The organism is Vibrio tapetis subsp. quintayensis (assembly GCF_030409945.1).
GTDB lineage: Bacteria > Pseudomonadota > Gammaproteobacteria > Enterobacterales > Vibrionaceae > Vibrio > Vibrio quintayensis.
The window spans coordinates 57,672-173,014 of record NZ_JAUFQV010000043.1 but is presented as its reverse complement, the minus strand read 5'-3'; the positions used below and the strand labels follow the sequence as shown (position 1 = coordinate 173,014).

Sequence of the window (115,343 nt, the reverse complement as noted above, 5' to 3'; positions counted from 1 at the left end):
GGCGTGCTAACCACCATTGCCGTATTTGCGCCATTCATCATGTCTACGGGGCCGGAACGTGCGTTCTTCTTAGGCATCGCGGTTGTGGTTATCTTATGTTTGGTATTTAGCTTAATTGAATCCAAGTTAATTTTGCCTGCTCACTTGGCACACACACACTTCACGCCGATTAAAAAAGGCAGCTGGCGAGATCGTTTCAATACGCGCTTTTTCGGTTTTGTGAACGGCCCGTATAAAGACTTTGTAGAATGGTGTACTAAGTGGCGTTGGTCAGTATTTGCGACCTTTATTGCGTTGCTGGTGATCAGTGCGGCGTTGGTTACGTCCAGCTATGTACGCATTGTACCTAGCCCGAAAGTGCCACACGACTTCCCAGCCGTAAGCATCACCATGAACGACACGGTATCAGACGAACAAACCATTGCCGCGTTAAAAACCATCGAACAGATTATTTATCAAGTAGACGAAGCCACCATTGCCGAATTCGGTAAAGGCATGGTGAAGTCAACCATGTCGATGACCCGCAGCCGCACCAAAGGTCAGATCATCGTTCCTCTGGTTGATGAAGAACATAGACCTTTCACCACCTTTGAGTTATCTCGTCGCTGGCGTGAACAAATGCCGACCATTGCGGGTATGAAATCGTTCACCATTGCCGATGATGTTAACGGCGGTGAGGGTGGCGATGAGTTTGGTTACCTACTGTATGGCCCAGACATCGAGACCTTGAACAAAGCAGGTCGCTTCTTCATTTCGCAACTTCAAAACCAAAAAGGGCTATACGATATTAGCTCCTCTATTGATACCGCCAGTAAGGAAGTGTTGTTGAGCCTAACCCCTGTTGCTTATGATTTAGGTTTAGATCTCTCCACCATAGCCAAACAAGTGGGTGGCAGTTTCTACGGTGGTGAAGCGCAACGTATTCTGCGTAACGGTGAAGAAGTTAAGGTGATGGTTCGTTACCCGAAACTAACACGTGAAGCATTTTCTTCTCTTCGCTATGCGCTGATCACCACACCAACAGGCAAAAAGGTCATGCTTGGCGATGTGGTTGAGATTACCCAAAAACCGGGCATCAGCAACATTCGACGAGAGAAAGGCTACCGAACGGTTTACATATACGGATCCATCGATGAAGAACAAGTCGAGCCAAACGCCGTAGTGAGTGATATTCAAGAAAAACTATTACCTGAACTATTAGAAGCCTTCCCACAAGTTAAAACCGAACTTGGCGGCGCGATTGAAGAACAACAAGCACAACAAAACCAGCAAATCCTGTTCTTCTTAGCGGGCATGATCATTGTTTATATGCTGCTAGCGATTCCATTGAAAAGCTACAGCCAACCTTTGATCATCATGTCGGTTATTCCGTTTAGTTTAACCGGAGCCATTTGGGGCCATTTTTGGTTCGATTTAGAGCTCAGCATGATGTCGACCTTCGGTTTGATTGCCGCAGCAGGCGTGGTGATCAACGACTCCTTGGTCATGACAGATTACGTTAACCAAGCAAGAGCCCGTGGTGTGGCAATCAAAGAAGCCGTGATTGAAGCAGGTTGTGCGCGTTTTCGTGCTATCACTCTAACTTCTATTACCACATTTGCCGGTGTATTACCAATCATGTTCGAAACCAGCTTACAAGCTCGTTTTGTTACGCCAATGGCTGTCGCGTTAGGCTTTGCGGTATTATTTGCCACCCTGCTTACCTTGGTGTTGGTACCATGTTTGTACCTGATTTTGGAAGACATTAAAGTGCCGTTTCGTAAAATCAAAAACAAGATAGCGAGCAGAAAGAAACAAGCTGCTGCGGTATAACTAACCACACCATTTAAAAAAGATAGCGGCGTTTTAAAACAACAAAACAAAGGGCCTCCACACATTGGAGGCCCTTTTTTATTCTGCCGTTGCCATTACGTACAGATGTTACCCATCCTATCTGGTTTCGCTATCACTCCCTTACATATCCACAAAGGAAATCATCGTTTAACATTTAATAATGATGAGCTATATATCGAAGAAAGTATGATTCAATTTATCGACCAATACGTCAATAAATCCGTTTACCTGCTTTATTTCACAGATTGAGCTTCTATAATGAAAACAATCACTTTATGCTAATTTAGTGAAGAATCGAATTAAGGAGAAATCGATGCTGAAGAAATGGACCATTGCTTTTGCGCTCACATTACAATGCAGCACAGGGGTTGCAGCCAACGTTATAGATACCGATCGTATTGTCGGTTTTGGTGATGCAAAGTACCCTAGCGGGTTTACTCATTTTGATTTCGTCAAGGCGGATGCCCCAAAAGGCGGCAGTGTTACCTATGGCACCATAGGTACATTTGACAACTTTAACCGCTATGCTTCTCGTGGTAACCCTGGCTCTGGCGTTGGAAAAATCAACGACCCGCTGTTTTATACATCTCCCGATGACATTGACGTGTCTTACGCACTAATAGCAAAAATCGTTCGCTACTCCGACGACTTCACATGGCTTGAAGTTGATCTCAACCAAAACGCCAAGTTTCATGATGGTGTGCCAATATTAGCGAAAGATGTGGAATTTACATTTGCTAAATTCATGGCAGAAGGCGTGCCGCAATTTAAGACCTATTACAAAGACGTAAAATCCGTCAAAGCTACCAGCGAACGAACTGTTCGGGTTGATATGACGACACCTAACCGAGAAAAACTGCTCGCCGTTCTACGTAATATTCCTATTCTACCGGAACACTTTTGGAAAGATAAAAGCCTAGCCGACCCGCTAAGCCAGCCTCCCCTTGGTAGCGGGCCTTATGTGGTCTCCAATTTCAAATCAGGCCAGAGCATCACCTATTCACGCGTAGAGGACTATTGGGCAAAAGATCTGCCCGTGAACGTTGGCCGCAACAACTTCGACACCGTCACCTACGACTACTATCGCGACGACACAGTGATGTTAGAAGCCTTTAAAGCCGGTGAGTTTGATATCCGCCAAGAAGGCGTTGCCAAATTTTGGGCTACTGCCTACAACGGCGTGAATTTCGACAAAGGCTACATCAAGAAAGAAGAAATCGACCACTCCATTCCTCAGTCGATGCAAGGCTTCGTATTTAATATCCAACGTCCAATATTCAACGACCCGAAAGTACGTGAAGCGCTGACTTACGCGCTCGATTTTGAGTGGATGAACAAAAACATGTTCTATGGGCAATACACGCGTACTCAAAGCTATTTCCAGAACTCAGACTATCAGGCAAGTGATTTGCCAAGCTCTGAGGAAGTGAAATGGCTAGCGCCAATCAAAGACCAAATCCCACCACGAGTATATACCCAAGCCTATCAAGCACCCGTTGCCGATGGTTCAGGCCGTATTCGTAAACAAATGCGCACTGCTTTTAAACTCTTGAAAGACGCGGGATGGGAGCTTAAAAACAAAGTCATGACCAATGTCGAAACCGGCGAAGTCATGAGCTTTGAATTACTGATTTACAGCCCAACCACTGAACGATTTGCCATTCCAGTGCAGAAAAACCTTAAGCAAATGGGCATTGAGATGAAGATCCGAACCATTGATACCACTCAGTATCTAAAACGTTACCAAGACCGCGATTACGACATGGTGTTTGCGTCAATCACCTCCGATAAATACCCAAGTACCAGCCTACAAATTGTTTGGAACAGCCGCTACATCGACAGCACATATAATCGCCCTGGAGTTCAAGATCCTGCGGTTGATTATTTGACGGATAAAATTGCAGAAAACCAAGAAAATCCAGAGGCATTACTGCACTTGGGTAAAGCGTTAGATCGCGTACTGATTTGGAATTTCTACGCTATCCCTGCGTGGCATAACAGCCAATACCGTGTCGCAAGCTGGGACAAGTTTTCACGCCCTGAGCACCGCCCTACTTATGATCTTGGTTTAGACACTTGGTGGGTCGATACGGAAAAAGCCAGCAAGCTGCCAGAAAACAGACGCTAACCGCTATTTATTGGTAATTGGCGCAGTCGCTATTTTGCAAAATCGGTATCTTAAAAACAAATAGCCTGCGTCAGCACAACAAGGTAACCCCCTAATACATGACTGCTTATATAATTCGGCGTTTATTGCTCGTTATCCCCACCTTATGGGCCATCATCACCATTAACTTTTTTGTCATTCAAATTGCACCCGGCGGGCCAGTTGAACAAGCAATGGCTCAAATGCAAGGTTTTGAATCTGGCATCATGGAGCGTTTTACCGGTGGCGGAAAAGAGCTTGCAAGTGATATAGACGTAGAAGCAACGTCGGACTACCGAGGCGCTCGTGGGTTAGACCCTGAAGTTATTGAAGCCATCAAAGTACAATTTGGTTTTGATAAGCCTATTCACGTTCGTTACTTTGACATGCTGAAGAACTACGCCACCTTTAACTTTGGCGAAAGCTTGTTTAAAGACGGCAACGTGATTGATTTGATCAAGGAACGGCTTCCTGTCTCCATCTCTTTGGGGCTGTGGAGCACGCTCATCATCTATTTGATTTCCATTCCTCTTGGGGTGATGAAAGCGATCCATCATGGTTCCAAATTTGATATTTGGAGCAGTGCATTCATCATCGTGGGTTATGCCATTCCTGGCTTCTTGTTCGCCATTGTGTTGATCATTTTGTTTGCCAGCGGTAACTACTTCAACTGGTTCCCACTACGTGGGTTAGTCTCTTCCAATTTTGAACAATTAAGCTTTTTCGAGCAGGTCCTTGATTACTTCTGGCACTTAGCCTTGCCTATATTTGCCATGGTGATTGGCGGGTTTGCCACACTCAGCATGCTGACCAAAAACTCGTTTCTTGATGAAATTAACAAGCAATACGTGGTGACCGCAAGGGCCAAAGGCTTGGATGAAAACAGCATCTTATACAAACACGTTTTCCGTAATGCCATGCTGATCATCATTGCGGGGTTCCCCAGTGCCTTCATCAGTATTTTCTTCACAGGCTCCATGCTCATCGAAGTCATGTTTTCATTAGAAGGTATTGGGTTGCTCGGTTTCGAGTCGACCATTCAACGTGATTACCCTGTGGTGTTTAGCTCCTTGTATATCATGACGTTACTGGGTCTTATTCTCAGTATTATTTCCGATTTGACCTACTCTTGGGTCGACCCACGCATTGATTTCGAGGCGCGTTAATATGAATCCATTGGTTGCAGTAAGATGGCAACGATTTAAAGCGAACAAGCGTGGATACTGGTCATTATGGCTGTTTTCAATCCTCTTCATATTAAGTATGTTTGCAGAGCTTATCGCCAACGACAAACCCTTATTGGTCAGTTACCAAAGTCAGTGGTATTACCCGGTTGCCTTTGAATATGCAGAAACGCAATTTGGCGGTGAATTTGAAGCAGAAGCCGACTACACCGACCCTTATGTGATTGAATTAATAGAAGAAGATGGTTATATCGTATGGCCTTTGGTGCCTTTTAGCTACGACACCATCAATTACAATCTCACTCAGCCTGCGCCCTCACCGCCGGATGACGTTAACTATTTAGGCACTGACGACAGAGGCCGTGATGTATTAGCCCGAATCATTTACGGCTTTCGTATTTCGGTGTTGTTTGGTTTTGCGTTAACCATCATCTCTAGCATTATTGGCGTGGTGGTGGGTTCAACTCAAGGCTACTATGGCGGAAAAATAGACCTCATTGGTCAACGTTTCATTGAAGTATGGTCTGGAATGCCGACTCTGTTTTTGCTCATCATTTTATCAAGCTTTGTCGAGCCTAACTTTTGGTGGTTATTGGGCATCATGGTGCTATTTAGTTGGATGGGGCTTGTGGGAGTGGTTAGGGCCGAGTTTCTTCGCTGTCGTAATTTCGATTACGTGCGGGCGGCGCATGCACTAGGGGTAGACGACAAACGCATTATTCTACGCCATATGCTCCCTAACGCCATGGTGGCCACATTGACAATGATCCCGTTTATATTGTCTGGCTCTGTTACCACCCTCACCTCGCTTGATTTTCTTGGTTTTGGCTTGCCCGCAGGCTCGCCATCTTTAGGTGAATTACTGGCGCAGGGAAAAGCCAATTTACAAGCGCCTTGGTTAGGTATTTCTACCTTTGTTGTTCTCTCTATCATGCTTAGTTTACTGGTATTTGTCGGTGAAGCTGTTCGTGATGCATTCGACCCCCACCAGCAGAGGTAAGCATGAGCGATACTCTTCCTAGCACTCAATCAACAGAGACTAAATCACCAGAGGCAGCGCTGCTTAGCATTCAAAATCTGTCGGTAGGATTTGGCCGAACAAACGATGTCGAAGTGATCACTCACGCGGTCAACTTAAACATCAAAAAAGGCGAAACCTTAGCGCTAGTAGGCGAAAGTGGTTCGGGCAAATCGGTTACCGCTAATGCCATCATGCGCTTGCTACCAAAAGGCGCAACTCACTATTTGTCTGGGCGTATCTTATTTGATGGCTTGGATTTATTGCAGTGCAGCGAACGTCAGTTACGTGGCATTCGTGGCGGCCGAATTGGCATGATTTTCCAAGAGCCGATGGTGTCTCTTAATCCGCTGCATAAGGTTGGCCGTCAACTTGTCGAAATTTTAGAAATACACAGAGGAACACGAGCAACCAAAGCGAAAGCGCTCGCCCTAGAATGGTTAAAGAAAGTTGGCATTCGACATCCAGAGCAAAAGGTAAACGCGTACCCTCATGAGCTTTCTGGCGGTGAAAGGCAACGTGTGATGATCGCCATTGCGCTGATCAATGAACCCGAACTCTTAATCGCCGACGAACCGACCACGGCGCTGGATGTGTCCGTTCAGGCGCAGATCCTCGATTTACTTAAAGATCTACAAAAAGAGCTGGGCATGGCGATGCTTTTCATTACCCACGACCTCAGTATTGTTCGTCAAATTGCCGATAACGTCGCCGTAATGAAAAACGGCGATTTGGTTGAAACCGGGATCTGTAAAGAAGTCTTCAACGACCCTCAGCACCCCTACACCCGCCAACTAATTGAATCCGATCCGAAAGGCGAACCCGTTCCTACCAAAGATGACAGCAAGACTTTAATCGAAACCCAAGATCTTAAAGTCTGGTTCCCCATTACCGGAGGCATTTTCAAAAAGGTGGTATCCCATGTCAAAGCCGTCACCGATGTGAATTTCAGCCTGCCTAAAGGGCAAACCATTGGCTTAGTCGGCGAGAGTGGCTCGGGTAAATCGACCACTGGAATGGCCATTTTAAGATTACTCAACAGTAACGGTGGCATTCACTTTGATGGCCAAGCCATTAATGGTTTTGATCGAGCCGCAATGTTGCCTTTAAGAAGACGCATGCAGGTGGTATTTCAAGACCCGTTTTCGGCATTAAACCCAAGAATGTCAGTGGCGCAGATCATTGGTGAGGGCTTAAAAGTTCACGAGAAACTCACCGAAGTAGAACAAGACAGAGCCATTTGTGAAGCCATGGAAGAAGTGGGATTAGATACCGACACTCGTTTTCGCTACCCGAATGAATTTTCTGGTGGGCAACGTCAGCGTATTGCCATTGCCCGTGCGCTCATCTTAAAGCCTGAATTCATTTTGCTCGATGAACCCACCTCGTCATTAGACAGAACCGTGCAAGCGCAGGTGTTGGATCTACTTAAAGATCTACAAATCAAATATGGGCTCACTTACTTATTTATCAGCCACGATTTAAATGTCGTGAAATCTCTGTGTCATTACACTCTGGTGCTACGAGAAGGCAAAGTCATTGAACAAGGCAACACCAAGCAACTGTTTGACAACCCTCAACACGAATATACACAAACCTTGGTCGAGCTTTCTAAAGTAGGCCAGAACTAACGACTAGTATCAAAAAACGGTTACCCATTTTGGTAACCGTTTATCCTGTCTGCACATCAATCAGTTACTGATTTTTCTGCCATGGCCCCCATAGGTCGGTACCTGGCTCCTCATTTACATTCCACCATTTAGCGGTGTAAGCTGAGCCATTATGAGTGACTTTCTCTCCTTTGGAATAGACTTCGCTGGCGTTCCATTGGTCCAGAGTTGGCGTCGGAATTTCGCCACTGTTTAATAAGTTGATTGCCGCTGTAGCGTCAGCTAAACCCGAGCCACAACCAATGCATTGATTGGGGTTAGGAAATGCACGAGATGACTGCTTAATGATACTCTCAACTTTGTCTGGTGTGATGGTAGGATCAGCTTGATACAACAATGCAGCGAGGCCGGCGACATGAGGGGCAGCCATACTCGTCCCTTGATAATATCCGTAACCTTGAGTTGTCGGCTGCTTTTCACCAGTATTAATGGTAGACAAAATGGCCTCAGTTTTACCAGCACTGGTGTATTCTCCCCCTGGAGCGGCAACATCAATGGCCGCGCCAAAATTTGAATAATATGAACGGCTACCAACCTTATTAACCGCTGCTACGGTTATCACATTGGAACAACTAGCTGGGGTAAAATTATTGGCATCTCGATTGCTGTTTCCCGCTGCAACAACGACAGTCGCACCATTTGAGCGTGCCAAATCGATGGCATTTTGTGTTGTACGAGAACAGCGACCTTCGCCCCCCAACGACATATTAATGACCTGAGCTGGATTTCGATTCTGATCCGCCCCAGAAACTCGGCCACCCGATGCCCAAATGATCCCGTCGGCAATATCAGAGGTATAGCCTCCACATCGACCTAACACACGTACCGGTACAACTTTCGCGTCGTATGCCACACCTGCGATACCTTGATTGTTGTTTGCTACTGCTGCAATCGTACCTGCAACGTGGGTACCGTGCCATGAGGAGCTGCGTGCCCGAGTATTTTGACGACATTCATTTTGCAAGGTCCAATCACCTGGGTCACTCGCATCGCTGTCTCGCCCATCGCCATCATTACCCATTTTTGGTTCCGTGATGAAATCCCAGCCAGGTAACATATTGGGTTCCAGATCATCGTGTTTGACATAGCCAGTATCGACTACTGCAACAACGACACTTTTACCCGTATTACTCGGCCAAACGGAGGTGACATTCATTCCAGCATCATTATTACCCACACCCCATAATTCACTCATACGGGGATCATTCGGTGTCGTTAATGGGTGCATCAATAGATCTGGCTCAGCATACTCAACGGCAGGGTCATTCTCTATCCCGCTTAAGACTAAGTTCAATTCGTCGCTATTTTTCCAGCTTTCAAGTTCAAAGACTTCCTCACCCGTTGATAGCGTTCGCACATACTTTGTTTCGCTACCCACCGCTGAGCTTAATACTGTAGCGGTATCGACTCTTCTAAAGTCCAAATCATCGATTCCAAATAACCGAAACTTGACTGGTTTATATTTGATAATCACCCGGTTAGTTTCAATCACGGTTTGATCGTTTTTCTCAATTTGATTCGCCAAAGCACTACCACTGGTAAAAGCCATCGCGATACCCATGCACAATAACGAGCATTGAATATGTTTCATTGTATATTCCTTATTTTTATCGTTTTACCTACTGACGTTGTGTTTATTGATTTCTCTGTTGCTCACTAAACAGGCAATCTTTATATCCTGAGCAATCAATATGGCGCTTGTATCATATGGTATTTTGAATCACACCATCCATATTGATTGCTGTGATCAATTACTCTTTTACCCAATCAATAAAACATCAGTTGCATATTAGTTGTGATGACACTGCATATTTTATAAATGACGTGTACGTTAAATAGAATTGAACAAAGTAAGGAAGTGAATTGAGAAGGACGGATGACACAGATACAAAAATGCCTCCATATTAGGAGGCACTTTAGTTGAGATATTTTTTAGAATTCTTACATTCTAATCAATCGCTAATTTATTCGTTCGACGAGTTTGCTATGCGGTTGAAACCTTCTTCCAAATCAGCAATCAGCTCATCGACACCTTCTAAACCAATGTGCACACGCACTAGGGTTCCAGCAAAGTCTACGCCACCCGCAGGACGAATCGCGTCTAGCTCTTCTGGTTGATTTGCCAAAACCAATGACTCGTAACCGCCCCACGAATACGCCATGCTGAAGTGGTGGAAGTTATCCAAGTAATTCGCCAATTGCTCATCTGACAAACGCTCTTTTAAAATAAAGGAGAACAAGCCATTACAGCCGTTAAAGTCTCGCACGTAGAACTCATGACCTTTACAACTTGGTAATGCTGGATGATTCACTCGCTCTACTTCTGGACGTTCGCTTAACCACTGGGCAATTTTAATGCTGCTTTCGTGATGTTGTTTTAGTCTTACACCCATAGTGCGTAAACCACGAGCGGCAACATAAGCGGTATCAGCATCAACCATCTGGCCCATCAAGTAAGAGCGCTCTCTTAAGCGTGCCCAACAACGTTCATTGGCAACCGCGGTGCCTAACATGGCATCAGAGTGGCCAACAATGTACTTAGTACCGGCTTGAATCGAGATATCGATGTCGTGCTCTAGTGCTTTGAATAAGATCCCTGCGGCCCACGTGTTATCGATCATGATGATGATTTCTGAATTGACGGCACGCACCGCTTTCACCATTGACGGTATGTCCTGAACTTCCATGGTGACTGAGCTTGGAGACTCTAAGAACACCACTTTGGTATTCGGTTTCACAAGCTTACCAATATCAGCACCGATGAGTGGATCGTAGTAGTCAGTTGAAACGTTCATATCTTTAAGAATGATGTTACAAAAATCTTGTGACGGCTCGTAAGCCGCGCCAGTCATCAATACATGGTCGCCAGACTCAACAAAAGACAAGATAGCATTTGAAACCGCAGCGGCTCCGCATGGGTATAGTGCACAGCCTGCGCCACCTTCAAGTTCAACCATCGCTTCTTGTAGCGAGAAATGAGTCAACGTACCACGACGTCCGTAGAATAACTCACCGTTAGCGCGATTCGCTGTTGCAAATTTCTTCGCTTTAACAGAATCAAAAACCAAAGACGACGCACGCTGAATAACCGTATTTACTGAACCCTGACCGAATTTTCTAGAGCGACCAGCGGTGACAAGTTGTGTATCAAATTTTTCAATAGACATAATATTTCTCTTAATTAGGCTTCTTGCAATTGAGCGTCAGATTGGGTTTCAACCTTCTCACTTTTACCGACAAAACGTTCTACAATTTGAGTCGCGTTTAAGTCATGGATTACGTTAATCAATGTTGCTGGTGCATCTGTAATAGCACCGATGACGACTAGCATTGGAATAGCTTCAATTGGCAACCCTAGCGAGGTGACGATAAAGATTTCACCAAGGAATGCACCACCCGGCACACCGCCAACGATGATGGCAGACAAGACTGAAATCAAAATGGTAATGAAGAACACTTCAGGGGTGAATTCCAAGCCAAGCACAGAGTAAATGAAGACAATTTTAAGCGCAGCAATCATGGCAACGCCGCCCTTGTTCAAATTCACTAGTAGAGGTAAACAGATATCTGCGATGTCTTCTTTAATACCCATTTTCTTAGCAGCACGGATGTTCACCGGTAAGGTACCAAGTGAAGAACATGTACCTAATGCGGTAGCCGATGGCTCTAACGCATTCTGCCAGAAAGCACGTACCGCCTTATGACCACCGCCAATCCACGAGTAAACCGTTGAACCAAGCACAAAGTAGATGATAGATGCCGCAAAGAACAAACCAATAGCACGAGCGAACGTAACCAAAAGCTCAGGATCTTGACTTGCCATTGTAGAAGCAAAGTAAGCACCTAAACCAACCGGCGCGCCGACCATAATAATCGCCACAATTTTCATGATCACAACGTTAAGGCTATTTAGTAGTTCGGCGATTTTTTTACCATTCTCACCAGACTGACCAATAGCAATACCAGAAATTACCGACATAATAATCAGAGCCAATATATTCGACTTGGATAATAGTCCGGAGAAATCATTAGTCGTCACCATACTAACAAAGTCCATTCCTGATGCGTCAGCAGAGAAGTCTTTACTTAATTCAATCGTCACTCCTTGTGCTGGGTCGAATATAGAAGCAAGGCCAATAATTCCGACAGCAGGAATAACCGCCATTGCAATTGAAACAACCAAAATAACGCCTAGTATTTTACCCAGCTTTTTTAAGTCGGTCATGCTAGCGATTGAAGACATTACACTAACACTAACCAGTGGCACAATTATCATAAATAATAGATTTAAGAATATTTGACCAAACGGTTTAAGTTTCATTGCAAAATCTGGCATGTATATACCAATTAATCCACCAACAACAAGAGCTGCAAGTAAAATAATTGATGATTTGTAGGGTTCAAGTTTTTTCCACATTGTATAGATCCTCATGGATTGGTTTATTACCAATTTAAATAGAGAAGAACTGAGTCGTTAATAAATCTTGTATAACGTTATTTTAAAGAGCAACAATTGCTTCAATTTCAACCAACGCACCTAACGGTAACGCTTCCACTGAAAAGCAAGATCGTGCCGGTTTATGTTCGCCGAAAAAATCACTGTAAACCGCGTTAACTGCGGCAAAGTCTGCAATGTTATTGAGTAAAATGGTCGTTTTAGCAACGCTTGTTTTATCCAAATCACTGTCTTTTAATATTGCGTGTAGATTAGCCAAAGATTGGCGAGCCTGATCGGCGACATCTTGCGAATCAATAACCATAGATTCGGGGTTAAGAGGTAACTGCCCCGAGATGTAACCTGTATCATTAACAACGGCCATGTGGCAGTAACATCCCACAGCTTTTGGGGCTGCGTCTGCAAATTTAGTCTGAACTTTCATTTATTTACCTTACTTCAAATATCGGTATAAAGTTTGTTCAGAAATACCCATCATCCTTGATACTTTTTGTACATTTCCTTTTATTGTAAATATTCCTGACTTATCTATTGTTTTAACAAAAATATTTTTTTCATCTAGAGTCAATCGAGACAAATCCGTCATGCTCAGTGAATCCATTGTTTTTACAATTATGTTATTGCTTACATCCTCTATAGAGTTAAAAAACGTCTCGTCTCTTTCCTCAATGTCACAATTAGGAACGAGCGTTTTTATTGCACTCAATGCATTATTAATTTGACTATCATCAATATTTAAGCAAAGCATATACTTTGCAACATTGTCATAGGAGAAGATGAACGTTGACGATCTTAATTCAACACCATCGTGTACCTTACTTTTATAATTAATTACGTAAGGTTCTTCGTTTCCAAGTTGAATACTTTTAATTTTCTTAAGTGCTAAGTCTGTTGCCGGAGAACCTACTCCGCGTCCAGTAATATGACCATTTTCAATTGCGATAACTGATTTAGATACGTCTGTTAAATCATGGATAACTATTTCACAATTTTGACCAATAACTCCAACAATAAACTTGGCAAGCACACTAAGGTCTATTTCTACTTTCACTGAACCTTGCCCTCTTGATTTGATAGCCATTATATTTTTACTGGGAAATTAAAATGTGATCAGTGATAGATAATTCTCACGATAATAAGTTTTTACCATGATAATTTATCCGCATCATCATGAGTAAATTTCATGATAATTATTTTTGCATGAAATATTTACACTTAATTGATCTTGGTCAATTGACAAAGAATCCAGTATGTATTGAGCGCCAGATGCTTTTAAAAATGCAAAAAAAACGCCACTAGAATGAGTGGCGTTTAGTCTGTCTATTTGTATTCTGTTTGTCACTAATTTGGCTGTTCTCCAGCTTGTTGTAACAAAAAGGCCGTCGAGGGCTCAATGTTGTTCACCAGAGTTTCTACCTGAGTAATGGCTTCTAATGATGTGCTATTTTTACGATACGTTAAGTACAGAGGCCTTGCCCACTCTTCAACACCTTCTACTTTAAAAAGCTGCTCAGAAGCCAAAAACGGTTCAACTAAAGAAATAGGCAAATAAGCACTGCCTCCTTTCTCCAAGATAAAATCCAAAGCGATGCGTCCCGTTGAGGTTCTCATATAAGGCGCAGGGATCTGCGGGTGCCGTTCGGCATGTTCACTGGAGAACTGCGTGCCCCAATCAATGTAGACGTATTTATCTTGAAACACATCCTGTAGATTTTTGTGCTCTGTAGAAACCAAAACCAGCACTATCTCAGACACATTCGTGTTGACGAATTCATCTGACTTAATGGGATCAAACGAAAATGCGATATCGAGCGTGCGTTCAAGTAAATTTCGGTTCAGTTGGTCGCGGCTTAGCGCCTCGGCTATAAACCCGTAACCAGAAAATGCATCCGTCACTATGCTCAAGCAGTTTTGTAAATACGCATCCCAAATATTTGGCGTACCCCCAATAGTCAACTGCAGGGCTTTATTGCTTTCTAGCGACAATTCAAACCTCGCCTGCTGCAAAGTATTCACCATGACTTCAGCATAGCCAATCAAACGTTCACCTGATGAGGTCAAGCGAATGTTGTTACGGTTACGCACAAACAAAGTGGTATCGAAGAAGCTTTCTAACTGTTTTATACGCGCACTCACCGCCGCCTGCGTAATGTAGAGATTTTCAGCAGCTCGACCAAAGTGCTTTACTTTTGCCACCTCAAGAAAGGTGCGAAATACTTTTACATCCATTGGTGCATTCTCTTTTTAGGCCGTCATTTAGGCGCGCGTGTCGTGCACCCATTCTATGCTTTAACATCATGGAGAATAACGAACAATATTTGTAATGACGACAAATATTTTTTGTTTTCTATTTTCTGGTTTTACGACTATTTTTCCATTGAGCACGGGGCTCTTTAGCTAATTTTGTCAGTTGAGGTAAATATGACAGAAGCTTTATTTCGTCACGGTAAAAAGCGGTTTCACGATAATGTTAAATTTCCACGAGGTTTTGCAAAATCCGGAGATTTCACGCTATCAGAAGAAAACCTGTTGGTTACTTATGGAGACACCATGCTTTCTTTGGAGATTGGGGTCATCGCTCCGGATAACATCGAAGAAAGACACTTTATTAAGGTTTTATCTCAACCGAACAAAGCGAAAACCAAATTGGAACAGGTTTGGCTAAAGTACATCCGCCTTGCTCGTGGTCGACGTAATTTTCACACACTAAACGGACGTAGCAAACACAGTAACATCGGCAGCAATGATGATTTCAACCCAGATGCAGGCATCGAAGCTGATGATCATAGTATGGCCATGTAACCTCAACTTCCTTTAGCGAACACCTTACTTACTCCTACTCAGCGGTCATTTGGCCGCTTTTTTGTTGCCGTTTCACATCAGAGCGCCCCTATTTTTCTCGTATTAAATTCCCATTTGTCAGAATGCACAACACTCGTTCAATTTGACATTTTAAATGAGAAACTCAAAATACCAAAAATACAATTCATTAAAAATCAACAATTTAAAGTTGGCACATTACTTGATATATCCCTAGTGACATTAAAAAAGGGGATGACTATGAAAACTCATATTGGTTTAATCGGACTATCTTGCTTGGCCTATCAAACTGCAGCACTTGCTGCTCCGTTTGATACTTGCCCGAGTAAAGCCTATTTATTTCAATCTAAGCCTGTGCAGGTATATGGCATTAACCTAGTGACCGGAACAACCGCTCTGCTGCAAGGAGACACAGGCAGTAGTTCTAACATCAATGGCGTCGGTTTTAATGAAACTGACCGTTACATTTACGGTTACGACACCACCAACAAGAAAATCGTGCGATTGGGTCAGGATTTTCAAGTCGAAGACGTCAATACAATAAATTTACCTACCGAACATACGTTCTATGTCGGCGACGTATTTGACCACAGCTACTATTTGTACCGAACCGGCAAAGGCTTGTTCAAAGTTGACCTCACTCCACTGGACTCCGATCCAAACGCCGTACTCGATGTGGTTAAAATTACTAATACAGCCACCGTGCAATTAACGGACATGGCATTTAACCCAGTGAACAGTAAATTGTACGGCGTCGATAACAGAACCGGCTATCTTTATGAATTTGAACCAAGTACTGGTGTTAGTACTTACAAAGGTGAAACGGGCCACACTGGTACGTTTGGCGCTGGTTATTTTGATGTCAACGGCAACTACTACTTATCACGAAATAGCGATGGGCACGTATTTCGTATCGCACTCGGTGATCAAGCAAATATAGATGCAGGAAATGTAGCGGCATCACTGTTTGCTGTTGGCCCTTATTCAAGCCAAAACGACGGCGCCCGCTGTGCAAATGCCCCCGTTATTGATGAAGACTCAACCATCGATTTTGCTGATGCGCCAGACTCGTATTTAACGACACTAACAAGCAATGGTCCTCGTCACCAAATAGACAACTCAACCTGGTTAGGGTTTTCTCAGCCTGATGGTGACCAAGATGGCATGGTATCACCACAATCTGATGATTCAGTTGGAATTGATGATGAAGACGGCGTTGGTTTTGTTACTGCTATAGAGCCCGGTTTAGATGCGGTGGTTAACGTATACGCGTCAAACTCTGGTTATTTGTCAGCATGGATTGATTGGAACCAAGATGGCGACTTTGCCGATGCCGGCGAGCAAGTGTTCAGCGATGAAAGCCTGTCTTCGGGACAAAACGCAATGGTTTTTACCGCTGACATCAATGCCGTTGCAGGTACAACGTGGAGTCGATTCCGCTTTAGCCAACAATCTGGATTGGATTACTTTGGTGGGTCAACATCTGGCGAGGTAGAAGATCATACTTTGACCGTCACCGCCGCTAACACCTCTCACCGCTACTTCCCATCCGAAACAGGTTACGTGACCCTTTCTTATGAAGATAACTGGCCGTTTACCGCAGATTACGACATGAATGATGTCACGCTGAGATACAGGATCACTGAGGTCATCAAAGATGGCGTCGTCGCTAAAACCACCATTTCAGGCAAGCTTGCAGCGGTGGGTGCCGATTACCACAGTGGGTTTGCTATCAGATTACCCGGGGTGAATGCAACCGACATCAACGGACTCACCACTCGATTAATCGTCAATGATGACGTTCAGAATGAATCTGGATTAGAAACGGATATGACCGAAGCCAGCTTTGTGATCATCAACGACGTGATTGACCATAAGTCTGCTAAGTGTCGTTTCTTTAGAACACAAGACAGCTGTGAAGAAGATCTGAACTTTGAATTTGAACTTAACGTGTCGTTCAACGATGGCACGGATACATCAGGCCTTGCTGACATGCCCTATGACCCATTCATTTTCGCAACACCTGGTTACTACCATGGCAGTGGCATCATTGAGAAGCCAGGAAGAAGCTGGGAAGTTCATTTACCTGACCAAGCACCAACGGAAAAATTCGATAGTGCGAACCTATTCCAGAATATCGGAGCTGATGCCAGTGACCCAAGTAACAACGTGTACTTCAAAACCATTAACAACCTGCCTTGGGCGCTGTTGATATACGACGAAGATTGGATGTGGCCACTAGAACGCGTAGACATGTTAAAAGCGTATCCAAACTTCCAGCAATATACAGAAAGTGGTGGCAATACCAACACCAACTGGTTCAAGTCAAAATTCGCAGTCAGCCAATACTGTTACTAATTACGATTAAGGAGCAACCCATGAAAAATTTAACGTTAAGCCTAATGATTACTCCTCTTCTCGTTGCATGTGGTGGCGGTGGTGAAAGTGGCGGAACCAGTACACCAGCAGCCCCAATCGCCCCTATTGCAGCGGTTAGCCAAACGTCCGATTTAGTGGCACCAGAAGGGTTTGATTACAACCCTATTGAATCTAGAACACTGACGGTCGATTTATCAGCATCACGTAGCCAACGTGCTTATTTGTCGGTATATACCCGTTACGTAGAAATTAATGGTGGCGTAAAAGTACCGGACTACGGGAGCCGAGTCGCCGCGACACAACTTGATAACGGCAAAGCCAGCATCGATTTAACCATTGCTGATAGCCAAGATAACGTACTAGCAGAAGTGTGGTTTTACGATGGTAGTGACCCACTACAGCAAGAGTTTTCCACTAACCAAACGAGCTGGTATTGGTAATAAGCTATCCATTATCCCGCGACTCGTCATGTAACGCCCCTTTAGCCGCACCTTGTCAGTGCGGCTTTTTTTATTTGGAGAATCAGAAGTTAACGGCGTTTGGTCTGCTTGTGTTGATACATATTGCGATCGGCTTCGGCTAAGAGTTCATCGAAGGGTAAGCTGCTGTAACAGTCGATCACACTGGTGCCATAGCTTACGGAGCTGAGTTCCAATCGAGTACTGCCACGCACAAGGTCTGCGTATTTTTGCTCGACTCTTGCAGCTAACGCACCCAGTTCTAGTCGGGAGCCAACTTGCGAGATAACAATGAATTCGTCTCCGCCTACTCTTGCTATCACATCACTTTCTCGGAAATTTTCTTTTAACACGGTTGCAAGTGTCACGATGCAATCATCCCCAGCTTGATGACCAAACTTATCATTAACGAGCTTCATGTTGTCGATATCAAGATAAATCACGCCGACTGAGCTTTGGTAGCGTTTGGCATCTTTTAATTTTTGTTCACCCAATATGCTTAACCCACGTCTATTGAGCACATCGGTCATATCATCAGTAAGCGCCAGATCTTGTAGAGTTTGAAAGTCTTCAAACATTTTCAGGTCTGAAGTGATCAAACGCGCTAACTGACTCAGCAGCTTATTCATAGTGACACTGTAACCAGTGCTTTTGGTATCAATGACACAAATTGACCCAAACGGTTTCCCATCAGGCCAATAGAGCGGTACTCCGCAATATGAACGGACCTCCCCCTCAGCAACGGGAGGGGCATGACGCCAGAATTCATGCGCTATCGCATCGTTAACATATAAGTCTGTTTCATTTTCGATCATATGACGGCAAAAACCTGTGACATCCCAGCTCCACGAATCGCCTTTGTGCAGAAAATTATTCTCATTACTGCTGGTTTTAATCACATTAAATTGACCATCGTGCAACTGAACAATCGCACCGCACGATGCATCAAAAAGCTCTGCCATTAAGTCCGCTGTTTGCTGCCATTTGTCTAAGTCGATCACGTCTTGATCGGACTTGGTCAAGCATTCATGCTCTTTCTTCATATTAAAGCTCCAACAGCACACATTATGTAAGTATAGACAATGCTCCGACTTTCCTGCTTTTACCGCCATTAATCTAGATCTTAGTTAAATTTGCTGTCAAAGTAGGGCTAATCATCACTTACTCAAATGTAAATTTAACCAAGGAAACAGGCAAATGGAATTAACTCAGTTTATTGAATTACTGTCGACTCAACCAGAAAACGTTGAATTTGAACAAACAATGGCGGTTATTGATGGGCAGTTTGAGTTTACACCGACGGGTTTTGGCAATGGAGAAATCCGAAACGAAGCAGGCCAGAACAACGGATCTTGTAAGATTTTCGCTTTTGCATTACTTCAAGAACTGACCGCCGAACAAACATTGGCTTGCTTTGGTCGTTATTACCGCGAAGACGTATTAGCGCATCCAACCAATGACGATCATCAAAACATCCGTAACTTCATCACCCACGGTTGGGATGAAATTCGATTTGATGGTCAGGCGCTGGTTGCGATTACGCAATAAGTGTTCAGTCGAAAGATCGAGTAAAACCATCACAAAACAAAGCCCGAATTTCACATCACCAACGGGCTTTGTTTTCTCTCCAACTCTAGTTCTTAACGCCGTTCCCTTTTTCTCTTGTGCCTTGTGCCCGTACCTTGCAATATCATTCAATACTCCACACGCGGTATTCACTATCCTCTAATTTTCAGAGGGTAAAATATGAATAACGTTGTCATCGCCATGGCCACCTTTGCTGTTGTTGGCGCAATAACGCCAGGGCCAGTTAATTTTATTGCCACCAGCGTCGCCATTAATCACGGCAGTAACCAAGCAGCAAAGCACGTAATTGGCGCTTCTGTCGCCTATGCTTTGGTGGTGTTATTGTGTGGTGTATTGATGCAGTTATTGCTCAAAACCTTGCCAAGAGTGGAATTTGGGATGCAATTAGCCGCGTCCGGATTTTTGCTGTATTTAGCCGTCAAGATTTATCATTCGTCATTTTCTTCTATTGAATCAAAATCTAAGCAGCAGTCTGGGTTATTGTCTGGATCCTTACTTCAATTTCTTAACCCTAAAGCGTGGTTAGTTGCCGCATCGGGTGTTAGCTTATATGTGTCGGGTCAGGAACATGGCCAATACATGCTGGGCCTATTTGTTGTTATCTCTCTGGCTGCTTGTTTAGCAGGAGTGGGGGCATGGGCATTACTAGGGCGAGTAATTTCCAAACGTTTGGAATCTGTCGCACAGCGGCAAAAGTTCAATCAGTTGATGGCAGGGTTGCTTGTTGTATCCGTCTCACTCATGTGGGTCTAAATTGAAAGGTCAACAATCATGAAAACCGATCACAGCGCGAGGTTTAAACAGTGTACGCTGTTTCCGTGGATAGAATTACGCCAAGCGAATCAAAGTACCGCCTGTTACGATGCTCATTCTCATGATGAGTTCTCATTTGGTTTGATCCTAGACGGTCAGGCCATTTATCAAAATAAACAAACTACGCACCACATATCCACTGGTGATATCGTCACCATTAACCCTGTTGATGTGCATTCTTGCAACCCAATATCAGCCACTTGGTCCTACAATATGTTGTTTGTTGAGCCCATCAATTTAGGCCGAATTCAACATGACATTTGGGGGATTGCTCCGAAGCAATACGAACCATTTTTACGAGACGTAGAGCGTAAAGATTCTTTAAAACAAACATTTATTGAGCTCTATTCTAGTTTACATCACTCTACTTCTGCCCTTCATACAGAAACTTGCCTGTATCAATTCATCGAAGACTGTTTCGAAAAGCCGGAAGGTTTTGAAAATCTGGGCGGTTTTAAAAAATCAGCTAGCAAAGTAACAAAAGATCTCAAGCACAGCCCTAATATTTCTTTGGTACGCGATAAGCTTTTTGATGAACTAGAAAAACCCCACCAGCTTGAAGATCTTTCAAGTGAAGTCGGCTTAACTCGTTTTCAGTTACTCAAAGCGTTTAAAAACCAGTATGGAATGCCGCCATACGCCTATTTAATGGATGAGAAAATAAAGCGCTCTAAAACCATGCTCAAATCAGGCCATGCGCTTTCTGATGTTGCTTTAGCACTAGGATTTTCAGATCAAGCCCACTTCCAAAGGCAGTTCAAAAAGAAACTCGCCGTCACTCCTAAGTTCTACCAGTCGCACTTTATAAACCGAGAAACAGGCTGACTAAGCGTTTAACTGTTCAAAAGCCTGCTTCATAAAGTCTAGAAATGTACGCAACCTGCGTGGTTGGTATTTGTCTCTGTGGTAAATGGCCGAGAAAGGCACCGATGGGATCACCCACTCTTCAAATACTTCTTCTAACTCTCCAGCTTCTAGCTGAGGTGCGCAGTAGATTCTCGGGACTCGTATGATGCCAATACCCGCCGTTGCGCCTTGCACTAACACGCGGCCATTTTTGCACTGCAACTGGCCTTTAATTTGAACATCGGCATGGGGTTGCTGCTTGTCTTTAGATCCGCGCTTACCGGCAGACTGTCCATCGACTTTTAGCTCAAAGCGCCACTTGGTCACCGAACCAACTAAGCAATGGTGTTGGTTTAATTCCCGAGGGTGACTTGGCCTTCCGTGCTGTTCAAGATAACGTTGACTGGCCAGTGTGCCCATTTCAATATCCATGAGTTTCTTCGCGATAAAGCCAGAATCTTCCAAATTGCCCATTCTAAATGCGACATCAAATGCGTCTTCAATCAAGTCCACTCTATGGCTGCTAAAGTCCAAGCTCACATCTATGTCTGGATATTGCTGGATAAACTGGCAAACCATCGGGGCGATGATTTCTTCACCTAAGTAACCGCCCACACAGTTGATGCGAATGGAGCCTTGCACTTTATCGGTATCATCCACCGCAGCGAGTAACGCTTGGTCTATTCGATTTAACGCCTCTTCACATCTAATATAAAAATCTTGCCCAGGTTCAGTTAAACGCAGCATGCGTGTGGTTCGGATAAACAAAGTCACACCCATTTTTTGCTCTAAGTTACTCACCTGCCTAGAGACATGAGAACGCGAAACAGATAATGCCTCGGCGGCTTTGGTGAAGTTTCCCAATTGGGCAATGAGTACAAATGAACGAATATCAGGCAAGTTGATTTGGTTGAGCATGAAGATGGATACCAGTTTGATTGAGTTTCTGTCTTATTGTTGCAGAGATCGGAGCATTAGTTCAGGTATTAATCTGATTCTTCCATTAAAACCGGGAATACAAGCGTAAACTCGGTGCCGTCACCGGGTTCGCTGTGGCAAGAAATACTTCCGCCCAAGGTTTGATTAACTAAATTGTAGACTAAGTACATACCTAACCCACTCCCACCAGAACCTCTCTTGGTAGTGAAAAATGGCTCAAATATCATTTGGCTAACAGACTTCTCCATTCCTTTTCCATCATCCCGGTATATGAGGCTCACTTTGTCTTGCTGCTTTTCAATTGAGATCAATATATTGCCTTGCTCTTCTTCCTCGTAGGCATGGTAGATAGAGTTCATCGTTAGGTTAGTGATGATTTGTGAGAGCACGCCGGGGACCGTGTACAATTCAATGTCTTTCTCACCCTGTACCTCGACAGTGTGCCTCGCCCCATTAATTGCTGGTGACAGACTGTTCACCACTTTTTCTACGTAACTGAATACGTTAATGCTGCGTTTTCGTTCACTGGTTTGATCAACGGCAACCGTTTTAAAATTGGCAATTTGTTCTGCTGCACGGCCTAAGTTCGACAAAATTATTTCAGCAGACATTGGAGCACAGTCGATAAATTCAGACAGTGTTTTTCTACTCATGTTGCCATCTTCAAAACTGCTTTTAAGGTGCAACAGTTTTTCATGTAAAAAAGACGCCCCTGTAATGCCAATACCGATTGGCGTATTGAGTTCGTGAGCGACACCCGCCACTAAACGCCCCAAAGAAGCCATTTTTTCAGACTCAACTAACTGATTTTGCGTGGCGACGAGATTTTCGATGGAACCTTGCAGTTCTTGGGTTCTTTCTTGAACTAAGTATTCAAGGTTCTCTTTATGCACTCTCAGCTCTGCTTCTGCTTTCTCACGCACTTTACACGCTAAATCAAGTTGTTGTTTTTCTTTATGCAATTCAACAAAAACAGATACCTTACTACGCACAACGTCTTCATTAATGGGTTTAACTAAGTAATCTACCGCGCCGCTATCATACCCCTTAAATTCGAACGTCTCGTCTCGGGCAAAGGCGGTGATAAAAATGACCGGAATATGACTGGTTTTTGGGTGGTCAAGAATGAGTGACGCGGTTTCAAAACCGTCCATACAGGGCATTTGCACGTCCATTAAGATTAAAGCGAAGTCATGTTTATGAGCAACAGCGAGAGCCTGCTGACCAGAAAGGGCTTTAACTATCTCTATGTCGAGTGACGCTAACGTCCGCTCGTAAACTCTCAAGTTGTTTGGTTCATCGTCTACAATGAGAATTTTTGGCACTGATTCTGCGTCCATATAAACCCTACTCTGTTTGGGCGAGTTGGCACATGAACGGCGCTATTTCATCTAAAGGTATAACGTAATTGACGTCATGCGAGTTGATCGCCGCCTTTGGCATCACATCTACCTCCGCCGTTGTTGGTTCTTGCACCAATGTTAAGCCACCATTACGGTGTATTTCTTTGAGCCCTAAACTGCCGTCACTATTTGCTCCAGTAAGTATAAGACCGATTAGCCGATTTTTGTAGCAAGCGCTGGCACTTTCAAAAAGCACGTCAATGGAGGGAATGGAATAGTTAACGGGTGGTTCTAAACTGAGGCTAAAATATTGAGCTTTTTCAACGAGTAAATGATATTTTACCGGAGCTATGTATATCGTGCCTACGCAAACCGGCTCGCCTAATTCAGCTTCTTTTACCGCCATTTTGCACAACCGTTGAAAATAACTGACCAAAAAATCCGTATTGCTGTCTACCTCATAGACCACCTCTCCCCGATGCTGAACCACAATAACAGCCAATGGATAGTCGACGGGTAAATTAGGTAAAATTTGAGTCAATGCTTTCAACCCGCCAGACGAAACCCCAATGACTACTGCCTGATAGTCAGATTCATCAGCACCCTTAATCATAATTCACCTTTTGAAATAGACATTGTGCCTTTGCAATGGCGGTGAAGTTATCCTTTTGCGCGTTGAACTCTAATGATTCTTTATTTCCTAGTAATAAGTAACCTCGGTACAACAAGCTTTGATTAAACAACCCCAGTACGGAATCTTGCAAACTACGATCGAAATAGATCAAGACGTTGCGACAGACAATAAGGTGCATTTGAGCAAAGCACTGATCTTTTATTAAGTTATGGTGGGCAAATGTGATGTTCTGTTTGAGATCTTCATGCATGATTGCGTAACCATGCTTCGCTTGATAATAATCAGAAAAGGAGGCCTTTCCACCAGAGGATAAGTAGTTCTTAGTATACTGCGCCATTTTGTCTGCATGATAAATGCCTTGTTCGGCAATAGAGAGTGATTCATTATTAAAATCAGTGGCATATATTTGGCAACGAGAGAGTAGTCCCTCTTCTTTAAGAAGGATGGCCAAAGAATACACTTCTTCGCCTGTTGCGCACCCAGCGTGCCAAATATTGATTCGAGAATAGGTTTTTAATTGAGAGATAATTTTATCTCTCAATACTTCAAATACTTCAGGATCTCGAAACATTTCCGTAACGGTAACGGACATTTCTCTAAGAAACAGTTCAAAGCAATCCACATCATAAAGCACCTTGGGGATCAGCTCTGAGATTCTCGAAAGCCCTGCTTTTTGCACACAATTACGTACACGACGAGTCAAAGATGCTTGAGCATAATGACGGAAATCGTAGCCATAGCGAAACAAAATCGCTTCTAGCAGCAATGCTAACTCTAAATCCACCACTTCATCTTCTGATGGTGTTGAACTGAATAGAGCAACATTTGAGTGCGCGCTCATCACTTTGTTCTTCATATCGTCAGGCACCGACCTCTCCGTTAATTAACATCATTGATGTTTAAACAACCAAATTCGTAAAACAGAGATAAGCTTTTCGAAATCGATTGGCTTGGTTAAATACTCAGAAGCGCCAGATTGAATGGCTTTGTCTCTGTCTTCAGGCATGGTTTTAGCCGTAAGCGCAATAATTGGAATATCTTTATACTGTTTCATTCCTCTGATCGCCATCGTGGCTTGGTTGCCATCCATAACCGGCATCATGGTATCCATTAGTATCAACTCGAAGCTGTCATCTTGCTCTAGCATGTCGATCGCCTCTTGGCCGTTATTGGCCATCTCCACATCGCAACCCACATCAATGAGCTTTTTGGACAAAGCGTAGGTATTTCTCATGTCGTCATCAGTGAGCAAAATGCGACGGCCTTGTAGAATGGCGTCTTCATCATGAAGTAGACGCATTGCTTGCTTATCTTTGGCCGTCATTACCTTGCTTAGTTTGTCCTCGATACCATGCAAGAATAACGATATATCGTCGAGTAATCGTTCTGGAGAACCGGTGCCTTTAATCACTACGGTAGAGGAGTATTGATCTAACTGGGTGTGTTCCTCATCAGAAATATCTTTACCTGTGTAGACAATCACCGGAGGCATTTGTGGCATGTTTGCCAAGCTCACTTTCTCTAACAGCTCCAGCCCGGTCATATCGGGCAATCCGAGATCTAATATGACGCATTCATATTTCCCACTGAGTATTTCTTGATATCCCTCTTCACCAGTGGCGACTGACATTGCTTTTAGGCCAATGTTTTCTAATAATCTTCTCGTCGCTGTACTGTGGTGGCCATTGTCTTCGATAATGAGTACCTGACGGATTTTTGCTTTTGACAGGTTTTCTATTTCGATGAGCACTTGCTGAAGTTGCTCACTACTTACAGGTTTGGTTTGTAACCCTATCGCGCCCCCCGCCATGGCCTCACTGCGATTTTCACTATGAGCAGAAATGATTTCTACCGGTATGTGCTGGGTCTTGATGCTCGATTTCAATTGTTCAAGCACTTGGTGACCATCGATATCTGGCAGCATCAGGTCTAGCACTATGCCGTTTGGTTGGTAGTGTTGCGCCAAGTAAATTCCAGAGCGTCCATCACCTGCCACTAAGCACTTGTATCCACTTTTACGAGCGTGGTCTCTCAATATTTTTGCAAAAATCTTATCATCGTCAATAACTAGTAAGCTTTTGTCGGCAGCCGTAATATCACTTCGGTCATCGGCAACAAACACATTAAGCTGTTGATCCGTATTATCTAAACTGCCTTCTATTGAGCGAGTGCTAGACATCACTTTTTTTAACTCATCTCGCGCATGTTGGTTCTGATCGTGTGTGTGCTGATAATGGGTATCAACATTGGCACTAACAAGCGCGACGTCGTCACTGGAAGATTCAGTTTTAAATGATGCATTCGAATCAAGTTCAAGAGGTGAAAGGGATAAAGGTAAATAGAGCGTAAAACAACTGCCTTTATGTAATTCGCTTGTGAGTTGAATTTCACCCCCAAGTAAATGACTCAGCTCTCTGGCTATCGTTAGCCCTAACCCTGTGCCCCCGTATTTTCTGCTAGTGGAACCGTCTTCTTGTTGGAAAGCTTCGAAAATCGCTTGGATTTTATCTTCACTAATACCGATGCCTGTGTCGGTAACACGGACTGCAATACAGCTATTTTTGGTCAGTTTGCTATTGCGGTAAACGACATTGTCATCAGGCATCGTAAACAGCACCCTTACCGAGCCCATCTCTGTAAACTTAATGGCGTTTGCGATTAGATTCCTCAAAATTTGTTCTAATCGCTGACAATCGGTTGCAATTTTACTTGGCATGTCCTCTTCAATATCAATAACCAATTCTAAGTTTTTGTTATTTGCGAGAGGATTAAACAGCTTCAACAGCCTGTCTTTTATCTGCGTCAACATTGTGTCTTCAATGTGAATGTTCAGCTTTCCTGCTTCCACTTTGGAAAGATCTAAAATGTCGTTAATCAGTGACAATAAGCTTTGCCCGCCATCGTAGATGATGTGCGCGTCTTCAACTTCGGTTTCATCCAAATGCCCACTGTTGTTATCGGCTAAACCTTTAGCTAGCAATAATAGGCTATTGAGGGGCGTTCGCAGTTCATGGCTCATGTTGGCCAGAAATTCAGATTTATACTTGCTCGCGATGGTCAGTTCATTCGCCTTGATGATGAGTTCTTGTTCTGATTCAGCAATCTTGTCTTTTTGTGCCTGTAGATCTCTCTGTCTTTGTGCCAACTCTTCATTAGACACTTTTAGCTCTTCGCTTTGTTGCCTCAGTTCCTCTTCCGACGCTTTCAATTGCTGAGTTTGTTCTACCAGATTTTCATTTGAACTTTTTAACTCTTCTTGCTGCTCTTGTAATTGTATTGCCTGTTTATTCGAGTCATCGAGTAATACTTCTATCCGTTGACGAGCCAGCACGTTATTAATGACTACGCCCAGATTGCCGCCCACTTGATGAAGTAAATCTTGCTGGACCTCGGTAAAACAATGGAAAGATGCCAATTCAATTACGCCAAGGCATCTATTTTCAAATATGACAGGTATTGCAATTACAGTCAGTGGCGTATGTTCACCTAATCCCGAAGATATTTGCACATAATCATCGGGAACGTGCGTCAACATTATCGGTTGTTTTTCCAACGCACATTGACCGACTAAGCCCTCACCCAACTCAATGGTGTTGTTAACATTTTTCCGCTGAGAATACGCATAACTGCCCAGTAACTTTAACCTTGTATCGTTATGGTCATCATTCATTTCATGCTGCGCGACATAAAAGACACCATGACCCGCGGAAATGATCTTAGCCAGTTGTTGGATCACCCCCTCTGATAGGTGCTGTAAGTCATCGGCGCCTTGAACCAAGGAGCTTATTTTTGCTACCTGTGTTTTTAGCCAGTTTTGTTGCTCAATGTTTTCCATCACCTTGGTTTTTTCTTGGCTTTCTCGCTGCAGCTTTTCATTACGCTCTTGGAGTTGATTGAGCATGTCTTGCAAGGCGATGCCGAAAGTATCTTCATTGGACAACAGCTTGACTTCTACATCCCAATTTCCTTTGGCGATCTCTTGGGCTAATTTGACGCGCAAATTCAACGTCGTGACCATTTTCTCTAGCGCTGAGAATATGCCAGTTAACTCCGTTTTTGATTCAAAGCTGATATCCGTTTTACCGCTTGCGACTTGTTGGGTAATGGCCATGATCTCAAGCGGCTCTCCACCAATAGGATGTTTGATTTTCTTACTGATGTACCACGCCAAAACAATAGAAAAAAACGTACCAATTAATGAGAATATGCTGATAAGAAATAGCGAGTCTTCACTTTGCGATTGCAGTGTGGGCCCAAGTTGATCTTGGTCGGACTTCACAGACAATTTAACATCTTCTGCCGCTTGAGAGATGGTCGGGCCTATCACATCAAGTTGTTTATTAATGATACTGTTCCGCTTTTCAATTAATTCCTCCAAAGCCATAAAATGCTTTTGATAGAGCGTCTTAACGGTTAAAAATTCACTAAATAATTGACGACGCTGAGGGTTATCCAGTTGCTCATCTAGGGTCTCGATAAGTTGGTCTATTTCAATGCCGAGTTCTTTTTCAACTCGCTGCGCTGCTTCTGGCGAGTTAGTGGTCAAAAATTTATTAGCATACAAACGCGCTAACAACACGTGCTCTTGAATTCTTGCTGCATAATAAGAGGCGTCTGGATCTCTGTCGTTAAATGCACTCTTCATTATCGCAGAAAGCTTAACCCGCATTTCTAAACCGGCAGGGTCTAAGCTATCAAAAACGAGAAGATCTCGCTCTTTTTTGAACTCAACAATCGCGTCGAAATTTCTAACGTAATCGTTGATTGAGTCGCTAATGATGGACACTTTTTTGGCTCTTTCGGGCTGCTCAATTTCAAGCTCCGCTTCTTTGAGGAATTGATTGAGCTTTTCAAGCCGGGATTGATAGTTAATGACACTGGTCTCGCTGCCAGTTTTAAAAAAATCTTTGACGTATAAACGCGCCAGTAACATGTTGGCTTGTAAACGCCCAGCCAAATTGGTGTCTCTTGCCAACAATCGATATTCTTTAAAGCCTGCGCTGCTGTCGCTTAGGGCGCTATAGGACAACGCCGAAGTAATAATTAGGATGGAAACAAGCACACCGAAACCGAGTGATAATAGGGCAGACAATTTCATTCTATCGAACATAACAAACCTCAGTTTCGCCAGTGGCATTCACAATGGCCTTGATAACTATAGTTAATAGTAGGTCATGAAAAGGGTTTTGCCATCTAGCGATAACCATTTGAAAATACGTCTTATATTAGTAAAAACAAGGTCGGTAATTCGGCTCAACAACCCGATTAAGCATGATCTTGCTAGCCGCTCTTTCTTGTTAACCCCCTCACTCTGAATTCAGAATAATAAAAAAATCAACTCGTTACCTTTGATGTTATGGCACCAACAGCCGTAGCTACTCCCCGCCCCTAATTGTTGCACGATAACAACAGTGTTTTAAGTTAACCGCTATATATCAACAATAGGCAATTACTTAGAATACATTCCATCGCAGCTTCTGAGGCTTTTAGCCATACGCTGCCTCACATAAACAATGAGATAGAGAAAGGTCATAATAATGAAAAAACTAATCGTAATTACAGGTGCAAGTTCTGGTATTGGCGCAGCCATCGCACGTCGTTTGAGCACTGAGGGACACCCTCTATTATTATTGGCCCGCCGCATAGAACAGTTAGAAGCATTAGATTTGCCAAATACACTTTGCGCCCAGGTTGACGTAACCGACAAAGCAACGTTTGATGATGCCATTTCAAAAGCCGAAGCACTTTACGGACCAGTTGATGGATTAGTAAACAACGCCGGCACTATGCTACTGGGCCAAATCGATACTCAAGACGCAAACGAATGGAAAACCATGTTCGATGTAAACGTGATTGGTTTACTCAATGGCATGCAAGCGGTATTAGCGCCAATGAAAGCACGCAACAGCGGTACAATCATCAACATCAGTTCTGTTGCTGGTCGTAAGACATTTGGTAACCATGCCGCATATTGCGGAACCAAATTCGCGGTGCACGCTATTTCTGAAAACGTTCGTGAAGAAGTGGCAGAAGCAGATGTGCGAGTGATCACTATCGCACCAGGTGCAGTAGAAACTGAATTACTTTCTCACACAACCAGCCATGAAATTAAAGCAGGGTACGATTCTTGGAAAACAGAAATGGGTGGTGTTCTAGCCGCTGATGATATTGCTCGCGCTGTGACATTTGCTTATCAACAACCTCAGAATGTGTGTATTCGTGAAATCGTATTGGCTCCCACACGCCAGCAGCCATAGTCTACCAATGAGCTTATCGGTCAAATAGAGTTAATTCTCTCCTAACCAACGAAAACAGCCCACATCACGTGGGCTGTTTTTTTTCAATTTACTTTATTCTTCGCTGTATTTCTCACCAAGATGAGACCAAGTTTCCACTACGGTGTCTGGGTTAAGCGATAATGAATCGATGCCTTGCTCTAACAACCAGTCGGCTAGGTCTTCATGATCTGAAGGGCCTTGGCCACAAATACCCACGTATTTTCCTGCTTTATTAGCCGCCTTAATTGCCATTGATAGCATGGCCTTAACGGCTTCATTACGCTCATCGAACAAGTGTGCGACTTCACCTGAATCTCGGTCAAGACCCAAAGTAAGTTGCGTCATATCGTTAGAACCAATCGAGAAACCATCAAAGTATTTCAAGAAGCTTTCAGCCAATACTGCATTCGCAGGTAGCTCACACATCATAATGACTTTCAGGCCCTGCTCACCACGACGAAGATCGTGCGCAGCAAGTAGGTCGATAACGGCAGCGGCTTCGCTTACGGTACGAACGAACGGGATCATGATCTCGATATTCTTTAGCCCCATTTTATCGCGAACACGTTTCAATGCTTCACACTCAAGTGCAAAGCAATCACGGAACTCAGACGAAATGTAACGAGAAGCACCACGGAACCCTAGCATTGGGTTTTCTTCCGTTGGTTCATACGCCGCGCCGCCAACTAAATTACGGTACTCATTCGACTTAAAGTCCGACATACGGACGATCACTCGTTTTGGCCAGAAAGCCGAAGCCAGAGTAGAAATGCCTTCTGTGAGCTTTTGAATGTAAAACTCGACCGGACTTTCGTAACCCGCAATGCGCTTGTCGATTTCAGTTTTGATTTCAGCAGGCTGCTCATTGTAACTAAGCAAGGCTTTAGGGTGAATACCTATCATCTTATTGATGACGAACTCTAGACGAGCAAGGCCAACACCTTCATTAGGCACGGTTGCAAAATCAAAGGCGCGATCAGGGTTGCCTACGTTCATCATCACTTTAAGTGGCAAACGTGGAAGTTCATCAACCGCTGAGCGGCGAATTTCGAAATCCAATTCTCCGGCATATACAAAGCCTGTTTCGCCTTGTGCACAAGAAACAGTAACCAAGTCGCCATCTTTCAGTACGCCAGCGGCATTACCACAGCCAACCACAGCAGGAATGCCTAGCTCACGAGCAATGATCGCGGCATGACAAGTACGTCCACCTCGGTTGGTTACGATAGCGGCGGCTTTTTTCATGACAGGTTCCCAGTCTGGGTCTGTCATGTCTGCAACGAGCACATCACCTTGTTGAACTTGATCCATTTCATCTAGGCTTTTTACAACACGTACTTTACCTGCGCCAATACGCTGACCAATAGCACGACCTTCAATAAGGATCTCAGCTTGTTGATTAAGGTGGAAACGCTCCATCACCTTTTTATCATCACGAGAACGTACGGTTTCAGGACGAGCTTGAACAATCATTAACTCGCCGGTGATACCATCTTTGGCCCATTCGATGTCCATTGGACGACCGTAATGTTTCTCGATGATCAACGCTTGCTTAGCCAGAGATTCAATCTCTGCATCAGTCAATGAGAACTGGTTTCTCTCGGCTTCCGTTGTATCGACAACTTCCACTTGAGTTCCCAGCGCTTCGCCTTCGGCATAAATCATCTTAAGCTGTTTTGAACCCAAGGTGCGACGGACAACTGCAGGGTTACCTGCGTTTAACGTTGGTTTGTGAACGTAGAATTCATCTGGGTTTACACTGCCCTGTACAACCATTTCGCCAAGGCCAACCGAAGAAGTGATGAACACCACTTGGTCAAATCCTGATTCTGTATCGAGCGTAAACATTACACCAGATGATGCTTTATCTGAACGCACCATGCGTTGGATGCCCGCAGACAATGCAACGCCTTCGTGATCAAAACCTTGGTGAACACGGTAGGAAATAGCGCGGTCATTAAATAATGATGCAAATACGTGTTTTACTGCCTCGATAACCGAATCGATACCACAAACGTTTAAGAACGTTTCTTGTTGGCCAGCAAAAGACGCATCCGGCAAATCTTCAGCCGTTGCAGATGAGCGAACCGCGACAGACAACATTTCGTCGCCCTCACCCAGTTCTTTGTAACAACGGCGCACGTCTTCTTCTAGGTCGCTTGGGAAAGGCGCCTCCAGAATCCAGTTACGTATCGTTGAACCCGCGACTTTTAGCGCGTTAATATCTTCCACATCCAGAGTTTCAAGCAATGAATAAATACGGCCATTTAGGCCATCAAATTCTAGAAATTGATTGAATGCAAAAGAGGTGGTGGCGTAACCATTGGGTACGTGTACCCCAGCGTTGGCCAAATTTGCGACCATCTCACCGAGAGATGCGTTTTTTCCACCTACTTTGTCAACATCATTCATTGATAAAGCATCGTACCAAACAACATTCTGTTGCATGGGGGAGTCTCCTATTTATTGGATCAGCAGTTAAAAGGAGTGCTAGTAAGCAATCGATTGCGGGGTAGCCATAAAAAGAGCTCCACCACATATTCACAACTCTTATCTAACACTCTATACGGTTATTGTTATAATGAAATCTCGCTGCCAACATTACAATTATTTTTTAAGAATTCAACTTTTTATGCAATTAAATTTAGAGTTTCGTGACGTGTTTTACATATCTGATGGAACAGCAATAACCTCTGAAACCTTAGGGAATGCGGTTCTCGGTCAATTTCCGTTAAAAATCAATCAAACGACGCTACCATTTGTGGAAAACATTGATAGAGCAAATGATGTACAAAAGTTAATCAACCAATCTACTGAGAAATATCAGCAACAACCGTTGGTTTTCTATTCAATTGTTATTCCTGAAGTTAAAGAAATCATCGAGCAGAGCGACGCGCTTACTTACGATGTGCTCAATCTTTTGGTTACGCCCTTAAAATCAGACTTAAACCTCGAACCAAAACCAAAACTTCAACGTTCTCATAGTATTGGCAAAAACAATTCTGAATATATGGATCGCATCGCTGCAATCGAATACACCTTGGCCCATGACGATGGCATTTCTCTCAATAACCTAGAGCAAGCCGACATCATTTTGTTGGGAGTATCACGCTGCGGAAAAACGCCAACGAGCCTGTATTTGGCCATGCAATTTGGTATTAGAGCAGTGAATTACCCATTCATCGCGGAAGACATGAAAAGGCTTAGGCTACCCGATGCCATCGAACCGTTTAGATACAAAGTATTTGGCTTAACGATCGAATCCGAGCGATTACAAACCATTCGCCAAGAACGTTTAGCCGATAGCGACTACGCCAGCGAATCGCAATGTGATACTGAAATTGAAAAAGTAGAATCCATGTTCAGACGAGAAGCGATCCCCTACTTGAATACGACATCACTGTCTGTAGAGGAGATCTCCACAAGATTATTGGAGATGAGTGGGTTGAAAAGGAAGATGTGTTAGGTTACGGGTTACGGGTTACGGGTTACGGGTTACGGGTTACGGGTTACGGGTTACGGGTTACGGGTTACGGGATTTTAATCTGAATACTCCCTGTGTCAACTTGTTCGTATCCTATTTTCTTTTCCTGTAACCCGTAGGACAAAGTCCGTCCGTTTACCCGTAGCGTAGCGCCCTATTCTTACTCACACGGCGGAGCCATATGGATTACCGCCAATCCGCCTAATGACGTTTCGCGGTATTTCTTGTTCATGTCTTTACCGGTTTGGTACATGGTTGCAATGACTTTATCTAACGAGATAAGGCACTTGCTGTTTCGCTTTAGAGCCATACGTGAGGCATTGATCGCTTTCATCGCGCCCATCGCGTTCCGTTCGATACACGGGACTTGAACTAAGCCTCCGATAGGATCGCAGGTCATCCCCAATGAGTGTTCCATCGCAATTTCAGCGGCAATGCAGCACTGCTCATTCGTTCCGCCACGCAATGCGGTTAAGCCTGCCGCAGCCATTGAAGACGATACGCCAATTTCACCTTGGCACCCTACTTCTGCACCCGAAATCGACGCGTTGACCTTATACAACATGCCGATGGCACCAGACACCGCTAAGAAATCTCGTAGCTGTTGAGTATCTAACTCTTTAATAAAAGTGTGGTAATACATCAATACCGCAGGAATGACGCCTGCCGCCCCATTCGTTGGAGACGTAACCACTTGCCCACCCGCTGCGTTTTCTTCACTGACCGCAAACGCAAACACGTTGATCCAATCCATCACTTCTAGGGGGTCGTTCTCAATTGACGCATTCGCTTGCAGTTTTTTACGCAAGGCTGGTGCGCGGCGAGTGACGTTGAGACCACCATCAAGGATACCTTCTGTTGCAAAGCCTCGGTCAACACAAGATGACATTACCTGCCAAATTTTTTCAGCTCGGGCGCTAATGGCTTCATCGCTATGATACGCCAGCTCATTTTTTAAGACCATTCCCCCCAAACTCATGCCACTCGATTCCGCCATCGTGAGCAAATCTTCAGCATTTTTAAACGGGTAGTCCAACGGAACTGGCGCTTCACTGCTGCCAAATTCAAGCTCTTTCGCGGTGGCAATGAACCCACCACCAGTAGAGTAATAGGTTTCCTGCTTCAGCGGTTCACCACTGGAATCGTACGCCGTAATCGACATGCCATTTTCATGCAGTGGCAAATTATCTTGATGAAACAGCAAATCTTGATCGGGATCGAACTTAACTGGGTGCTCACCTAGTATCGGCAGCACTTTGTTATTCAGGCTAGTCGCCATGAGATTATTGGCATTGACGATGTCGATGCTATCAGGCTTGTTCCCCAGTAGGCCTAAGATGCTTGCTTTGTCTGTATGGTGACCACGACCCGTCAATGACAGTGAGCCATACAAGTCGATTTGAACGCGATCGACTTGAGTCAGAATCGGAGATAAAAGCTGTGCGAAAGCATACCCGGCCAACATTGGCCCGTTAGTATGGGAACTTGATGGGCCGACGCCCACTTTAAAAATATCGAAAATAGATAGCATGACTAATACTCTATACGACAGCTGCTAACCAGCCAGGTAAATAGGAACAGAAAATCAACGTGCCAATAGCGAATACAAGCAGCCCATAATGACTGGCCGTCGGCTTGGCAAACAATTGCTTCTGCTGTTGAATAAATTCTAGTTGATGGTCATCGTTTCCGCCCCAAAATCGACTAGCGATAACACCCGTACATAAAAAGACTACGGTTCCTATCGGCGCATACCATGGCCATGAATAATCCATGTCGCGACAAACAAATATAGCAATAATGCTGGCAATGCTACCAGCAATCACCCCTTTTTCATTTGAACGATCAAAAAATAATCCTAATAAGAAAGAACCGAGTCGAATACCTACAAACACAGACGTTAAGCTCGCAATGGTCTTCAACACTGATTCATTCGACACGGCTGTTAGCGCAGGAATCACGACTCCAATTGCGGCGATTAAAGATAGCTTTCGAGCGATGCTTTCGTAATGGCTATCATCAGAATTTGGTTTTACAAAACGTTTATAAATATCAAAGGTCGCAACTGTTGCGATTGAGTTATAGGTAGAATCTAAAGTTGACATGGCTGCGGCAGCAAGGGCTGACACAATAAGCCCAATAATGTACGGATTGGTGTGGTTAAATACGAAATCCAAAATAATGTTATTGCTATTAGCAAACTCCTGTCCACCATAATATAAAAACAGCAAAATACCCATTACGCTAAAAAACAGATAGATGAAAAACGCCCCATACCCACAAACAAGCATCGATTTTTGAGCATTGTGCAAATCTTTTGTTGCTAACGTTCTTTGGATAATCAACTGGTTAGATCCATAAACGCTCAAATGTAAAAAACTCACTGCAACAAGGCCAGCCCAAATCGTAGTATCTGATTTTAGCGTTGGTTCAAATTGAAGCACTTGAAACTTTTCGATTAAGGCGGCACCATCTATCGCCGAAAAATCAATGTTCATTAATAAGATAACGAATATCGCAACACTTCCGATAATCAACACCACAGACTGGAGCATATCGGTCCAAATCACGGTAGATATACCCCCAGCATAGGTATATACGACAGTAAAAAAGCTAATGTATATGATCGCTTCGTAAATCGATATTGGAACCACTTGCACCAAAATCAGTGCGACAGCGTATAAAATTACTCCAGCAGAAATACACTGAACGACAATAAATACAATGGAGTTAATCGTTCTAGCGACGACCCCAAAGCGATGCTCTAAATACTCATAGATAGAGGTGAGTCCCATGCGATAGAAAACGGGGATGAATACAATTACGGCAATAAAAATAACAATGGGATAATTCAAATGGATGGCCATGGCTTGCATTCCCGATTGATATACCCAACCCGGCATGCCTACAAATGTCATCGCACTTATATAAGTAGCAAGGATCGACACACCAGCCGTAAACCAACCAAATTGTTTCCCACCTGTAGAAAAATCGCCTCGATTACTGCTACGCCTATTAACTAAGTAGCTAATAAACAAGGTAGAAATAACGTAAAGGCCAATAACCACAAAGCTTGAATACGTAACCATTATTGAATATACCCTATCGTAAACTGCCATACCCGACAATAAAGAGTACCTTTTTTATTCGATCAGTGAATGTCGATGCGAGATAAATGTGATTTAAATCACCCAATAGATTACAAACCGGTCAATAGGCAATCAAACCCATCATTTTAATTGATCAAGATCACACTAACCCCCGCAATGGGTACGTATTCATTGGGAATAAGATATTGATCACAGTATCACTTGCGACGATTTATGTATGATCCACTTGAACTAAAGCACAGACAAAAAGATCTTCTGTTCCAACCAATTCTTTAGATAGACCCTTTAACACTAGGAATACAGCTATGACAGCACGTAAACACATGAGCGAAGTGCCAATGATTCAGCGAGTTGCTGCTTACATTGCCATTTTGGTAGGTTACTTCTTTTATTGTTACAATTTTGTAATTATTGACTACGTACGCCCTTACATCGTTGAAGCATACGATGGCATCAACCTTGCTGATACTGCACAATTTTATACCTGGCAATCTGTAGGAGCACTCATTGGTGCGCTTAGTTGTGCTTGGTTTGCTTCAAACTTCGGTAAAAAATCAACTCTCATAGCGATCACAGCCTTGAACGGTGGCGCAACGATCGTAAACATGATGTTTACCGACTACACAACATGGGCTTTGATGCGTTTTATCATCGGCATTTCGTTAGGTGGTTACTTCACTGTTGCTGTTTCTATGATGATCGGCCTCTTCACACCAAGCGTCCGCGGCAAATTAACAGCATTTGCATCAAGCATGTTCTCAGTGGCATTAATGGCGATGGGTGCATATGCAGCTTTCATTACAAGCATTGATGCACCTTGGCAGAGTCTAATGTGGGTTGGTGGCATTCCTCCACTAGTCGCTGCTGGTGTCATGGTCTTCCTACTTCCTAGCGACAAAAAAGTTATCGCATACGGTGAAGAAGAAGCGGCAGAACAAGAAGGTTCTTCTGGCCAAGTACAGAAAAAGGGCTCTTGGGGTGAAATGCTAAGCGCACCATACCGCAAGCTAACGATTACCTGTTTATTACTGGCAGGCCTTAACTTCTACGGTTATCAGTTCTTCAGCGGATTCGTGACTACGTACCTAAAAGAAGTTCGTGAATTCGATGGTGCAACAATCGGCGTCATCTTCTCAATCTCTGCATTCGGCTCTTTGTTTGGTGCTTGGGTTTGGGGTGCCATCGCAGACAAATATGGTCGTAAAGTTAACGCATTTGGCTTCATCCTTGCGGGTGTGATGGCTTCTGTCTTCTTTGTTGCTCCTAGTGACTTAATGATCGGCAGTTTAAACATGCTGGCGATTCTTGGCCTTATCTATAACTTTGGTCTGTCTGCATCGGCTGTTTGGGGTGGGTATTTCTCTGAATTATTCCCAGCTCATCTACGTAGCTTTGGAGCAGCCTTGTTCCATGGTGGTCGTATTATCGGTATGTGGGCACCAATGGTATTGGTATTTATCCAAGAGCGTTCGAACTTAGAAACAGCAATGTGGGGCTCGCCAATCGTTTGGATCCTTGCAGGTTTACTATGGTTAACACTTCCTGAAACCTTGAAAGGTGGCATCTTCCATAAAGACAAGTCACTAAAGCAAGCAAACGCTTAAAAAGACCTTTAGATAACAATTCAAAATCGGCAAGTGCAACAGCTTGCTGATTCTAGCAACTAATTTCCGAGTCCTGTTCCAAGCTGACTCGTCGGCAAAAGAGAGAAAACAATGTCTAAATATCAAGAAGCAAAAAATGTTGTACGTCAGTACTTTGATGCAATGGAAAAAGCAACGCACGAAAACGTTGCTGAAGTGCTAAAAGCCCATACTTCTGAAGATTATTTGTGGCGCGGCGTTTACCCGTTCCGCGAACAAGAAGGCGCACAAGCAGCCGCTGATGTTTTCTGGTCCCCTTTAATGAAATCAATGACTCGCATGCAACGCCGTCAGGACATTTTCATCGGTGGTGAAAACGAAGTAGCTGAAGGTGAGATTTGGGTTATGAGCATGGGCCACTTCATGGGGCTACTAGATGCAGAATTCCTTGGAATGCGCCCTACCGGTAAAATCATGAATGTTCGCTACGCAGAATTTAACTGTGTTGTTGATGGGAAAATCACAAAAACTGGCCTATTCCTAGATTTACTTGGCATGATGGATCAAGCGGGTTGCTACCCACTGCCACCATCTACAGGTAAGCACTTTGTCTACCCTGGTCCACGTAATCACGATGGCCTATTGTTTGAAGACGCAGCACCTGAAGAGGGTGTCGCGACGCTGGCACTAGTCAATAAGATGGTTGATGACTTATCAGCACTAAACGACAGTGGCGCTATGGGCTGCCCACCAGAAGTTCTTGCTAAGAGCTGGTCTGAAGACATGATCTGGTATGGGCCTTGTGGTATCGGCGCATCTTACACGATTCCACGCTACCAACAGCAACACCAACTGCCATTCCGTAACAATCTAAAAGACAAGAAGTTCAACGGTCATGTTTGCCGTTTCGCTGAAGGTAACTTCTCTTGTTTCTTTGGCTGGCCAAACCTTTCAAACACTCCTACAGGTGGTTTTTTAGGTATGACTGGCGGTGAAGTTCGTGCAAACATGCAAGTGGTTGATGTTTACTACCGTGACGGCGATAAGCTATCTGAAAACTGGGTACTGATCGATCTTCCTTACTGGCTACAACAACAAGGTTTGGACGTATTCGAACGTACTCAACAAATCTTAAACCCGAACCTATAAACCCATAATACAGCTTCCTTCTGCGCCTCAACCAGAGGCGCATTTTTAACTCGATAGTTACGATTTATATAATAATTGCCAACCTGAAATCAGAGTCGGTCGCACTATCACATTGATACCTTGAGTAAAATAATGAATAAACTAAACTTATCCATCATCACATTAGCATTGTTTAGCGCGGGTAGCGCTTTCGCAGCACATACCTTTACTAATGAAAATGGAGACACTCTAACACTTGACGGCCGTTTCGAAGCTCGATACCAACAGCCTGGCGAAGGCCAAGACAGTAAATGGAACAGCGGTAGCTCACGCTTTGGCTTAAAAGGAACAAAGCAGCTAGACAATGGTTGGCAAGGGTTCGGTCATGCTGAGTGGGGCTACAATTCGCAGTCCGACAAAAGTGATATTTATGACCGCTTACTCTACGCAGGTGTAGAGCATGATACCTACGGTAAAATTGCCGCAGGTACTAAACAATGGAGTACTTTCTACGACGTCGCATGGTTTACTGATATGGGCAGAACGTATGGTACCCGTGGCTCTGGTGTCTACAATCTCAGCGACTGGGGTATAAGTAGTGGTACAGGCCGTGCAGCCAACTCAATAACTTACCGCAATAGCATTAACGAGCAAATAAAGTACGGTTTTACTTATCAAACAACGCGTACCGATGTCGCTCTTAACAGCAATATCAAAGCAACGTTAAAAAATGGTTTAGGCGCATCTGCTCTTTACAAGCTTAATGACCAAATTAACATTGGTTTTGCCTATCATCAAAATGAGATGACCGACCTAGACACTGGTACTAATATCCAGAATGGCGATACGGCTCGTTTAGCTCTCCTTGGGGCTAATTATTCTGACGGTAGCCTATACGTTGGCGCAACTTACAGCCAAGGCAACAACTGGGAAATTACTGACCAAAATTACTTCTTTGATTCGCGCGGTGCTGAAATTTATACCTATTACCACCTTGACGGCGGTTTTCGTCCAACGTTTAACGTAAACTATATGTCGGATACGGACGGCCGAGCTAATGGGTATGAACGGTTAACTCTCATTCCTGGCGTTGAATATCACTTCAGCAAAAACACCTTCATTGTCTGGGCCGAATATCAATTTGATCAAGGCAGCGACAAGTTTGAAGCGGCTAAATATCAAAATCGTGATGATCAATTCTCAGCAGGTATTCGTTACTACTTCTAATGAATACAATTCATAAATAAATCTCACAATGCTCATAAAGCCTTATCAATAAAGCGATAAGGCTTTTCTATCATTACGACTACGTAACCGTTATAATGCTTATTCTCGTTTAAAATGGCTTTAATAATGGCAGACAATAAAAAAAGTAATGTTACCTCTAAGGATGTCGCTAAACTTGCAGGGGTTTCTCAATCTACTGTGTCGAGAGTGTTCATCGATGGTAGTTCCTCTTCCGAAAGCACGCGTAAAAAAGTCATGGACGCAGCTCGAACACTTAATTATCGCCCTAACGCGTTTGCTCGTAGTTTAACCACAAATGAATCAAAGCTTATTGGTTTAGTCTTCCCTGATGCTGATTACCCGATCCATATGGAAACATTACAACTGTTAAGTAAAGAGCTCCAGAGAAATGGTTACTCCGCTGTATTAATACCATGGGTGTTAGACGAACAAAATCATCATACGATTCCCAATATATTCCAATATAAAGTTGATGCCGTTATTGCTGCATCTGCACAATTCAATACCGCTCTTTATGAAGAATGTCGCGATTTCAATATACCTATCGTTCAATTTGCACGTGTAGAGGAAGGCACTAAATGCAGCTATGCCATTAGTGATAATTACTCTGCTGGTCAGTCGGCGGCAGCGCATTTCATAAATTCCGGCTCAAAAAAGCTCGCTTATCTCACTGGTGATATTCCCACTCTCACTAACCAAGAGCGGATGAACGGATTTAATGACTGTTCCGAAGATTTGTTAGGTTGCATTCCAGCAACGGTGACTGGCAGTTATAACTACGATGGTTGCCTTGATACGATACGGAAAATGTTGACGGCTTCCGATAGGCCTGACGCCGTGTTCTGCTCGACCGATATTATAGCAATGGCGCTGATGGATGTGGCAAAGTTGGAATTTGGTATTAAGATTCCTGAAGAGTTACAAGTTATTGGATTCGATGATATACCCCAATCAAATTGGCTTAGTTATCAAATATCTACTTTTCGACAAGACTTCAAACGCTTAGCAAGAGAGTCCGTCAAAATCGTGGTAAATCAGATCAGAGAAGCTGACAACAGCTTAGTTAAATTGATGGTTCCGACCCAATTAATTTTCCGCCAATCTACTCGTAAATAGCAATAAAGGGCTTAAAATACGCCCTTTATTTGTCCTATGTTAAGAAAGAACTGGACGAAAAAAGCTTCTTTCATAACTCAAAATGCAATCGGTGTTTGTAGCAAAAGCAAAGGCCGCTAGACATTCCTCATCACTGTTCGAGTCAATACGATACTGCTCGTAAGCCGCTAGCGATTCGAATGAGAAAAGCGCCAGTGCCACATTATTAGCCCCTTCTGCCGGTAAATAATACCCTTGATGAGTGCCGCCAAATTTCTCAACTAACGGTATCCACATTTGTGCGTAGCGTTCGAAATCTTCAACTTTTTTAGGGTCGATAATATAACGTACGTGGCAAGTGATCATTTCGGTCCCTTATTCAGCCAAAGACTTAAGCATCCACACATCACAGCTATTGTGTAACGTGCCATCTAACGGCGCATCTAAGTGTTCAAAACCAAGGCTTTCATATAAACGAACTGCCACTTTCATTGCGGTTAGCGTGTCCAGGTAGCAACTTTGGTAACCTTGCGAGCGAGCATAGTCTAAGCAAGCGATAGACATTTTTTTACCCAAACCGTGCCCGCGCCCTTCAGGCAAGATAAACAACTTTTTAAGCTCACAGACTTCATCACTGCCATTAAATGCTGCCAAGCCACAACCGCCGACGACTTGTCCGTCTAATAACGCAACCAAATAAACGCTTTTACTGTCATCGCCATAGTGTTGGCTCATGCACAACACTTCTGGGTCTGAGGGGCCATAGCCTTCACCAACCGCGCCAAATTCGGCGCCAACTTTTTCAATGATGTGACGAACACTGTTATCGTACTGGGATGTTAACTTTTCAACGACACAAGACATATTTACCTTCCAATTCAAATGTATTTCTCAGAGCAATTCACGGCTCCACTTCATAGCTACATCATAACCAAAACTGAATAATTCCTATAATTGATAAAACGATGAGTAAGTGTGAATTTTTTTCATACCTTTGCGCTATTCACACAAAAGCTGTGCTATAACCAATCAATCACCCGTTTCACCAGGTACCCTTTCACAGTGAATAACTACAAACTATTGCCCGCATTGGATTCGTTGCTCACCACTCGCAACTTGACGGACTCCGCTCGGGAATTAAACGTGACTCAATCTTCAATGAGTAAAACGCTCGGGCAGATACGCGAAGCTTTTCAAGATCCGATCTTAATCCGTGAGGGGAATAGCTACCTGCTATCAGAACGCGCCAAAACACTGAAACAACAGTTACCTCAGTTATTACATCAAATCGACTCACTCTATCTCGCAGCAGAATTCGAACCGCAGCAGTGCCAGCGCCAGTTCTCTCTAGCACTCACACCTTTTTTTGCTCCTAATGTATTGCCAACATTGTGTGAAAAGTTAGAGGCACAAACTCCCAAAGCCAATATTCGCTGTGTGTTGTGGCAAGAAGAACAACTCAAAGATCTAGCAGGACAAGAAATCGATCTCGTTGCCGTGATGGCAGAGCAAATACCAGAAAATTTGTACGGCAAAGAGATCGGTCAAGATCATTACGTCATCGTCTGTCGGCAACAACATCCTTTGGCGAACAAAGCACTGACCACTGATGACTATTTAGATGCGAAGCACATTCAAGTAAACGGCATTAGCGAACGACATCGCCAAGTAGATTTGGCCACCTCTGCACACTTAAAAACTCGGACAATATTTGCAAAGATGCCCTCTTTTGATTCTGCATTAGAAACACTAACCCTAACCGATTGCATCATGACAGCGCCTTTGCACTTGGTAGAGCAATACGCACAACTGCATAGACTGTGCATTAAGCCATTACCGTTCGCGTTACCCAACCACAAATATTACTTGCTTTGGCATGCCAAGCATCACCACGACCCGGCTCATCAGTGGTTTCGCGCCTTATGTGAACCAGAATTGAAAGCCCACTTGGTTAAGCGGTAAAATAGACATCTATTTACGTATTTCTTTGCACACTTTTCATTAAAAGTGTTATCCACAGGACTCGACTTCACCTTTATCCGCCCCTAATTTGGGTTTTGCTCTGGTGACCCACCAGCAAACCAGAGAACCGATGGTAACCATCACCACACCTTGCCAAAATGACGCGGTCAGAGACACACCTAAGATAAAGCCTGACAAAACAGTCGAGAATATTGGAGTGAAGTATGAAAGGGTGGCCAGCAACATCATATTTCCGTCGATAATGGCTCTATTCCACAACGCATAGCCACTGCCCATGCAAATACCCGTGATGACTAAATCGAATACAGAACCCAAAGTGAGACTCATCATAGGTTCATCGCTTAGCCCATATTGAATCCACAACATCGCAGCCGTCGCCATAAAAAATGGCACGATGGCGTTTTTCCCCTCCGACAAAGTTTGAGTAATATTGCAATAAATCGCCCATATAAAAGCACCCGAAAAGGCAAAGAAATAGGTAAGTGGGTTCGTCGCTACATTAATGGAAATTTGAGAAAAGGATAAGCCTTGATCGCCTGTAATGCTCCAGGCTACCCCCAAAAAGGCTAACGCTATGCTTGGATACACCAACCAGTGAGTGCGATTTTTGCTTAACATTACCGCCATTAAAACGGTTAAAGCTGGCCAAAGGTAGTTGATGACCGCCATTTCCATCGCTTGGTGCCTATCATTTGCCATTCCTAGCGCTAAAGCGAGAAAGATTTCATAGCAAACAAACAGCGAGCCACCAATCAGTAAATAACGTTTAGGAAAACGCCTAACATTGGGAAAACCCATCACCGCAACTAAAAACAACGAGGCTACCGTATAGATCATGGCAGCCCCACCAATTGAGCCGAGTTGCTCGGCTACATTACGCACGAGCCCCATCAAGCAGCTCCATAACAGTATTGCTGCGCAACCAAATAAGGTAAATCTATGTTGTACTATCAAAACGGTTTATTCCTTCTTGGCTTGCGAGTTCATCCATATACCATTACTCACGATACTCGCCTATTCCCACGTTCAGTAAGCAGTACCAATAACAGTACCATAAAGCATTAGCAGTACTTTCAACTATACTAATATTAAGATCGCCCACTTCATCAGTAAAATCAGTTTGCTATGACGAAAATTTTCGCACAACAGTTCATTTCAGCTAAGTCGGTTATTTCTATTATTTCATGGCTTTTTTTCGTTATGTCTATCGCCACTGTGAGCAGCTTATACTACTTTTTGAGTTCACTAGACGGCTTTGCGGTAAACGAACTGAATCAACGAGTAACGCTAGCGATGAACCTAGAAAGCGAACACCGACGCGATATCTTAGAAGAATATTCATACTGGGATGAAGCCTATCAAAAAGTCATTCTTGATCACAATGAGGGTTGGATATATGACAACTCTGGGCATTTCATCCTATCCAACAACAGCTTGGATTTTAGTATCTCGGTAGAGAACAAAAAACACATCGTCAACCTCACATTCAACGATGACACTAAGCCCGCCAGTTCAGACGACATCATGAAACAAGGGCTAGCCAAATTGATGAATGAATCAAAAGGCCTAGATACTGTTACCAAAACCGTAAGTGGTTACCTACGATTGGGTGAACTGGTGTATTTTGTCGTTGGTGGCCCATTTATTGACGAAGAAACTGCGGAGCCTCATGAGGGCTCATTTTTAGCGTTTGGCAAGTTAATGGACGATGAATATATTGCGCACTTAGCATTTAACTATCAACTTTCAGGCTTGACCCTAGCAGACACTAACACCAATGCGGAAAATCATACGCCGTTGATGTCCCCGTTAAACCAACACGTTGCTTCCCTTGCGTGGAAGCCATCGCTGCCAAGCAAAAAAATCCTGCCCTTTCTTACACTGATCATTATGCTGCTTTCATTATTCACCATACTGGTAACGCGTCACATTTTGCATAAAGATCAAACCAACCGAGACGAATACGAAGACCAGTTATTTCACGAAGCCACCCGAGATTCCCTAACCCAAATACACAACCGAAAGTACTTTATGGACGTCGGGCTTCAGAAATTTCAATCCTATAAGTTACGCCATCGATCTTTTGCGCTGATCATTATCGACGTCGACCGATTTAAAGCCATCAATGACGTCTACGGCCATATTTGTGGTGATCAGGCTCTGCAACTCTTCACTCGTTGCTGCAATGAAGAACTCAGACCGGATGATACGTTTGGCCGCATAGGAGGAGAAGAGTTTGCCATTTTGCTGCCCGATACCAGCCTAGACACGGCTTACGAAATTGCCAATGGCATTCGGCTCTCCGTCATGAACAGCCCAGTCCATTCTAAAAAGAACCACATTCATTTCACGGTAAGCTTAGGGTTATCGATCTTAAACCACCAAGACAGTTTCGAAGAACTATTAGATCAAGCGGATAAAGCGCTTTATCAAGCAAAAAGAAATGGCCGAAATATGGTTTCGGTTTATCAGTCGATGTGATGGCAAACTAGCCGCTGCCTTTCTAGGCTGAGAGTGGTAAAAAAAGCACTGCTCGCATGTACAAGCAGTGCTTATTTCTTGGTTATTGTTCGTAACTAAAACGACGGTTCACGGAATTAAACGACACCAGCCAATTCCTTTTCAGAAATGTCATTCACTTTTGGAACCTCAACCCGCACCGCAGCGACCTTAAACTCAGGGATCTTGGCATATGGGTCGGTTGCAGTGGTAGTCAAACGGTTTGCTGGCGATTCAGCGAAATGGAATGGCACGAATACCACGCCTTTCTGCATTCGCTTGGTGACAAATGCCGGTGCTTCAATTTCACCACGGCGTGAAGCCAGACGAATGTTTTGGCCATTATGAATCCCTAACCTTTCAGCATCGAACACACTGATCATAATGCGCGGCCCTGCTAGGTTGTCTAACCCTTTGGTTTTACGCGTCATGGTTCCGGTATGAAATTGCTCCAACAAACGGCCCGTTGTTAATACCATTGGGTATTCATCATCAGGCAGTTCCGCGGCGTATTTAAACGGCACTACCGCAAACTCACCCAAACCGCGCTTAAATTCCGTTTGATGCATGATGCGCGTTCCATTCGGGTTTGCGTCATTACACGGCCATTGCAAACCTTCACTGCCAATTCGGTCCCAAGTGATCGCTTGATATTGAGGCGTTACTTCGGTGATTTCTTGCGTGATTTGCTCTACCGATTGATAGTCCCAATCTGCGCCCATAGCATGAGCAATGTCTTGGATAATTCGCCAATCTTCTCGCGCAATACCCGGTGCTTTAATCGCAGGGTTTAAACGCTGTACACGGCGCTCAGTATTAGTGAAGTGACCGCTCTTTTCGGCAAACGAATAAGAAGGTAAAACCACATCGGCGAACTCTGCCGTTTCTGTTAAGAAGATGTCTTGTACCACTAAGAAATCTAAGCTTTCCAGACCATGAATCACGTGTTTTTGGTCAGGATCACTCAACACTGGATTTTCGCCCATCACGAATAAGCCGCGAACACTGCGATCGCAGGCGCCATCGATGATCTCTGTTAGGGTTAATCCTTTTTCTTTCGATAAATGCGGAGCATTCCATGCCTTCACAAACTTAGCGTGATGCTCAGGTTCCACCACCTTTTGATAGCCGGGGTAGTCTGTCGGCAATGCGCCCATGTCACACGCACCTTGTACATTTGACTGACCACGAAGTGGATTAATCCCCCCGCCTTCAACCCCTAAGTTGCCACACATCATTTGTAAATTGGCAATCGAACGAACGTTGTCGTGACCGGTGGTGTGCTGGGTAATACCCATAGAATAATACACGGCGGTAATTCCCGCAGTACCAATGGTTTTTGCAATTTGCTTAATATCATCGGCAGCAACACCTGTAATTAGCTCAACTTTCTCGGCGCTGTAATCCTCTTTAAGCAATTCAGCAGTCACCTCATCAAAGCCTTCGGTGCGACGTTCAATGTAACTTTGATCTTGCCAGCCATTTTTTAAGATCTGATGCATGATGCCATTAAGCAGCATGACGTCAGTGCCCGGACGTTGCGCGACGTAAAGCTGTGCATGGTCAGCCATGTCGATGCGCTTTGGATCCGCAACAATTAACCGAGCACCTCCATGTTTGATGGCTTGCTTCAGGTGCGAGGCAATGATCGGGTGAGCAGCTGTAGTATCTGAACCAATCACAAAAATCACATCTGAGTGTTTAATGCTCGGAATATCGTTTGTCATTGCGCCACTACCAATCGACGCTTCAAGACCTGTTACCGTTGTTGAGTGACACAAACGCGCACAGTGATCGACATTGTTAGTACCAAACTCACGGCGGATCAGTTTTTGGAATACATAGTTGTCTTCGTTTGTGGTTTTAGCCGACGAGAATCCCGCCAATGCATTACCACCAAACTCTTCTCTAATATGGCTAAACTTCTCACCAATCAAGCTTATGGCTTCATCCCAGCTTGCCGGTTGTAGCTTGCCATCTTTGCGAATAAGCGGTGTTGATAGACGTTCTTCACTTTGAACAAAATCAAACCCAAAACGACCTTTCACGCACAACATGCCGTGGTTTACTGGGGATGTGGTATCGCCAGTGACATAACGTACTTTGTTGCTGGCTTCGTCTACGTACATCACAACGCGACATCCGACACCACAATAGGTACAAATCGTCTTAACCGGCTTAAGCATGTCTACGCGGCCTTGAGATTTATCGCGTTTATCAACCAATGCGCCAACCGGGCAAGCTTGAATACAGGCACCACACTGCACGCAGTCTGAGTCGCCCATGCTTTCACCATCACCACAATGTGGGCGATTGCCTTCGCTGTTAAACTGCAATACATCATGCACACCCTCGTCGCGACAGGCTTGTACACAACTGCCACAACTAATACAGCGGTTAGCGTCAAAAACGATGAATTCACTGCTCTTGTCGACGCAGAAAATTTGTTTGTCTTCATTTTCTAGTTTGTCGTTGGTGACGTCATATTCAGTGGCAAAGTCACGCAGTGAACAATCAGTATTGGCTTGGCAGCCACACTCCAAACAGCGAGCGGCTTCTGCAATTACCGACTCAGTGCTCGAGTCTTGTTCTACTTCTTCAAAGGTAGACACACAGCCTTGCTGCGAAAGTTGCGGAAACTTAAGGCGACGAGCAACGGTTTCATTACGGTATTCTTTGGCCGACACCATGCTCAATTTCGCCGCTTTATGGCTATTAAACTGGGCCTTACGAGTAACCATTTTCCCGTTAATTAGCAAGCCTTCGATGGCGTCTGCAGCAATTTTAGCATCAGCAATGGCTTCAATCGCGGTTGCTGGTCCTCGACGGAAGTCACCAATACTGAAGACATTATCTCCGTGGTGCATGGAAGATTCGTCTGACTCAGCAGTACCCCAACGATTAAGTGGCAAGCTTTCTTCATGGCCATGCATAAAAGCAGTATCCGGTTCTTGAGAAAGTGCAGAGATCACCGTATCAAACTCTAATTCAACAAACTCACCGGTAGGTTCTGGGCGACGACGACCAGATTCACTCGGCTCACCTAATTTCATTTTCTCGCATTTTACAATGCTAACTTGGCCATTATCGTCAGCAATATTTTCTACAGGGTTAGTCAGAAAAACAAAGTTAACCCCTTCTTCTTGCGCCGCGTGGATTTCATGATCTTCAGCTGGCATTTCGGCAAGAGTACGGCGATAAACGATGGTGGTGTCCGCGCCATCACGTACCGCAGTACGCGCACAGTCTATAGCCGTGTTACCACCGCCAATTACCGCAACTTTCTTGCCCGTTACGTAAGTTTGGTCAGTTAGGTAGTCTTTTAGGTAATCTACCCCTAGGTAGCAACCGGCTAGGTCACTGCCAGTGTAACGAGCGGTGACGGCTTTAGAGGCGCCAACCGCCAATACAACGGCATCATAATCTTGTTTTAGAGAAGTTAAGCTGTAGTCTCGTCCAACTTCTTTATTGCACTCTACTTTCATACCGCCTTTGCACATATGCGCAATTTCGCGGTCAAGGAGAGCTTTAGGTAAGCGGTATTCGGGAATACCATACTGCAGCCAGCCGCCCGCTTTGGGCATCGACTCTAGTACTGTTACTTCAAAGCCTGCATAACTTAGGTAGTACCCACACGTTAACCCACCAGGGCCTGCACCAACAATGGCGACTTTTTTGCCGTTGGTTGGTTTTTTCTCTGGTGTGATTGGGGTTGCCATTTCAATGTCTATGTCCGCCGCGTGACGTTTTACATGACGAATTGCGATGGAGTCATCCACTAATCCACGGCGACATTCAGCTTCACAAAACGCAGGGCAAACACGGCCAACTGAAATAGGCATCGGCAGTGTTTTTTTGATCACTCCTACCGCTTGCTGATGCTCATTTTGAGCAATGCTAAATAAGTAAGACTGAATATCAACATGGGCAGGACACGCCACTTGGCACGGCGCTTCACAATCGGCATTGTGGTCAGACAGGATTTTGCTCAGTGCATGTTGACGGTGTTCACTTAGTGCTGGTGACTGAGTAGTCACGTTCATTCCAGCTTCTAATTTTGTTTCACACGCTCTTACTTGGCCTTTGCCACACACTTCAACCACACAGATGTCACATGGTTGTTTTTCTTCTTGCTGACTGTATCCGCACAAGGTCGGTATCTCGACACCAACGGACTCAGCTGCGCTTAAAATAGACTGCGATTGGTCTACTGTGTAATCGTGTCCATTGAAAGTGACTTTCATAGACAATCCCCTTTAGTACAAGGCTATTTGCTTCCAGCGTGCAGGACCATCCGCACCTTATTGAATTATGTGGTGGTACGGACAAATGCGAAGGTATTGCTGTCAGTGTTAGCGTTAATAAAGGTTATCTAATCATTATAGAAAGTAAGGATTAGATAACATTGGATATAGATCCCAATTTGTTGTTATTTATTTCTACGAATAATTATTGTGCCGATTCGAAATCAACAACTCCACAATTTGTCATACAATATTGCAAATTTGATTTGAAAAACGGATGCTTATCACATTTTTTGCGCAACAAAATGCACGCCACTATCACTAGAGGCGTGTTTAAACGATAGATTGAAACCTTAAGAGGAAGCTATAGGTAGTTTGCGTCGAGCAAGCCACTGACCTGGCAAGACGTAATTTCACTGCGTTGATTTAGCCAGTCAATCGCTGTTGTCATTTGCTCTTGAGTTACGGAGCCGTAACGAGCAAGGCCGCAGATAAAGCCTTCGAAGACTTCAAAGCCGCCACCAGCGAAACAAAGATCATTTACTTCAAGAAAATCGACGAAACCATCAATGAATAGATCATATTGGTCGAAATCTTTGATATTGGTTTCACAAGAGATTTCAAAGCCTTTCACGGCGAACTCTGCCAAGTATAGTTTTTTTAGAATGCGGCGTTTTTTGTTATCGATTCGTTCTGGATTCATTGTGATTCTCCAATGAGGGTTGTGACGACAGCAATCTGCTGCTCTTTTAACCACCAATGCATCCGTGCAGTGTCTGAGGCGTTAAAGTACCTAATAACTGTAAGGACTTCAAATCCGATGTGTTATTGAGGCCAAATTAGGTTAAAAGCATCCGGTATTAGATGTAATCGGCACCACCTGCCCTTTTGCTAAATCACGCTGGGGGCAGGCAGAAATTACACAAGCGACTTGAGATGCAAGGTGTTCAGAAACAACCTTGGGTCGATCAGGTTATTGAGCATAGACTGAGTAGGCATGCAGTCGTCGTCTACGTAGTCGGTATAATCCGCAGCGGAATCGAAAATCAAAATATCCAACGCTAAGCGATCTAACCCATATCGGCCTCGGTGGATCATATCTGCCGAGAAGACCAACATATCCCCCGCCGCCAACGGAATTTGCTCACCACCAGAAATGGCATCACTGCTCACTTTGCCATTCACTTCTTGCCGAACGTTGTATTCTTCCTCGTTGTCCCATCGTTTGTGGGTTCCTGGTATCAACTCCATTCCCGGCTCATCAAATAAAGGCACCCTAAGATGTAACACCTGAGTTTCAAGGATGACTTTCATCTGATCTTCCGTGTCATAGTCGTATTGACAATCGCAATGCCAGAAATCTTTTTGTCGCGGGTTTACGGGGTTAAAAAACAACTGCGTATTCATAAACGCTGGGTTGTTTGGAATCACCGCATCGACTACTTCCATGATTTTTTTTGAGCTAATAAAATCAAACAGTTTCTTTCGGTCGTCACAAGGCAAATATTCACTTCCTGTAATCAACGACGAATTAAACGCTTCTTCCCGATAGAACTCTTCGTTGTCTGCTTTCCACAACTCGTGGAATTTCAATACAACTTTTCTCAACGATGAGATCTGTTCTTCACCGAGGTAGTTTCTAAGAACAAAGTAACCCTGTTCGTCGTAACAATCACTTAATTGCTGGCTGTTTTCTAACACTGACTACCTTCATACTGTTCACACCGCTTACTGACCACGGCCTTTCGCTCGCATAATGCCAGACCGTCACCGTTCAACCAAGTAAATAGTGAGGGAATAATGAAAGGTAAGGGGTGAGAAATGAGATCTCGCTAAGTCATAGCAATGGCTCTCACCAATATACACCTAGTGGATTATAAATATAAATGTAAGCAATAAATTACAAATGAGTACATTTAATGACATTTAATTGTTACCTATGAATATCATATAGATAGGTAAGGTTATAGACTACTAACTCTAAATTGTTCGATTGACAGCATTTAGGAATAATATATTTTCGTGCTCAAATTAAATTCACACCAAGGATAAACATGATTATTATTTCTCTAGAGTCACTAAACATCGTTACAGGGTTCCTTAAAACTCTAAACATTAAAAACAGCAATATCTTCATCAACGATGGTACCGCCTCAAGAGAGCTCGTAGATTTTGAAATCAAATGCATTGATTTTGAAATAAATGGCATGTACCAGACACTTGAATCAGAGTACGTATTGCATTTCAAAGACACATCAATTACATACACTCTCTATGGGCAAAAAGCTGAAATTCAACCCTTTGAACCATTTATCAAACCACTCAATGACAATATGCCTTCTGATATATCAGCGTTCCAATTCTAATTTTGGTAAATAGAGCTTAATAACATTGAATAAGGCTAATCACCTTGTTTTATATGATTAATATTACTTATAGTCTGAATCAACTTAAAAAGACAAATCGTCACTTTTAAATCGAATTTCGAGCAAGTATGATTCCAGAAATAACCGTTAAAGTCATTATTCACATAAGTCTTGTGCCAATGTAATGATTCGCCTGACAATCTCTTACAGTAATCACAAAGTAAATCTGTAACACTATTCAATATCGGTGAAAGAGACCGTTGTGAAATCATATGAATTTAATTATTAAAGGTATATTATGAAAAAGTTGTTGTGTATTTTGGGTCTGATCTCGTTAGCTGGTTGTTCAGGAATCACTCATAACGAAGAAGTTTATACAGCGCATGCTGAGAGTTTTAATATAGTAGGCCTGCAAATTCCTGGTAACACCCAAGATCGTGCAATGGAACTAGTTCCTGAAGGTGCAACGGTTGAAACTATTCAATCTACTAATTCGGATACAGATTCTGCTTTAGGTATTCTAAACCGTATTATTGGTATTGACTATGTTCAGGTTGGTGGTAAAAAGCAGTAATTATTCCGCGTATTTATTGCAAATAAATCACAGGGTGAATAATACTGATAAATTCAGTATCTTTATCAAATAGGGCTATTCGCCCTATATATACTTCGAACACTCTGAATGTTGAGTATTTGGTCTCTACCTAATGAGCCAACACAAATTTTTCAATCGCAACCGCCACACCATCTTCATCATTCGATGCGGTGATGTGGCTAGCAATCGCTTTGATATCGTCGGTTGCGTTGCCCATTGCTATGCCTAAGCCTGCGTATTCAATTAAGTGCTTGTCGTTGCCTGCGTCGCCCATGCCGATGACTTCACTTGCATCAATACCTAGGTGAGTGGCTAGCATACCAACGCCCGCGCCTTTATTGCTGGCAGGATTTAAGAATTCTAAGAAAAACGGCGCACTTTGCACCATAGTGTATTGATCGGTCGCGATGCTTGGCATGTTTGCAATTGCGTTTGAAAGCACTTCAGGTTCGTCAATCATCATAACTTTCATTACTGCTTCGTCATCATCCAGATCTGAAAAATCGAATTCACGCACCTCAACACCATTCACTGTGGCTTCATGAGTGGTGTAATGATTGTGCTTTGGCGTGATCAGGCCATGCTTCTGAGTAAACGCGTGAACATGTACACCTAAGTCATTTGCAATGCTGGCAAGATTTTTTGCGTCACTGCCTTTTAAAATACGGATCTGAACCACTTCAAGGCCCACTGTTTTTTGAACCAATGATGCATTGTAGCTTAAAACAAAGTCGCCCTCGTTCATCATATCAAGCTGCTTTACGTAGTCCATCATACCTTCTACAGGGCGGCCTGATACCAGAACCACTTGCACGCCTTTCGCTCTCGCTGCGGCGATTGCCTGTTTGTTTCGAACTGAAATCTTTTTATCAGAATTCAGCAGCGTGCCATCCATATCTAAAGCAATCAATTTGTACATTTTCTTACCTAAAAATTTAAAAGTGAACCTGATCGCATTTTACCCAATACAAATCACAAGAGCCACACGAAGTTACCGTCTTATTTGATTGCAGTTGTAACACAAACATACCAAGGAATGGCTTGCTATCCCTTTTCGGTACTGCTCTCGGTAAAATTGGCCCGATATTGTATTCAAGTGAAAACCGAAGAATAACTAGCAGGAATACTCGTCTCATTCCAGTTAAACATGTCGCTCTAGTCACAAAATTGGACAGTTTATACTGGATGTATTCCATTGATGTTGAAAGCCGCACAGGGTGCGCAAAAGTCTCATAAACATGCAACATAACTGTAATGAAATCCATACTTACGCGACAATGATCACAATATTATGTAACTGATACACATACCATTTTCACACCCCCTCGATATGGTATGACATACGAATGAAATATTTAAAAACTCCTCTTGCCCTTATTATTGGCTCCGCTTTACTTGTTGGTTGTAATTCTGATGACGCCACTGAATACAAAAAAGACGTGGCTCATGAAGTAAAAATCGCCACTTATAACCTTTCATTTGATCGTGATACGTTTGAAGAGTTGGTTGCAGAAATGCAAGTTGAGCCAGCCGATCAAACCAAGTTGGTTAACGACTACCTTAATAAAACCATTGCAGATGCTGATAAAACGATGGCAGAGAAGGTCATTCAAATTCGTAACGTTGCTGCTATTATTCAAACCAACCGCCCAGATGTATTAATGTTGGCGGAATACAATAACGATGGTACAGGCACTAAAAAAGCAGCGCTTGAAGGTTTCCAGAAGAACTACCTGTCAGTGTCACAAAGTATTGAAGGAGCAGGCGGAGCCACACATCTACAACCGATTGCCTACCCTCATTTCCAAACGTATGCGACCAATACTGGCTTACAAAGCAATTTGGACTTGGATAACAACGGAGCCGCTGGGCAACTACCTGGCGACGCATGGGGTTATGGCAAATATCATGGTCAGTACGCGTTTGCCTTAATGTCTAAGTTCGACATTGATGAAGCCAATACTCGGACATTCCAAGAGTTCAAATGGAAGGACTTAGACAACGCAGCCATCCCAACCATTACCATTTGTGACAATCCTAGCAAAATACCTGTAGGAATGAAGTGTGGCGACGATTGGTACACCGCTGATGAATGGCAACAAATCCGTTTGTCTTCCAAAAACCACGTAGATGCGCCTATCATCATTCCAACGGAAAATGGCGATCAGGTAGTGCATGTACTGATGTCCCACCCGACTCCACCTGTTTTTGATACCGGAAAAAACAAGCAACAGAATGCCGGAGAAGTACAATTTTGGCACGAATATGTGAGTGGTAAGGCGTACATCTACGATGATGCAGGTAAAACTGGCGGCTTAGCCACTGGTAGCCACTTTGTCATCATGGGCGATTTAAACCTTGATCCGGTTTCTGGCGATGGCATCAGCGCGGTCATGCAAAATCTTCATAACGATCCATTGTTAAATCAAAAGGTCATGAATGGTGATTTGTACCCTAGCAGTAATGGAGCCAGTGAACACGCGGCTGATTCTTCATCTCCTCACCCGAAACCAAGTCATATCACGTCGACGTTTGGTTTAGGGGTCGATTATGCAATGCCATCGGCGACACTAGACATCACTGAATCCGGTGTGTATTGGTCTTCATCAACAGAAGAAGGTTTCAAACTATTTAAAGACAGCCGTGTTGGCTCTAAAGGAACAGGAAAAGACGTTTCTTCCGATCACCGTATGATTTGGGTTAAAGCTAAGTTTTAATTAGAAAAAGCCTAAGTGCGTACCGTTCCAACTCGGAATTACGGGTACGCACTTTATGCCCAAGCTAATATTCAGTTAGTTGGCGCTCTCCTTACACACACGTTTTTGCACCGAAGGAGGCGCTGGCTCATAGTGACTTAAACTCATGCTAAAACTACCTTGCCCACCAGTAAGTGCTCGCAACCTTCTTGCGTAATCTTGCAGCTCATTAATAGGAGATTTAGCTTTAAGCAGAATAAAGTCATTCGGCTCTGCTTGCGTCCCTTCAATTAGCCCGCGATTGCCAGATAAGTCACCCGTCACATCACCCACGGCTTCCATGGGTACGTGTAGATCCATTTGAACAATGGGTTCTAGTACAATCGGGGATGCATCACTCACCGCTTGCAAGAAGGCTTTTTTACCTGCGATGACAAAAGCAATTTCTTTTGAATCGACCGAATGGTATTTGCCATCAAACACGGTCACTTCAAGATCACGGATCGGATTCCCGGATATCGCGCCCTCTTCTAGGGCTTGACGTATGCCTTTTTCAACCGCTGGAATCAAAGAAGTCGGTATCGCGCCCCCAACAACCTTATTAACAAACCGAAAACCAGCGCCTCTTTCTAATGGCTTCACTTCCAATTGAACTTCGCCAAATTGACCCGCTCCGCCACTTTGTTTTTTGTGGCGATACTGCGCTTGTGCGGATTTGGTGATGGTTTCAAAATACTCAACACTAGGCTGGCTTGTTTCCACGTCCAATTGAAAAACCGTCGCCATTTTTTCTAGTGCGACTTTTAGATGGAACTCTCCCTGACCGCTTAACAAGGTTTCATTGCTTCTGGTTCTATGTTCAATTCTCAGTGACGGATCTTCGGAAGCCACTCGTTGCAGCACTTCAGATAGCTTTTGCTCGTCGCCTCTTTTTTTGGGTTTCACTACAACACTGTACATAGATTGAGGGAAGTTCAAGGTCTTCATGGTTACGCCATCTTCATCATGCGAATCATGGATGACCGAATCAAATACCAAGTCGTCGACTTTCGCTAATACGCAAAAATCTCCAGATTTCGCATTGGCGATTTCAATGCGTTTTTTCCCTTGAAGCTGGTATATGTGCCCCACTTTGAACGCTTTGTTGCTATCCCCAATGTAGAGCTGGCTGCTTGTGTTCAATTCACCTTGGAACATGCGAACGTAAGCTAGTTTTCCCATATATGGGTCAACGCTGACCTTATAAACATGGCCTACAGCGTGAGAAAGCGTTTCGCAGTCGACCCTTATCTGTTTTCCATTTTTTTCAAGCAACGGCGGGTTACCCTCAAAGGGTCTTGGCATGATCTCTGCCAATGTTTTTAGTAGCAATTCAACCCCCACCCCAGTTTCAGAAGACACAAAACAAATCGGTATTATGTGGCCAATCCTCAACGCTTCTTCAAATGGGTCATGCAGTTGATTAGGCAACAGCTCTGAGCCTTGCTCGAGGTACACTTCCATCAAAGCTTCATCGACTTCAATCACTTGATCAATTAAGCGCTCATGTACCCCTAACACGTCTTCGACCAATGTTTGAGTTTGATACTGCGGCTCGAAATAGCAATCAACAATGTCTTTCCCATCGGCCGAGGGTAAGTTAATAGGTAAACAGTGATCACCAAAATGAGTGACTAAGGTTTCAAGAAACTCTGCAATTTTATCGGGATTTAGATCCACCTTATTAATGATCACCATTTGGCATTTTTGTTGTTGCTTGGCAAAAGCGAAAATGCGGTCCGAAACTTGGTTGATTGGCGTGTTGGCATCCAGTACTAGGGCGCTGGTTTCGACTGCGGGCAACACACTAAAGGTTCGGCCGAGTAATTCAGGCAGCCCGGGTGTATCAATGATATTGAGGCGCTTTTGGTTCCAAGAAAGGGCGACGGGCGTCGCTTCTATACTATGGTGATATTGAATGGATTGTGGGTCAAAGTCGGTAGTGGTGTTGCCTTTTTCTACGCAGCCAAGTTGATTAGTCGCATGGGATTCAAACAACAGCTTTTCAATGAGGGTGGTTTTACCCACCCCACTCTGACCAACAAAGGCAATATTGCGGATATGATTAATCGGCATAAATAACTCCTAACATTTCGCGAAAATAAAAAAAGACGAGCGCATTTAGGCGGGTTCACCGCCTGCTCGTCTTCCATGTCATTTTCCGAATAGGAATAGTCATATTCGTGCCTTTCTTGACGCTACATTATCTAGAATGCCTGCTTAAAGAGCGAGATAATGTGAGGTGATTCATAGTCATCAAGAATCGTATAAAAATTCATCATAAAGTTAACCTATGCCACATAAGTGGGTTCGTCGCTCTCTAAGCTACATAACTAGACAATCACCTTTTATTTACAAGCCGTTCATGATTAGATGGAAAACGTAATCGTTATCAATGAGGGTTTTATGTACATTTTAGGATATGGCAGTCTGATGAATTCCGCGTCAAGAAAGCGTACTGGTCAAACTGGCAAAGCGATCCCGGTGATTGCTCACGGGCTTGTGCGTTACTGGGGCAAAGTCAACGGCAGCTACCAATTATCCCCTCTGGTTGTTAACGAGGGCGATGGCCAAGTAAACGGTGTATTAATTGAAGTAGACGACAATGCATTAGCTGATTTTGATCGTAGAGAGATTGGTTACCACCGCCTTACCATTGAACCAAGCCAAATTGAATCGGATGTGAGCTTTGATAACAGCAAACCTATCTGGGTTTACATAAAAGATGAGCCGCAACCACCTTGTGAAGACATGCCAATCATGCAGACTTATGTAGATACGGTGATGGCCGGGTGTTTAGAAGTTTCTGAAGAGTTTGCATTGCATTTTGTTAAACATACTATCGGCTGGCAGCATCCACTTGAAAACGATCGCCATGCACCTAAATACGGTAATTTAGCCGGCGTTACCGAAGATCATCATCCAGTTATCGATAAAATGGTACTTGCTGCCCGTACCAACTAAACCGGCTCAAACACGCTCCCTAAGTCGTAGGGGGTTAGCTTGGTGCGCGGTAATCTTATCAATAACTCACAGCTCTTCCATCATACTCATCATTAGAAACCCACTGAATGCCGCGTTGTTTGGCGACAAAGATTTGTCTACTTTATCGCGCATGGCAAGTATCTGGCCACGATATTCCACATAGAATTCCCAGCTCGGTGTCGGTTTATATTCCACACCCTGTAATTCAAAATTTTTAATGATGCCTTTGGCCGTTGTCGGTTTTACAAATACTTCATCTAGAGGGGCGTAATAGGCTGGAAGGATCGTCATTAGCGACCATTTAGCTAATTTCACCGGTCTTAGCAAATCTAACATGATGTTGAAGCCGTACTCTTTGTCGCCGTGAAGCATGTCTTTTAATGAATAGGCCAACGCTTCTCGCTCGTCATGAGTCATTGCTTTCACATAATCTCTAAATTTCGGCTTTTCAAACATTGAGACCATAGACGAACGGCTAACCAACTTAACCATCATTTCAGCCACTTGCTGAGCCTGGGCGAACTTCCCTGGTGCGAAAGCTTCTTGGGCTTGCACAACTAACTTATCGACATTGTGTTTCTTGCCTATTTTTACCATTTCTGGCGACTGAAAGCCGCCGGGGTAACGGATCAAAAAGTCATTTTCTGCTGCTTGTAACCGAGCTTCGTTCATTGCTACGTTCCCACCAATCCATACTTCAACTAACTATAGTGGATCCAATAATTCATTACTGAGTCAAAGTTTGGAATCTTAGTGTTATTTATAGCTTAGAAAACGTTTATGCTTGAGCAATAAAGGCAACACCTGTCTTGCCATTAAACAGTACGCGACCAGTAACAAACTGGCATTCATAATGAGGCCCCATGAAAATAGCGATCATTGGCTTAGGCGACATCGCCCAAAAAGCTTACCTCCCAATCATTACTCAGATGCCGGGGATAGAACTGGTTTTCTGTACTCGTAATGCACAAACCCTTGCGGTACTTGCTCAACAGTATCGAATAACACAGAGCTGCACCGATTATAAAGATGTGCTTAAGTTTAAGGTTGATGCGGTCATGATCCACGCAGCAACGGCCATCCACCCTGAAATAGCCGCGTTTTTCTTAACCCAAGGCATCCCGACTTTTGTAGATAAACCATTAGCAGACAGTGCATCCAGCTGTGAACGATTGTATGAGTTAGCAGAGAAACACCAACAACCACTGTATGTCGGTTTTAACCGCAGGCACATTCCTTTATATAAGCAACATATCGGCGAGAACACGCAACTGGGTAACAACGAAAATCTGTTAGCACTGCACTGGCAAAAGAATCGTCATAATCAACCCGGAGATATCCGTACTTTCATTTTTGACGACTTCATTCACCCGCTAGACAGCATTAACTTGAATGCCAAGTCTGAGATTGAAAATGCAGACGTCAGATTTCAGATGCAAGGCAACCAACTGGCGCGTTTAGACATTCAATGGCAGCACGGTAATACCTTACTTTGTGCCTCCATGGATAGAATGTTTGGTATCACGAATGAAACAGTGACCGCTAGGTTTAACAATGCCAGTTATCAGTTCAACTCCTTTGTCACGGGTACTGAATGCAGCAACAACCAAGAACAACAACTTGCTCTGAAGGACTGGACGCCAATGCTAACCAGCAAGGGATTTCAAAGCATGTTGAACGATTGGTTTAGCGTGGTAGAAAAAGGAGTTCTCGATTCACACCTTGTTGAGCGTAACTTGGCTTCGCACCAACTAGCAGATAGCCTATGCGGCCATGTAGAAAATGTGATCGCTAAATCGAACCGTTAAGATTAAACAAGAATAGGCACTAAATAAAAACAGGGTCTGAATTTCAGACCCTGTTTGCTCAAATGAGACAGTTTATTTAATGCGGTTGCATACAGCTATCAGCTTACGCTTTTACCTAACATACGGCGAATGGTGCCATCTTTGTCGATCACTTCGTGCTTCAACGCACCCAGCACATGCAGGGCGAGTACTGCTAACAAAACATCTGCGCTAACGTGATGCAGTGTTCCACCCAGCTCGCCCAACCACTCAATTTTGTCTCCGGCCGCAATTAATTCTAAGCCAAAGACATTTAAAGCACGCCCACCACCCGTATTCATCATAATGCCCGAAACTGGCATTAAGATAGTTGCTAACATCAAAAGATGATGAACCGATTTAGCCACGATTTCTTGCCAGCGAGGCATTTCTGCTATTGCAGGAATCGCCCCCTCTTTCTTACGCCACAATAACCTTACTGTTGCAAATACGAGTGCGATCACACCTAATGATTTATGTAACCCGATCATCTCTCCTTTTTCCGGGCCTCTAGGCATGTCACCCATGTACAAACCGATAGCGATCACGGCAATCATAATAATGGCTGTTGACCAATGAAAAAGGATGGTTGGAAAAGAAAGTTTACCGCTAGTTGTCATATTGAGCCTCGATAAAGAGTAGGACCATGTTGAAGTGTGATTTCATTTAATTAACACTTACTTATTATGTGGTTAACATGATACTCGCCAAACCCTACCCGTACAATATGCGGCTATGTAAATAAAGGTAAAGTCTACATCGCCCGCTATTTCATGAATTGTCAAAACGTGATGTAAACAGCATTTCATGCCCTATTTTCTGATCTCTAGCGTATCATTTTCTGTATTTATCGAATATATTTCACACCTAAATTAATCATACAATATTAAAATAAGACGAGGATTCAATGTTAGGTCAATTTACCCCTACTGCTACCAATAAAAAATTCAAACTCAGTACAATTGCCGCATTTGCAGCAACTCTAGCACTAAGTACTTCTGTACAGGCGAATGGCGTACCATCGGACAACTTCGATCTACTGGGTTGGACCATCAGCGTCCCTGTAGATTCAGACGGCAACGGAAAATCTGATCAAATTAAAGAAAAGGAGCTGGCAGGCGGTTACTCAGACCCAGACTTCTTCTACCTAGCTGAAGACGGCGGAATGGTATTTAAGTCCCCAATTGGCGGTGCTAAAACTTCCAAAAACACGAAATACACTCGTTCAGAGCTACGTGAAATGATGCGCCGTGGCGACACACAACACAAAACCAAAGGCGTTAACGGCAACAACTGGGTATTTTCTTCTGCTCCTCAAGCTGACTTAGATAAAGCAGCAGGTGTAGATGGTACGTTAGAGGTAACATTGAAAGTTGACCACGTAACCACCACCGGTGAAAACTGGCAGGCTGGCCGTGTGATCATCGGTCAAATTCATGCCAATAAAGATGAGCCTATTCGTCTTTACTACCGCAAACTGCCTCACCATGAAACGGGTTCTATCTACTTCGCTCATGAGCCAAGAAAAGACTTTGGTAAAGAGCAATGGTACGACATGATCGGCAACTCACTTCCAAACTACTGGAATCAAGATGCGACACCAGCCGAGCCAAAAGATGGCATCAAGCTAGGTGAGAAGTTCAGCTACAGCATTAATGTAACCGGTCATGCGCTTACCGCTACGATCATGCGTGACGGTAAAGAAGACCTAGTGAAGACCGTCGATATGTCTAAAAGTGGCTACGATGCTGGCGACCAATACATGTACTTTAAAGCCGGTGTTTACAACCAAAATAAAAGCGGTGACTTAGAAGATTACGTACAAGCAACCTTCTACGACCTGAAAGTAACGCACTAACTGTTATTTACACAATAATGAATGTGTAAACTAAAAACGCGACAGCATAAGCCGTCGCGTTTTTTCATATTGTAGCTCTGTGGTTTGCAGTCAAGCTAACCCAACTCTACTTCAACATCACTCTGCACTTTTGAAGAACATGCCAACACGTAGCCTTGCTTAATGTCTTCAGCTGTTAATGCTCCTTGACTAGTGCTAACGACCTCTCCTTTGGTCACTTTACACTTACAAGATCCGCATATACCACTGCGACATGCCACAATGATCGGTAAGCCCGCACTTTCAAGAGCATCGACTAAGGTTGCACCGTTCTCTAATTCAACTTCTTTATCAAAAGCCGGCACGCTCAATGTTACCGTTGAATTAGCCGCTTGCGGTTCATCTTCTGAATTCAACTCTGTTTGAATAGGTGTAAAGCTTTCTTGGTAGAAGTGAGCCATATCAAACCCAAGATCACGGAGGTTATTTTCCATGTCCTGCATAAACTGGACAGGCCCACATAAATACACACTACGCTCTAAGATATCGTCACAAAGCGTAGTTAACCATTGCGAATCAAGGCGGCCTTGAGGATGCTTACTTTGTTTCGCATCTTTAAGTAACAACTTGAGATCGAACTGATCAAATTCTCGATCCAGCTGTTCTAGCTCATCAAAATAAATGGTTTTCTCTGGGCTTTTTGCCATATGGATAAAATTGATATCCATGTCATCTTGCTTAGCTAGCCATTGCTTACTCATCGACATAACGGGCGTAATACCACAGCCAGCGCTGATCAACGCCACTTTGCGTTTTGGCACATTATCAATAGAGTTAAAACTACCGGCAGGTCGAAGAACCGACACCACGTCACCAGGATTCAAGCTATCCACAATATGGTTAGAAACCTTGCCGCTATCAACGCGTTTAATGGTCAATTGGATTGCAGTTTGCTTAGGTAATGAACTGATGGAATACGCTCGATATTCGGTTTTTCCATCGATTTCTAAACCAAGAGAAATAAACTGACCCGGCTTAAAATCAAACCCTTTTGGGTTATTTTCCGGTGCAATCAATACACTCACGGTATCGTCGGTTTCAAACCATTTTTTTTGGCAAACCATATTAACTGGCGTGCTTTCTGGCCATTGGAATGTCATGGGAGTTCACTTCTTGTAGTAGGTGGAGAGGAATAACGAACAACGGCCTCCATACCTAATGCCAATTGAGGCGCGGGTAATCTGAGGCCGTTCTTATTTCATCAATTATGCAGAAAGGATGGTTTTCATATCATCTTCTACGTTGGTGATGCTACGCATGTCGAACTTGTCTTCAATAATAGACAACAGGTTCTCGGTTAGGAATGCCGGCGCTGTTGGGCCCGTGTAAATTCCCTTAACACCTAAAGCGAATAGCGTCAGTAGAATAACAATCGCTTTTTGCTCGAACCAAGACAGCACAAGCGTTAATGGCAATTCGTTGATGTCACAATCAAACTCTTTAGCCAGAGCCAGTGCCAGTTGGATTGCAGAATAAGCATCGTTACATTGACCAACATCTAACAAGCGTGGAATGCCGTTGATGTCGCCAAACTCGTTTTTGTTGAATCGGAATTTACCACAAGCCAAAGTCAAGATTACGCTGTTGTCTGGTGCTGCTGCAGTGAAATCTGTGTAGTAGCTACGTTCAGATTTGTCACCATCACAACCACCAACAAGGAAGAAGTGACCAATGTTACCTTCTTTCACTTGCTCGATAACCGCAGGAGCTGCAGCCATCAGGGCATTACGGCCAAAACCAACGGTGATCATGTGCTCAATTTCGTTATGTTTGAAGCCTTCAAGGTTCAATGCACAATCAATGACTGTTCCAAAATCATCACCTTCAACGTGGGCGACACCAGGCCAGCCAACAATACTACGGGTGAACAAACGGTCTGCATATTGGCCAACATCTGGGCTCAACAAACAGTTAGATGTCATCACGATTGCGCCAGGGAAGTTTGCGAATTCTTTTTGTTGGTTCTGCCATGCGCTGCCGTAGTTACCCGCTAGGTGTGGGTATTTTTTCAACTCAGGGTAAGCGTGAGCAGGAAGCATTTCACCGTTAGTGTAAACGTTAATGCCTTTGCCTTCTGTTTGCTGAAGGATTTTCTCAAGGTCATGTAAGTCATGACCAGAAACTAGAATACACTTGCCAGCAATGGTTTTTACGTTGACTTGTGTTGGCTCTGGGTGACCAAAGGTTTTTGTTTCGCCTTCGTCCAACATTTCCATCACACGGTAGTTCATCAAGCCAATTTTCATTGAGCAGTCTAATAGCTCACCTAAGTCTGTTGGGTCTGTTCCCAACCAACTCATGATCTCGTGGTATTCCGCGTAAACCGTCGTATCTGTTTCTCCTAGAACACAAGCGTGTTCCATGTACGCCGCCGCGCCTTTAAGGCCGTATAAGCAAAGTAGACGTAAACCGATAACATCTTCATGAAGCGCATCATGACCGCGATTAACCGCCGCTTCTGGTGCAACTGCCAACAGTTGAGTTGGATCACTTGGCAGCTCAAATTTAGCCGCAGGTGACAGTGCTGGCACTTCTACGTCTGCTAATGTCGCTGCAGCGCGAACAGACTGTTCAAGTTGCTGCTTGTACTGATTCGCTTGCTGAACAAACTCGATGATACGCGCTGGGTCAAAGTTAACGTTGGTTAATGTCGCGAAAAATGCTTTTGGTGCCCATTGGTCAATTTCTTCAACAACGATGTCTAGTTGACGCCCCAATTCAGCCCAAAATGAAACCCCTTGCAGCATGTACACTAATACATCTTGCAGGTCAGAAACTTCTGACGTCTTGCCACACATACCTTGTGTGAAAGAACAGCCTTTAATGGTTGGGGTTTGAATGGTTTGTTCACATTGAATACAGAACATTTGCTCGCTCCATTGATTAATTATCGATGTCGGTCACTTGCCAACATCGTATCTATTTTGCAGCTATATTGCAGGAGACGTGCCAACCATTAACCTGTTGAATATAAACAATTTATATAAACCCCACCTTTAGTGCTGATGTAATAATAACAACACCTTCGTTGTATTTATTACATCAAAAATTGGAAAAGCTAAGCCTTTGTGATACCTAGTTTTTTGCCCATACGATAGAGGTTTCCTCGATCAATCTGTAGGAACTGAGCAGCTTGCGACCAAACCCCATTAGATTCGCTTAAAGCGTGTTCAATTAATTGCTTTTGATACCCTTCAACTAAGTCGCGCATGTTTTGGCTTTCTTGTGGGAAAAAATTCGTTGTCATATTTACATCATTACCCACATTCTGTTCATCAACAAAATGCTCAAGAGAAATAATATGCTCTCCCTGCTGGATGGTTTTTAACGCAACTCTCATCAAGGTATGTTCCAACTCGCGGACATTCCCCGGCCAGTACGACTGCTCTAAATGAGTCAAACATTTAGGGTGCAAATGCAGATTATGAACATTAAATTGCGTCCGGACTTTGTCCAACAGATGCCCAGCCAACACAGGCACGTCTGATTCACGTTCTCTGAGCGGAGGAACATGAATAGGAAACACGTTCAAACGGTGGAATAGGTCTGCGCGGAAGTTACCCAGTTCAACCTCCTTTGCCAAATGACGATTAGTTGCGGCTATCACACGAACATCCACCAGCAAATGCTTGTCGTTACCCACTCGTTGGACTTCACCCTGCTGGATCACTCGTAACAGCTTGGCTTGTATTAGGAGTGGCAGTTCACCGATTTCGTCGAGAAAAAGAGTGCCACCATCGGCGAGTTCAAATTTACCGGCACGATGGCTGTTTGCCCCAGTAAATGCGCCCTTTACGTGACCAAATAATTCACTTTCCGCCAAAGACTCAGGTAATGCTGCACAGTTAACGTAGATCATCGGCTTATCACTTCGTTGCGATAATTCATGCACACTGTGGGCAACCAACTCTTTGCCTGTGCCCGTTTCTCCACTGATTAATACTGCGTAATCCGACTGGGCAACCATATTGATATTGGTTCTTAAACGGTTGATTTGAGGACTGATACCAACAATTTCGCCTTGCTGAACACGTGCTTGTTCAATCAAGGTTTGAGTAATAGATCGTTGTTGGCGGTGCTTTGCTTTTAACGCATCTAATTGAGAGCGGTTACGAAGTGTTGCTGCCGCTAAGGCCGCGAAGGTTTCTAATTGAATATTCTCGATCGAATCGAAAGCACCCACTTTCAATGCATCAAGCGTCAGCGCTCCAACTAATTTGTCCTCTACATACAAACTGCAACCTAAACAGTCGTGTACGTCAATGCTAACGGTGTCATTAAGCATCAAGCCATCAAATGGATCGGGCAATTCACTTGCTGACTCAAACCGAACTGGATGTTTGGACGCTAATATCGCTTCCAACCGAGGATGGGCGGTTGGAAAGAACCGACGACCTAATACCGCAGGCGACAGCCCTTGCATCGCCACAGGTTTGAGAAACCCTTCCTCGTCGAGCACAAACAGCGCCGAAGCATCGCATGGGAACACTTGATGCAGCGAGTCGATCAAGCGTTGATAGTGTTTGTCGTTAGATAAGTTAGAACTCAGATCCAAAGCGATCTGCAATAATACGTTTTCAATTGCGGGTTTCATACGGCTCTCCATTTGAGAGCGCAGTTTACCTAATTGATGTAATAACTACATCACATTATCACTAGAACCTTAAAACTCGCCCCCTTTCACCTAGGGAACGTTAATTCATTTCAAATTCTACTTCACTATCTTCTAAGTGATATCGAGACACCCCATCTCGGCCTGAATTCTTAACTTCAAATAGCGCGCTATCAGCACAGCGGAGTAATTCATCAAAGTCGTGACAAGTGCTTGCCGTTACCATACCGATACTGATGGTGACACTTAGCCCATCAGCTACCAATGACAAGTCGTGGCTGCGAATGGCATTGTTGATGCCCACACAGATTTGATACACATCGTCTGTGCTCCACCCAACAATGCCCAGAACAAACTCTTCTCCGCCCCAACGTGCCATCATTGCGCCACTCGGGGTGTGGTTATCTAGAATCGTCGCTACATGCCTTAATACATGATCACCCGCAATATGAGTAAACCGGTCATTAACCAGCTTAAAGTGATCAAGATCGAGCATCACAATCGATAAGGATTCACCACTTTGATGCTCCGTCACGTCGTTTATCCAGTCATCAAATGCTCTTCTGTTCGGTAAGCCCGTCAGTAAATCTTCCCTTGCTTGTTGCTCAAATGCACTCGCCTGTAATTGCAACTCGTGAGTCTTTTCTTCAACCTGCTTTTTCAACTTTAGTTTCGCTGCGTGTAACAGGTGGATGCGCCATGTGACTAATAGCATCATCGACATTACAAACAAAGCAACGATGCCAACCTGAACTACAGGCCGCTGCCACCAGTAAGGCGCTATCGTGAAAGCAAAATTCGCCTGATTAACGTAATTAGGGTGGTAAGGGTAATAAGCACTAACCACGAAATTGTAGCTACCTGGCGGTAAATTAGTAAACTCCGCATGGCCGGTCACTCCCCTTTCAGTCCATTCACTTTCAAACCCCTCTAGCTTGGTTTTGTAACGAATTACATGAGAAGAAATATAACCTAAACCAACGAATTCAAACTGTATTCGTTGACTACCGGCTTCAAGTTCGACGGGACGAGAACTAAAAACACTAATGTCTGATTTATCCGACAGAGCCGTTTCAATCACTGTAGGAAAACTTGGCGTAACCAATAATCTAAACCGACTTGGGTGAGTAGAAGCCACTCCTTTCGCGGTCGCAAACCAAAGGTGCTCTCTCGAATCAACGGCCGCAGCTGGGTTAGACCCACCATTAAGCTGAGCCGTAGGCAGACCATCAATTTCACTAAAATGCTCAAAGTCGATGGTATCTAACTCACCATTGGCGACTGCATGGGCGTCTTCCATTGACACACGCCAAATTCCCCGGTTAGAAGTCAGCCAATAGTAGCCACTTGAATCGGGAACAATCTGAAACAATTTGTCGATAGGTAGCCCATTAATACGGCTAACTGAAGATAAGGTTTTATCTTGATAACGGTAGCGAATAAGGCCGCGGTCTGTGGTCATCCATAAGTAACCCTCTTCCAAATAAAAGCCAAAAATGTACTCTGCACTTTCAAATGGGGCTAAATCGTACTCTGTGACGTTTTCTTTGCCCACCTCATCGGTAGTAATCATGGCGACACCACGTCCCGTACCCACCCATACTTGATTCAAGTGATCAATGGTTAAAGTCATGACATAGTTATCAGGAAGCCCACTACCTCTGTTATATAGCTGATAAGAACCGTCGGCGTTATATCTCATTAAACCGCTGGTTGTTCCCACCCACAATGTACCATTGCCTTGCTCTGCAATCGCTCTGACTTCATTGCTTGGTAGGTTGCTAAGCGAAACCGGTGATAACGTTTTATTTTGATACGAAAACACTCCGTGGCTGTATGACCCAACCCAAGCGCCCCCATCGTTACTGGGTGCTAGGCTCAAAATCGACAGCTGTCTTTGCGTCTGCTTTTGCTCATCAAAAGAGGTAATGTTAGTGACTTTTTTCCCATCCAGCACACTTAAGCCGCTGCTCGTTCCAACCAAGGTTTGCCCGCCGTCCAATGGCATCACCGTTCGCACGTAATCGCCACTCATGCCTCGTGTTGTATCCCAGCTACGAAATGGAGCATGACGCAGGCGAGTAAGCCCTGTATTCGTGCCTATCCATATCGAAGCTTCTCTATCTTGGAATAAAGACAATATTCGGCTATGTGGTAAACCATCGCGTTCTGTTAAGGACGCTAAGCGAGAATTAAAGTAGCGGTAAATACCTTGGTTCACGGTTCCAAACCAATACTGACCTTGGTTGTCTACCAATACATTGGAGATGTTAAAATGATTAAGTCGTTCATCAATACGGCTGATCTTACCGTTGTAAAACTGCCACGCTCCGTCGTCTCCGCCATATATGATCCGGCCTTGCGAATCCTCTGCGGCAGAAAAGACTTTCCTATCACGCTGGCTGATTAACTTGGGTTGGCCGTTAGAGACCCGGTACAAACCCTTGCTGGTTGACGCCAAAACATCACCATTCCGGCTCTGATATAATTTATACACGCTGACTGAGGGTAGAATAACCTGATTTTTGGCTTCAAGATCAGAACGATAAACCAGCCCTAAACCTTGCAAGCCAACCCACATGCCGCCACTTTTCTCGCGTAGTAATGCGTTAACAAGGTTTTTAAAAGGTGCGACGGCTTGCCAGTTGCCTGGTTCTCGGTAAACAATGCCTCCTCTCGCTCCACCTGCTAGCAGACCTCCATTTGTGTCTGCATAAAGTGCGCGGGTACCTGAGTCTCGCATTTTGCTGTGTTCATCACGGGTGAAGTGAGTAAATTCTCGACCGTTAAAACGCGCTATCCCTTCCCACGTGGCGAACCATAAGTAGCCATCTTCAGTTTGTGCAATGGCGTTAATGCTGTTGTGAGGCAGGCCTTGTTTACTCGTCCATGTTTCATAGATGTATTCATCGAGCAATGAGGCTTGAGAAACAAGAGAGGTCATCAATAAAGTGATGAGCATCCAAACTTGTGTAAACAAGCCGGATGAGGGTCGATATAGCATCATGAACATTCCTTGTTGGTGCTTACTGACGCTGTGCAGAATAATGCAATACATCACCTCACTCAATATTTAAGCGGTATTACATATTAATTACTGCGAACTCAGTTGCATCTGTACTGATAATTGGGTTAATTCACCTCGATCTCACTCAATAATGCAAAAACCAAAGCAACCTAATTCAATCTGTTCTGCCTAAAGTTTTGCTTTCTGCTAGAATACGCGCCAATCGATGCTGTTAAGCCGTTGGCTTTAACTTTCTATCATTTAAATACACTGAGACAACCTGATGCCATTTTCCCAACTTGGATTAAGCGATCCGATTCTTAAAGCCGTAGCTGACCTAAGTTACGACAAACCGACTTCTATTCAAGAACAGGCGATTCCGATCGTTTTACGCGGCAGCAATCTGATCGCAGCAGCGCAAACGGGTACCGGTAAAACAGCCAGTTTCGTGTTACCTATTCTTGAAAAATTAAGCGGTGCAGAAACACAGCGCAAAAAACGCATTCGAGCACTGATCTTGGTTCCTACTCGTGAGCTGGCGATTCAAGTTGCTGCAAACATCAAACAATACGCTAAGCACTTGCCACTTAAATCCATGGCAATGTACGGTGGTGTCGATGAAAAACCACAGAAACAGCGTCTACTAGACGGTGTAGATGTGTTAGTGGCGACCCCAGGTCGTTTGCTTGATATGTATACCCAGCGAGCTATCCACTTTGAAGAAGTAGAAATGCTGGTGCTCGATGAAGCTGACCGCATGCTGGACATGGGTTTCATAGAAGATCTCAATAAGATCATGGACAGGCTGCCACTTGATACCCAGAACTTATTGTTCTCTGCAACCTTATCTAAAAAAGTACGCGAGCTCGCCAAAACAGCCGTTGAAAACCCAGAAGAAATCACCATTACGGCGGCAAGTGCGAGTCAAAGCAACATCAACCAGTGGATCACCACGGTTGATAAAGACAGAAAATCAGCACTACTTAGCCACATGATCCAAGAAAATGACTGGGATCAGGCGCTCATCTTCATTGCCACCAAGCATGGTGCTGGTAAGTTGGTTGCTCAGCTAGCAAAACGTGGCATTGAAGCAGATTGTATTCACAGTGGCCGTACTCAAGAGATCCGCTCCCAAGTGCTGGCCAACTTTAAATCAGGCAAGACTAAATACCTCATTGCAACAGGCGTTGCTGCTCGTGGTATCGATATCGATGAACTGACTCGTGTTATTAACTATGACTTGCCATTCCCGGCCGATGATTACGTACACCGTATTGGCCGTACAGGCCGTGCTGGTAAATGCGGTGAAGCAATTTCACTGGTTTCTAAAGATGACTTTAAAAATCTATGCATGATCGAAAGCCGATTGGATCATTTGTTAACACGTAAGGTAATTGAAGGCTTCGAACCTCGTAAAGAAGTGCCGATTTCTGTGTTGAACTACGTACCTAAGCACAAGCGAAAATAACCACTCGCGAACATAGTATCCCCAAATAGCTCGAAAAGGCTGGCATGAATGTCAGCCTTTTTTTGTTCTCTCCTTTCCCATTACTTAAATTTTCTTGATCTATCTCTCGGTTTTTGCCCCTTTCTTAAATCTGCTGCTACACTCAAAACTAGTAATACAATTTCATATAAAAAAAACACAATAAAAACAATTAGATCGTTCAGGGCTAGGAATACAATATGGAATCGCAATACAAACTACTATTAGTCTCCTCTGAGTTGCGTTTGTGCCAGGAGCTAACGGCTAAGCTAGAAAAAAAGTATCATCTTAAGGTAGTGTCGGAAGTTATCGACGCACAAAATCACATAGAAACCGATAAGCCAGACGTCATTATTCTAGACTCGCACCTAAATAATGAGTCAATTACAACCTTTCAAGAAAACCTGGTTGAGCTGAAACAGCGGGCCGGGTTTGCCATCATCAGCATTGTTGAAAAAGATGAAATGGAACAGCGGCTAACAGCTTATGCAGCCGGCGCGACAGACATCATTCGTCGAGACTTCAACGAACAAGAATTACTCGCAAAACTTAACGTAATTGAGCAGTATCTTCGAGACAAGTCAGATCTATTGATTGAGTGCGAAGAAGCTAAATCGGCCTCTTTTGAGTTCATGAAAGAAGCGAGCCAGTACGGTTTAGTGCTGCAATTCTTCAGAAACCTTGCCTGTTGCAACTATATTGAACAACTCAGTTTTACTCTATTCCAAACGTTAGAGTCTTTCGATTTGCATGCCTCATTGCTGATCAGAGACGATGAAAATCATTATTTTGATAATCAAACCGGTATCGTAAAACCCATTGAACGTAACATTTTCGATTTACTGCGTAATGAGGGCCGGATATACGAGTTCGGTAATCGGATGATCCTAAATGACATCCATACCGCATTTTTAGTTAAGAATTTACCAGATGACGATGAACGAATGGTGGGCCAACTCAGAGACGTACTCGCGTTAATGATTGAGGGGTTAGAAGCTAAATTTCTAGATATACAGCGCCAAAGCATGTTGCAAGATATGGTCGAAGAAATTGCCGATTCAATTAGTGGGGTTAGCCACAATGTCGAGCGCTTCGATGCGATTTCAGCCAATAACTATAATAATGCCATTGCTGCGTTAAACTCTGCATTTCATTACTTAGGGCTCACAGAGGATCAAGAAGAACAGTTATCTACGCTGTACGAAAAAGGCTTTAAAGAAATGCAGTTTGCAAAAAAAGAGCTCACTGAAGTGCAAGCTACCCTCTCGGCATTACTTGAAAAAGTGAACAGCACTGACATCACCCATAAACCAGACAAAAAACCGCCGGAAGACTTAGGCGGTGAAGTGGAGCTGTTTTGATGACGTTGTGATAACAAATCTAGTCATAAATAAAAAACCGATGATTGTACGTCATCGGTTTTTGAATTTTTGATTATTACAATTTTTCAATTCGCTAAGGGGTGGCTGTTGCAGCCGCCTTTTTCTTCATTTTCATTGTTGAATAAACAGAAAATGCGGCGAGTAAAATAAAGGCCAGTGCAATCGGTCTTTCATAAAGGAATGACCAACTACCTTCATACATCAATAATGACTTCCTTAAGTTCGTTTCCGCCATCGGCCCTAAAATGATGGCCAACAGTATCGGTGACGATGGAATTTCCAGCTTACCCAATACAAAACCCAGCACACCAAAACCAATCGCGATGCCTACGTCAAACATAGAGTTGTTGATAGCGTATGCGCCGATAATCGACAGGAACACGATGATCGGAATCATCAGAATTTTCGGCACTTCAATGATTCGACAGAAGTATCGGATACCCACTAAGCCGATGATCAGCATCACAATGTTAGCAACAAGCATCGAGCTGAATACGCCATAAACCACTTCAGGATTTTGGGCAAACAACAGTGGACCAGGCGTTAAGCCTTGAACAATCAAAGCCCCCAGTAAAACGGCAGCAACCGCATCACCCGGTACACCGAGCGTTAGCAAAGGAACAAGCGAACCACCGGTTACGCCGTTATTTCCAGCTTCCGCCGCGGCTAAGCCATGAACAGAACCTTTACCAAACTCTTCAGGGTTTTTAGCCGAACGTTTTGCTTCGTTGTAACAAACAAACGCCGAGATATCCGCACCCGCACCCGGAACTGAACCAATGGTTGTACCCATCAAACCACTCTTTATCGCAGTTGGCATCATGGTTTTTAAATCCGCCTTACTTAGCAACTTGTGGCTAAATTTAACGGGCTTTTCTTGCTTATCTTTAATGATGCGTTCTAGTTGATTAAGCGCTTCAGATAACGCAAATAAACCAATCAACACAGGAATAACGTTAATACCGCTATACAGATCCATCACATCAAAGGTAAAGCGCGGTACGCTGCTGATTGGGTCGAGACCAATGGTAGAAACCAACAAGCCAATTGTACCGGCAAGTAATCCTTTTGCGATGTTCTTGGACGATACACTGGCAATGATGGTTAAACCAAACAGAGCGAGAGCAAAGTATTCTGGTGCGTTAAACCTCAGTGCGAAATCTGCCAGTAAAGGCGCTACCGCAATAAGAATAACCGTACTGATCAGGCCGCCAACAAAAGAAGCCACCGCTGAGATACTTAGAGCACGTGCCGCTTCTCCTCTTGCCGCCAGAGTATGGCCATCAAGGACTGTCGCGGCAGACGCTGGGGTACCCGGAGTTTTTAGCAAAATTGCGGCTATCGACCCGCCGTAAATACCACCAATGTATACGCCTATCAGCATGACCAATGCCGCTGTTGGCTCCATACCAAAAGTAAATGGTAATAAGATAGCAACACCCATCGTGGCCGTAAGCCCCGGTAGCGCGCCAAGAATAATCCCACCTAACACGCCAAAGACGAGCACAGGAAAGACCGAAAAACTAAAGGCCGTAAGTAAGCCATTCATCAGGTGTTCAAGCATAGGGAACTCCTAAAACAATGCGCCTTCCGGTAGTGCAATGACAAACACCTCACCGAAAAGATAATAAATACAGAATACAAAAATCACCGCCACTGCATAATAAAGCGGCTTTTTGACTTTGAAGTACAACAAATAGAAAACAAATGCGGTTAAGCTCGCGATTAGGTATCCCAAAAAGTAAATAAGAACCGCATAACCGGCAAGGTAACCTAAACCAAAAATGGAAAGCTTAGAGAAAATAGGAGAAACAGCTTCGTTGGTATCAGCGTTAGCCGTGTTGGCTTTTGCCATTTTGTGTTGAACCAATAAAACGATACATAGAATAATTTGAGCAATAACGATAGCCGTAGGGAAAAACGCAGCATCAACACTGGCTTCCTGAAACATAGGCTCTTCAAACAATGTAATTAGATACAAAGTGACTGCACTGATGACAATCAGAAGGGACGGGAAAACGACATTTCTATTTAGCATAGAATCCATCCTTAAAAATGAGGAAAGTACAGGCCAGCGCAAACTGGCCTGTCAAAAGTAAAGTATAATTAGTTAATTAGAGTGCCTAGCGATTTTGTATCTTCTTTAACAAACTGAGTAAATTCTTCAGCGTTTAAGTTATGAATCGTCATTGCGCCATTTTCCATGAACGACTTAAACTCTTCAGAAGCCATCGCTTGGTCGAATGCTTTACCTAACACGTCAATCACTTCTTGAGGTGTGTTTTTAGGAGCACCGATACCACGCCATGTACCCGTTACAACGTCAACGCCTTGTTCTTTAAGTGTTGGTACATCTGGGATGTAAGCAATACGTTCATTGGACATCACACCCAGAGATTTCAACTGACCAGAACGAAGTTGAGAAATCGCTTCACCTGGAGTTACCATAGTAACGTCTGTGTGATGACCAAGCAGTGCTGGAATCGCTTCAGAAGAACCATTGTAAGGAATCGCATTTAACTTGATGCCTTGGTCTTTTTCTAGAGCCATTAAGTAGAAGTTTGGTTTAGCAGTAGAAGCGAATTTCACTTTACCTGGCGCTTTCTTCGCCTCAGCGATCAAATCGTTAATGGTATTGTATGGGCTGTCAGCAGGTACGAGCACAACTGCTGGATCAAGGTTAACCATGCGAATCAATTTAAAGTCATCGGCATCGTGTCTCATTAGGCCCATCTGTGGCAGTGATGCAATTTCACGAGTCACAACCGTTAGGGTATAACCATCCGCTTTTTGTTGAGCGCCAAAACTCATACCAACGGCACCCGCACCACCAGTACGGTTCATTACTGCAATGTTTTTGCCCAAAATGTCTTTCGTACTGTTTGCAATAGTACGACCAACAGCATCAGTACCACCACCCGCACCAAATGGCACTACAAGACGAATGTTTTTACTAGGATAATCTGCCGCTCCAGACGCGGAGGAAACTAGGATACCAGCAGAAATTAATAGTGTTTTTAGTAGCTTACTCATGGTCAAGACCTCTATTTAGTATTATATCTATAGGTTTGTGTAGGGTTTTCTATCTTATTGGTTTGGTAGTCGTGCATGGCTAACTGTTCCATTGCGAGGGCAATCCAGCCGCTTATCAACATGTCGTACCATTGTTGAACACCACTGCATCCAACTACAATGTCGCCATAGGTGAACGTTCCATAAAAAAGAACATCATCATCAGCGAGTGAGGTTGGGTGAAGTGACTGAGTGTGTAGGTTTGCAGTTCGGCTCTGCCACGCTTGTTTCGCTTTATTGCGAGCCAATTGGTCGAATTTGATGGTCCATTGTTCAGGGGAACCAATGGAAACTTCATGGAGGACAGCACTTTCAAAGTCACAATCCCATGGCTTTAGCCTAGGATCCATAATGACAATATGAAGTTCTTGTCGGTTGGTGCGTTCAAATAGCTTTTCGATAGAAGGTTTTACAACCTCTACTGCATCAATGGCGTATTCTTTATTGCTTCTCATTTGCTGTCCGTGTCGATGTTTACCTTGTATAGATACATATTATAATCCTACAAAAGGAACTCAACGCGATATCAGCCCAAGTGATAAGTCCATCACTTATAGCAGTTCAACTTTATGTAGCGCTCCACACAATTCAGAAAACAAACAGCACAATTGTATATTTGGATCACAGTTTATTGAAATACAAACGAAAGGTGCATTGTACATCAGCAACAAATAAACTAACGAAATGAGAGTTATCACTATAATACCCACGCCATTATATCAATAAAAATCAACTATTTACGCAATATCAGGGAGTAATTATAATTGGATTTCGTTTTATAAAACAAAAACAGAAAGGAAAATTGGACGACATCAGTTGAAAAAGAACATCTTAAATAGATACTTTGATAAAATCCGATGATGACAAAAATGTCGACATGATCACAGCTTATACACCCTCCATGAAAGGTTTCATGAAAAGCAAAACCAACTGACCATTTAATAATTAAGTATGATTAATATGAAAGAAAAAATAAAACGAGAGTGATGGCGTCCCAATTGCCGATGAAACTCAACTTTAACGACAATTGGGATAGCTGTTTGAGACGATTTTCTATTATAAGTGCTGTATTTATTCAAATTACGCTAAATTTTAAACTGAGAAATAAGCCCTTCTAGCTCTCCACATTGGTGATTTAACGTTTCTAGCGCTTGCTGAGCCTGTTGCACAACACCCACAATGTGATTGCTATTGTCCGCAATGGTTTGAACATTGTTGTTCACTTCTTCACTGACTTGCGTTTGTTGCCCTGCTGCTGTCGCGATATGCGTGTTCATTTCACTCATTTGGCTAATCGCATCCAGAATACGTGTTAATGACTCAGTAGCCGACCCCGCCGATTCTATGGTTGCATCCCCGCTGTGCTTGCTGTCTTGCATCACTTTTACGGCTTGGTTTGCGCCGGACTGCAAGCTTTCAATCATCGCTTGGATCTCTCCGGTACTCTTTTGAGTTCTGCTAGCCAATGAGCGTACTTCGTCGGCCACAACGGCAAAACCACGGCCTTGCTCTCCTGCACGCGCCGCTTCGATTGCGGCATTTAATGCTAATAGGTTCGTTTGATCGGCAATGTCGCAAATGACATCTAGAATTGATGCGATATTGCTTACGTCTTGGTTGACCGAATGAATAACACCACTCGCATTTTCAATGTCATCAGCCAATGCTCTTATCGAACCTACGGTAGAATCCAATACCTGACTGGTCGTTTGTACGTCTTCATTCGCATTCGCACTGACCGAAGCTGCTTCATGGGCATTCGCGCTCACACTCTGGCTCGTCATCTGCATTTCATGAACCGCTGCGGCCACTAACTCACTCTCTTGTTGCTGCTTAATCGTCGAGTCTGCAATCGATCGAGTTAGATTTTCCAAATTGCTCATCTCATTACGTACAGAAACCGTCGTTTCAACCACCTGAGAGATGGTTACCTGGATTTTGCTGGTAAAGTCATTGAACGCCTTAGCAAGGTGGCCGATTTCATCATTGCTGGAGATCTCTAATCGTTGACTTAAATCCCCGTCCCCGACTGCGATTTCGGTCATTGCTTTATTTATGTTCTCAATTGGCGTCACAATCATTCGAATTAAAAAAGCGGACAAAAATAAGGAAATGACAATAACGACCCCTGTCCCTGCTTCAATAATCAGCTCTGCTCTTTTTGATGAAGCTAGAATTTCTGCTTGTAAGGACGCTTGTTTATTTTCAACTGAGTCTTTTACTTGGTTCAAAGTTTTTCTAACCAAAATAAATTTGTTTTCAAATTCTACTTTATGAATATTGTAATAACTTGCCCATTGGGTTTGCGGCATAGCTAGCATCACTTCATACTCGTTCAGCCACTCATTCGCTTCGTTAACCAGTTTGGATAGAGCTTTTTCATCGTCTCGTGAAATCAGGTCGTTTTCAGCAAGAGAAGAAATCGACTCCATACGAGGTATGGCTTTATACGCGTTGTCTTGGAACTCGAACGTATGGTGCTTAATTTCATCTTGGGTGTCTGCAAGCACTAGTGCTTGAACCGCCGAAGTACTTTGGTATAAATCGCGATAAGCACTTTCTATTGTGAACAACGCAGGCACAACCTGTTGGTTTAACTGGTCTGTTAGCGATTCACGCTTTATTGACGTGATCACATTTACCAATGCGCTAATAGAAAACAGCACAATAATTACCACAACGGGGAACGTTATTTTCCACTTTATGGATAAGTTTCTAAACATTTACGATATTTCCTAATGAGATCAAAATATGATTTATTTATGACCAGATACTATCAGTAAAGGTTTAAAATAATTAGAGGATAAGAGAGGTAGTTCTACTAATTATATTTATCGTCATGACAAATATAATTATATGATTTGAACTCTTTATTAATTCAAAGCTATTAATAAAACGAACCCCGCCAAAAACGAGGCCCTGATGTAACTCTACTAGCAAGAAGCTAGGGTATCTAAATTTATGTGATCCCAACGCAAGTTCGTTTCTGGAGTAACTTCGACTCCACCAACCCAATAACTAACACGAGGTGGATTAACGTCTGTCAAGTAATCCCGCCCCGCTTCAGTCAAAGCAACTTGTTGTTCATACCATTCGTCGTCTTTTGATTCGTCGGTGATGCTACACAGTGGCGCCTTTCCTTGAGTCATTGACTTAATGAGCGCCCAATACATCACATCCCCAAGGTAACAAAGTGGGTCAATTTCTAGACTGAAATGACTGAATAGCGCCTTAACGGAAACCGGTGACGAAAGTGTCTCTAAATAATGTAATGTCTGGCATTGTGTGAAACTTAACCCCGTTTGTTCATGAGGCAGCTCTTGCAAATGTCGATGGATCACCGCTTTCGCATTGGTAAACAAATTAACCTCATTGCCGTGATAGAGCGTAACCAAATCATGAGGTGACGACGCACAAAATGCCTGCCAAAGTAGATTGGCTTGAGCATGATGGGAGGAACTGAGCACCTGACGCTTTTGCCATAAAGCACGAAGCGCTTCCGCTGGCAATTGGCCTAACCCGAGAAAGCGAGACTTCCCCGGATAACGGTTTATTTCAATGAACTCGATGGACTGATGTGCCTGAGAACAGAAATGGCTCAAAAGAAAATACAGCATCACTTGGTCGTAGTTATCGTGCTCTACCCAAAATACAATTCGCTGATAATTACGATCATTAAGTTGTGCCAACTTCTGCGCGTTACCATCAATCACTGACTGTGGGTCAGCCTCATGATTCCCCATTATGCTCAGCAGTTCATCGCAAACAAACTCGGCTCTTGATTGATTCATCACATCAAGATCTCTGTTAAGCGGCCCCATACAAAAAGGATCAATAAACGGTAGAAAGTCTCCGATAAATCCCGCCGATTGCAATGTTGCTTGTATGTCGTGGCCACAACGGACATGTAACGTTCGCAATTCTGCATCTGGCGCAGGAGCATTGCTCTTAATCGCATGGTGGTGCTTAACAAGGTGATCCGCGTGTTGCTTTATCTCGGCCCACGTTGTTAAGCCATGCTCTCTGGCAATAACCAGCTGAACGTCAGCAAGTTGTATCGTCAGCTGGCTTAGAGTATCGCCGCGTGGATGCTGATCTACGAGTGATTTAAGTTGCTGTCGATCACCAGAACGTACGGCTTTGAGACGCTGCTTAGCTTGGGATTTCAGTAGTGGGAAATTGAGGGAAAACGCATTTCTAGACATAAATTCACCGATCTCGTTGCTTCTGTGCTCACATATTCAGAAGAGATGGTAAACATACCAAATTGTTAGGTAACGACCGTGAGCAATACTACTGCAATATCACCGATCGTTACGATTCATTTCACTACTAGGCAAAGCACTAGCGTGAACGATACCCTGACTTTTTGTCTTTCCGTGAGCTGGCAGCATAGGTTAGGCTGGTGCCGCCATACTAACCGATTAAATCTATGTTATCAACGTTGTAAAGGATAAGGGCTTACCCTAAAAATAAACCCATACCATGCTGATTTCTGGCTACTTAGTGATAAAAATTTGTTCCGTTTCCAGTGATGTCATCGCGCGCACTTGACGCCAAACATAGTAAAATATACACATCATCATCAACATGCTTGGAACCGCTATCGCCGGGTAGCTATACAGTGTCAATTTGCCCAACTCTTCATTAAACGCTGCTGTACCTGATGGGCTGGTAACAATCCACGTCGCAAGAAAATAGTTCATCGCTGACGAAAACGCGAAAGTACTCGCAAACAGATAATTCGATGTCATTAAACAGCGCTCAAACCTATCACTGTTACTTGATTGAATGAGTCTTTCTTTAATCAGTGGCATGTTTAACAATGAGGGAGTGAATATCATCTTTTGGATAAACGGATAGCGGGTAAAGGTCGAACCAAGAACAGCCAAACCAATCACACCGGGAATCAGCGCTTCTTTTAACGCGAGCCAGCGAGTATCAAGTTCAAATAGACCAATGCCACCCGTCAATAACACGCTGACAAAGCCCAGTGCCGCAATGAAATTGAACTTCTTATTTCGAATTAACTCCATACCACCATAAGCGACAGGGAATGCCAGCGCGACGACCAGCGCCATCACCGTTCCAAGATGTTCGTCTCCACTGAACTTCATTAAAATAAACGAAGGAAGGAAAACGTTAAAAATAATCTCGAACAAGGGGTTCGATTTTTTGTTTACCGTATTACTCATAAATTCTCAGTGCACTATTTTATAGGAATAAATTTTCTAGGATTGTTCCTTGCCTACTCCAAGATGTAAAGGCTTAATGAGTTCATCCTATGTAACGACATGTTGCATCCGTGAGAGATCGAAGGTATTCGCAAGGTTTCCTGCCTTGAATTGGCCATCTTCCGCTCCATCATCTTTTGTACTGGATCTCTTAGAAAATGGAGTAAAGCTCTTAAAGCATAGCAGTGGCTATTAACTCATGATCATCCGACCTCTTCGTCCTTTAGTTTGCAATTTGCGTTAGCTTAGTTCTGTCGCCATATGCGACCATCAAAAAATCGAATGGCCTTGATAGATAAGCCCGTTTTCTTTGAAACTTCACCGATATACATAGACTCATCGCCCCTTGTCATTCTGGCTCGCCATTTTTTAAATGATCCATAAGCAATCTCAGCGGCAACATCGACTTATACTCTTTAGGAAAATACATATTCATGCTCGGTAATGTGATCAAATGTTCAGACAAAACCTCAACTAGAGCGCCGCTGGCTAACGCATCAGTGCAGTAATCACGAAACGTAAAGGTCAACCCTAGCCCTTGAAGTGCTTGGTCAATCGTCGCGGTGGATGAATTGGTTATCAAGTTACCCCGTATTTCTACCGGATAAGCACCATCAACACCTTCAAATATCCAAGGAGCCAATTGGCCGGAACTCGGAAAACGATAACGCAGACAGTTGTGATTGAGCAACTCGCTTGGTTGCTGTGGTGCGCCATATTTTTCAAGATATTCTGGGCTCGCGACCAGGGTTGTTTTCAACGGATCGCTTAGGTTTACGGCAACCATGTCTTCTGAAATCAACCCACCTATCCGAAAACCAGCATGAAAGCCTTCATCAAGGATGTCGGTTAATGCATCGGTTATGGACAGCTCCACCTCTATTTCAGGGTACTTCTTTTGGAAACCCGCCAGTTTATTTTGCATCAATAAGAAATAGGCAAACTCAGGTATCGCAAGCTTGAGTGAACCTCGCTCCGTATGCCCTGTCGTTTTTGCGCTGTACAAACCCTCGTCAAGTTGCTCAAAAGCAGGGCCAGTTCGCCTTGCTAGTGCGCGCCCAGCTTCAGTCAGGCTGATGGAACGAGTCGTTCGAATAAAGAGCGCAGTGCCAAGTTGTTCTTCCAGTTTTTTTAGCTGATGGCTGACCGTTGACGGCTTAACGCCAAGATCGTGCGCCGCACCACGCAAACTATTGTGGTTGGCAATGGCATTAAAAATTTCCAGTGTCGCTAAAGGCAAACGCATTGTTAGATTCCATTCACTAGTGAGTTAGATATTCGGCATATTGTTAATGTTATTGGGGTTAATTAAAGTTAGCAACAACAAAACGAACGAATCTCAACGAGGCCCAATTAATGAACACACTAGTGCTTACTGCTCACCCAGAGCTTTCAACCTCGACAGCGAACCGAACATGGTTTGAAGCTCTGTCAGGCGTGGATAATGTCGTGACTCGTGATTTAACGGCTGTCGGCGGCGCAACGATGCTATTTGACCCCGCTATTGAGCAGGCACTGATTGAACAGGCTGACCGCATTGTGATGCAGTTTCCCTTCTATTGGTACTCTTCACCGCCAGTGTTAAAGGCTTGGATTGATCAGGTGTTGCTGTACGGTTTTGCCTACGGCCAAGGTGGCGATAAATTGCACGGCAAAGAGCTCATTCTTGCCATCACCACCGGTGGCGCGGTGGAGAGCTTTCAGTCTGGCTCATTTAACCGCTTTAGCATGAATCAATTCCTTACTCCATTTGAGCAAACAGCAAAAATGGTTGGTATGACTTACTTACCCCCGTTTGTATTGCACAGCGCAATGAGCCGCGACAAAACCAAGCTAAATGCCAGTACGGACAAGCTAATTAACTATGTAACAAAACCCCGCATTGGTGCTTGTAACGAGGCTCTATAAACACGCTTGAACTAATGGGACATACACGAACAAATTGGAAATACAAAACTGACCTCGCTCTATTGCATGTAGTGGTAAAGCAGGTAATCAATTAAATTTTGGAGATATACAATGGCAAATTTTGAAAAGAAAGTCGTATTAATTACCGGTGGTGGTACTGGCATCGGTAAGGCAACAGCATCTAACTTTATTGCTCAAGGTGCAACGGTCGTCATCACAGGGCGCAGGAAGGAAGTTCTTGAAAAAACGGCACTAGAATTGGGTGCGCAATGTTACACAATTACTGGCGACATAAGTAAAAACGGCGAGCCTAAACGAATCATTGAGGAGGTTATTAGCAAATTTGGGCAACTAGATATTCTGGTTAACAATGCTGGAACGGGTGCCATGGGCCCCCTATCACAAACAACGGATGAAGTTATTGAGAGCATCTATCGTACTAACGTATTTGCGCCGTTGGCACTCATTCGTGAAGCGACCGTTCATCTTGCGGAAACTAAGGGTATGGTGATCAACATTACTTCTGTCGTAGCAAGCGGCATGATGCAAAATGGCACCGCCTACGCTTCTTCTAAATCAGCACTAGAACATGCAACTCGATTACTTGCAGCAGAACTTGGCCCTATAGGTATTGGAGTTAACGCCGTTGCCCCTGGCCTTACCGACACGGACATCACTGAAGAAGTAAAAGCAAACGAACAAATGATGGCTATGATCATCGCACAAACACCGATGGGACGATTAGGAAAACCGCAAGATGTCGCGAATGCCGTGATTCTAATGGCCGATACCCGTGCTAGTTGGATCACAGGCCAATGCGTTCAAGCTGGAGGTGGTTATTTGCTGTAGCGTCTAAAGCGTATTGTTCATCCGCACTCGCACCAGGTCCAGCCTTTGTCAAAAGAACGGACTGGGTGCGAGTTTTAGTTTATCTAAGCGGACAGGCACCAAATAATGTCTAGTTTTCGTTTCTCTAACAGTTTATCTAAGCGGACACACACCAAATAATGACTAGAGGTTAGTCCTTTTTAAATGCTTCGACCTGCTCTACCATGAAGGCTACCACTTCATCGTTTAAGCAAGATTTACTGATATATTGGCGCTGTTTGCCCATATGAAGGATAAAACCAAAATTGCTTTGCTGAAGTTGGTCTATTTCACTCCACGCGATGTTACGGGCATTTTTTCCGCTTTTATAATTCACACCGTCAGAGTTAACCTGCAACACGACTTTTTTGGGTGGGCCCATGCTGAACGTTTGTCGCCACAACCACCAAGTTCTCTTAAAATAAACGCTGAGCGCCTCAATGAAACTCAAAGTAATAAAGAACCAACCCAGATAACCGTTAGGTAGTAGCTCAAATTTCACTAAAACCACGCCAAAAATAAGAAAAAGTATTCCTTTTAAATAGGCTTTTGGAAATTCAGTCGGTTGACTAGTTTGATCGTAACACTCTGCGAAAAAGGGCTTGTCGAGGGTGTATTCTGTGGTGAAGTTAAAATCTTTAGACATAGTTGGCTACTTTGAGGTTTTCTGTGAAGGCGTATCCCATGCTGCGACCTCGCAACTTGAGTATTGTATCGCTTATCGAGGCTTTTCTTTAGCTGTTTTACTCCTATTTTGTAAATCAATGATACGGGTAAGATCGACTCTCGCCAATGCCAGTTTGATAGTAAATAATGCCGATAAAAGATAAGGGCGGACAGATAAGGTGCAAACATGGCTAATTTTGACGGCGAATATTTTAAGGGTGGGATGCTGCATGGTTATTCAACAAAGTTATCATGCAACGATTTGAGATACTTTCCTCCGAAGTAGTTCCCGAAAAGCAATAACAGCAGGACTTACCTGCTCTCGGCTTGGACAGATTAGATTTAGCTCTACCGATGGTGATTCAAAGTCTGGTAAAAGCTGTACAAGTTGCCCGCTATTAAGATCTGAGTAGAGATCTATCTGAGAGCGGTATGCGATTCCTTTGCCATTAACTGCCCACCTACGAACTATGTCGGTATCATTGCTGATTCGGTTGCTATCTACTTTGACCTTGTATGTGCCAGAGTGGTCAGCGTACTCCCAACAGTTAAACAAACGACCAGCCTTGCGGTGCAATAAGCAATTATGCTCCCTCAAGCTTTCAGGATGCAACGGCTCTCCATATCTAGATATATAAGCTTGAGAGGCGCAAGTGATCCTACTCATGGTAGCGATATGAAATGAAACCATAGATGAATTTTCTGGCTTCCCATAGCGAAGAGCCATATCAACCTGCTCAAGAAAAAAATCTGAAATAGAATCGCCTACTGTCAGATCAATCGATAATAAAGGGTGCTCATTCAATAACTCTTCTATCCACGGTAAAAGTGTATTGCGGCCCAAATCAGATGAGACAGATAATCTGAGATTACCACTTACTTTTCCTTGTGTCTGATGTGCGGCTATACGACCTTGTTCCAAACTCGCTAATGCCTGACGGCAATGAAACAAGAACTGCTCTCCTTGTGGCGTTATTCTCAGTTGTCTAGTTGTTCTGATAAGCAGTTGTACTTCCAAGTTTTTTTCGAGCCTTTTCAGCGCAGTACTGACAGCTGCAGGAGTAATACTTAGTTGGTTTGCAGCCTCGGTTATGCTGCCCGTTTCCACGATTCGAATGAATAAATTGAGATCTGATATGTTCATTGTTAAATAATTTTTAAAAGTATATCAACCATTACTGTCTTTTTAGTTTACTTAAGATCTGGAACAATGTCTCTATCGCTATTAATAACGATGGTGATCAGAGAGGCAGATATGACCCAACCATTACACACCGAAAACTTACTTAACCGTCCTTTAGAACTCCCATGCGGCGCAGTCATCAAAAACCGCCTGATGAAGTCTGCAATGTCTGACTCACTCGCTGATGGAGAGGGAAATCCTACTCAGGCACAATCTCGACTCTATGAACGATGGGCTGAGGGTGGTATTGGGTTATCGGTTGTCGGAGAGGTTCAAATTGATGCACTATTTCCAGAAAAACCAGGAAACCTCGTATTATCAGAACAGTCTGATATCAAAACTCTGCAAGCATTAACTTCACGCGCTGTAATTAATAACGCACACATCTGGCCTCAACTTGGGCATGCAGGTGGATTGGCGTATCAACCGTTGAGTAAACCCAAAGGGCCATCAGCCCTTTGTATTGGAGATTTCGAGTGTGATGGGATGTCCGAGCAAGACATAGCCTTATTGCCACATCAGTTTGCTAAATCCGCAGCAATTGCGAAACAAGCAGGATTTACAGGTGTACAGATTCATGCAGGACACGGGTTTCTACTAAGTCAGTTTTTATCACCACTCTTTAATCATCGAACGGATCAATATGGAGGGTCGGTAGAAAACCGCTCCCGTATTATTATTGAAGTAATTGCGGAAGTAAGAAGAACTGTTGGAGATACTTTCCCTATTGGTATAAAAATAAATTGCACAGATCAGCTCGAACGCGGTTTAACTCAAGAAGACGCATTAGAGGTCATTTCCCTTCTCAACACAACGTCTGTTGATTTGATTGAGATAAGTGGCGGATCTTATTTTCCTGGGGCAGAATCCAGTACAGACAACGCTTCAAACGGCCCGTACTTCATTGATTTTTCGGTAAAGGCTAAAGAATTAACAGATATTCCTTTAGTGGTGACGGGGGGCTTTAAAAAGCGGGAGCAAGTAATAGATGCCTTATCTATAAATGCAGCGGACTCCATTGGCCTTGGGAGAGCATTAATACTCAGACCTGATTTACCAAATGAGTGGATAGAGGGAGAAAGTGTTACATTTGACTTCCCAAAATTTAAGTCACCGCCGCAGGGGGGAGTCACAGCTTGGTATACGATGCTTCTTACGGCTATAAGTCATGACAAGGAAAAAGAGTTCAACTTAGAGCTATTGCCAGCAATTCAGTCCTACGAAAATCGTGATAAAGCCCGTATTTCGAAATGGCAGGCGAAGTATCAACGGTAATACACCAGCTAAACCCTAGAAACGCATAACTGTGCGTTTCTAGGGTTACTATTTCTGAAGTTAGATTTATTTATGGTCGCATCCTTTCGTTCACTTATTTCGTTTTCTAACCATAAATATAAGTACAGTAATTCCCATGGCACTATTTGCTTCTTAGTAATCGCATCAACAAACTAAGGAGCATTTCCGCGGTAGAACCCCACACCTCTAATAAGCCCACAACTAAGGTATACACCAACAGCTTCTACTGGGTAGCGGCTTGATGCTGAACAATATCGATATTGATACCAGATGGGTCTTCCACCATAAAATGAATTTGGCCCCACACCTCTTCTTTTAATGGCATGGAGACATTCAAATTAAACTCTTTCGCTTGTTCATACGCGCGAGCGGCATCCATGACTTCCAAACTGATGACATAGCCAGTTGGGTCAATTAGACGTTGTAAAAATTCCGGTTGAGATGGATGGTTTGGTACTAGAAACCCCAGTTGTACACCACTGTCCATTGAAACCAAATGGAGATAGAAATCTTCCTGATAGTACACCGCTTTAAACCCAAAAATTGTTTCATAAAAAGCTTTAACTTGTACTAAGTTTTCTGTAACCATCACCGGAAACATTGCGCTAAATTCAATCATAGTCTTCTCCAAAACGAGTTATGTTTTACGACCCTTTGTCGTTAAGGAGAATAATGGGCGATGGTGACGATGTTCTATTGTACAAAACGGACATCTTGGAAAAGTTCTGAGGCGTAACTCCTGTTAACTGGTTAAATTCCCTAGAAAAATGTGATTGATCGAAATACCGCTCAGCCCAAACCATATTATCTCGCTTGATTTGCCAAACTCTGAGCGTGTTTTGAAAACGCAACACTTTACAGAACGCTTTAGGACTTACCCCTAGATATTGTTGTGTAAGACGCCTGAGCTGCCTGTCGGTAATCCCCAATTGTTGAGGCGCTAACTCCTTCAAGGAAAAAGAACGATTGGGTTGATAACAATACCGAATGAATTGTAACACCCTAGGGTCAATCACAGGCCTTTCTATATGTTGGAGCATTGCGCTGGCAACACGGTGGCTTGTTTGTGCAAAACCGTCATTGAAGGAGCATGACTCCTGAAGTTGGTCAATGAATGAGGGAAGTAACAACTCTTTTAATGGCGTCTGATGATCGGCGGATCTCCATTCGCTAACAGGCTCAGATAGCAAAGCGTGTTGCCCGAGCAACCGAAATCTCACGCCAAAATAACGAGTAGGCCCGGTGAGCGGAAACACGATAGGAGATGTGAATGGCGACACCAATACCGCATCATCCAAGTCACTAAGATTGAAAATAAGGTCTACACAGTTATCTGGAACACTTAAATAAGAAAACTCACCACAAGGCACATGTAATTGCCAAAAATAATGAACCCAATCGCTCAAAGGATGAGGAGGTATCCAAGTTTGGTATCGATTTTCGTGTACTTGACCTTGAAAAGGTTTAGGTTCAGATATCTGCATCTGCTAAGTATACCGTGCTTCCGCAATTCATATCGCTCAAATGTAAATAAAACGTTAACTCAAGCGTTTTGTGTCGCGACTGCAATTTCTGCCCACTCACAAAAATAAACTTCGAGTCTTAGGCCTTTCTTTTGCAATCTTAGATTACTCGTCAGACGACACGGAAAATAACGACTAGGATCACATTTTTGCCATGGAGAGACTGAATGTCAATTACGCCGCCTTAACCCCTTCCCCCCCGAAATGCCCTTTCAAAGCAACTCCTCTCTATACAAAACTAGACTGAGAATACTCATGATAGAAACAATTAAACGTGATTGGTTTTCCAATCTGCGTGGCGAAATGCTGGCCGGCATTGTGGTCGCACTCGCTCTGATCCCTGAAGCCATTGCTTTCTCAATAATTGCAGGTGTCGATCCTAAAGTCGGGCTTTACGCCTCATTCAGTATTTCTGTAATCATCGCTATCGTCGGAGCGCGGCCAGGAATGATCTCCGCGGCAACAGGTGCGATGGCGCTTTTAATGGTCACTCTTGTTAAAGACCACGGACTACAATATCTACTGGCCACCACAATACTCACGGGCATCATTCAGATTGCCGCTGGTTATCTTAAGCTTGGTGATCTCATGCGCTTTGTGTCGCGCTCTGTCGTCACTGGCTTTGTTAACGCACTGGCCATCTTGATATTTATGGCTCAATTGCCCGAATTAACCGATGTCACTTGGCACGTTTATGCCATGACTCTCGCAGGGTTAGCGATCATTTATCTTTTCCCTTATGTGTCTTATATTGGCAAATTGCTCCCCTCGCCTTTGGTATGCATAGTCGCCCTGACCCTTGTGGCCATCACCTTTGGCATTGACGTTCGGACTGTTGGCGACATGGGTGAACTACCAGACACTTTGCCGATTTTTCTGTGGCCTGATGTTCCATTGAACCTCGAAACCTTCACCATCATTTTCCCTTATGCGGCAGGCCTTGCCGTTGTTGGCTTACTTGAATCCATGATGACCGCCACTATAGTGGACGATCTCACCGACACCACCAGCAATAAAAACCAAGAATGTAAGGGGCAAGGTATCGCCAATATCCTATCGGGCTTGGTTGGCGGTATGGCGGGGTGTGCCATGATAGGTCAGTCAATCATTAACATAAAATCGGGTGGTCGCGGGCGGCTTTCGACGTTATGTTCTGGGGCATTTTTGCTGATCATGGTTGTATTTCTTAGTGACTGGCTCAAGCTAATCCCGATGGCGGCATTGGTTGCTGTGATGATCATGGTGTCTATCGGGACTTTCTCTTGGAGTTCTATTCGAGATCTAAAATCACATCCTCTGTCGACGAACATTGTTATGGTGACCACGGTTATTGTTGTTGTCACTACCCACAACTTAGCCATCGGCGTTTTTGTTGGTGTGTTGCTTGCGTCACTTTTCTTTGCAAACAAAATAGGCCGGTTTATGGTCATCAAAAGTGAATTAAACAAAGGCAGCCAAGAGCGTCGTTATCACGTTGTCGGCCAGATCTTCTTTGCTTCCTCCGATCAATTTATGCAGTCTTTCGATTTTAAAGAGGTTGTCGAACGCGTCACCATCGACTTATCCAACGCTCATTTCTGGGACATCACTTCAGTATCATCTTTGGATCGTGTGGTGATCAAATTCAAACGAGAAGGCACACAAGTGACCTTGATCGGCATGAATGACGCAACACAAACCATTGTCGACAAATTTGGCGTGCATGATAAACCTGCAGAAATCGAAAAGTTAATGGCCGGACACTAAGGAGCGACATATGAAAAACATCATAGCCTGTATCGACGGGTCTGTTCACTCACAGCACGTCACTCATATTGCGATATGGACAGCGCAAAAGCTGTCGGCCCCGCTCACCTTGCTTCATGTTCTTGAAAAGTCATCGGTAGTGGAAAGTGAGCTATCGGGCACCATTGGCCTAGGAAGCCAAGAGCAATTGTTGCAAGAGCTTGTTGATTTGGATGAAAAGCGCGCAAAATTGGCTCTTCAGCACGGTACTGCTGTGCTTCGAAATTTGAAAGCAAGCGCAACTAACGCTGGGGTTAACGATATCGCCATGCTGCAAAAACATGGCAGCCTAGTGGAAACCTTGATAGATATTGAACCAGAAACTCGTGTGGTGGTGATGGGACGCTCAGGCGACATCCACAAGAATGACGCCAAGGCGATAGGTTCTCAGTTAGAAAGCGTTGTTCGCATGGTAAATGCTCACTTCTTACTTGCTACGTCTAAATTCAGCGCTCCCAGTGACTACCTATTAGCCTTTGACGGCAGTGAAATCAGTCACAAATTGGTTGAAAAAGCCATTCAAACTCCGTTGCTAGAGGGGATGACGTGTCACCTTGTTATGGTCACAGATGGAAAGGAAAACACGGATTCATTTTTAAGCGCGTCATTACGGTTAAAAAACAAGGGCATTACGGTGATTGAAACACAGCTTGAGGGGGAGGTTCACCGTTCAATTCTAGATTATCAAGAAAGTCAGAACCTTGGAATGATTGTGATGGGCGCGTATGGGCACTCAAAGCTTCGTCAGTTTTTTGTTGGTAGCAACACAACGAAAATCATTGTTAATTCTGACGTGCCACTGCTCTTAATCCGGTAATCAAAAACACGGCGTTTCATCATACAGGGAGCCTGAATGGGCTCCCTTTTTATGCCAACAGGCAAACGCTATTCTATTTACCGATCTTACGAGCAACTAGGCTCCAGTTTTAAGCCAGTGATATTCCACCGTCAACCACCAACGTATGACCGATAATATAACTGGCTTTATCTGATGTTAAGAATTCGATCGCATCCACTATTTCTTTGCTCTGTGCAAAGCGTTTTAAGGGAACTGCGTTTTCAACGTCGGCTTTTAGTTCAGGCTTATCTACTGTTCTTTCTTGCCAACGAGGCGTCCACGTTACCCCTGGAGCGACCGCATTAACTCGAATCCCTTTCTCTGTCGCTTCTAAGGCCACAGAGCGAGTTAATCCTTCTATTGCGTGCTTAGAGGCTGCATACATGGCAGCATTAGGAGTGGGTCTTATCCCGTTAATGGAGCTGACATTGACGATTGCTCCTCCTTGCTTCATCAAATTTAGTTCATGCTTCAAACACAGAGCATGAGACCAAAAGTCTTGCATCATCGTTGCGTGCAATAGGTGGGTCTCTACCGAGGAAAATGCACCTGATGACTCTAATTTAGGTGAGGCGTTATTAATCGCGATATCAATCTGCGAATATTTCAACGTGAGGCTTTCGAAAAAATGCTCAACCTGTTCCGTGTCGGAGATGTCTACGCTGTAATAGTCGACACTCGCTAAGGTGGGGTTGTCTTTCACTGTATTCTGCCAATAAAGCGAGTCTCTTGAACAGGTGATCACTTGATAACCCAGCTCTAAAAATCTCAATACCGATTCGTATCCGATACCTTTACTGCCACCTGTAATTAAAACAACGCCCATGATTACCTCGTTTATAACCTTTGTTAGTAGAGTTAAGACCTTAGCAGTGAAATGGCATGCACAATAGAATGAGTCAATATCTCGCCGCCAAGATCACAAAATAACCAGCCGGCCTCATCATCGGTTCACGTTCTCGCATGAACTACCTGCTAGTCTTCTGAAAAACGTGCACAAAATGGTGACAGCTCATTTCCCTGCTCAATGGTTAGATCACGGTACAAATCTGGACGGCGGCCTCTTATCCAGCGCTTACCGGTGCACATTTTGAGCTCGTCTGCTTTTAAATCAGCAATAACCATATCATCATCAACGCTGTCGGTTTCTGCCAGAACCTCTCCGTATGGGTTTAGTATCATTGCATTTCCGGTTCTTACCTCATCCATATCAACACCGACGCCATTACTAAAAATGAGGAACATTCCGTTATCGTGAGCACGTGCTGGCAACCAGCGCATCAACCATTCTCGCCCCTTCTTACCCTGCATTTCTGCACGAATGGCGTCTGGGTTTTGTTTTCTGTTATGCCATAACTGCGTGTCGATAAGCCCCATTGCGTTAGGGCTACGCGAATTACACCCTCCTGTTTGGTGCGGCGCAATGAGAATATCTGCGCCTTTTAACGCTGTAATTCGGACATTTTCGACGAGATTATTATCCCAGCAGATCAATATTCCGACTCGGCATCCGTGGGGCGTATCGAACACGGTAAATTCGTTGCCACTTGTCATGTGCTTACTCACGAAGGTATGAAGTTTTCTGTGTGCCTCAATTCGCCCATCAGGCATCGCCATCACATAGCAGTTATAAAGATCTCCTGCCTCGTCTTTTTCAATGAGACCCGCACCAATGCTAACTCCGTATTTAGCTGACATAGCCAGCAAAGCTTGGCAACTGGATCCTTGAGGAACACGCTCCGCTAGCCCATCAATAGCCGATTTATTCAGCTTAGAAACATGCCAATACCCGGTAATACACATTTCAGGAAAAACAATCATCTCTACGCCATTTTCCAATGATCTTGATACATAATTTTCTATCACGGCTAAGTTATAGGCTTTGTCATTTGCATGATGATTAAACTGGACTGATGAGACGCGTATATCTTTCATTTTTGATTCCTTTTCGCTTTAAACTTGACAGAGCCAGTATAAAAAACAACATCCATTCTTTATAATGAAAGAAATTCCACATTTCATGAGCAACTGGAATGGATATCGACCAGCTTCGTACTTTTTGCCAACTGGCGGGCGATCGCAACTACCGAATCGCATCAGAGCATCTCTGTATTACTCAGTCAGCCTTGACGAAAAAGATTCAAAGACTAGAAGCCTATACCGGAATAACGTTATTTGAACGAGGAAGGAACGGCGCTGAATTAACTCAAGCTGGGCTCACTCTGTTACCAGAAGCAAAGCGAATGGTTGCGAGTTTTGGGGATTTTCAAACATTAACCAATAGCGTGGCAGAAGGCACAACGGGGCATCTTAATATCGGCTTTGGCATATCGTCATATCAAATAGCACCACAAGCGATTGCTCAGTTTAAGCAAATGAATCCGAATGTGCATGTCACCCTTAACGACACGCCCTCACAACATCAAACGGATGCGCTGCTGCATGGCGAATTGCAGTTAAGTTTTAATCGATTACCGGTTGCCCCTCCCCTTAAAGGAATACCGCTTCTCTCGGATCACTTGGTGATTGCGATTAATAAAAATCGATTAGTTGAAGAAGATAGATTGTGGGAGTTCTTATCCAATATCGATTACTTACGGCTCAACCCTACGAGAGGTCGTGGCTTAACCCAGCAAGTGGACACCGTTATCCACGAGCTTCAACAAACTCTAACCCCGACGCAAGAAGCCGATGATATTCTAACGCTTTTGGCTTTAGTTTCAGCAGATCTTGGTTTTACGATTGTACCATCCAGCGTTAAGAATATAGCAAATCAAAACATTCGCTTTATCTCACTAAACAGCCAAAGCTCTGAGTGGGACGTAGGCTTAATATGGAATGAAGACAAGCCGGGTTCTGTTCGAGAAAACTTTGTTCGTTTTGTTACGAACCGCTTAAGTAGGAATTAAACCTCTCCCCACCGGACACACACCAAATAGTATGACCAAACGACTGACTTTACCTCGACACCACTCCACTTCTATTCTTCAAAACTTCTCCTTTTCTACGCCATTGCTATCTTAGTAAAAAACTCATTGGAAACGTTCATGGCTACAGCAAGAAAACAGCTTATCTCCGTCGATGCAACGCCCTACTATCACTGTGTTTCGAGATGTGTAAGGCAAAGCTTTTTATGTGGCAGTGACGCCTCGACTAACAAGAGCTACGAACACCGAAGAGAATGGATTGAGCACAAAATTCAGTCCCTCACTCGCACTTATTGCATTGATGTCTGCGCCTATGCGGTGATGTCGAATCATTACCATTTGGTGTTGCACATCAATCGCGACAAGGCTCTTAGATTAAGACTGGATGAAGTGATTGAGCGTTGGAGTCGGTCTCACAAGTTGCCTGTCTTGGTTCAACGTTGGCTAAGAAAAGAATTAAAGACCCAAGCAGAGCAAGATAAGTGCATAGAAATCATCAATATCTGGCGAGAGAGGTTATGGTCATTAAGTTGGTTCATGAAAGAGCTAAACTACGACATTGCGTGTAAAGCTAATCAGGAGGATGAATGTACTGGCCACTTTTGGGAAAGTCGCTTCAAAAGCCAAGCGCTACTTGATGAAAAGGCCTTAGCCGCTGCCATGGCCTATGTGGACTTAAACCCGGTTCGTGCAGGGATAGCTAAGTCCCCTGAACACTCCGAATTTACGTCAATAAAAGCAAGGCTAAAGGCGCTTAATGACAACCTTGTAACCGCGCCTTGTTTGCACCCATTTATTGGCAATGCAACAAACAAGTTGATGGATGGAATACCTTTTAGATTAATAGATTACATCGAATTAGTAGATTGGACAGCAAGGCAGTTTCGAGAGAATAAAGCAACAATGGCTAACAATATGCCACCCATTTTGGAGAGACTTAATTTCAATCAAAGTGATTGGCTTGAAGTCTGCACCACGCTTGAAAGAAAACGTTCCACTGCAATAGGCTCACCTAGTAGTCTTGCACAAGCCAAAACGGCACTAGGTAAAACAAAAATTCACTGTTATCAGCTTGAATAGAAAATAGGTTGGCATTTCATAATCACAAACACTACGCCAGCATTAAGTTGGCTAACTGCGTTGTCTTCAAGGTCTAAATGGCTTGAAATTTCACCTAAATTTAACCACTTCGTACGCTTTTACAGAGAAAACATCACTAAATATGACCAACCAACACTGACGTGTTATTCGCTCATTACTCTCTTTCTTAGGTGTGTGTCTATTTTGCCTCTGAATCGTGTTTAGTGTGTGTCCACTTTTACGGACTGATTTTCTATTCGATCATTAGCCTCTTTCTTAGGTGTGTGTCCATTTTATGGGGAGGATGTTTGTCTAAGTCTTGTGAAATCTCTCAAACAAAAAATCCAGAAAAAGACGAATTCGTTTTGGCTGATACTTCTTACTGATATAAATAACATTCAAGTCTGCGCTAGATGCTAACGTTGAAGTATTGAAGTTTTTCATGTATCCATCAAGCACTGTAACAAGCCTCAGTTCATTGATGTCGGCCTGTACGTCCAAAATTGACTTGAGTGCTATCCCGGCGCCTTCCAATGCCCAACATCGAATCACCTCTCCGTCATCTGAGAATCGCTTGGGCGCAACCGTAATGGATCTTTTTTTGTCTTGTTCTTGGAAGTGCCATGTCTTTAATTCTTCATTGCTGCGAAGCATCACTAAGCAATCATGATCGACTAAATCTTGGGGCTTTAGTGGCGTTCCACGCTTGGCAAGATATTCAGGTGATGCACACAAAACTCGTTGACTTGGTGCCAGTCGCCTTGAGATCAAACTGCTGTCTGCAAGTTCACCATAGCGGATGACAATGTCCATACCTGACTCTGCAATATTGGAAAGATCATCATTGAGATACAAATAGGGCACAATGTCTGGATACTGTTCAGAAAACTCATTCAATATCGGAAGGATATACTGTTTACCAATGTCCTTTGGGGCGACGATCTTTAACGAACCTTTCACCTCTTTCACACCATTGCGAATCAGGGTTTCTGCCTCACTGACGTTTTCTAAAATCTCAGTACACGCTTTGTAATACAGTTCACCAGAGTCGGTGAGTGACACATGCCTCGTACTCCGATTCAGCAGCTTTACTCCGTATCTCTCTTCTAGCGACTGAAGCCTGGCCGTCATTGTAGCCGGGGAAAGTCCGAGATCGCGCCCTGCAGCTGCCAGCCCTTGATGCTTCACAATGCTCACAAACATTGCCATGTCAGAAAATTTATCCATACCAAGCCTATTGTTCAGTTTATCTGAATAATGATTTCATATTTTAACCAATTATCAAAACTAAGCGAATAAATATAATGACTGACATTGCTAACAAACAATCATTGCGACGATAAGCAAACAAGCACCGACTATCTAAAAAGATGATGGATGAATCGGTCACAAAAAGCACGTATTCAACGACTAAAATAGGGTCAACATTATGAGCAAGTTATTCCAAAAAACGAATCTAAAGAGCTTGGATTTACCTAACCGAGTCGTCATGGCTCCAATGACACGCGCTCGAACTAGTCAGCCTGGTAACATCCCAAATGACATGATGGCGACTTACTACCAACAGCGTGCTACTGCTGGCCTCATCATCTCTGAAGCCACTCAGATTTCGGACGATTCACAAGGTTACTCGTTCACTCCAGGAGTTTATACCGATGAACAAGTCAAAGGCTGGCAGCCAGTTACTAAAGCAGTAAAAGAACGTGGCGCCGCAATGTTTTGCCAACTGTGGCATGTAGGCCGAGTTTCTCATCCTACTTTCCAAAAGGGAGCGCTGCCCATCGCACCTTCTGCACTTACGCCTGTCGAAACCAAGGTTTGGATTTCTGATGAAGAAGGCAATGGCAATATGGTTGATTGCGTTCAGCCTCGTGAGATGTCACAAGCAGATATCAATCGTGTGATCGAGGATTTTGCTTATTCTGCTAAACGCGCGGTAGATGCAGGCTTTGATGGCGTTGAGATCCACGGTGGAAACGGCTACCTTATCGATCAGTTCCTGCGTACAAACTCGAACAAGCGCACTGATAATTATGGTGGTACACGCCATAATCGCATTCGTTTTCTTCTTGAAGTGGTAGACGCGGTAATCGAAGCCATTGGTCCTGATAAAGTAGGCGTTCGCCTTGCACCCTTCATCACATTTAAAGATATGGATTGCCCCGATATTGTTCCTACAATCCTAGATGCTTCGAAAGAACTGCAAGGCAGGGATATTGCTTACATGCACTTATCTGAAGCCGATTGGGACGATGCGCCCGTGATCCCCGAAAGCTTCCGCGTTGAGTTGCGAGAGAAGTTCACCAATACCATCATCGTTGCAGGAAGCTACACACCAGAGCGGGCAGAAGAGGTCTTAAACAAAGGTTACGCGGACTTAGTCGCATTTGGTCGTCCATTCGTATCAAACCCAGATTTAGTTTCACGCCTAGAGAATAATTACGAACTCGCAGACCTAAACGGCGCGACCTTGTTTGGCGGGAATGAACATGGTTATACGGATTACCCCGTGTTTCACAAAGCCTAATTATAGGAATAAAAAAAGCGACGTTATATACGTCGCTTTAATGAGTTATCTGCTTTTAAGGCGAAATAGCGCTTAATTAGGCCAGTTTAAACGTCGCCACTTTTTCACTTAAGCCCGCCGCTTGCCTTTTCAATTCGTTCGACTCTGCCAAACTGTCCTGTGAGCCAACAACCAGTTGATCAGTCACATCCTTAATCGATGTTACATTTTGAGTAATTTCACCGGTCACATGGGTTTGCTCTTCAGCAGCCGTTGCTATTTGTGTTGCCATATCACTGATTAACGCGACCGCCGAGTTGATTTCTTCAAGTGCATCAGACGCTCTGTCTGCGTCTTCTACAGAATGCAGAGCTAGCTTAGAACTGCTTTCCATAAGTTCAACCGCTTGGCTCGTCGTGCGCTGCAAGATGTCAATCGTAGACTTGATCTCTTCGGTTGAAGAATGAGTGCGTTGTGACAGGACTCGAACTTCATCCGCAACTACCGCAAAACCACGGCCTTGCTCTCCCGCACGCGCTGCTTCAATCGCCGCATTAAGAGCCAATAAATTCGTTTGCTCTGCAATGCCTTGAATGGTTGCGAGTACGGTCGAGATCTCTTGCGCATGCTTGTTAAGATCGCTGATCACATTGCCTGCTTCATTAACTTCGTTCGCTAGGCTGTTAATCGATCCTTTCGTATCAACCACCAGCGTATGGCCGTTGTTCGTGCTGGTTGCCGAATCTTGAGCCGCTTTAGCGGTTTGTTCGGCGTGCGATGCAATCTCTTGTGTCGCACTGGCCATTTCTGTCACAGCCGTTGCAACCATGGAGATTTCTTGCTGCTGGTGATCAAGCTCATTCACAGAACGGTTCGCACGCTGAGCACTTTGCTCAGACTGGCTGTTCAACTGCTCAGATTGACCACGAATGTGCCCGATCAGTTGCTGTAAACTGCCAACGAAGGTGTTGAAATTATGGGCAAGCTCCCCGACTTCATCTTGGTTTTCAACATGAATACGTTGAGTCAAGTCGCCGCTACCATTGGCAATTTGTGCCAACGCTTGCGAAACATGGTTAAGCGGACGAAATAAAATATTACACAGCAAGTTGAATAACAAAGTACAGACAATAACCACAACAAGCGTCACGAGCACCTGACCAATCACGGCATCAAATAGTGGTGCTACCAACGAATCATGGTTCACTACGCTGACGGTAATTAGGCTAGTTCCATCAATGGCACGAGCATACAGGACGTACTTACTGCCATTCAGCTCAATGGGCATGTCTTTCCCACTGGCCATCGCGATTTGCACGTCTGAGAAATTCAAACCAAGCAAGCTTATGTTTTTATTCAATAGCTTGGTGTCAGCGTGCGTATAAACCGTGCCTTTATTGGTCGCGATGAACATGTAACCTTCACCCGGAAGGATCACTTTTTCAAGGCTGTTTAGAATGTCGGTAATTTCTACGTCCGCACCGAGTACAACTTGCTCACCATGCAGTTGCATCGCTTTACCTAACGACACCACATTTGCACCCGTCGCAGCAGCAACTGTTGGATTATCCATAAAGACGTTACTTGGGTTCGCGACCGCATTGGTATACCAACCCCATTGGCGTGGATCATCGTTACCAGCAGGCAGTACGACACCATTGGCATTTTTTTGCGAACCATCAGGAAAAGCTAAGAACACATTATCAAAAGCCGCAGAATCACGAACCTGTTTAAGGTGTGTCACTAAACCCTCTTTCTTGGACTCTGTAGACAAAGATTTGAGCGCTCGTTCCTTGGATAAAATCCAATCAGACACATATTGATTGTAAGACGCTGACGTACTTTCTAATCGCTGTTCTACTTCAATATCTAATCGTTGCAATGATGCACGAAAAGAAAGTGCTTCGACCAATATCCCCCCCAGGATAATGGCCATACTAGCTGAGATCGCTAGCTTATTTTTAAGCGAGAGTTTCTTTAGCATAGGAAACCTATATATTTAAATTGTAAAAAACCAGTGGCATACTGAGCAGTTTGCCATTCGGTAACAAGCACCATATATTTTACGCCTGAAAATAAATCAAAGAACTAGCTAACTGATTGTGGTATCGATAAATGTGACAACGGACACACGTGACAACGCATTCGCCAAACTAATAGCAATTTCACTCTTTCTAATCTCAAATAGGTGCACGAATTTTGTTATTTATTGCCATATTTGAGATGAGCACAGCCATAAAAAAGCAGCGTACCAATGCACGCTGCTTTTTATTTTAGTCAATTATCGCTTTCGCCATTTATAGCGTTAGCGTGAGATCTAGATACAAACCCTAAGCAATCGCTTGTTCTAGAATTTCACGGCTTGCTTTCAAATCGATACTTTGATTTTCACCCAGTACTACCATGCCGTGTTTTTCCAACTGAGCAACAACACTGTCGACCGCTGCAGTTTTATCCGTGCCGTAATCCGTTAGCTTAACGGGAACATCTAAAGACACATAGAAAGCTTCAATCGCATCAATTGTGCGCTCAGCCAAATCGGCTCCGGCTTCTAAGCCGAATACGTTTTTGCCCATTTGCTCTAACTTAGGACGTTTATGGATGATTTGGTTACGAAGGAGCGAAGGTTGAACAATCGCCAAAGAACGAGCGTGGTCCACACCCCACATTGCCGTTAGCTCATGGCCAATCATATGTGTTGCCCAGTCTTGTGGAACACCCGTACCAATTAACCCGTTAAGCGCTTGGTTTGCCGTCCACATTAGGTTCGCACGCCATTTGTCGCTATCGCGCTCTGCGTATTGTTCGCCAAGTGTTTTTAGATTACGTAGTAACACTTCTGCGTAACCTTCTTGTACCATCGCATCAGTAGGCAATGTGATGTATTGCTCACACACATGTACCCACGCATCAACCAGACCATTCACCAACTGACGTTCTGGCAGCGATTTCATCACATCTGGGTCTAGTACAGCGAATTTCGGCTGCACTGCAGGTGCCATGAAAGCAAGCTTATCTTGAGTTTCAGCGCGAGTGATCACTGCACCCATATTTGATTCAGAACCCGTAGCTGGCAGCGTCAGAATTGCACCAATCGGCGTAGCTTCTGTTACTTTATGTTTTCCAACCATGATGTCCCAGCCGTCACCATCGTATTTTGCGGCGGCAGCAACATATTTCGAACCATCGACAACAGACCCACCACCCACAGCTAAAATGTAGTCAATGCTTTCTTGCTTCACGACAGCGACCGCTTTGTCTAACGTTTCTTTCGTTGGGTTAGGCTCAACACCTGAGAATTCAGTCCAGTCAAACCCATCGAGTGCCGCCACCACTTGATCATAAACACCATTTTTCTTGATGGAACCACCACCATAGATCACCAACACTTTTTGATCTTTGGCAATCGCATTGGCCACTGTTTTGATCTGGCCTTGGCCAAAATGAATTTGAGTCGGATTTACGTAAGAAAACTGCATGGTTAAACCTCTTGCTTAGAATTATTAAATAACATTGCTTTTGGGTATAACATGCATATTAGTCTTTAACCACCAGATAAAAAAGCCTCATTAATCGAATAAACTTGCCTATTCCTACACAGACAGTACTCTTGTAAAATTACAATAGAGGACAATATCCATGATATCTCTTGGCCAACTGATGCAACAATACGTCGACACTCGTAAACTCAATACTCTCGAAGGAATCCACCAAACAGAAATCCCCGGCGTGCTGTTCTATCGTAGTAGCAAAGGCAATAGCAGGCAGCCATTTGTTTACCAATCAGGTATTGTTATCTTAGGCCAAGGCCATAAAAACATTCATATTGGATCTACCCCGGTTGCCTATGGGCCTGAAGATTACTTGGTCGTGGGGGTACCTATGCCCCTTGAATGTGAAGCCTTGCCAGAAGAGGGGAAACCCATGTTAGGGCTTACGGTCAACATCGATTCCGCTATGCTGCACAAGCTCGTCACTCGCCTAGAGCAACTGCAATATAGCCACGAAAATCGCCACACAAACAATCATCACGCAGATACTCCTCACGCAAAAAGCACCCCATCGAATGCTTGTGGGCTAAAGTCGGTCAAAATGAATCCATGTATGCTGGATACCTGCAAACGAATAATGGTGGCTTTGTGTGATGATATAGAAGCGCAAGTCATCGGCCTTTCGCTATTAGAAGAGTTGGTATATCGAGCCTTAACGAGTGAAGAAGGCCATGTATTGTTCGACCTAGCTCACCATGAGGGCCCTTATGCTCGTGTGGCAAAAGCCCTCAATAAAGTACACCAAACCTACCACGAGCCCCTAACGGTACAATCACTCGCAGAAGAGGCAAACATGAGCGTGTCTGCTTTCCACCAAGCGTTTCGCAATGTCACGCTGGAATCACCATTACAGTACATAAAAAAAGTGCGGTTAAACAAAGCTAAAGAACTGATTCAAAGTGAAGGAAAACGCATCAGTGATGCGGCCCGTTTGGTGGGATACAGCTCGTCATCGCAGTTCAGTCGAGAATACAAGCGCCACTTTAACGAAACACCGAAAAGCGCTCGTCATTAAGAATGGCAGACAATTTAATAACGAAACAAAAAAGAGTCACAAAGTGATCGAAAGCCACCGCGTTTGCGTATTGGTCTTGTGAAAATGCTTCTAGCAAAAAAAGCAACGAGCAACGAAGGAGACGCTGTGACTGATTATAAAAATGGTATCCAGGTTAAAAGAATAGACCTACCAACATCGGCAGTACTGCCCGTATTTCCATTGCCAATCTTCATCTTATCTGGAGGGATGCAAAGATTACGCATATTTGAACCAAGGTATGTCTCAATGATCGCCAATACTAACCAAACGAATGGGTTCGTCATTGCGCACTATGATCAGGACAAAGACTATCTGTCGTCGGATTGGGGAGCACATGTACAAATTGTCGATTTCGATCAGGGCTCAGATGGCGTGCTTACCGTTGATGTATTAGCCACACGAATGGTCTCTCTCTCCCATTTTTCCTTACAAGCAGACAACTTGCTTGTCGCTCAAACTCAAACCTTGCCTCACTGGTCAATGGCGCAACATGGCGTTCAAGTACATGAAACGAGATTCGCCTCTGTTTTAAAAGACATATTCTCCGCAAATTATGAACTCAGTACCCTATACCCAACTCAGCATTTCGACTATGCTGAATGGGTAGGCGCGCGACTATTGGAAATATTGCCTTTGCCAATTGATGACAAGCACCAATTCATCCACCAGCTCGACTACGCACAGCTCGTTGCACTACTTAACTCCCTCATAGACAAACACAATTAGGCCAAATAAGTACCATTGCTTACTCTGAAAAAATAAAATGAAATTTGAGTGATCTTTTTGTGGAAGCCATTCGTATTGGTTAATACGTTTTCAAATGAGAGTAGTTGAGATGCAAAACATCGAACCGATTGCGGGAGGGAAGCCCATTAATCAATCAACGACTGATCACGCGACACAACAGTCATCGCATCCAGAATTATCTCACTGGTTAACGCTTGTCGCTCAAAACCAAGACAAAATCGCATTTACCCGCTTGTTCGAGTTCTTTGCACCCAAAATAAAGCGGTTTGGAATAAAACAATTCAGCAATGAAGCTCAAGCCAACGAATTAGTTCAAGACACCATGACTAACGTTTGGAAAAAAGCACGCCTATACGATGTGAGCAAAGGAGCCGCTACCACATGGATTTACACCGTGATGCGAAACGCCTCTTTTGACCAACTGCGAAAAGTGAAAAGCCAAGCTGAACAAAATCTTGGTGACGACATCTGGCCATTGGAAGAAGCGCAGCATCAACAAGCGAGTTTACAAGAACACCAAGGCGATACGCCATTTCGCGACCACCTACTGACCAAACAGATAGAACGCCACGTAGACCGCTTACCTTTGGCTCAAAAAGTGGTAGTACAAGGTGTGTACTTTCAAGAATTGTCACAAGAACAATTATCCGAACAACTCGGTGTACCGATAGGCACCATCAAATCGCGATTACGACTGGCTTTAGCAAAAATCAGGCAGCAAATGGGAGAGCACGATCATGATTAACCATCACCCAAGCCACACAGTATTACAGCAATTTGTTGAGGGAACACTGCCCGCTTCTGTCGCGGTCATTGTCGCGAGCCATGTAGAAATGTGCCCACACTGCCAACAACTCGTTCACCAACTGACCGAACTTGTGGCGGCCGACGTGTTTGATATGGAAGCCGACAGCACGGGTTGTTACACAACTCATGAATGTGCAGACGAGACAGAAAACCTACGTCAAAGCGAATTTGAAGAGTTGATGACGGAATTAGCCACCAGCTCTAACCCTGATGATCACAGCGACGTTAGCAGCATTTTCAACGATGTTAACGACACAGGAATAAGTACTGACTCAGACATGCTCGCCCAGATAACCAGCTTGCCGGTAGAGGAACCAACCACACGGCCTAAAACCGTCACTGAAATTGAAGTGGCAGGAAAGCGAATTTCCCTACCCAATGCGATTAAGTCTCTCGCGTTGAAAGAATGGCAAGGGCTAGGGAAAATTTCTAGAGCACGTATCAACTTAGACGATGAAACACGCCGCACCAGTTTACTCCATATCGATAAAGGCGGCAGCGTGCCACACCATACCCACAAAGGGTTCGAAATAACGCTATTACTGCAAGGCAGCTTTGAAGATGAAATGGGCACCTACCATGCGGGAGATTTTATCTGGTTAAGTGGTGAACACACTCACAACCCAGTCACGCAAGAAGGATGTGTTTGTTTAACCGTAAGCAGTGACGCATTGCATTTCACTCAAGGCGTTAGCCAACTGTTTAACCCTCTGGGCAAATTGATTTACTAATACTGAAAGCAACGTTCTATCAAAAATCGTCAATAAGAGTCGTGAGAATTAAAACAAATAATAACGAGGACACCACCATGGATAAGAAGCTAAAAATAGGCATCAGTGCTTGCGTTGTGGGGCAACAAGTTCGCTATGACAAAAGCCACAAACGATCATTCTTTTGTGTTGAAGAGCTTGGTGAATTCGTCGAATACAAACCCGTTTGCCCAGAGGTTGCGGTAGGGCTCCCTATCCCTCGCCCAACCATCAGGCAAATCTCACATGGCGACCTTATCTCGGTTTCGCGCCCAGATGGTTCAGGAGATGTCACCGAAGCGTTAACTAAACTCGGGCAAGATCATGCCAAAGGTTCAGATGATCTAGCAGGTTTTATCTTTTGCGCGAAAAGCCCAAGCTGCGGTATGGAACGAGTGAAAGTGTATCAAGAAGACGGAAAAGGCTCGGAAATGAACGGTGTCGGCATGTTTTCAAAGCAAATAATGCAACACAACCCGCTATTGCCTTGCGAAGAAAATGGGCGCTTAAACGATCCCATCATCCGCGAGAACTTCATCACTCGTATTTTTACGTATCAAAAATGGCTCGACCTAAAAGCAGAAGGATTCACGATTCACAAGTTGATCACTTTTCATAGCGCACATAAGTACTTAGTGATGAGCCACCATATTGAAAGCTACAAACAGCTGGGCAGGCTACTCGCGTCACCTGAGGAAGAAATTAATGTGGTCGCAGACAAGTACATAGCATTGTTAATGGAAGCGCTAACGATCAAAGCGACACGTCGTAGCCATACCAACACTTTGCAACACTTACAAGGTTACTTCAAAAAGCAGCTCACCAAAGAGAAACGAAAAGAACTAAGCGATGAAATCGATGCTTATCGACAAGGCATTACCCCTCTTTTGGTTCCACTGACCCTAATTAATCACTACTTACTTGAATACCCAAATGAATACCTGTTAGAACAAACTTATCTTAACCCGCACCCGAAAACTCTGCGTTTGAGGTACGGATATTGAGCCCATTACTCTGGTTACGACGCGATCTGAGAATACATGATAATCCAGCCTTATGTAGTGCCTTAAATCAAGGGGCAACTGAGGCCGTTTTTATTTCAACTCCGCATCAATGGCGCGACCACAACATGGCGCCAGTCCAAGCTGACTTCATCAAACGGCACCTGGTATTGGTTGCAAACCAACTCATTGAGTTCGGTATAACGCTTGTACATTTACAAGCAAAAACATACCAAGATCAGGTCGCCGTTCTGGAACAGTATTGCCAAGACAAAGACTACCAAACCGTAATGGCCAACCGTGAGCCTGAAATCAATGAACTCAAGCGTGACGAGCACTTTGCCAATACTGGCATTGCACTCGAAGTCTTTGAATGCGATACCATCTTACCCGTAGGTACGGTACGCAATAAGCAAGATGACATGTTCAAGGTATTTACGCCGTTCAAACGTGTTTGGCTTCAAAAAATAGAACAGTACGGCGTCACCTGCTTCTCTACACCAAGTATTGCCCATACCACTAACGATCCCAAAACAAGCAATGCCGAGCGATTCGAATTTGACTATCCATGCAAAGACTCATCACGCTGGCCTCTAAGCGACGTCGTTATGAGCTCGGTTGTTCCTCACTTCTTAGATGAAAAAGTCGCTGATTACGCAACAAAGCGAGATTTTCCTAATATAAAAGCCACCTCTGGGTTGTCACCTTACTTGGCCATAGGTGCAATTAGCCCGCGCTGGCTAGCAACTCAATTGATTCAACAGCACCCAGAACTCATCTACGATACCAATGTGCCCAGTTTTGCCTGGTTAAACGAACTGATTTGGCGAGATTTTTACAAACACCTTTTATTCCGCTATCCAAATCTAGCTAAAGGCGAAAGCTTCCAAGAAAAGTACCGACACATGCACTGGCGGGGTAATCCAGACCATTTTCAAGCGTGGTGCGATGGCCGAACGGGTTACCCACTGGTAGACGCCGCAATGAGGCAGCTCATTCAAACTGGGTGGATGCATAATCGCTTAAGAATGGTGGTGGCGAGCTTTTTAACCAAACATTTACTGATCGACTGGAGGCAAGGTGAGCAATTTTTCATGTCTCAACTTATAGATGGTGACCTAAGTGCGAATAATGGCGGCTGGCAGTGGGCTTCCAGCACAGGATGCGATGCTCAACCTTATTTCCGAATATTTAATCCCATAACTCAAAGCAAAAAATTTGATCCAAATGGAGATTTCATTCGTAGATATGTACCAGAGCTAAGGGATATACCAGATAAGCAAATCCACTTTCCACATGATTATCTGGCGAAATTCCCTCTCACTAGCCAGTACTGGCCTCCGATAGTAGAGCATAAAGAAGCTCGACTTAAGGCCCTGGGATTTTTCAAACAAAGTCTTGAATAAACCCCGTTGATTACATAAACAATAGAGGTAAAGATCTATGCAGCGCTCATTGTGGTTACAGAATTTTATAGACGTTTACAGTGCGCTCGGGACCGATAATCTCACCACCCTCGAAACCGTTTATCACCCAAACGTCACCTTTATTGACCCACTACACCAAGTCGAAGGCTTTGCATCCCTATTACAGAGCTTTCAAAGCAGCTATCAAAATATTCACGAATGCGATTTTGTTATCGACAACGTCTTCGAAACAGAACAACAAGCCGCCGTTTATTGGACCATGACCTTCACGCACAAAACCTTAAACAGCTTGAACCCCGTCACGGTTATTGGTCATTCTTACCTTAGAGCATTCCAAGACAAAGTCATTTTCCATCAAGACTATTTGGACGTAGGTGCGATGATCTATGAGCACGTTCCAGTCATCGGTTTGCTGATCAAATCCATTAAAAACAGAGCGAGTAACGCATGAAAATTTTAATTACTGGTGCGACCTCGGGAATAGGCCAATCCCTCACGGAACAGTACGCCGAACTCGGAAATGACGTAATCGCTTGTGGACGAAACCCATCTAAATTGGGGCTGCTACAACAAGCCAACGGTCTGATTTCGACCTTGTGTTTTGACCTCTTGGATTACCAGAACTACCCCAAAATGGCGCCAGATTTTGAACCACTCGATTTGGTCATTTTTAACGCTGGGGATTGTGAATACATCGATGATGCCCTTAATTTCGATGCCAAGATGTTCGAACGAGTCATCAATATCAACCTGATTTCAATTGGCTATGGATTAGAGACGTGGCTTAAGCATATAAAACCGGGAGGCAGAGTCGTATTAGTCAGCTCCAGCGCCGGTCTATTACCGTTACCAAGAGCAGAAGCCTATGGAACCTCAAAGGCTGGCCTCACCTATCTAGCAAAAACGTTATCGATTAATTTGGCTCAACACGACATTCACGTCTCGGTGGTTCATCCCGGTTTCGTTGAAACGCCACTCACAGACAAAAATACATTCGACATGCCGATGATCATGACTCAGCAAGCCGCAGCGGAAAAAATCATTCAAGGGCTAGCAAAAGGTAAAGCGGACATTAGCTTTCCTACTCTCTTCATTTTTGCGATGAAATGCCTACGATTTTTGCCTTCATCACTCTGGAATAAAATCGCGACAAGGATGGTATCACAATGAAAAACATCGCTATTATCGGCTCAGGCATCTCAGGGCTAACGTGCGCCTATCTACTTGATGCGCATAACAAAGTGACGGTATTTGAAAAAAACCAGTACGTCGGGGGCCACACAGCAACCGTCGATATTGAACACCAAGGAACACAATACGCGATTGATACCGGCTTTATTGTGTTCAATGACCGCACTTACCCAAATTTCAACTTATTGTTAGCACAATTAGGCATCACACGGCAAAAAACAGAAATGAGTTTCAGCGTCCATAATAAGCAAACCAAATTTGAATATAACGGGCACGGTATCAATTCGCTGTTCGCTCAACGAAGCAACCTATTCAAGCCCAAGTTTTGGCGCTTAATCAGTGAAATCATCAAGTTCAATAAGCTTTGCAAGCAAGCATTTCGCAGTAATAACATTGAAGCCAAATCCACTCTGGGTGAATTTCTCGCACAGCACAACTTTTCGGCCTTTTTTAGTGAGCATTACATACTACCAATGGGCGCCGCTATTTGGTCTACAAGCCTCGAAGAAATGGGAAAGTTTGAACTGAAGTTTTTCATTCAGTTCTTTTACCATCACGGGTTACTAAACATCACCGACAGACCTCAGTGGTACGTAGTGCCGGGAGGTTCACGTGTTTACGTCAATGCCATCCAATCTAAGCTCAGTAAACCCATTATTACTGGTGCGAACATCAAGCACGTCAAGCGTTTGGATATGGGGGTAGAAGTCATCATGGAAAATGGTGACGCTCAACTGTTTGATGATGTGATATTTGCGTGTCACTCCGATCAAGCCCTGCGTTTGTTAGCCGACCCAACGGAGCTGGAAGTCGACGTACTTTCTGGTATTCCTTACAGCCGCAATGAAGTCGTTTTACACACAGATACCCGTTTGTTACCAGACAGAAAGTTAGCATGGGCAAGTTGGAACTACATGTTAGACGGCAATTTATCTCGGCCTTCTTGCGTCACCTACAACATGAACATCTTACAAGGCATACGCAGCCAAGACACATTTTGCGTCACGCTCAATCAAAGCGAAGCCATCGACAAGAATAAGATCATTCGCAGCTTTGTTTACCATCACCCGGTGTTGGATCAATCAAGCGTCATCGCTCAGAAAAAACGCGATCTCATCTGCGGAAAAAACGGCTGTCACTTTGTTGGTGCCTATTGGTATAGCGGGTTCCATGAAGACGGCGTGCGCAGTGCTTTAGATGTGACTAAGCGTTTTGGTCAGTCCCTATAGAAATCTTTCTTTGAGGCCCAATTATGAGCAGTAATAACAGTGGTATTTATTGGGGAAATGTTCGTCATCGCCGTTTTGGAAAAGTGGCTCACGCGTTCAACTATTCACTGTATATGTTGGGTATCGATATCGATGAACTACCCGAATTAGCACAGCGAAGCCGCATCTTTGGCGAACATTGGTTTAACCCGATTCGATTTAATGAAAAAGATTACATTAAAAGTGAACCTGGCTATTTAAAGCAACGTATATATCAGAAAGTAAAGGACTTGGGTGGCAACTGGAACATAGACAACCGAGTGGTATTACTGGCTCAGGCTCGATGTATGGGGCTCTATTTCAGCCCAATCAACTGTTATTTTTGCTACTCAGAGTCAGGTGAATGCCAATATATGTTGGCCGAGGTGAGCAACACACCATGGAAGCAAAGGCACTACTACTTAATCGATATGAACGGAAGTATGCAGGTGAGAAAAGCGTTCCATGTTTCACCTTTTATGGAAATGGACATGACTTATCACTGGACGATTTCAGCACCGAACAAAAACACATTAGTACACATTGAAAACCACAAGCAAGACAAAGTGTTCGACGCCACACTGGCATTACAAAAACACGAGTTCAGCAATAAAGAATTAACTCGTACTTTGTGCTTAATCCCTGCAATGACACTCAAAGTGGTTTCAGGGATCTACTGGCAAGCACTCAAACTGTTACTTAAACGCGTACCGTTTGTTGCCCACCCAGAGGCAGAGTCTAACTCTTAGCACCAAGTCAGCACTAAAAATAACGATAACAATACGCTCAAGCGAGGTTTACATGGAAAATATAGCAAAACAGAATCAAACATTAACCCAACCGTCAATCACACAAGCTGGCGACTCAATGGGAAAATATCGTCATTTGATTTTTGCTCTACTCAGTAAACTTGAGCATGCCAATATCGAAGTAACCGAAGGCGAACAGCATAACGTTTTCGGAGACCGACACGCCGCGTTGTCTGCCGAAATCAACATCCATGACGCCAGCTTCTATCAAGATGTCATTAACAACGGCAGCATAGGAGCCGCCGAGGCCTTTATCGATGGCAAGTGGACAAGCCCAGACCTAACTCGCGTGATCCAAGCGATGGCGAAGAATCAATCAAAGCTCGATCAAATAGAAAATAAAGTTCAGTGGTTGTCCAAATTCAAGAAATTGCTACTGAGAAGAAAAAATGCCAACACCGAGCATGGCTCTAAGCGAAACATCTTAGCCCACTATGATTTAGGCAATGAGCTGTACACCCGTTTTCTTGACCCCGCAATGCAATACTCTTGTGCCATATATGACCCACAAGCCACGTCGCTAGAGCACGCACAACAGCTTAAAATGAAAACCATTTGCGAGCGCTTAGAGTTGAAACAAGAAGACAGCGTGATTGAAATTGGCACCGGCTGGGGCGGCCTCGCCATTTACATCGCTCAACATTATGGCTGCCATGTCACCACGACCACCATTTCTGATGCTCAGCACCAATACGCCAAAGAGAGAATTGAACAACTGGGTCTTAAAGACAAAATAACCTTGCTGAAAAAAGACTACCGCGCCCTTGACGGACATTATGACAAACTGGTTTCGATAGAGATGATCGAAGCCGTCGGACACGAATACCTGTCGACCTTCTTTGATAAATGCTCCAGCCTTCTAAAGCCCGACGGCAAAATGTTAGTTCAGTCGATCACCATTGCGGATGGCCGATATGAGAGCTACAGAAAAAGCGTCGACTTTATCCAAAAATACATCTTCCCGGGTGGTTGCCTACCCTCCGTTGCCGTCATGACAGAGCAAATGGCCAAGCACACCGATTTGGTCGTACACGAAATGCATGATATTGGCTTGCACTATGCCCGGACTCTTTACGACTGGCGCATCAAGTTTGAGCAAAGCTGGGATCAATTAGTGGACTTAGGTTACGACGACCAATTCAAACGACTATGGATTTTCTACCTTTGCTATTGCGAGGGTGCGTTCTTAGAGCGAGTGATCAGCACACATCACGTGGTTGCGAGAAAACCCCAATTCAGAGGACAACAAGATGAAACGGTTTTGGATTATTAATCTGGTTCTTTTTCAAGCCAGTTGGGCATGCGCAGCGCTATTTAACTCGCACGCCTACTGGGTAATGCCGATACTTTTTGTGGTGCATGTGGCTTTGTCGCCCACTCGCAGACAAGACTTGAAATTATTGGCGCTGGTGCCCATCGGGTTAATGGCAGATAAGGTTCAACTCGATTTAGGTATATTTAGCGCTGGTGAAGGATTCTTCCCATTCTGGTTATTGATGATGTGGGTCATGTTTGTCATGAGCCTAAACCACAGTTTAAGTTGGCTTGATAACCGCTCAGCGATGACGTTAATGCTCATTGGCGCGGTAGGAGGCACAAGCAGTTATTGGGGAGGCATTAAAGCGGGTGTCATTCAACCGCTGCTATCGAGTGGCGATGTTGCAATTTTTCTGATTCTCGTTTGGTCTTTATTACTGCCAACCATGGTTTATTTAAAACGCTACCTCACTCATACCACAGCAACAGGAATCAGGGGCCAAGCATGAAAACGTTCATATCTATTCTCACTATTGCTGCCATAACATTAAGCTTTAGCGTATCGGCTTCACCCATTAGCCACCTAAAAAGAGTGGGCCAAGGTGAAATGGATTACCTATTTTGGACCTTATACCAAGCTCAATTTTTCCAAGAAATGCCTAATGAAAATCCAGCGAGTGCAAACGATGACCAACCCCAAGACAAAGCACTCAAGATCGAATATTACCAATCCATAGATAATCAAGATCTTATCGATGCCACCATTGAGCAATGGCAGCATCTGGGCTATTCAGATGAACAAATTAAACGTTGGTCTGCCCCGCTGTCTGATATTTGGCCCGATGTAGAACCGGGCAATACCCTCACATTTGTGGCCGGAAAAAACGGTGTGAGCACCTTTTATTTGGAAGACAAAGTCATCGGCACCTTGTCAGACCCATTATTTGGTGGTGCATTTTTGTCTATTTGGCTTTCTGAACGAACCAGCCACCCGGATCTTCGTTCTCAACTTCTAGGATTAGACCAATGAAAAAACTCGCATTATTGTCTTTCATCCTACTGCTTACAGCATGTGGCAGTGCTAATTTGGATGAACACCAAGGCACAACACCCGAGCTTAAACTTGAGCAGTTCTTTGACGGTGAATTAAAAGCATACGGAATGGTGTTAGATCGCTCAGGTAACTTATTGCGCCGTTTCGACGTTAAGCTTCTTGCCTCTTGGAAGGGCAATAAAGGCGAAATAAAAGAATGGTTTGAGTTCGATGACGGCGAAAAATCAACCCGAGTTTGGCAACTAGAAAAAACGTCGGATAACCAGTATCAAGGTACCGCAGGCGACGTGGTCGGGGTTGCGACAGGAGAGACTCAAGGTTCAGCGCTTTATTGGAAGTATGATCTAGAAATACCCGTCGACGGCACAATTTACCAAGTCACTCTAGATGACTGGATGTTCCTAATTGACGAGAAACGCCTATTTAACAAAACAGACATGACTAAATGGGGCTTTAACGTTGGTGAAGTGATCTTGTATATCGAGAAAATATAAGCCCATATTTAGCCCAGACATAAAGTAATCACTACGACAAGAAACATTCACTTAAGCCTCTCGCCCTATGATACCCGTTACTGAGTATTACAGGGCTTCAACCCCCAAAATCGTAATAGACAAACCTCATCTATTAGATTGTCTTTTATTATTCACGTACAAGGTCATTCTATACTCGAAATTTCATCACCACATTTTTCAGCCTCTCATTGGAATCCAGTAAATTGCTAATATTGGATTGCGTATCTTGAGCACTGACAATAAGTTCGCCAGCGATAAGGTTAATGGTACTGATATTAGCGTTAATCTCTTCTGCTACTAGGCTTTGCTGCTCGGAAGCAACCGCTACCTGAGACGTTAAGCTGGCAACGTTATTTACCGAACTTTCCACCGACTCTAACCGTTGGGATATTTTTGCTGTTCGCTCTGCAGTAGAAATGCTAGCTTCGCTGGTTTTACCCATGCTATTCGCCACCCCAAGCGACAGCGACGTTAACTCTGACAGCATCGCATCTATTTCATTGGTACTTGTTTGAGTACGAGCCGCCAACGCCCTGACTTCATCCGCGACAACCGCAAAACCTCTTCCTTGCTCCCCAGCCCTTGCCGCCTCAATCGCGGCATTAAGTGCCAATAAATTGGTTTGCTCTGCAACGCCACCGATCACGGTTAATACCTCGTTGATTCGAGATGCTCCATCACTCATTTGAGTCACGCGCTCAGCCATTACCTCAAATTGATCAACGAAAGCTTCAACACAAATCACTGCTTCACCAACCACCTGTTGCGATTGCGTCATTTCACCGATAACGGTCTGAGTAAACTCCGATGCGGAAACCGTGCTTTGCGCGACCGCTTCAGAAGAAGCCGTCATTTCTGTCATGGCTGTCACCACTTGATCCGTTTCTAACGCATGGCTATTGAGCTTATTAAGGTTTGAATCCGCTTGATCGTGTACAAGATTAAGAGAATGTGTAATTTGATCTGATGACTCCGAGACCTCTTTCATCATCAATTGCAGATTAAAAATAAACTCGTTGATGGCTTTAGCTATTTGCCCTAAATCATCGTTGTTTTTTACGGGTAGTCTCTGGGTGAGGTCGCACTCTCCGGACGAAAGGCTAATCACGACTTTCTTAAGTGCGACAATGGGACGGAACAAATACCCTAGGGTTGCAATTAAAATCATGGCTGCAATAACGACAGAAACACCTCCCCCCATCAATAACTGCTGCCAAGCCTCCTTAAGCGCTTCATCAATGATCTGCTCGTCGGTTTCCAGTGTCAGGTGCCATTTTTGTTCACCAAGCACCTTAAAACTCTGAGAAAAGAAAAGGCCAACTTTATTATCTTTGCTGTATTTAAAAACCCCAGATAGTGTGGCGAGAAAGCGGTCGTTGATCGTATCGGCAACAAATC

At 44.0% G+C, this 115,343-nt stretch carries 96 protein-coding genes (2 of these 96 cut by a window edge); 49 read left to right on the top strand and 47 right to left on the bottom strand.

Annotation, left to right across the window (positions count from 1 at the left end; genetic code table 11):
• From QWZ04_RS21740 to QWZ04_RS21720, 5 genes are all read left to right on the top strand, one after another.
• Positions 1-1,812 carry the 3' portion of an efflux RND transporter permease subunit gene (locus QWZ04_RS21740; protein ID WP_290330367.1) on the top strand. 1,356 nt of this gene lie to the left of the window's left edge, so the window shows 1,812 of its 3,168 coding nt (coding positions 1,357-3,168); the start codon falls outside the window, past its left edge; the stop codon is at positions 1,810-1,812.
• 334 nt (positions 1,813-2,146) lie between these two features.
• Positions 2,147-3,961, top strand: a complete 1,815-nt coding sequence (locus QWZ04_RS21735) for an extracellular solute-binding protein (protein ID WP_290330366.1) — start codon at positions 2,147-2,149, stop codon at positions 3,959-3,961.
• 98 nt (positions 3,962-4,059) lie between these two features.
• Positions 4,060-5,145, top strand: coding sequence for a microcin C ABC transporter permease YejB (locus QWZ04_RS21730; protein WP_290330365.1), 1,086 nt, complete (start codon positions 4,060-4,062; stop codon positions 5,143-5,145).
• A 1-nt stretch (position 5,146) separates the two neighbouring features.
• Positions 5,147-6,163, top strand: coding sequence for an ABC transporter permease (locus QWZ04_RS21725; RefSeq protein ID WP_290330364.1), 1,017 nt, complete (start codon positions 5,147-5,149; stop codon positions 6,161-6,163).
• A gap of 2 nt (positions 6,164-6,165) precedes the next feature.
• Complete coding sequence (locus tag QWZ04_RS21720; protein ID WP_290330363.1) at positions 6,166-7,812, top strand: ABC transporter ATP-binding protein; 1,647 nt, start codon at positions 6,166-6,168, stop codon at positions 7,810-7,812.
• A gap of 64 nt (positions 7,813-7,876) precedes the next feature.
• On the opposite strand, the gene QWZ04_RS21715 is transcribed toward QWZ04_RS21720, so the two are convergent.
• The 6 genes from QWZ04_RS21715 to QWZ04_RS21690 form a co-directional block, all read right to left on the bottom strand.
• Positions 7,877-9,442, bottom strand: a complete 1,566-nt coding sequence (locus tag QWZ04_RS21715; protein ID WP_290330362.1) for a S8 family serine peptidase — start codon at positions 9,440-9,442, stop codon at positions 7,877-7,879.
• 373 nt (positions 9,443-9,815) lie between these two features.
• Positions 9,816-11,018, bottom strand: a complete 1,203-nt coding sequence (gene metC, locus QWZ04_RS21710) for a cystathionine beta-lyase (RefSeq protein ID WP_290330361.1) — start codon at positions 11,016-11,018, stop codon at positions 9,816-9,818.
• Positions 11,019-11,032: 14 nt separating this feature from the next.
• Entirely contained in the window at positions 11,033-12,268 is a 1,236-nt protein-coding gene (locus QWZ04_RS21705; RefSeq protein WP_290330360.1) for a dicarboxylate/amino acid:cation symporter, read from the bottom strand.
• Between the two features lie 82 nt (positions 12,269-12,350).
• Positions 12,351-12,731, bottom strand: coding sequence for a Rid family detoxifying hydrolase (locus QWZ04_RS21700; protein WP_290330359.1), 381 nt, complete (start codon positions 12,729-12,731; stop codon positions 12,351-12,353).
• A gap of 9 nt (positions 12,732-12,740) precedes the next feature.
• Positions 12,741-13,388 carry a helix-turn-helix transcriptional regulator gene (locus QWZ04_RS21695; protein ID WP_290330358.1) on the bottom strand — a complete coding sequence of 216 codons (648 nt, stop codon included), beginning with the start codon at positions 13,386-13,388 and terminating at the stop codon, positions 12,741-12,743.
• 260 nt (positions 13,389-13,648) lie between these two features.
• A complete protein-coding gene (locus QWZ04_RS21690; RefSeq protein ID WP_290330357.1) occupies positions 13,649-14,536 on the bottom strand; it encodes a LysR family transcriptional regulator in 888 nt (295 codons plus the stop codon).
• Between the two features lie 192 nt (positions 14,537-14,728).
• On the opposite strand from QWZ04_RS21690, the gene QWZ04_RS21685 reads away from it, so the two are divergent.
• The 3 genes from QWZ04_RS21685 (at position 14,729) to QWZ04_RS21675 (ending at position 17,946) form a co-directional block, all read left to right on the top strand.
• Positions 14,729-15,109: a MaoP family protein gene (locus QWZ04_RS21685; protein ID WP_290330356.1), complete on the top strand. Its 381-nt coding sequence runs from the start codon at positions 14,729-14,731 to the stop codon at positions 15,107-15,109.
• Positions 15,110-15,367: 258 nt separating this feature from the next.
• Complete coding sequence (locus QWZ04_RS21680; RefSeq protein WP_290330355.1) at positions 15,368-17,485, top strand: LruC domain-containing protein; 2,118 nt, start codon at positions 15,368-15,370, stop codon at positions 17,483-17,485.
• Positions 17,486-17,505: 20 nt separating this feature from the next.
• A complete protein-coding gene (locus QWZ04_RS21675; RefSeq protein ID WP_290330353.1) occupies positions 17,506-17,946 on the top strand; it encodes a hypothetical protein in 441 nt (146 codons plus the stop codon).
• 89 nt (positions 17,947-18,035) lie between these two features.
• On the opposite strand, the gene QWZ04_RS21670 is transcribed toward QWZ04_RS21675, so the two are convergent.
• Positions 18,036-19,007: a sensor domain-containing diguanylate cyclase gene (locus tag QWZ04_RS21670; protein WP_290330351.1), complete on the bottom strand. Its 972-nt coding sequence runs from the start codon at positions 19,005-19,007 to the stop codon at positions 18,036-18,038.
• Between the two features lie 154 nt (positions 19,008-19,161).
• Here QWZ04_RS21670 and QWZ04_RS21665 point away from each other — a divergent pair, with 154 nt between their 5' ends.
• The 3 genes from QWZ04_RS21665 to QWZ04_RS21655 all read left to right on the top strand — a co-directional run bounded on the left by QWZ04_RS21665 (position 19,162) and on the right by QWZ04_RS21655 (position 21,189).
• Positions 19,162-19,512, top strand: coding sequence for a HopJ type III effector protein (locus QWZ04_RS21665; RefSeq protein ID WP_290330350.1), 351 nt, complete (start codon positions 19,162-19,164; stop codon positions 19,510-19,512).
• A 198-nt stretch (positions 19,513-19,710) separates the two neighbouring features.
• Complete coding sequence (locus QWZ04_RS21660) at positions 19,711-20,304, top strand: LysE family translocator (RefSeq protein ID WP_290330348.1); 594 nt, start codon at positions 19,711-19,713, stop codon at positions 20,302-20,304.
• Positions 20,305-20,322: 18 nt separating this feature from the next.
• Positions 20,323-21,189 carry an AraC family transcriptional regulator gene (locus QWZ04_RS21655; RefSeq protein ID WP_290330346.1) on the top strand — a complete coding sequence of 289 codons (867 nt, stop codon included), beginning with the start codon at positions 20,323-20,325 and terminating at the stop codon, positions 21,187-21,189.
• Here QWZ04_RS21655 and QWZ04_RS21650 read toward each other — a convergent pair whose 3' ends face one another.
• The 5 genes from QWZ04_RS21650 to QWZ04_RS21630 all read right to left on the bottom strand — a co-directional run bounded on the left by QWZ04_RS21650 (position 21,190) and on the right by QWZ04_RS21630 (position 29,236).
• Positions 21,190-22,128 carry a LysR family transcriptional regulator gene (locus QWZ04_RS21650; protein ID WP_290330345.1) on the bottom strand — a complete coding sequence of 313 codons (939 nt, stop codon included), beginning with the start codon at positions 22,126-22,128 and terminating at the stop codon, positions 21,190-21,192.
• 68 nt (positions 22,129-22,196) lie between these two features.
• Positions 22,197-23,489: a hybrid sensor histidine kinase/response regulator gene (locus tag QWZ04_RS21645; protein WP_290330343.1), complete on the bottom strand. Its 1,293-nt coding sequence runs from the start codon at positions 23,487-23,489 to the stop codon at positions 22,197-22,199.
• 7 nt (positions 23,490-23,496) lie between these two features.
• Entirely contained in the window at positions 23,497-24,105 is a 609-nt protein-coding gene (locus QWZ04_RS21640; RefSeq protein WP_290330342.1) for a chemotaxis protein CheB, read from the bottom strand.
• Positions 24,098-24,994, bottom strand: a complete 897-nt coding sequence (locus QWZ04_RS21635) for a CheR family methyltransferase (RefSeq protein WP_290330341.1) — start codon at positions 24,992-24,994, stop codon at positions 24,098-24,100. The genes QWZ04_RS21640 and QWZ04_RS21635 overlap by 8 nt, the downstream gene beginning before the upstream one ends.
• Positions 24,995-25,015: 21 nt before the next feature.
• Positions 25,016-29,236 (bottom strand): response regulator, encoded by a 4,221-nt coding sequence (locus tag QWZ04_RS21630; protein WP_290330340.1) that lies wholly within the window; start codon positions 29,234-29,236, stop codon positions 25,016-25,018.
• 427 nt (positions 29,237-29,663) lie between these two features.
• Here QWZ04_RS21630 and QWZ04_RS21625 point away from each other — a divergent pair, with 427 nt between their 5' ends.
• Positions 29,664-30,383 carry an SDR family oxidoreductase gene (locus tag QWZ04_RS21625; protein WP_290330339.1) on the top strand — a complete coding sequence of 240 codons (720 nt, stop codon included), beginning with the start codon at positions 29,664-29,666 and terminating at the stop codon, positions 30,381-30,383.
• Positions 30,384-30,476: 93 nt separating this feature from the next.
• Here the strand turns inward: QWZ04_RS21625 and ppsA are convergent, their stop codons facing one another.
• Positions 30,477-32,852 carry a phosphoenolpyruvate synthase gene (gene ppsA / locus QWZ04_RS21620; protein ID WP_290330338.1) on the bottom strand — a complete coding sequence of 792 codons (2,376 nt, stop codon included), beginning with the start codon at positions 32,850-32,852 and terminating at the stop codon, positions 30,477-30,479.
• A 184-nt stretch (positions 32,853-33,036) separates the two neighbouring features.
• Here ppsA and ppsR point away from each other — a divergent pair, with 184 nt between their 5' ends.
• Complete coding sequence (ppsR, locus tag QWZ04_RS21615; protein WP_290330337.1) at positions 33,037-33,870, top strand: posphoenolpyruvate synthetase regulatory kinase/phosphorylase PpsR; 834 nt, start codon at positions 33,037-33,039, stop codon at positions 33,868-33,870.
• A 178-nt stretch (positions 33,871-34,048) separates the two neighbouring features.
• Here ppsR and QWZ04_RS21610 read toward each other — a convergent pair whose 3' ends face one another.
• Positions 34,049-35,419: an L-serine ammonia-lyase gene (locus tag QWZ04_RS21610; RefSeq protein ID WP_290330336.1), complete on the bottom strand. Its 1,371-nt coding sequence runs from the start codon at positions 35,417-35,419 to the stop codon at positions 34,049-34,051.
• Positions 35,420-35,429: 10 nt separating this feature from the next.
• A complete protein-coding gene (locus tag QWZ04_RS21605; RefSeq protein WP_290330335.1) occupies positions 35,430-36,977 on the bottom strand; it encodes a sodium:solute symporter family transporter in 1,548 nt (515 codons plus the stop codon).
• A 326-nt stretch (positions 36,978-37,303) separates the two neighbouring features.
• On the opposite strand from QWZ04_RS21605, the gene QWZ04_RS21600 reads away from it, so the two are divergent.
• The 4 genes from QWZ04_RS21600 (at position 37,304) to QWZ04_RS21585 (ending at position 42,073) form a co-directional block, all read left to right on the top strand.
• On the top strand, positions 37,304-38,602 hold the full coding sequence (locus QWZ04_RS21600; protein ID WP_290330334.1) for an MFS transporter: 1,299 nt from the start codon (positions 37,304-37,306) through the stop codon (positions 38,600-38,602).
• Between the two features lie 111 nt (positions 38,603-38,713).
• Positions 38,714-39,730, top strand: a complete 1,017-nt coding sequence (locus tag QWZ04_RS21595; RefSeq protein ID WP_290330333.1) for an ester cyclase — start codon at positions 38,714-38,716, stop codon at positions 39,728-39,730.
• 132 nt (positions 39,731-39,862) lie between these two features.
• Positions 39,863-40,936: a porin gene (locus QWZ04_RS21590; protein WP_290330332.1), complete on the top strand. Its 1,074-nt coding sequence runs from the start codon at positions 39,863-39,865 to the stop codon at positions 40,934-40,936.
• Between the two features lie 126 nt (positions 40,937-41,062).
• Positions 41,063-42,073, top strand: coding sequence for a LacI family DNA-binding transcriptional regulator (locus tag QWZ04_RS21585; RefSeq protein ID WP_290330331.1), 1,011 nt, complete (start codon positions 41,063-41,065; stop codon positions 42,071-42,073).
• 39 nt (positions 42,074-42,112) lie between these two features.
• Here QWZ04_RS21585 and QWZ04_RS21580 read toward each other — a convergent pair whose 3' ends face one another.
• A complete protein-coding gene (locus QWZ04_RS21580; protein ID WP_290330330.1) occupies positions 42,113-42,418 on the bottom strand; it encodes an NIPSNAP family protein in 306 nt (101 codons plus the stop codon).
• A 9-nt stretch (positions 42,419-42,427) separates the two neighbouring features.
• Positions 42,428-42,916: a GNAT family N-acetyltransferase gene (locus QWZ04_RS21575; RefSeq protein ID WP_290330329.1), complete on the bottom strand. Its 489-nt coding sequence runs from the start codon at positions 42,914-42,916 to the stop codon at positions 42,428-42,430.
• A 198-nt stretch (positions 42,917-43,114) separates the two neighbouring features.
• Here QWZ04_RS21575 and QWZ04_RS21570 point away from each other — a divergent pair, with 198 nt between their 5' ends.
• Positions 43,115-44,014: a LysR family transcriptional regulator gene (locus QWZ04_RS21570; protein WP_290330328.1), complete on the top strand. Its 900-nt coding sequence runs from the start codon at positions 43,115-43,117 to the stop codon at positions 44,012-44,014.
• A 48-nt stretch (positions 44,015-44,062) separates the two neighbouring features.
• Here QWZ04_RS21570 and yddG read toward each other — a convergent pair whose 3' ends face one another.
• Positions 44,063-44,989: an aromatic amino acid DMT transporter YddG gene (gene yddG / locus QWZ04_RS21565; RefSeq protein WP_290330327.1), complete on the bottom strand. Its 927-nt coding sequence runs from the start codon at positions 44,987-44,989 to the stop codon at positions 44,063-44,065.
• Between the two features lie 171 nt (positions 44,990-45,160).
• Between yddG and QWZ04_RS21560 the strand changes: the two genes are divergently transcribed.
• A complete protein-coding gene (locus tag QWZ04_RS21560) occupies positions 45,161-46,516 on the top strand; it encodes a sensor domain-containing diguanylate cyclase (protein ID WP_290330326.1) in 1,356 nt (451 codons plus the stop codon).
• Between the two features lie 116 nt (positions 46,517-46,632).
• On the opposite strand, the gene fdhF is transcribed toward QWZ04_RS21560, so the two are convergent.
• The 3 genes from fdhF to QWZ04_RS21545 all read right to left on the bottom strand — a co-directional run bounded on the left by fdhF (position 46,633) and on the right by QWZ04_RS21545 (position 52,479).
• Complete coding sequence (gene fdhF / locus QWZ04_RS21555) at positions 46,633-50,778, bottom strand: formate dehydrogenase subunit alpha (protein WP_290330324.1); 4,146 nt, start codon at positions 50,776-50,778, stop codon at positions 46,633-46,635.
• A gap of 364 nt (positions 50,779-51,142) precedes the next feature.
• The gene (locus QWZ04_RS21550) at positions 51,143-51,481 is read right to left on the bottom strand and encodes a YggL 50S ribosome-binding family protein (protein WP_290330322.1); all 339 of its coding nucleotides are present in this window, start codon (positions 51,479-51,481) and stop codon (positions 51,143-51,145) included.
• Between the two features lie 215 nt (positions 51,482-51,696).
• Positions 51,697-52,479, bottom strand: a complete 783-nt coding sequence (locus tag QWZ04_RS21545; protein ID WP_290330321.1) for a phytanoyl-CoA dioxygenase family protein — start codon at positions 52,477-52,479, stop codon at positions 51,697-51,699.
• A gap of 353 nt (positions 52,480-52,832) precedes the next feature.
• On the opposite strand from QWZ04_RS21545, the gene QWZ04_RS21540 reads away from it, so the two are divergent.
• Positions 52,833-53,144, top strand: coding sequence for a hypothetical protein (locus QWZ04_RS21540; protein WP_290330320.1), 312 nt, complete (start codon positions 52,833-52,835; stop codon positions 53,142-53,144).
• Between the two features lie 298 nt (positions 53,145-53,442).
• Entirely contained in the window at positions 53,443-53,718 is a 276-nt protein-coding gene (locus QWZ04_RS21535) for a hypothetical protein (protein WP_290330318.1), read from the top strand.
• Positions 53,719-53,848: 130 nt separating this feature from the next.
• Here QWZ04_RS21535 and yidA read toward each other — a convergent pair whose 3' ends face one another.
• Positions 53,849-54,658, bottom strand: a complete 810-nt coding sequence (gene yidA / locus QWZ04_RS21530) for a sugar-phosphatase (RefSeq protein ID WP_290330317.1) — start codon at positions 54,656-54,658, stop codon at positions 53,849-53,851.
• 427 nt (positions 54,659-55,085) lie between these two features.
• Between yidA and QWZ04_RS21525 the strand changes: the two genes are divergently transcribed.
• Positions 55,086-56,456 carry an endonuclease/exonuclease/phosphatase family protein gene (locus QWZ04_RS21525; RefSeq protein WP_290330316.1) on the top strand — a complete coding sequence of 457 codons (1,371 nt, stop codon included), beginning with the start codon at positions 55,086-55,088 and terminating at the stop codon, positions 56,454-56,456.
• Positions 56,457-56,531: 75 nt separating this feature from the next.
• Here QWZ04_RS21525 and fusA read toward each other — a convergent pair whose 3' ends face one another.
• Positions 56,532-58,550: an elongation factor G gene (fusA, locus tag QWZ04_RS21520; protein WP_290330315.1), complete on the bottom strand. Its 2,019-nt coding sequence runs from the start codon at positions 58,548-58,550 to the stop codon at positions 56,532-56,534.
• 330 nt (positions 58,551-58,880) lie between these two features.
• Between fusA and QWZ04_RS21515 the strand changes: the two genes are divergently transcribed.
• Positions 58,881-59,438, top strand: coding sequence for a gamma-glutamylcyclotransferase family protein (locus tag QWZ04_RS21515; protein ID WP_290330314.1), 558 nt, complete (start codon positions 58,881-58,883; stop codon positions 59,436-59,438).
• A gap of 66 nt (positions 59,439-59,504) precedes the next feature.
• Here the strand turns inward: QWZ04_RS21515 and QWZ04_RS21510 are convergent, their stop codons facing one another.
• Entirely contained in the window at positions 59,505-60,131 is a 627-nt protein-coding gene (locus tag QWZ04_RS21510; RefSeq protein WP_290330313.1) for a hypothetical protein, read from the bottom strand.
• Positions 60,132-60,322: 191 nt separating this feature from the next.
• On the opposite strand from QWZ04_RS21510, the gene QWZ04_RS21505 reads away from it, so the two are divergent.
• Positions 60,323-61,267, top strand: coding sequence for a Gfo/Idh/MocA family protein (locus QWZ04_RS21505; RefSeq protein WP_290330312.1), 945 nt, complete (start codon positions 60,323-60,325; stop codon positions 61,265-61,267).
• A 98-nt stretch (positions 61,268-61,365) separates the two neighbouring features.
• Here the strand turns inward: QWZ04_RS21505 and QWZ04_RS21500 are convergent, their stop codons facing one another.
• On the bottom strand, positions 61,366-61,905 hold the full coding sequence (locus tag QWZ04_RS21500) for a cytochrome b (protein WP_290330311.1): 540 nt from the start codon (positions 61,903-61,905) through the stop codon (positions 61,366-61,368).
• Between the two features lie 287 nt (positions 61,906-62,192).
• Here QWZ04_RS21500 and QWZ04_RS21495 point away from each other — a divergent pair, with 287 nt between their 5' ends.
• Positions 62,193-63,143 (top strand): polysaccharide lyase family 7 protein, encoded by a 951-nt coding sequence (locus tag QWZ04_RS21495; RefSeq protein WP_435433646.1) that lies wholly within the window; start codon positions 62,193-62,195, stop codon positions 63,141-63,143.
• A 95-nt stretch (positions 63,144-63,238) separates the two neighbouring features.
• On the opposite strand, the gene QWZ04_RS21490 is transcribed toward QWZ04_RS21495, so the two are convergent.
• From QWZ04_RS21490 to QWZ04_RS21475, 4 genes are all read right to left on the bottom strand, one after another.
• Positions 63,239-64,282 (bottom strand): FAD-binding oxidoreductase, encoded by a 1,044-nt coding sequence (locus QWZ04_RS21490; RefSeq protein ID WP_290330310.1) that lies wholly within the window; start codon positions 64,280-64,282, stop codon positions 63,239-63,241.
• Between the two features lie 105 nt (positions 64,283-64,387).
• Positions 64,388-66,049: a hydroxylamine reductase gene (gene hcp / locus QWZ04_RS21485; RefSeq protein WP_290330309.1), complete on the bottom strand. Its 1,662-nt coding sequence runs from the start codon at positions 66,047-66,049 to the stop codon at positions 64,388-64,390.
• Positions 66,050-66,240: 191 nt separating this feature from the next.
• Positions 66,241-67,776 carry a nitric oxide reductase transcriptional regulator NorR gene (gene norR / locus QWZ04_RS21480; RefSeq protein ID WP_290330307.1) on the bottom strand — a complete coding sequence of 512 codons (1,536 nt, stop codon included), beginning with the start codon at positions 67,774-67,776 and terminating at the stop codon, positions 66,241-66,243.
• A gap of 100 nt (positions 67,777-67,876) precedes the next feature.
• Positions 67,877-70,801: a ligand-binding sensor domain-containing diguanylate cyclase gene (locus QWZ04_RS21475; RefSeq protein WP_290330306.1), complete on the bottom strand. Its 2,925-nt coding sequence runs from the start codon at positions 70,799-70,801 to the stop codon at positions 67,877-67,879.
• Between the two features lie 283 nt (positions 70,802-71,084).
• Between QWZ04_RS21475 and QWZ04_RS21470 the strand changes: the two genes are divergently transcribed.
• The gene (locus QWZ04_RS21470) at positions 71,085-72,269 is read left to right on the top strand and encodes a DEAD/DEAH box helicase (protein ID WP_290330305.1); all 1,185 of its coding nucleotides are present in this window, start codon (positions 71,085-71,087) and stop codon (positions 72,267-72,269) included.
• Between the two features lie 218 nt (positions 72,270-72,487).
• A complete protein-coding gene (locus QWZ04_RS21465) occupies positions 72,488-73,648 on the top strand; it encodes a response regulator (protein WP_290330304.1) in 1,161 nt (386 codons plus the stop codon).
• A gap of 94 nt (positions 73,649-73,742) precedes the next feature.
• Here the strand turns inward: QWZ04_RS21465 and QWZ04_RS21460 are convergent, their stop codons facing one another.
• From QWZ04_RS21460 to QWZ04_RS21425, 8 genes are all read right to left on the bottom strand, one after another.
• Positions 73,743-75,233 carry a tripartite tricarboxylate transporter permease gene (locus QWZ04_RS21460; protein WP_290330303.1) on the bottom strand — a complete coding sequence of 497 codons (1,491 nt, stop codon included), beginning with the start codon at positions 75,231-75,233 and terminating at the stop codon, positions 73,743-73,745.
• A 9-nt stretch (positions 75,234-75,242) separates the two neighbouring features.
• Positions 75,243-75,707 (bottom strand): tripartite tricarboxylate transporter TctB family protein, encoded by a 465-nt coding sequence (locus QWZ04_RS21455; RefSeq protein ID WP_290330302.1) that lies wholly within the window; start codon positions 75,705-75,707, stop codon positions 75,243-75,245.
• Positions 75,708-75,775: 68 nt separating this feature from the next.
• Positions 75,776-76,702 carry a tripartite tricarboxylate transporter substrate binding protein gene (locus QWZ04_RS21450; RefSeq protein ID WP_290330301.1) on the bottom strand — a complete coding sequence of 309 codons (927 nt, stop codon included), beginning with the start codon at positions 76,700-76,702 and terminating at the stop codon, positions 75,776-75,778.
• A gap of 11 nt (positions 76,703-76,713) precedes the next feature.
• Positions 76,714-77,196 carry a hypothetical protein gene (locus tag QWZ04_RS21445; RefSeq protein ID WP_290330300.1) on the bottom strand — a complete coding sequence of 161 codons (483 nt, stop codon included), beginning with the start codon at positions 77,194-77,196 and terminating at the stop codon, positions 76,714-76,716.
• A 630-nt stretch (positions 77,197-77,826) separates the two neighbouring features.
• Positions 77,827-79,464 (bottom strand): methyl-accepting chemotaxis protein, encoded by a 1,638-nt coding sequence (locus tag QWZ04_RS21440; RefSeq protein ID WP_290330299.1) that lies wholly within the window; start codon positions 79,462-79,464, stop codon positions 77,827-77,829.
• A gap of 210 nt (positions 79,465-79,674) precedes the next feature.
• Positions 79,675-80,946, bottom strand: a complete 1,272-nt coding sequence (locus tag QWZ04_RS21435; protein ID WP_290330298.1) for a DUF1835 domain-containing protein — start codon at positions 80,944-80,946, stop codon at positions 79,675-79,677.
• Positions 80,947-81,240: 294 nt separating this feature from the next.
• A complete protein-coding gene (locus QWZ04_RS21430; RefSeq protein ID WP_290330297.1) occupies positions 81,241-81,936 on the bottom strand; it encodes a VC0807 family protein in 696 nt (231 codons plus the stop codon).
• A gap of 388 nt (positions 81,937-82,324) precedes the next feature.
• Complete coding sequence (locus tag QWZ04_RS21425; RefSeq protein WP_290330296.1) at positions 82,325-83,221, bottom strand: LysR family transcriptional regulator; 897 nt, start codon at positions 83,219-83,221, stop codon at positions 82,325-82,327.
• Positions 83,222-83,331: 110 nt separating this feature from the next.
• Here QWZ04_RS21425 and QWZ04_RS21420 point away from each other — a divergent pair, with 110 nt between their 5' ends.
• Entirely contained in the window at positions 83,332-83,883 is a 552-nt protein-coding gene (locus QWZ04_RS21420) for an NAD(P)H-dependent oxidoreductase (RefSeq protein ID WP_290330295.1), read from the top strand.
• A gap of 111 nt (positions 83,884-83,994) precedes the next feature.
• Positions 83,995-84,732, top strand: a complete 738-nt coding sequence (locus tag QWZ04_RS21415; RefSeq protein ID WP_290330294.1) for an SDR family NAD(P)-dependent oxidoreductase — start codon at positions 83,995-83,997, stop codon at positions 84,730-84,732.
• 169 nt (positions 84,733-84,901) lie between these two features.
• On the opposite strand, the gene QWZ04_RS21410 is transcribed toward QWZ04_RS21415, so the two are convergent.
• Both QWZ04_RS21410 and QWZ04_RS21405 read right to left on the bottom strand, forming a co-directional pair.
• Positions 84,902-85,396, bottom strand: a complete 495-nt coding sequence (locus tag QWZ04_RS21410) for a YcxB family protein (RefSeq protein ID WP_290330293.1) — start codon at positions 85,394-85,396, stop codon at positions 84,902-84,904.
• A gap of 270 nt (positions 85,397-85,666) precedes the next feature.
• Entirely contained in the window at positions 85,667-86,560 is an 894-nt protein-coding gene (locus tag QWZ04_RS21405; protein ID WP_290330292.1) for a LysR family transcriptional regulator, read from the bottom strand.
• A gap of 111 nt (positions 86,561-86,671) precedes the next feature.
• Here QWZ04_RS21405 and QWZ04_RS21400 point away from each other — a divergent pair, with 111 nt between their 5' ends.
• Complete coding sequence (locus QWZ04_RS21400) at positions 86,672-87,874, top strand: NADH:flavin oxidoreductase/NADH oxidase family protein (RefSeq protein ID WP_290330291.1); 1,203 nt, start codon at positions 86,672-86,674, stop codon at positions 87,872-87,874.
• Positions 87,875-88,118: 244 nt separating this feature from the next.
• Here QWZ04_RS21400 and QWZ04_RS21395 read toward each other — a convergent pair whose 3' ends face one another.
• Positions 88,119-88,514, bottom strand: a complete 396-nt coding sequence (locus QWZ04_RS21395) for a VOC family protein (protein ID WP_290330290.1) — start codon at positions 88,512-88,514, stop codon at positions 88,119-88,121.
• 25 nt (positions 88,515-88,539) lie between these two features.
• Complete coding sequence (locus QWZ04_RS21390; protein ID WP_290330288.1) at positions 88,540-89,379, bottom strand: helix-turn-helix domain-containing protein; 840 nt, start codon at positions 89,377-89,379, stop codon at positions 88,540-88,542.
• Positions 89,380-89,673: 294 nt separating this feature from the next.
• On the opposite strand from QWZ04_RS21390, the gene QWZ04_RS21385 reads away from it, so the two are divergent.
• Both QWZ04_RS21385 and QWZ04_RS21380 read left to right on the top strand, forming a co-directional pair.
• Complete coding sequence (locus QWZ04_RS21385; protein WP_290330287.1) at positions 89,674-91,164, top strand: SulP family inorganic anion transporter; 1,491 nt, start codon at positions 89,674-89,676, stop codon at positions 91,162-91,164.
• Positions 91,165-91,174: 10 nt separating this feature from the next.
• The gene (locus QWZ04_RS21380) at positions 91,175-92,020 is read left to right on the top strand and encodes a universal stress protein (protein ID WP_290330286.1); all 846 of its coding nucleotides are present in this window, start codon (positions 91,175-91,177) and stop codon (positions 92,018-92,020) included.
• Positions 92,021-92,129: 109 nt separating this feature from the next.
• On the opposite strand, the gene QWZ04_RS21375 is transcribed toward QWZ04_RS21380, so the two are convergent.
• Together QWZ04_RS21375 and QWZ04_RS21370 are read right to left on the bottom strand one after the other, a co-directional pair.
• The gene (locus QWZ04_RS21375) at positions 92,130-92,867 is read right to left on the bottom strand and encodes an SDR family NAD(P)-dependent oxidoreductase (RefSeq protein ID WP_290330285.1); all 738 of its coding nucleotides are present in this window, start codon (positions 92,865-92,867) and stop codon (positions 92,130-92,132) included.
• Positions 92,868-93,016: 149 nt separating this feature from the next.
• On the bottom strand, positions 93,017-93,976 hold the full coding sequence (locus tag QWZ04_RS21370; protein WP_290330284.1) for a nitrilase family protein: 960 nt from the start codon (positions 93,974-93,976) through the stop codon (positions 93,017-93,019).
• A gap of 98 nt (positions 93,977-94,074) precedes the next feature.
• Between QWZ04_RS21370 and QWZ04_RS21365 the strand changes: the two genes are divergently transcribed.
• Both QWZ04_RS21365 and QWZ04_RS21360 read left to right on the top strand, forming a co-directional pair.
• A complete protein-coding gene (locus QWZ04_RS21365) occupies positions 94,075-94,950 on the top strand; it encodes a LysR family transcriptional regulator (protein WP_290330283.1) in 876 nt (291 codons plus the stop codon).
• A gap of 138 nt (positions 94,951-95,088) precedes the next feature.
• Positions 95,089-96,048: a transposase gene (locus tag QWZ04_RS21360; RefSeq protein ID WP_290330282.1), complete on the top strand. Its 960-nt coding sequence runs from the start codon at positions 95,089-95,091 to the stop codon at positions 96,046-96,048.
• 312 nt (positions 96,049-96,360) lie between these two features.
• On the opposite strand, the gene QWZ04_RS21355 is transcribed toward QWZ04_RS21360, so the two are convergent.
• Entirely contained in the window at positions 96,361-97,275 is a 915-nt protein-coding gene (locus tag QWZ04_RS21355; protein WP_290330281.1) for a LysR family transcriptional regulator, read from the bottom strand.
• Positions 97,276-97,477: 202 nt separating this feature from the next.
• Here QWZ04_RS21355 and QWZ04_RS21350 point away from each other — a divergent pair, with 202 nt between their 5' ends.
• Positions 97,478-98,575 (top strand): alkene reductase, encoded by a 1,098-nt coding sequence (locus QWZ04_RS21350; RefSeq protein WP_290330280.1) that lies wholly within the window; start codon positions 97,478-97,480, stop codon positions 98,573-98,575.
• Between the two features lie 76 nt (positions 98,576-98,651).
• Here the strand turns inward: QWZ04_RS21350 and QWZ04_RS21345 are convergent, their stop codons facing one another.
• Positions 98,652-100,538 carry a methyl-accepting chemotaxis protein gene (locus QWZ04_RS21345; protein WP_290330279.1) on the bottom strand — a complete coding sequence of 629 codons (1,887 nt, stop codon included), beginning with the start codon at positions 100,536-100,538 and terminating at the stop codon, positions 98,652-98,654.
• A 346-nt stretch (positions 100,539-100,884) separates the two neighbouring features.
• Positions 100,885-102,033, bottom strand: a complete 1,149-nt coding sequence (locus QWZ04_RS21340; RefSeq protein ID WP_290330278.1) for an iron-containing alcohol dehydrogenase — start codon at positions 102,031-102,033, stop codon at positions 100,885-100,887.
• A 160-nt stretch (positions 102,034-102,193) separates the two neighbouring features.
• Here QWZ04_RS21340 and QWZ04_RS21335 point away from each other — a divergent pair, with 160 nt between their 5' ends.
• The 14 genes from QWZ04_RS21335 (at position 102,194) to QWZ04_RS21270 (ending at position 113,924) form a co-directional block, all read left to right on the top strand.
• Positions 102,194-103,120 (top strand): AraC family transcriptional regulator, encoded by a 927-nt coding sequence (locus QWZ04_RS21335; protein ID WP_290330277.1) that lies wholly within the window; start codon positions 102,194-102,196, stop codon positions 103,118-103,120.
• A gap of 126 nt (positions 103,121-103,246) precedes the next feature.
• Positions 103,247-103,867, top strand: a complete 621-nt coding sequence (locus QWZ04_RS21330; protein WP_290330276.1) for an LON peptidase substrate-binding domain-containing protein — start codon at positions 103,247-103,249, stop codon at positions 103,865-103,867.
• A gap of 109 nt (positions 103,868-103,976) precedes the next feature.
• Positions 103,977-104,633, top strand: a complete 657-nt coding sequence (locus QWZ04_RS21325; protein WP_353958866.1) for a sigma-70 family RNA polymerase sigma factor — start codon at positions 103,977-103,979, stop codon at positions 104,631-104,633.
• Positions 104,626-105,426 carry a ChrR family anti-sigma-E factor gene (locus QWZ04_RS21320; protein ID WP_290330275.1) on the top strand — a complete coding sequence of 267 codons (801 nt, stop codon included), beginning with the start codon at positions 104,626-104,628 and terminating at the stop codon, positions 105,424-105,426. Before QWZ04_RS21325 ends, QWZ04_RS21320 begins: the two co-directional genes overlap by 8 nt.
• Before the next feature lie 77 nt (positions 105,427-105,503).
• Positions 105,504-106,448: a YbgA family protein gene (locus QWZ04_RS21315; protein WP_290330274.1), complete on the top strand. Its 945-nt coding sequence runs from the start codon at positions 105,504-105,506 to the stop codon at positions 106,446-106,448.
• Positions 106,445-107,851: a deoxyribodipyrimidine photo-lyase gene (gene phrB / locus QWZ04_RS21310; RefSeq protein ID WP_290330272.1), complete on the top strand. Its 1,407-nt coding sequence runs from the start codon at positions 106,445-106,447 to the stop codon at positions 107,849-107,851. The genes QWZ04_RS21315 and phrB overlap by 4 nt, the downstream gene beginning before the upstream one ends.
• Positions 107,852-107,888: 37 nt before the next feature.
• Positions 107,889-108,323 (top strand): nuclear transport factor 2 family protein, encoded by a 435-nt coding sequence (locus QWZ04_RS21305; protein ID WP_290330271.1) that lies wholly within the window; start codon positions 107,889-107,891, stop codon positions 108,321-108,323.
• A complete protein-coding gene (locus QWZ04_RS21300; protein WP_290330270.1) occupies positions 108,320-109,042 on the top strand; it encodes an SDR family NAD(P)-dependent oxidoreductase in 723 nt (240 codons plus the stop codon). Before QWZ04_RS21305 ends, QWZ04_RS21300 begins: the two co-directional genes overlap by 4 nt.
• Complete coding sequence (locus QWZ04_RS21295) at positions 109,039-110,292, top strand: NAD(P)/FAD-dependent oxidoreductase (RefSeq protein WP_290330269.1); 1,254 nt, start codon at positions 109,039-109,041, stop codon at positions 110,290-110,292. Before QWZ04_RS21300 ends, QWZ04_RS21295 begins: the two co-directional genes overlap by 4 nt.
• A 23-nt stretch (positions 110,293-110,315) precedes the next feature.
• Positions 110,316-111,059: a DUF1365 domain-containing protein gene (locus QWZ04_RS21290; protein ID WP_290330267.1), complete on the top strand. Its 744-nt coding sequence runs from the start codon at positions 110,316-110,318 to the stop codon at positions 111,057-111,059.
• A 52-nt stretch (positions 111,060-111,111) separates the two neighbouring features.
• A complete protein-coding gene (locus QWZ04_RS21285; protein WP_290330266.1) occupies positions 111,112-112,392 on the top strand; it encodes an SAM-dependent methyltransferase in 1,281 nt (426 codons plus the stop codon).
• Positions 112,370-112,885 carry a DUF2878 domain-containing protein gene (locus QWZ04_RS21280; RefSeq protein WP_290330264.1) on the top strand — a complete coding sequence of 172 codons (516 nt, stop codon included), beginning with the start codon at positions 112,370-112,372 and terminating at the stop codon, positions 112,883-112,885. The genes QWZ04_RS21285 and QWZ04_RS21280 overlap by 23 nt, the downstream gene beginning before the upstream one ends.
• Positions 112,882-113,406, top strand: coding sequence for a chalcone isomerase family protein (locus QWZ04_RS21275; RefSeq protein ID WP_290330263.1), 525 nt, complete (start codon positions 112,882-112,884; stop codon positions 113,404-113,406). Before QWZ04_RS21280 ends, QWZ04_RS21275 begins: the two co-directional genes overlap by 4 nt.
• Complete coding sequence (locus QWZ04_RS21270; protein WP_290330262.1) at positions 113,403-113,924, top strand: DUF3833 domain-containing protein; 522 nt, start codon at positions 113,403-113,405, stop codon at positions 113,922-113,924. Before QWZ04_RS21275 ends, QWZ04_RS21270 begins: the two co-directional genes overlap by 4 nt.
• Positions 113,925-114,093: 169 nt before the next feature.
• On the opposite strand, the gene QWZ04_RS21265 is transcribed toward QWZ04_RS21270, so the two are convergent.
• Positions 114,094-115,343: the 3' portion of a methyl-accepting chemotaxis protein gene (locus QWZ04_RS21265; protein WP_290330260.1), read on the bottom strand. Its footprint extends 655 nt past the window's final position; 1,250 of the gene's 1,905 nt are visible here — the last part of the coding sequence; its start codon lies beyond the right edge, outside the window — the gene reads right to left on this strand; the stop codon is at positions 114,094-114,096.

Bases quoted from the DNA above. Each gene is read 5' to 3' on its own strand.
- QWZ04_RS21540 (WP_290330320.1), top strand. From the start codon at position 52,833: ATGATTATTATTTCTCTAGAGTCACTAAACATCGTTACAGGGTTCCTT.
- QWZ04_RS21415 (WP_290330294.1), top strand. From the start codon at position 83,995: ATGGCAAATTTTGAAAAGAAAGTCGTATTAATTACCGGTGGTGGTACT.
- QWZ04_RS21440 (WP_290330299.1), bottom strand. From the start codon at position 79,464: ATGTTTAGAAACTTATCCATAAAGTGGAAAATAACGTTCCCCGTTGTG.
- QWZ04_RS21605 (WP_290330335.1), bottom strand. From the start codon at position 36,977: ATGGTTACGTATTCAAGCTTTGTGGTTATTGGCCTTTACGTTATTTCT.
- QWZ04_RS21360 (WP_290330282.1), top strand. From the start codon at position 95,089: ATGGCTACAGCAAGAAAACAGCTTATCTCCGTCGATGCAACGCCCTAC.
- QWZ04_RS21655 (WP_290330346.1), top strand. From the start codon at position 20,323: ATGAAAACCGATCACAGCGCGAGGTTTAAACAGTGTACGCTGTTTCCG.
- QWZ04_RS21660 (WP_290330348.1), top strand. From the start codon at position 19,711: ATGAATAACGTTGTCATCGCCATGGCCACCTTTGCTGTTGTTGGCGCA.
- metC (WP_290330361.1), bottom strand. From the start codon at position 11,018: ATGTCTATTGAAAAATTTGATACACAACTTGTCACCGCTGGTCGCTCT.
- QWZ04_RS21435 (WP_290330298.1), bottom strand. From the start codon at position 80,946: ATGTCTAGAAATGCGTTTTCCCTCAATTTCCCACTACTGAAATCCCAA.
- QWZ04_RS21500 (WP_290330311.1), bottom strand. From the start codon at position 61,905: ATGACAACTAGCGGTAAACTTTCTTTTCCAACCATCCTTTTTCATTGG.
- QWZ04_RS21370 (WP_290330284.1), bottom strand. From the start codon at position 93,976: ATGAAAGATATACGCGTCTCATCAGTCCAGTTTAATCATCATGCAAAT.
- QWZ04_RS21735 (WP_290330366.1), top strand. From the start codon at position 2,147: ATGCTGAAGAAATGGACCATTGCTTTTGCGCTCACATTACAATGCAGC.
- QWZ04_RS21590 (WP_290330332.1), top strand. From the start codon at position 39,863: ATGAATAAACTAAACTTATCCATCATCACATTAGCATTGTTTAGCGCG.
- QWZ04_RS21430 (WP_290330297.1), bottom strand. From the start codon at position 81,936: ATGAGTAATACGGTAAACAAAAAATCGAACCCCTTGTTCGAGATTATT.
- QWZ04_RS21625 (WP_290330339.1), top strand. From the start codon at position 29,664: ATGAAAAAACTAATCGTAATTACAGGTGCAAGTTCTGGTATTGGCGCA.
- QWZ04_RS21610 (WP_290330336.1), bottom strand. From the start codon at position 35,419: ATGCTATCTATTTTCGATATTTTTAAAGTGGGCGTCGGCCCATCAAGT.
- ppsR (WP_290330337.1), top strand. From the start codon at position 33,037: ATGCAATTAAATTTAGAGTTTCGTGACGTGTTTTACATATCTGATGGA.
- QWZ04_RS21715 (WP_290330362.1), bottom strand. From the start codon at position 9,442: ATGAAACATATTCAATGCTCGTTATTGTGCATGGGTATCGCGATGGCT.
- QWZ04_RS21345 (WP_290330279.1), bottom strand. From the start codon at position 100,538: ATGCTAAAGAAACTCTCGCTTAAAAATAAGCTAGCGATCTCAGCTAGT.
- QWZ04_RS21375 (WP_290330285.1), bottom strand. From the start codon at position 92,867: ATGGGCGTTGTTTTAATTACAGGTGGCAGTAAAGGTATCGGATACGAA.
- QWZ04_RS21320 (WP_290330275.1), top strand. From the start codon at position 104,626: ATGATTAACCATCACCCAAGCCACACAGTATTACAGCAATTTGTTGAG.
- QWZ04_RS21580 (WP_290330330.1), bottom strand. From the start codon at position 42,418: ATGATCACTTGCCACGTACGTTATATTATCGACCCTAAAAAAGTTGAA.
- QWZ04_RS21525 (WP_290330316.1), top strand. From the start codon at position 55,086: ATGAAATATTTAAAAACTCCTCTTGCCCTTATTATTGGCTCCGCTTTA.
- QWZ04_RS21675 (WP_290330353.1), top strand. From the start codon at position 17,506: ATGAAAAATTTAACGTTAAGCCTAATGATTACTCCTCTTCTCGTTGCA.
- QWZ04_RS21600 (WP_290330334.1), top strand. From the start codon at position 37,304: ATGACAGCACGTAAACACATGAGCGAAGTGCCAATGATTCAGCGAGTT.
- QWZ04_RS21475 (WP_290330306.1), bottom strand. From the start codon at position 70,801: ATGATGCTATATCGACCCTCATCCGGCTTGTTTACACAAGTTTGGATG.
- QWZ04_RS21510 (WP_290330313.1), bottom strand. From the start codon at position 60,131: ATGAACGAAGCTCGGTTACAAGCAGCAGAAAATGACTTTTTGATCCGT.
- QWZ04_RS21695 (WP_290330358.1), bottom strand. From the start codon at position 13,388: ATGGCTATCAAATCAAGAGGGCAAGGTTCAGTGAAAGTAGAAATAGAC.
- QWZ04_RS21450 (WP_290330301.1), bottom strand. From the start codon at position 76,702: ATGAGTAAGCTACTAAAAACACTATTAATTTCTGCTGGTATCCTAGTT.
- yidA (WP_290330317.1), bottom strand. From the start codon at position 54,658: ATGTACAAATTGATTGCTTTAGATATGGATGGCACGCTGCTGAATTCT.
- QWZ04_RS21410 (WP_290330293.1), bottom strand. From the start codon at position 85,396: ATGTCTAAAGATTTTAACTTCACCACAGAATACACCCTCGACAAGCCC.
- QWZ04_RS21395 (WP_290330290.1), bottom strand. From the start codon at position 88,514: ATGATTGAATTTAGCGCAATGTTTCCGGTGATGGTTACAGAAAACTTA.
- QWZ04_RS21515 (WP_290330314.1), top strand. From the start codon at position 58,881: ATGTACATTTTAGGATATGGCAGTCTGATGAATTCCGCGTCAAGAAAG.
- ppsA (WP_290330338.1), bottom strand. From the start codon at position 32,852: ATGCAACAGAATGTTGTTTGGTACGATGCTTTATCAATGAATGATGTT.
- QWZ04_RS21470 (WP_290330305.1), top strand. From the start codon at position 71,085: ATGCCATTTTCCCAACTTGGATTAAGCGATCCGATTCTTAAAGCCGTA.
- QWZ04_RS21280 (WP_290330264.1), top strand. From the start codon at position 112,370: ATGAAACGGTTTTGGATTATTAATCTGGTTCTTTTTCAAGCCAGTTGG.
- QWZ04_RS21730 (WP_290330365.1), top strand. From the start codon at position 4,060: ATGACTGCTTATATAATTCGGCGTTTATTGCTCGTTATCCCCACCTTA.
- QWZ04_RS21380 (WP_290330286.1), top strand. From the start codon at position 91,175: ATGAAAAACATCATAGCCTGTATCGACGGGTCTGTTCACTCACAGCAC.
- QWZ04_RS21385 (WP_290330287.1), top strand. From the start codon at position 89,674: ATGATAGAAACAATTAAACGTGATTGGTTTTCCAATCTGCGTGGCGAA.
- QWZ04_RS21325 (WP_353958866.1), top strand. From the start codon at position 103,977: ATGCAAAACATCGAACCGATTGCGGGAGGGAAGCCCATTAATCAATCA.
- QWZ04_RS21445 (WP_290330300.1), bottom strand. From the start codon at position 77,196: ATGAGAAGCAATAAAGAATACGCCATTGATGCAGTAGAGGTTGTAAAA.
- QWZ04_RS21630 (WP_290330340.1), bottom strand. From the start codon at position 29,236: ATGTTCGATAGAATGAAATTGTCTGCCCTATTATCACTCGGTTTCGGT.
- QWZ04_RS21335 (WP_290330277.1), top strand. From the start codon at position 102,194: ATGATATCTCTTGGCCAACTGATGCAACAATACGTCGACACTCGTAAA.
- norR (WP_290330307.1), bottom strand. From the start codon at position 67,776: ATGAAACCCGCAATTGAAAACGTATTATTGCAGATCGCTTTGGATCTG.
- QWZ04_RS21550 (WP_290330322.1), bottom strand. From the start codon at position 51,481: ATGAATCCAGAACGAATCGATAACAAAAAACGCCGCATTCTAAAAAAA.
- QWZ04_RS21650 (WP_290330345.1), bottom strand. From the start codon at position 22,128: ATGCTCAACCAAATCAACTTGCCTGATATTCGTTCATTTGTACTCATT.
- QWZ04_RS21705 (WP_290330360.1), bottom strand. From the start codon at position 12,268: ATGTGGAAAAAACTTGAACCCTACAAATCATCAATTATTTTACTTGCA.
- QWZ04_RS21495 (WP_435433646.1), top strand. From the start codon at position 62,193: ATGTTAGGTCAATTTACCCCTACTGCTACCAATAAAAAATTCAAACTC.
- QWZ04_RS21390 (WP_290330288.1), bottom strand. From the start codon at position 89,379: ATGCAGATATCTGAACCTAAACCTTTTCAAGGTCAAGTACACGAAAAT.
- QWZ04_RS21355 (WP_290330281.1), bottom strand. From the start codon at position 97,275: ATGGATAAATTTTCTGACATGGCAATGTTTGTGAGCATTGTGAAGCAT.
- QWZ04_RS21305 (WP_290330271.1), top strand. From the start codon at position 107,889: ATGCAGCGCTCATTGTGGTTACAGAATTTTATAGACGTTTACAGTGCG.
- QWZ04_RS21725 (WP_290330364.1), top strand. From the start codon at position 5,147: ATGAATCCATTGGTTGCAGTAAGATGGCAACGATTTAAAGCGAACAAG.
- QWZ04_RS21285 (WP_290330266.1), top strand. From the start codon at position 111,112: ATGGAAAATATAGCAAAACAGAATCAAACATTAACCCAACCGTCAATC.
- QWZ04_RS21315 (WP_290330274.1), top strand. From the start codon at position 105,504: ATGGATAAGAAGCTAAAAATAGGCATCAGTGCTTGCGTTGTGGGGCAA.
- QWZ04_RS21365 (WP_290330283.1), top strand. From the start codon at position 94,075: ATGGATATCGACCAGCTTCGTACTTTTTGCCAACTGGCGGGCGATCGC.
- QWZ04_RS21290 (WP_290330267.1), top strand. From the start codon at position 110,316: ATGAGCAGTAATAACAGTGGTATTTATTGGGGAAATGTTCGTCATCGC.
- QWZ04_RS21275 (WP_290330263.1), top strand. From the start codon at position 112,882: ATGAAAACGTTCATATCTATTCTCACTATTGCTGCCATAACATTAAGC.
- QWZ04_RS21295 (WP_290330269.1), top strand. From the start codon at position 109,039: ATGAAAAACATCGCTATTATCGGCTCAGGCATCTCAGGGCTAACGTGC.
- QWZ04_RS21405 (WP_290330292.1), bottom strand. From the start codon at position 86,560: ATGAACATATCAGATCTCAATTTATTCATTCGAATCGTGGAAACGGGC.
- fusA (WP_290330315.1), bottom strand. From the start codon at position 58,550: ATGCCGATTAATCATATCCGCAATATTGCCTTTGTTGGTCAGAGTGGG.
- QWZ04_RS21670 (WP_290330351.1), bottom strand. From the start codon at position 19,007: ATGAAGAAAGAGCATGAATGCTTGACCAAGTCCGATCAAGACGTGATC.
- QWZ04_RS21465 (WP_290330304.1), top strand. From the start codon at position 72,488: ATGGAATCGCAATACAAACTACTATTAGTCTCCTCTGAGTTGCGTTTG.
- QWZ04_RS21595 (WP_290330333.1), top strand. From the start codon at position 38,714: ATGTCTAAATATCAAGAAGCAAAAAATGTTGTACGTCAGTACTTTGAT.
- QWZ04_RS21490 (WP_290330310.1), bottom strand. From the start codon at position 64,282: ATGACATTCCAATGGCCAGAAAGCACGCCAGTTAATATGGTTTGCCAA.
- fdhF (WP_290330324.1), bottom strand. From the start codon at position 50,778: ATGAAAGTCACTTTCAATGGACACGATTACACAGTAGACCAATCGCAG.
- QWZ04_RS21340 (WP_290330278.1), bottom strand. From the start codon at position 102,033: ATGCAGTTTTCTTACGTAAATCCGACTCAAATTCATTTTGGCCAAGGC.
- QWZ04_RS21690 (WP_290330357.1), bottom strand. From the start codon at position 14,536: ATGGATGTAAAAGTATTTCGCACCTTTCTTGAGGTGGCAAAAGTAAAG.
- QWZ04_RS21420 (WP_290330295.1), top strand. From the start codon at position 83,332: ATGAACACACTAGTGCTTACTGCTCACCCAGAGCTTTCAACCTCGACA.
- QWZ04_RS21535 (WP_290330318.1), top strand. From the start codon at position 53,443: ATGAAAAAGTTGTTGTGTATTTTGGGTCTGATCTCGTTAGCTGGTTGT.
- QWZ04_RS21560 (WP_290330326.1), top strand. From the start codon at position 45,161: ATGACGAAAATTTTCGCACAACAGTTCATTTCAGCTAAGTCGGTTATT.
- QWZ04_RS21680 (WP_290330355.1), top strand. From the start codon at position 15,368: ATGAAAACTCATATTGGTTTAATCGGACTATCTTGCTTGGCCTATCAA.
- QWZ04_RS21425 (WP_290330296.1), bottom strand. From the start codon at position 83,221: ATGCGTTTGCCTTTAGCGACACTGGAAATTTTTAATGCCATTGCCAAC.
- QWZ04_RS21270 (WP_290330262.1), top strand. From the start codon at position 113,403: ATGAAAAAACTCGCATTATTGTCTTTCATCCTACTGCTTACAGCATGT.
- QWZ04_RS21575 (WP_290330329.1), bottom strand. From the start codon at position 42,916: ATGTCTTGTGTCGTTGAAAAGTTAACATCCCAGTACGATAACAGTGTT.
- QWZ04_RS21300 (WP_290330270.1), top strand. From the start codon at position 108,320: ATGAAAATTTTAATTACTGGTGCGACCTCGGGAATAGGCCAATCCCTC.
- QWZ04_RS21720 (WP_290330363.1), top strand. From the start codon at position 6,166: ATGAGCGATACTCTTCCTAGCACTCAATCAACAGAGACTAAATCACCA.
- QWZ04_RS21665 (WP_290330350.1), top strand. From the start codon at position 19,162: ATGGAATTAACTCAGTTTATTGAATTACTGTCGACTCAACCAGAAAAC.
- QWZ04_RS21460 (WP_290330303.1), bottom strand. From the start codon at position 75,233: ATGCTTGAACACCTGATGAATGGCTTACTTACGGCCTTTAGTTTTTCG.
- QWZ04_RS21645 (WP_290330343.1), bottom strand. From the start codon at position 23,489: ATGGACGCAGAATCAGTGCCAAAAATTCTCATTGTAGACGATGAACCA.
- QWZ04_RS21700 (WP_290330359.1), bottom strand. From the start codon at position 12,731: ATGAAAGTTCAGACTAAATTTGCAGACGCAGCCCCAAAAGCTGTGGGA.
- QWZ04_RS21350 (WP_290330280.1), top strand. From the start codon at position 97,478: ATGAGCAAGTTATTCCAAAAAACGAATCTAAAGAGCTTGGATTTACCT.
- QWZ04_RS21455 (WP_290330302.1), bottom strand. From the start codon at position 75,707: ATGCTAAATAGAAATGTCGTTTTCCCGTCCCTTCTGATTGTCATCAGT.
- QWZ04_RS21685 (WP_290330356.1), top strand. From the start codon at position 14,729: ATGACAGAAGCTTTATTTCGTCACGGTAAAAAGCGGTTTCACGATAAT.
- hcp (WP_290330309.1), bottom strand. From the start codon at position 66,049: ATGTTCTGTATTCAATGTGAACAAACCATTCAAACCCCAACCATTAAA.
- QWZ04_RS21640 (WP_290330342.1), bottom strand. From the start codon at position 24,105: ATGATTAAGGGTGCTGATGAATCTGACTATCAGGCAGTAGTCATTGGG.
- QWZ04_RS21505 (WP_290330312.1), top strand. From the start codon at position 60,323: ATGAAAATAGCGATCATTGGCTTAGGCGACATCGCCCAAAAAGCTTAC.
- QWZ04_RS21585 (WP_290330331.1), top strand. From the start codon at position 41,063: ATGGCAGACAATAAAAAAAGTAATGTTACCTCTAAGGATGTCGCTAAA.
- QWZ04_RS21400 (WP_290330291.1), top strand. From the start codon at position 86,672: ATGACCCAACCATTACACACCGAAAACTTACTTAACCGTCCTTTAGAA.